This is a genomic window from Streptomyces viridifaciens (assembly GCF_001888885.2).
Lineage (GTDB): Bacteria > Actinomycetota > Actinomycetes > Streptomycetales > Streptomycetaceae > Kitasatospora > Kitasatospora aureofaciens.
In genome coordinates, this window is sequence record NZ_CP090841.1 from 4,803,928 (window position 1) to 4,919,270 (window position 115,343).

Genomic DNA, 115,343 nt, shown 5'->3' on the forward strand with positions numbered 1-115,343 from the left:
CAGGCGAGGCGGTGGTCCGCGACCAGCCGGCCGGCCTCCGGGAGCAGGGCCAGCGCCGGTATGTCGGTGATCCGCTCGGGGGCGAGCCGTGCCCGCCGTTCGGCCAGCCGCTCGGGCCGCAGGGTGCGGGCCACCGCCGCCCAGGGGGCCAGGGCGTCCAGCCGCTGGCCGGGTCGCGGGCCGCGTACGGTCACCGGCAGCCAGTGCTCGGGTGCGGCCTCCGGGTCCCGGGTGCAGTGCCGCGGCCGCGGAACGTCCACCGGGGTGCCGACCACGGCGGGCGCGCGGCCGACGGTCACCCACGGGTGCGCCCGCAGGACCGTGCGGGCCCAGTCCGGCAGCCCGCCGCCGGTCAGCGGGTGCAGCGAGCTGGGGCACTGCAGCAGCAGCAGGTCGTGGACGCCGGGCAGCCGCCCGTCCAGCGCGGCCAGCGGGCCGACCCGCCGGCGCGGCCCGTTGTGCAGTTCCTCGGCCGAGTTCCTCACACCGCCCACCTTCCGCCTGTCGGGCGCCCCCGACCACGGCCCTTCGACGCGTTCCCCGCACCGCCCACCCTCCGCCCGCCGGGCGCCTCCGGCTACGGCCCTTCGGCGCCTTCCGCCGGGACCAAAGGCTCAAGGTGCAGCCGTGTACGGCCGGTGTGAGAGTGGGGGCAGCCCGGAATTCCGTCGGTTCGTCCGCAAGAGCGTTCCGTTCGTACAAGGAGGAGTCATGGGAATCTTGGACAGGTTGTTCCACCGGCCGCCGCAGCCCGGGAGTGCGGGGGAGGGCCCGGCCCAGCGCGCCGCCCTCGCCCACGACGAGGCGGCCGACGCGTTCGGTGACGACGTCGAGCGCTCCCGGGAGACCGAGGAGAGGCGCGCCCAGGAGGAGGCCGACCGGCGCGCGGCAGAGAACATGACCGCCGAGGGAGACCCCTGGGACTGAGCCCGTCCCGTACGTCACCCGGACCGCGGCGGCAGCGGCGGGCGCCGCAGGTCCGGCCGGGGCGTGGACTCCGGCGGGGGCGCCGCCGCGGGCATGTCCTCCAGCAGCTCCAGGGCCAGCTGGACGGCGGTGACCAGTTCCGGATGGCGCCCCCGCGCCCAGTCCCGCGGGGTGCGCAGCACGTGCACGTCGGGCTCGACGCCCCGGTTCTCCACCGACCAGCCGAGCCCGCCGCTGAACCAGGAGGCGTTCTTCGGCACCGAGATCTGGGTGCCGTCGCCCAGGGCGTGCCGTCCGGTCATCCCGACCACCCCGCCCCAGGTGCGGTTGCCGATCACCGGGCCGAGCCCGAGCAGCTTGATCGCCGCGATGATCACGTCCCCGTCCGAACTGGTGGCCTCGTCGGCGAGCGCCACCAGAGGGCCGCGCAGCGCGTGCCGGGGCCAGCGGACGGGCTCGCGGTCACGGGTGAAGTCCCAGGCGAGAACGTGCCGGGTGAGCTTCTCCAGGACCAGTTCGGAGACGTTGCCGCCGGCGTTGCCGCGTACGTCCAGCACCAGCGCGGGCTTGTCGAGCTCGCGCCGCAGGTCCCGGTTGAACTGCGCCCAGCCGGAGCCGCCGAGGTCCGGGATGTGCAGGTAGCCGCACCGGCCGTCGCTCAGCTCGCGCACCAGGGAGCGGCGCTTGGCGACCCAGTGCTGGTAGCGGACGGCCCGCTCGTCGGTCAGCGGGGTGACGGTGATCCGCCGCACCGGGCCGTCCGGGCCGCTGCGCAGGGCCAGTTCGACGGTGGTGCCGCCGGTGCCGGCCAGCAGCGGCAGCGGTCCGCGCACCGGGTCCACCGGGCGACCGCCCACCTCCAGCAGCTCGTCGCCGTCCCGGACGCCCTGGGCGGCGAGGGGGGCGCGGGCGCGCGGGTCGGAGGACTCGCCGGGCAGCACCCGGTCGACCAGCCAGCGGCCGTCGGGGGAGCGGTGGGCGTTGGCGGCGAGCAGCCCGAGCGGCTGCTGCGCGAGGGTGGGGCCCTCGGCGCGCCGGGAGGGGGTGACGTAGGCGTGCGAGGTGCCGAGTTCGCCGAGGAGTTCGCGCAGCAGGTCGGCGAAGTCGTCGGGTGAGCAGATGCGTTCCAGCAGCGGCTCGTACTGGGCGACCAGTGCGGGCCAGTCCAGGCCGGACATCCGCTCGTCCCAGAACTGGTCCCGGACGATCCGGGCCGCCTCGTGGTACGCCTGGCGCCACTCGGCGGCCGGGTGCACGGTGTGGGTGATCCGGCGCAGGTCGACGCCGGTTCCGGCGGAGGGGGCGCCGACCGGGATCACCCGCAGCGTCCCGGCCGAGTAGACCGCGATCGAGCCGCCGTCCCCGGAGACCGCGTAGCCGTCCAGCTTGTCCACCAGCGTGGTGCGGCTGCCCCGGGCCAGGTCGAAGTACTCCAGCGAGGGGCGGCCGGAGGTGTCCTCGGGGCTGGCGAAGGTCTGCCCGAGGGTGCCGGAGATCGGCCAGCGCAGCCAGAGCAGTCCGCCGCGCACCGCGTCGGTGGCCGAGTACTTGGAGGCGATCACCGGGAACTGCAGCAGCCGGTCGCCGATGCCCTGGGGGTCGACCCGGACGGTGCCGTCGCCGCCGCCGTCCCCGCGCGGGGCACCGTCCTCGGCGGGCGCGGAGAACGGGGAGGGCGTGTCGGCGGTGAGCGGCACGAGGTACGGGCGGCAGCCGACCGGGAAGGAGAGGTCGCCGGTGTGCACGTCGTGGACCGGGTCGAAACCGCGCCAGGACAGGAAGGCCAGGTAGCGGCCGTCCCGGGTGAACACCGGCTGCTCGTCCTCGAAGCGGCCGTCGGTGATGTCGGTGATCGGGGCGGACGCGTCGGTGCGGGTGAGTCGGATCCGGCGCAGCGAGCGGCCGGCGGCCGGCTGGGACCAGGCGATCCAGTGCGAGTCGGGGGAGAACCGGGCGCTGGTGACCGGCCCGTAGCCGGAGGCGGCGAGCTCGCGGACCTCGCCGTCGGCGGCGGAGACCAGCAGCAGCCGCCCGTCCGAGGCGGTGACGGCGAGCTGGGCGCCGTCGGGGGAGGCGGTGAGCTCCAGGACCCGGCCGAGCTTCCCGGCGGCGAGCACCCGGTGGTGGTGCCGGGCCCCGCTGGTGAGCTCGGCGGGGACGTCGTGCCCCGGCAGCGGCATCACCTCGACGGCGTCGGCGCCCAGGGCGTCGGTGATCCAGGCAGCCTCGCCGGTGTGCCCGAGCACCACCGGCAGCCGGGTCCGCACCCCGGGGGTGTCGGCGAGCGCGCGGGCCGGGCCGTCCTTGTGGGTGAGCCAGTACTGGCTGCCGCGCACGGTGACGACCCCGGCCCGGCCGGTCCGGTCGCAGGCGAGGTCCCTGACCTGGGAGGCGGCACTGACCTGGTACGGGCGGCGGCCGGCCCGGGCGCCGCCGAGCGGGACGTGCAGCCGGCGCGGGGCGGGGGCGTCCAGTCCGTCGAGCAGCCAGAGGTCGCCGGCGTGCTGGTAGACGATCCGGGTGCCGTCGGTGGCGGCCTCGCGGGCGTAGTAGGAGGCGTGGTCGGTGTGCCGGCGCAGGTCGGTGCCGTCGGGGCGGCAGGAGTAGAGGTTGCCGATGCCCTCGTGGTCGGAGAGGAAGGCGATCCGGTCGCCGACCGGCATGGGGGAGGCGAGGTGCCCGGTGTGCTCGGGCAGGATCAGTTCGCCGTCCGCCCAGAGCCGGCCGATCGCGCCGCCGCGGTAGCGCTTCCAGGCGGCGGGTTCGTGCGGGGCGGAGCCGGTGAGCAGGACGGTCCGCTCCCGGCTCATCTGGGCGTCGCCGACCGGCCCCCAGGGCATCCGGCGGCCGGGGGAGCCGTCGACGGGCAGGGCGTGCGCCCAGGTGTAGTGGCCGAAGGGCTCGTGGAAGGAGGTGACGGCCAGCACCTCGCCGTCCGGTAGCCAGCCGCGCACCCGGGTGTCCTGGTTGCCCCAGTAGCTGAGCCGCTGGGCCTCGCCGCCCTCGACCGGGGCGGTCCACACCTCGGGGGTCAGGCCGAGCCAGCTGGTCCAGGCGAGGGTGGTGCCGTCCGGGGAGAACCGGGGGTTGCTGACCCGGGTGCGGTCGCAGCCCACCCGCCAGGCGCGGCCCGTGGCGGCGCCGTCGGCGTCCAGCGGGGCGAGCCAGACGTCGTCCTCGGCGGTGAAGGTGAGCAGGCCGCCGTGCAGGTGGGGGTGGCGGAGGTAGCCGGGCGAAGTCACCCCTCCATCCTTCGACGGGGTGTCACCCCCGGCAACCGGAGGAGCCGGGAACCGGTCTGGACCATTGACAGTGCGCGGGCGGATCCACTTCAGTGGTCTAGTCCAACTTGGGTGCCAGGCCGGGCCGTTCCCCCCACTGGCGCGTGCTCCGGCGTGCCCTCGGACGTCCCCCACGACCGCGCCACCGCAGGAGCACCCGCATGCGCAATCCCACCGTGCACGGACACCGCCGTGCCGCGCTCGCCGCCGGCACCGCATCCGCCGCCGCCGCCACCCTGGTCGGCGTCACCCTGGGCCTGGCGCCCGCCGCCTCGGCCGGGGAGTTCCTGGTCAACGGCGGCTTCGAGTCCGGCTCGCTCGGCCCCTGGAGCTGCTCCGGCGGCTCCGGCAGCGTCGTCACCGGCCCGGTGCACGGCGGCAGCCACGCGCTCGCCGCCGCGGCCACCGCGGGCGACACCGCGCAGTGCGCCCAGACCGTCACCGTCGCGCCCGGCACCACCTACACGCTGAGCGCCTGGGTCAACGGCTCGTACGTCTACCTGGGCGTCGACGGCGGCGGCCCCAGCACCTGGACACCCGGCACCGGCGGCGCGTACCAGAAGCTCAGCGTCAGCTTCACCACCGGCGCCACCCAGACCAGCGCGACCGTCTACACCCACGGCTGGTACGGGCAGGGCACCTACTACGCGGACGACGTCTCGCTGGACGGCCCGGGCGCCCCCAGCCCGACCCCGACCCCGACCGGCACGCCCACGCCCACGCCGACACCCACGGGCACGCCCACCGGCACCCCGACGGGGACCCCCTCCGGCAGCCACACCCTCGTCGGCTACCTCCACGCCAGCTTCGCCAACGGCGCCGGCTACACCCGGATGGCCGACGTCCCCAACTCCTGGGACATCATCGACCTCTCCTTCGGCGAGCCCACCTCCCCGACCTCCGGCGACATCCGCTTCAACCGCTGCTCGGCCACCGACTGCCCGACCGTCGAGTCCGACGCCGACTTCAAGGCCGCCATCGCCGCCAGGCGCGCCCGGGGCAAGAAGGTGCTGATCTCGATCGGCGGCCAGAACGGCCAGGTCCAGCTGACCACCGCCGCCGCCCGGGACACCTTCGTGAGCTCGGTCTCGGCGATCATCGACAAGTGGGGCCTGGACGGCCTGGACATCGACTTCGAGGGACACTCGCTGTCCCTCGACACCGGCGACACCGACTTCAAGAACCCGAAGAGCGCGGTCGTCGTCAACCTGATCTCGGCGCTGAAGACCCTCAAGGCCAAGTACGGGCCCGGCTTCGTGCTGACCATGGCGCCGGAGACCTTCTTCGTCCAACTCGGCTACCAGTACTACGGATCCGGCCCGTGGGGCGGTCAGGACCCGCGCGCCGGGGCGTACCTGCCGGTCATCCACGCGCTGCGCGACGACCTCACCCTGCTGCACGTCCAGGACTACAACTCCGGCTCCGTCATGGGCCTGGACAACCAGTACCACTCGATGGGCGGCGCCGACTTCCACGTCGCGATGACCGACCTGCTGCTCAAGGGCTTCCCGGTCGCGGGCAACACCAACAACGTGTTCCCGCCGCTGCCCGCCTCCAAGGTCGCCATCGGCATGCCGGCCACCACCAACGCGGGCAACGGCTACGTCGCCCCGGCCGAGGTGGACAAGGCGCTGGACTGCCTCACCAAACTGACCAACTGCGGGGCGTACGTGCCGCGTTCGGGTGCCCAGCCGAACCTGGCCGGGCTGATGGCCTGGTCGATCAACTGGGACCAGTTCGGCGGGCGGGAGTTCTCCAAGAACTTCGACGGCTACTTCGGCCGCTGACCCGACGTCGGGGACCGTGCTTGAACCTGACACCGGTGTGAGGTCCAAGCATGGTCCCCATGGCGACCACACAGCTCACAACCACGGTATCCCCCAAGGCGCTTCCGCTCCCCGCCCTGCTCGCCCTGGCCACCGCCGTCTTCGTCACGGCGCTCACCGAGACCCTGCCGGCCGGTGTGCTTCCCGGGATGAGCGACGCCCTCGGCGTCGGCGAATCCGCCACCGGGCAGGCCGTCACGGTCTACGCGATCGGCACCGCCGCCACCGCGATCCCGCTCACCGCCGCCACCGCCGGCTGGGGCCGCAAGCGGCTGCTGCTTACCGCGATGGCCGGCTTCGCGCTGGCCAACACCGTCACCGCGGCCTCCACCAGCTACCCGCTCACCCTGGCGGCCCGCTTCCTCGCGGGCGTCGCGGCCGGCCTGGCCTGGGCGCTGCTGGCCGGGTACGCGCGGCGGCTGGTGCCGGTCGACCAGCAGGGGCGGGCCATGGCGGTGGCGATGGCGGGAGTGCCGGTGGCGCTGTCCCTGGGAGTGCCGATCGGCACCTTCCTCGGTCAGGTGCTCGCCTGGTGGGTGCCCTTCCTGGCCATGACGGCACTGGCGCTCGGCGTGATCGGCTGGATCGCGGCCCTGCTTCCCGAGCAGTCCGGCCGGCCCGGGGGCGGGCGCGCCCCGGTGCGCAGTGCGCTCGGCGTCCCCGGGGTGGTGCCGGTGCTCGCCGTGACGGTGCTCTTCGTGCTCGCCCACACCATCCTGTTCACCTACGTCACGCCCTTCCTCGACCGGGCCGGGCTCGGCGGGTCCGCCGACTCCGTCCTGCTGGTCTTCGGACTGGCCTCGCTCGCGGGCGTCTGGCTCGTCGGCGCCCACATCCACCGCAGGCTGCGGCAGTTGACGATCGGCGGCGCGCTGCTGGTCGCGGTGACCGCGACCCTGCTCGGCCTCGGGTCGCACAGCGCGCCGCTGGTGTACCCGGCCGCCCTGCTCTGGGGCCTGGGCTGGGGCGGCGTGCCGACCCTGCTGCAGACCGCCGTCGGCGACGCGGGCGGCGAACGGGCGGACGCCGCCCAGGCGATGCTGGTCACCCTGTGGAACGCCGCGATGGCGGGCGGCGGGCTGGCCGGCGGCTTGGTGCTCGGCCGGCTCGGCACCGGCGCCCTGCCCTGGACGGTGCTCGCCCTGCTGCTGTCCGTCCTCGCGCTAACCCTCGCCGCCCGCCGCCACGGCTTCCCGGCGGTCCGCCGTCAGCCCTGAAGCAGCCGGTGCGCCCCCGCCACGACCTCCGGGGACGCCTTCGCCAGCGAACCGGCCGCGTACGGCGGCTGGGGGTCGTACTCGATGAGCAGCTGGATCGCCTGCGCGGTCTCGTCCCCGGCGATCAGACCGGTCAGCGTCAGCGCGAGGTCGATCCCGGCCGAGACCCCGGCCGCGGTGGCGTACTTGCCGTCGACCACGATCCGCTCGCTGCCGGTCGGCTCGGCGCCGAACCGGGGGAGCTGATCCAGCACGCCCCAGTGGCTGGTGGCCCGGCGGCCCCTGAGCAGCCCGGCCGCGCCCAGCAGCAGCGAGCCGGAGCAGACCGAGGTGGTCCAGGTGGTGGTCGCGTCGATCCGGCGCACCCAGTCGAGCACCGCCTCATCGGTCAGCTGCGCCTCGGTGCCGGGCCCGCCGGGCACCAGCAGCAGGTCGGCCGAGTCCACCTCGTCCAGGGCGGCGTCCGCGGTGATCGCCAGGCTGGTCAGGTCGTTGCGGACCGGCCCGCGCCCGGCGGCGGTGAACACCACCTCGGCGCCGGGGATCCGGGACAGCACCTCGTACGGGCCGACCGCGTCCAGGGTGGTGAAGTCGGGGTAGAGCAGGACGGCGATGCGCATCAGTGACCTCCAGCGGGTGCGGAACGGAAGCGGCGTCGGTACTCGGCGGGCGGGGCGGCCAGGGACCGGACGAAGGCGCGCCGCATCGCCTCCGGGGTGCCGTAGCCGCAGGAGCGGGCGATCTCCTCGATGCCGTCGTCGGTGTCCTCCAGCAGCCGCCGGGCGGCCTCCAGCCGGACCCCGTCCACGTACCGGCCCGGGGGCACCCCCACCTCGGCGGCGAAGGCCCGGGCGAAGTGCCGCGGCGAGAGCGCCGACCGGTGGGCCAGCGCCTCGACCGACAGGTCGGCCTCCGGGTGCTCGGCGATCCACCGCTGGACCTCGCGCAGCGGCTGCCGGGCCGCCACCTGGGCGGCCAGCTGGGTGCTGAACTGGGCCTGGTTGCCCGGCCGCCGCAGGAAGACCACCAGGTGACGGGCGATCAGCAGGGCGGTGTCCCGCCCGAAGTCCTCCTCGACCAGGGCCAGCGCCAGGTCGATCCCGGCGGTGACCCCGGCCGAGGTGGCGACGTGCCCGTCCCGGACGTGGATCGGATCCGGGTCGACGGTCACGTCCGGGAACCGCCGGGCCAGCTCCTCGCAGTACGCCCAGTGGGTGGTCGCCCGGCGACCGGACAGCAGTCCGGCTTCGGCGAGCAGGAAGGCCCCGGTGCACACCGACACCACCCGCTCGGCCCGGCGGGCCAGCTCCCGGATCCGTTCGACCAGGACGCCCTCCGGGTCCTCGAAGGGCTCCCCGCCGGGAACCAGCAAGGTGTGCACCGGCCCGATCTCGGCCAGGTCCGCGTCCGGCAGCAGGCGCAGCCCGCTGCCGCTGCGCACCGGCCGACCGCCGGGAGAGGCCGTGGTCACCCGGTACGCCGCCCCCGGCTGCCGGGTGGCCGCGCCCGCCCCCGCGAACACCTCCACCGGGCCGGTGACGTCCAGGCTCTGCACGCCGTCGTAGAGGACGACGACCACGCTGCGCGCTCTCATGCGGCCAGCCTGTCAGCGGCCCCGGACGGCAGCAATGACCTGTTTCCCACCTTTTCTGCCACCGACCGGGCACGGGGGCGCGGGTGGCGCCGGGGCGCGGGGGCGGCACCGGAGAGACGGGGCACCGGCGAGCGCGGGGACGCGGAAACGCCGGAAGGCCCTCCACTCTCGCGAAGGGCCTTCCGGCTGTCTGTGCGCCGCCAGGGACTCGAACCCCGGACCCGCTGATTAAGAGTCAGCTGCTCTAACCAACTGAGCTAGCGGCGCCTGCTGACGTGGAGAACATTACCTGGTCAGCGGCCGAAACACACAATCGGCCCGGACGGCCCCGGGGGCATCAGGCGGTGAGCACCACCTTGCCCCTGACGTGGCCGGTCGCGACCAGCCGGTGCGCCTCCTCGGCCTTCTCCAGCGGCAGCGTCTCGGCGATCTCCAGCCTGAGCCCGCCCGCCTCCCACAGCCGCACCAGCTCGGCCAGCCGCTCGGCCGTGCGCGGCCCCCGCAGTCCCCGGACGCCCAGCCGTTCGGCCTCCGGGTAGTCGACCACGGTGCCGATCCGGTCCCGGTCGGCGACCAGTTCGACGGAGGCCGCCAGGGCGCCCCGCCCCGCGGCGTCGAAGGCCGCGTCCACTCCCTGCGGCGCGACCGCCCGGACCCGCTCGACCAGGCCCTCGCCGTACGTGACCGGGACGGCGCCCAGCTCCCGCAGGTAGTCGTGGTTGCGCTCGCTCGCGGTGCCGATCACGGTGGCGCCCCAGGCCCGGGCGAGCTGGACGGCGACGGTGCCGACCCCGCCCGCGGCGCCGTGCACCAGCACGGTGTCGCCGGGGCCGACCCCGAGCAGGGTGAGCGCCAGGTGGGCGGTCTGGCCGGAAGCGGAGAGCGCGCCGGCCTGCTCCCAGGGCATCCCGGCGGGCTTGGCCACCAGCTGGGCGGCGTCCACCGCGACCAGCTCGGCCTGGCAGCCCAGCAGCCGGAAGCCCAGCACCTGGTCGCCGACCCGCCGACCGTCGACGCCGGGCCCCAGCCGGTCCACCACTCCGGCGAACTCGTTGCCGAGGACGAACGGCGGCTCGGCCGTCATCCCCGGCGGACGGAAGCCCTCCCGGATCGCGAGGTCCACCGGCTGCACCCCGGCGGCGTACACCCGCACCCGGACCTCCCCCGCGCCGGGCTCGGGGTCGGGCACCTCGGTGACCCGCAGGGCCTCCGGACCGCCGGGCCCCGGTACGGTGACCGCCTTCATGGGTGCTCCTCTCGTCGCTCCGCCGCTCAACGCCCCCGATCCTCGAACTTGAAGTGCGCTTGAGGTCAAGCGCCCGTTCGGTGTGTCCTCACCTATGGGCGCATTGTCAGATTTATCCTGGGCGGCGCTCAGCCGTCCGCCGTCGATCCGCCGCCGATCCGCCGTCGATCCGCCGTCGAGAGGAACTTCCCCGTGGGCCAGCTGCCCCTGTTCTTCCTGGTGCTGCTCGCCTCCGTGGTGACGATGCCACTCGCCCGCAGGACGGGCGTGCCGCAACCGGTCCTGATGACCCTGCTCGGCATCGTCATGGCGCTCGTCCCGCAGATCCCCAACGTCGAGATCCAGCCCGCGCTGATCCTCCCGCTGGTCCTGCCGCCGTTGATCTTCGCCGTCGCCCGGCGCTCCTCGGTCCGCTATTTCAAGGCCAACGCCCGCTCGATCCTGCTGCTGGCCGTCGCCCTGGTGGTGGTCACCACGATCGCCGTGGCCGGCACCGTGCACTGGCTGCTGCCCGCGCTGCCGCTGGCCGCCGCGATCGCGCTCGGCGCGCTGGTCTCCCCGCCCGACCCGGTGGCCGCCGTCGCGGTGGCCGGCAGCATCGGGCTGCCCCGGCGCCTGGTGGCCATCCTGGAGAGCGAGGGCCTGTTCAACGACGTCACGGCGATCGTCATCTACTCCCTGTCCATCGAGGCGATGGTCAGCGGCGACTTCTCGGTCGGCGACGCCGCGCTGCGCTTCGTGCTGTCCGCGGTGCTCGCCGTCGTCGTCGGCGTCGGGCTCGGCTGGGTGAACGCCAGGCTCGCCGAACGCCTGGACGACCCGACCCAGCAGGTCGCGCTCAACCTGCTGGTGCCCTTCGCCGCCTACACCCTCGCCGAGGAGATCCACGGCTCCGGCGTGCTCGCCGTGGTGATCTGCGCGCTCTACCTCGCCGAGCGGGCCGCCGACGCCGACGCCGTCTCCTACCGGTTGGTCGGCAACGCCTTCTGGGAGGTGGTCGAGATCCTGATCACCGGGGTCGCCTTCGGCCTGATCGGCCTGGAGCTGGCCACCGTGCTCGCGGAGGCCGGCCGCGGCTGGACCGGCTTCCTCGGCGACGCCGCCGTGGTCATCGCGGTCGTGGTGCTGGTCCGGCTGCTCTGGCTGCTGCCCGCCGGCTGGCTGTCGAAGAAGGTGCGCAAGGGCGACGACGAGGACACCCCGTTCAGCTGGAAGGAGAGCGTGGTCCTCTGGTGGTCCGGCATGCGCGGCGTGGCCACCGTCGCCCTGGCCCTCGCCATCCCGCTCACCCTGCACTCCGGCGCGGACTTCCCGGAGCGCGGCCGGCTGGTCTTCATCGCCTTCAGCGTGGTGCTGTTCACCCTGCTGGTCCAGGGCCTGACCCTGCCCTGGCTGGCCAAGCGCCTCAAGCTGGACATCGACCAGGACCGCCACGAGCAGGCCGTGCGCGAACTCTGGTGGCGGGCCGCCAAGGCCGGGCTCAAGCGGCTCGGCGAACTGGAGGAGCAGGACCGGCTGCCCGCCGAGCTCGCCGACCGCCTGCGGGACCGTCAGCACGACCGGCTGGCCCGGCTCTGCCCGGAGAAGTACGCCGAGGAGGAGGCCGCCGAGGCCAGGCAGCGCCTCGCCCAGTGGCGGGCCGCGGCGGAGGTCGAGCAGGAGATGATCGCCGCCTCCCGGCGCGAGATGCTCGCCGCACGCAGCGAGCTCGGCGCCGACCCCGAACTGGTCGACCAGGTGCTGCGCGGACTGGACCTGCGCTCGGAACGGAAGTGACGGGCAGTCCGCGCGCGCCGGTCGGAATGTGCGCGACGCCCTCCGGGGTTGCATAGGCTGAACCCGGGCAGGCCGTCAACGGAGTCGGCGCACCACCAGTACCGCCACGACCTCGCGAACACACCCTCACGCCTGGCCCTGCCGGTTTCTGCACCCAGATGAATCGAGGACCCACCGATGTCGGAGACCCGCGCCGACGCCCGCACCCCGCTCGACCGCACCCCGCAGTGGGCCGCCCTGGCCAAGCACCGGTCCGAGCTGGGCGAGACCCACCTGCGCGAGCTGTTCGCCGCCGACCCCGAGCGCGGCCGCACCCACACCCTCCAGGTCGGCGACCTGCACGTGGACTACGCCAAGCACCTGGTCACCGACGAGACGCTGGAGCTGCTGCGCGACCTCGCCGCCGCCACCGGCGTCGCCGAGCTGCGGGACGCCATGTTCCGCGGCGAGAAGATCAACATCACCGAGGGGCGCGCCGTCCTGCACACCGCGCTGCGGGCCCCGCGCGACGCCGTGATCGAGGTCGACGGCGTCAACGTCGTCCCGGAGGTGCACGCCGTCCTGGACAAGATGGCGGCCTTCGCCGACCGGGTCCGCAGCGGCGAGTGGAAGGGCCACACCGGCAAGCCGATCCGCACCGTGGTCAACATCGGCATCGGCGGCTCGGACCTCGGCCCGGCGATGGCCTACGAGGTGCTCCGCCCGTACACCAAGCGCGACCTGGACGTCCGCTTCGTGTCCAACGTGGACGGCGCCGACCTGCACGAGGCGGTCCGCGACCTCGACCCGGCCGAGACCCTGTTCATCGTCGCCTCGAAGACCTTCACCACCATCGAGACCATCACCAACGCGGTCTCCGCGCGGTCCTGGCTGCTCGACGGCCTGGGCGCCGGCACCGAGGCGGTGGCCAAGCACTTCGTCGCGCTGTCCACCAACGCCCAGGGCGTGCAGGACTTCGGCATCGACACCGCCAACATGTTCGAGTTCTGGGACTGGGTCGGCGGCCGCTACTCCTACGACTCGGCGATCGGCCTCTCACTGATGATCGCCATCGGCCCGGACGCCTTCCGCGAGATGCTGGACGGCTTCCACCTGGTCGACGAGCACTTCCGCACCGCCCCGCCGGAGCAGAACGTCCCGCTGCTGCTCGGCCTGCTGGGCGTCTGGTACGGCGCGTTCTTCGACGCCCAGGCGCACGCGGTGCTGCCCTACTCGCACTACCTGTCCAAGTTCACGGCCTACCTCCAGCAGCTGGACATGGAGTCCAACGGCAAGTCGGTGACCCGCGACGGCACCCCGGTCGGCTGGCAGACCGGCCCGGTGGTCTGGGGCACCCCCGGCACCAACGGCCAGCACGCCTACTACCAGCTGCTGCACCAGGGCACGAAGGTCATCCCGGCCGACTTCATCGGCTTCGCCAAGCCGGTCGCCGACCTGCTCCCCGGCCTGGTCGCCCAGCACGACCTGCTGCTGGCCAACTTCTTCGCCCAGACCCAGGCGCTGGCCTTCGGCAAGACCCCGGAGGAGGTCGCCGCCGAGGGCGTGCCGGCCGAGCTCGTCCCGCACAAGACCTTCAAGGGCAACCACCCGACCACCACCATCCTGGCCGCCGAGCTGACCCCCTCGGTGCTGGGCCAGCTGGTCGCGCTGTACGAGCACAAGGTGTTCGTCCAGGGCGCGGTCTGGAACATCGACTCCTTCGACCAATGGGGCGTCGAGCTGGGCAAGGTGCTCGCCAAGCGGATCGAGCCGGTGCTGCTCACCGGCGAGGGCGGCGAGCAGCTGGACAGCTCCACCGCCGAGCTGGTCGCCCGCTACCGCTCGCTGCGCGGCCGCTGAACCCCGGCCGGGCCGTCCGCTCCGGCGGGCGGTCCGGCTCGTCCGCCCCAGTTCGGTGCCCGGGCGGAAAACGCCGGAAGGCCCTTCGCGAGAGCGAAGGGCCTTCCGGCTGTCTGTGCGCCGCCAGGGACTCGAACCCCGGACCCGCTGATTAAGAGTCAGCTGCTCTAACCAACTGAGCTAGCGGCGCCTGCTGACAGAGAAGACTCTAGCAGCGGCCCGCGTCCGAGCCAAAATCGAATACCGGTCGCCTTCCGTTCACCCGCCCGTCACGACGACCGGCTCGGCCGGAACGCCCACGCCGGGCTCGCGCGCCGCCCGTACGCAGGCCCAGAGCACCACCGAGGCCCCGGGCAGCCAGGGCTCCCGCTCGTCGGGGGCGACGATCCAGCGGCCCGAGCCCTGGCCGGGGGAGTCCGGGCCGTGCACCATCCGCTGCAGCGGCGGCACCGTCACCGCGTCGCCCCGGCCGTGGCAGAGCAGCGGCGGCACGTCCCGGGCCCACTCCTCCCAGGCCAGCAGTCGGCGCAGCCGGGGCGCCGCGCCGGGCTGGACGAACAGCAGGGTGCGCCCCCGGTAGCCCGCGACCGGGCCGCAGCCGGGGCCGGAGGCCCACAGCTCGTCCAGCACCCGGCGGCCGAACAGCGACGGCATGCTGATCACGTCGAAGGCCCGCCCGCAGGGCAGTACCGAGGGCGCCCACGGACGGGCCTCCCAGAGGGCGCGCATGCCGCGCGGGAACTCGCTCGCGGAGGCGAGCCAGGCCTCCCCGGCCGCGGAGACGTACTCCACCGACTGTTGCGTCCAGATGTCCACGCCCAGCAGCCTGCGCCGTGCGCGGTCCCGATGGGGCGGAAAGCGCGGTTCACCGGACAGGTCGGCGGGCGATCGCGTACCCTCCGCCGCTGGCATATGCCAGGGACCGGTCCTCGCGGCGGGTCAGTCCTCGTGCCGGCGCGGCTGGAGCAGGCCGCGGCCGTACTCGATCATCTTGGCGGCGTAGTCCGGGGTCCAGTCCGCCCGCTCGGCGATCTCGGTGTTCGAGAGCGCGTCGAACCGGCGCGGGTCCGCGAGCTGTGCGGCGGCGACGGCCTGGAAGTCGGTGGCCCGCTCGGCGGCGGCCCGGAAGGCCAGGGCCAGTTCGGTGGAGCGGCGCAGCAGCTCCGCGGGGTCGTCGATCGACTCCAGGTCGAAGAATCGTTCCGGCTCCGGTTCGGCGGACTGCGGCTCGAACAGGAGCTGCGCGGGGCGCTGGCGCCTGGGGGGCTCGGGCGTCTCGGCGGGGGAGTCGGGCATGGACGGACACCTCCGGGGTCTCGGGTGAGGGAAGGCGGGCGGGCTGCTCCGGGCCGCACCGCCCGGTTGTGGCCGTCGTCCATTGTCTCGCGGCGGCGGCCGGTAGCGGAACGGTGCGCGTGCGGGCGCTATTCCCGGGCGCGCGCCCGAGGAGTGCTCCGGGCGCCGCGCTTCCAGATCGCATGCGAACCGGTTGTGCTCTGTGCAAGTCGTCCACCGAAAGCCCTCACCGCACCGGGAGCACCCCATGCGCGCACCGTTCACCGGCCTCCTGCTGGCCGCCGCCGTCCTGACCGCGGCCGCGGCCACCGTGGCCGCCGCACCCGCCGTGCCCGCCTTCGCCGCCGAGACCGCCAAGGTCGTCACCGGGGCGCCGAGCGGCCCGGGCGGCGCCTCGACCGCGACCTGCCCGGCCGGCACCCACCTGACCGGCGGCGGCTACCGGCTCCAGCCCGACGCGGCCGGACCGGTGCGCGCCAACGGGCCGACCGCCGACGCGACCGGCTGGAGCGCCCAGGCCGAGCGCGGGTCCGTGGTCGCCTTCGCGGTGTGCGAGACCGAGGACTGACCACCGGGCCGGGTCCACCGGCACTACCGCAGGTGGACCCGGTGGCCGCTCAGGTGCTCGAGGACCTGGTGATTGGCCTCCCAGCCGTCCGGGAAGGCCACCGGGACGCCCAACTGCACCGGCTCGGTGGAGGGGTGTTCGTCCAGCAGCTCGGCGATCCCGGCCCGGGCGACCACGATGCAGGCGTGCCGGTGCCGGGAGGCGAGCACGCAGAGCCGGCCGGTCTCCAGGTGGAAGGCCGTCGCGTCGGGGCGTCCGGAGAGCGGGTGCAGCACCACGGTGACGTCGTACTCCCGGCCCTGCAGCCGGTTGGCGGTGTCCACCGTGACGGCCGGCCCGGTCGTGCCGTCCACCGGCACCCCCACCTTGAGCAGGGCCGCCCGGACGGCCGCCGCCTGGTCCCGGTGCGCGGTGCCGACGGCGATCCGGTCCGCGGTGAGCGGGGCCTCGCCCTGCTCGGACCGGGCGGTCAGCCCGCGCTCCAGCAGCCGCCGTACGGTGGCCGCGACGGCCGCCACCGCCTGCGGGTCGGTCCGTACGGTGTGCCGGGCGGGCAGCTCCAGCAGCGCCCAGCCGTGCTCGGCCGCCCGGTCGATCACCGCGTCCAGCGCCGAGCCGTCCGGGCGGACGGCCGGGGTCAGCCGGCGGTCCTCCGGGCCGGTGCCGGAGCGGAACGGCGTGTACGGGTAGAACGCCCGCGAGATCAGCGGCGCCGCGCTGGCCGGCAGCCGCCAGGAGACCGGCAGCCGGTGCGGCTCGATCTGCGGGTTGTGCGCCAGCATGGTGACCACGGCGCTGCTGGACGGGTCGTAGGACAGGCCCGCCCACTGCTCGGTGCCGACCACGGTGAACGGGTCCAGCTGGCCCGGGTCGCCGACGAACAGTGCCCGCTCGAACAGCCGGGCCACCGCGAGCAGCGCGTCCGAGCGCATCTGGTACGCCTCGTCGACGATCGCGTGCCGCCACGGCGCCTCGGCCCGCACCCACTGCCACTTGGCGGAGGTCGAGATCACCACGTCCTGCTCGACCAGGTCGGCGACCTTGTCGGAGGGCGTGACGTTGGCGTGCCGGAGCACCTCCGGCCCGGGCCGGGAGTCCGCCGCGTGCAGTCGGCCGATCGTCAACTCCGGTGCCTTCTCGGCCAGCCGGCCCACCAGGTCGTCCACCTGGCCGTTGGTCTGGGCGACGATCATCAGCCGTTCACCGGCCGCCACCAGCTCGCGGGCGGCCCGCACCACTAGGGTCGACTTCCCGGCTCCGGGCGGGGAGTCCACCACCACACCGCGCGGCGCACCGGCCGACGGGTGGACGGTGGCCGCCAGGATGCGGGCCACGGCGGCGTCGGCCGCCGCACCCGGGGGCTGCTCGCTCATCATTCCCAATCCTCGGAGGCAGCGACGGTGGCCGACGGGCCGGTGGCGGACGGGCCGGCGACGGGCGCGGTGCCGGGCGGGCCGCCGTGGGTCCACGGGGTGTCGTCCGGCTCCGGAAGCGGCGCCGACTGGCGGACCGTCAACTCGAACAGGGTGAAGGTGACCGGCTCGCCGGGCTCCGGCAGGCTGCCCGGCTCGGGCTCCTTCTTGCGGCCCATGCCGGACAGCACCCGCAGGGTGACGGTGCCCTCGGCCGGGTCGACCGCCACGATCCGCGCCTTCTGCGCGGACGGGCCGTGCACCCGGTGCGCCTCCCGGCCGAGGTCGGCGTGCGGGCGGTCGGCGGTGCGCAGGGTGACCAGCGGGCGCGGCTTGGGGGAGCGGCCGGTGGTGTCGTACTCCAGCACCACCTCGGTCACCACCCCGCTGAACGCCTCACCGGACAACCGGTGCTCGGCCATCGCCAGCGGATCGTCCAGCGCCTCCTGGACGTCCAGCCGGGCCTGCTCGCGCTCGCGCTGGGCGAGCTTGCGGGCCGCGGTGACGGCGTCGTCCTGCCGGGGTTGCGGCGGCTCGCCGGCCGCGAGGCGGTCCCGGTGGCCGGTGTAGGACCAGCGGTCGCCGGTCCAGCGCTCCTCCAGGTGCCCGGCCGGGGGCAGGGTGCGCAGCAGGTCCAGGCCCTGCCAGACGTCCCGCCAGGTGGGCAGCAGGACGGCCCGCAACGCCCGCTCCAGGTGTTCGACGGCCGAGCGGACGGCCGCCCGGGCGTGCTCGGCAGCGGCCTCGTCGCCCTGCTCGGTGCTGTGCTGCAGGGCGTTGACGGCCGCGTCGTAACGGGCGATCGCCGGGGCGAGCACCCCCGCGTCGAAGGCCGGGTCGGTGGCCGGACCGGCCGGCGGGTGCACCAGCTGCCCGTGCTCGTCGCGCTCGGACTCGGCCAGCTCGGCGGCCTGCGCGCCGGTCAGCCCCGGCGGAGGGAAATGCCAGGCCAGCCGGGCCGCCAGGTGCTGGTCCTCCAGATGGCTCTGGCCGGTGGCCCAGTGCCGGGCGAGCAGGCCGGTCATCGGCAGCAGCAGGCTGGAGCCGGGCACCTGGGCCCGGTCGGTGAGGTGGGTCAGCCAGCGGCCGAGCAGCGGCACCCGTAGCGGCGCCGGGTGGGGGCCCGGCTCGGCGTCCTCGGCGGTGCGGCGGAAACGGGTCGACCGGCCGATCAGGGCGAGGTGGTGCACGCCCGCAGCGTTGGGCACGATCAGCTGCGGCGCGTCGGTGCACAGCTCGCGGAACACCTGGGTCTTCTCGCCGGTCTCCGGGTCCTTCTCGGAGCCCTCGATCTGCTCGACGTCCTCGCCGAAGGACTCCAGGTAGGGCAGCAGGTCGGCGGCCAGCGCGGCCAGGAAGTCGAACCGCAGGGTGCGGTTGAGCGGCTGCGGCACCAGGTGCAGCCGGGGCGCGTCCCGGTCGGTGCCCAGCATCACGGCCAGCGGCGCGCCGGACTCACCGGCGGCGGTCAGCGGGACGAGCACCATCGGGCGCTCGGAGAGGTGCCGGTGCCGGACGGTGGCCAGCGGCTCGGCCCGCCCGCTGCGGACGGCCTCCAGCCGGGCGAGGGTGGTCAGGAGACTCACGCGCCCTCCTCGCTTCGCTCGGCAGGGGCATTCGCCCACCCGCACCTCTTGATGATTCGCTCGCTGCGCTCGCTCATGCGCCCTCCTCGCTTCGCTCGGCAGGGGCATTCGCCCACCCGCACCTCTTGATGATTCGCTCGCTGCGCTCGCTCATGCGCCCGCCGGGTTTCGTTCCGTACCCAGGCGGTCCGCACCCGGGTGCCCCGTACCCAGTGCTTCCGCGCGCAGGGCGGCGGCGTAGGCCAGGCGTTCGGCCGCCTCGTGCGCGCCGTCCGTGTCGTCGGCGTCCAGGGCGGCCGTGTCCGGGGTGCCCGCCCCGGATGCGGCGGCCAGCGCCTCGGCGACCGTACGGATGCTGCCCAGCTCGCCGCGCACGCCCCGGCCGAGCTGCTCGACCCGGTCGTCGCAGCGGGCCCGGGCACGGCAGTGGAAGCCGAGTTCGCAGGTGGAGAGGCAGTCCGGGCTGTAGGCGGCGGGCACCGCCTCGACCGCGGCGGTCAGCTGCTCGGTGCTCCGGGCCGGGGCGCCGTCCTCGTCGGTGGCGAGGTCGAAGTCGGTGCCCGGCGGCAGTGCCGCCAGCAGCCGGCCGATGCCGGTCATCCGGCTCAGCTGGCGGCGGGTGGTGGCCAGCTCGCGGCGGACGTCGACGGCGACCGCGGTCGGCCGGTTGCCGAAGTCCTTCGGGCAGACCAGCAGCACGCTGGTGCGGGGGCTGCCCGGCAGCCGCTGCTCGGTGTACGGGTCGTCGGCGAGCGGCAGCCCGGCGGCCGCGGCGGCGGCGTGCTGGAGCGCCAGCACGTACACCGCGGCCTGCCGGGCGGCGGCGCCGACCTTGGCCGGGTCCGCGCCGCCGTCCAGGACCGGGAAGGACTTGATCTCGACCACCGTGCACCGGCCGCCGTGCACCACCAGGGCGTCCGGCTCCAGGTAGGCGGTGCTGCCGGCCACGGCGAGCCGCAGCATCGGGTGGTCCAGCAGCGTCCAGGCGTCCGGATCTGCGGCGGCCCGGGCCAGCGCCTCGGCCGTCCGGTCGGCGCGGACGGCCGGGCCGGAGCGGTGCAGCAGGTCGGGGACCAGCAGCGGGGCGCGGTCGTCCGCGGGGATGCCGAGGTGGGCGCGGAGCGGCTCCAGCAGGGCGGCGTAACCGTCCGCCTTCAGCCGGGACTCGAAGACCAGGCCGCGGGCGATCGCGAACGGGGACTGTCCGAAGGGGGCGGGCCGGCCGAGCCGGGCGGCCAGCACGGACTTGTCCACCCCGGCCGCGTCCAGCACGGCGCGGCGCCGGCAGCCCGGGTTGGCGGCCAGGGCGGCGAGGGAGCGGGCGTTCAGACTGCGCTGCGGGGCCGGTCCGCGCAGCTCGGCGAGCCGCTGGGCGAGCGGCTCAGCGTGCCCGCCGAGCGGGACGTTCGTCGAGACGTTCATGGTGCGGCCCAGTGTCGCATCCGGGTCCGACAACGTGGTGCGGACCGGCCCCGGGTGCCGGACGGAACCGGCCCCTTCCGGCCGGATGTGCCGGTTCCGTCCGGTCCCAGGGGCCCGCGTCGTGTCCCCCGCCGGGGTGGGGGATCATGGAAGCCCGGTGCTCAAGGGTGAGACCGACCGTTGAACGCCCTGCTGCGAGGAGCTCTCCATGCCCGCCCGAATCGTGCTGGTCCGCCACGGCGAGACCGAGTGGTCGGCCACCGGCCAACACACCGGCCGCACCGACATCCCGCTGACCGAGGAGGGCCGGGCGATGGCCCGGGCGCTCGGCGCCCGACTGGCCAAGGCCCCGTGGGACGGACTGCCGGACGCGCTCGTCTACACCAGCCCGCTCGGCCGCGCCAAGGAGACCTGCGAACTGGCCGGCTTCGGCGACCGCGCCGTCGAGCGCCCCGAGCTCATGGAGTGGGACTACGGCAGGTACGAGGGCCGCACCGGCGCCGACATCCGGGCCACCGACCACCCCGGCTGGCTGATCTGGCGCGACGGAGTGCCCGGCGGTGAGAAGCTCTCGGACGTGGCCGCCCGGGTCGACGGCCTGCTCGCCGACCTCAACGAGGAGCACGGCGTCCCGGAGACGGACACCACCGTCATGCACTGCGCCGACCGGGACATCGTGCTGTTCGCGCACGGCCACCTGCTGCGCATCCTGGCCGCCCGCTGGCTGGGCCTGCCGCCCGAGTTCGCCCAGCGGTTCAAGCTCGGTACGGCGGCGCTGTGCGTGCTGTCCTGGGAGTACGGCGCCCCGGCGGTGGAGATCTGGAACGACCTGTCCCACCTGGACGGGCTCAAGTCCGGTCACTGACACGGACCGTGACGCGGCTCAGGCCGCTGCGGCCCGCTCGTAGCCGATCAGGAACCGGCGGACCTCGGGCACCGCGACGTGCGGGCGCAACCGCCCCGCGGTGTCCGCCAGCATGCTGCGGATCCGGGCCGAGCGCACCTCGCCGAACAGGGCCACGGCGGCCGAGCCGTGGTGCGCCGCGCCCGCCAGGTCCCCCCGGCCGAGCCGGTCGTGGGCCAGTTCGGCGGTGTACAGCACCCGGTTGCGGACGAAGTGCGGCTCCTGCAGCGCTATGGCCAGCGCGGCCTGGTCGCTGGCGCGGTCCCAGTCCTCCAGCGCGGACCAGCACTGCGACTGCAGGCCGGCGATCTCGGCCTCGCCGAAGAAGGACATCCACTCCGGGTCGGTCTCGGACGGTCCCCGGTCGAACAGCGAGTACGCCCGGCCGATCGCGCGTTCGCAGGCGGAACGGTCCCGCAGCACGGCCCAGGCGCCGGCCTCGCGCATGGCCAGCAGGGCGAGCAGCCGGGCGGAGTCCAGCTCCCGGGCGGCGCACTGCCCGGCCTGCGCCGCGCGCAGCGCCTCGCGGGGGCGCCCGGCGTCCCGGGCCAGGAAGGCGCTGTTGCAGAAGACGTGCGCCTCCAGTGCCGGGTCCCCGGCCATCCGGGCGGTGGCGAGCGCCTCCGCGTAGAACGAGCGGGCGTCCCCGAGCCGGTTCGAGTCGTGTGCCAACCATCCCACCGAGATGGCCAGTTCACCGGCCCCCGACTGGAGCCGACGCTCGGTCTCGGCGCTGTACTCGCCCTCGTTGAGCAGCAGGTAGGCGTTGCGCAGGGACTGCCCGGCGAGTTCGTACAGGGCGTCGGCGCCGTGCGCGTCGTCGGCCAGTCTGATGTCCCGGACGGCCTGTTCGACGCCGAACACCTCGGCGGCGCCGACCTTGCGCGGCGGCGGCACCGGCCCCGGCCGGCCGGGCACCACCGGCTCGGTGCCGAGCAGCGAGGGTGCGGTGCCGAGCAGCGAGGGCGCGGCGAACTCCGCACCGGGGAGGGCGGAGCGGCCTACGGCCGGTCCGAAGCCGGCACCGGCGACCTGGGCGGCGGAAGCCGGCCGGTCGATGCCGATCACGGTGGCCAGCGCGGTCGAGCCGCCGGCCAGGAACGTACGGCGACGCACGTCGTCGTTCTCCTCGTCGAGATAGGGCGATCCATCGGGCCCCCGGGGCGCCGCGCCGGCCCTCGGCCGCGGGGGCCCGTCCGGAGCGGTTGGATCCGCGTACGGCGAGGCAGCGTACGGGAGTTGGGTGGAGAGAGGTGAGCGCGGGGCGGGCAGGGGCGGGAACGGCGGGTGGAGCGGGGGAGCGGGTGGGGCCACCCCGGCCGCGGTCTCCCCGGTGCCGTCCGCCGAACGGCGGCGGACGGCGGTGCGAGGGGCGAAGCCCAGGTCGGTGAGCGTGCGGCCCGGCCACATGTGCCGGAAGACCCGCTCGTAGGCGTAGTTGGGGCAGCGGATCTCGCCGGACTCGACCCGGCCGACGTAGCGGGCGTCGCAGGACACGTGCTCGCCGATCTCGCGGGCGGCCCGGCGGACGGCCATGGCGAACTCGCCGGGTGAGCGGTCGCCACGCAGTGCGCGCATCACGGTGTTGGGGGACGGTCGGTTCGGCTCGGCCGGTGGGGTGGCTGCCATGGCGCCGAGAGTACTCGGAGTCACCGGCCGGACACATGGGGTTGGCGGGACATCAGCGGACAATCCCGGGCGAAGCGGTCGTTGTTGCCGGGTATCCGCCATGAAATGCCATGCCTTGCTGTAAGGCGCCCCGTGGCCTTCGGTGTTCCTGCCGCGTTGTCCTGGTACGTGGAAGCCCAGGCCGTCCCCGGCCCGTCCCCGCCCCGCGGCCCCCACCCGCGGCGGCAGTGCTTCCGACCCGACGAGGTACAGGAGGGCCCGCGATGGCCACCGGACTGCCGCAGCACCGACCCGTCGCCGGGAGCGTGCTCGCCGCCGCCTCCCCGGCCCTGCTGCCGGATCCGGCCGACGAGGGGGTCCCCGGCCGGGGCCCGGTCGAGGGCGGCCGCGGCTCCTGCGGCGGTCCGCGCCGGGAGTACGCCGTCCCGGCCGAGGACACCCTCGTCACCGACCGCGACACCGTGACGGTCGCCCTGCGGCACGGCCTGGAGGCCGTCGACATCCTGCGGCTGCGCCGCGCCTGCGGGGCCGTCCTGCAGAGCCGCAACGGCAGCACCGTCGCCTTCCTCGTCCCGGCCGGCACCTGGGAGACCTGGCACCTGCCCGGCACCTCCTGTACGGCCGGCGCCCTGGTGCCCGCCGCCACCGACCCGCGCTGGGTCATCCCGCCGTCCGGCGCCGGTCGCGCCGCCCGCCCCACCGACGCCTGGGTGCTCCGCTCCGCCCTCTGCGAGGCCGCCTGCACGCTCACCGCCGGCGGCCTCGGCCCGTTCTAGCGGGCGTGCCGCGCGGACCCGGCCGGGCCCCCTGCCTCCGGCCGGATCCCCGCAGCACGCCCCTGACCTGGGGGTGCGGCCCCGTCGGCGGCGATAATGGCCGACATGGGACGAAGCAACAGGGCCGCGCGCAGCCCTGAACCGGCGCTCACCACCGGGCCGGACGGCCGCGGCCACGCCCAGGGCCCGCTCACCCGCCCGGTCGGCTCCGGCCTGGCCGAACTGCGCCCCGACCGCGACCGCCCGCACGCCTGGTCGCTACTGATCGACGGTGCCCCGCAGTCCCTGGTCGACCTCGCCGACCCCACCCACCTGGGTTTCGAGTACCAGCGCCGGCTCGGCCACCTGATCGACCTGGTCGCCCCGCCCGGGCGCCCGCTGACCGTCCTGCACCTGGGCGGCGGCGCCCTCACCCTGGCCCGCTACGTGGCCGCCACCCGGCCGCGCTCGCGCCAGCAGGTCGCCGAGATCGACACCGCACTCACCGAACTGGTCCGCACCGAACTCCCGTTGGAGCGCGGCTGGCAGATCAAGGTGCGCGGCGCGGACGCCCGCAGCGTGCTGGAACGCACTCCCGAGGGCAGCGTCGACCTGGTCATCACCGACGTCTTCTCCGGCGCCCGCACCCCGGCCCACTGCACCACGGTCGAGTTCACCACCCTCGCGGCCCGCGCCCTCGCGCCCGGCGGCTGGTACACCGCCAACATCGCCGACGGCGGCGCCCTGCCCTTCGCCCGCTCCCAGGTCGCCACCCTCGGCGCGGTCTTCCCCGAACTGTGCCTGACCGCGGACCCCGCCGTGCTGCGCGGCAAGCGCTTCGGCAACCTCGTCCTGGCCGCCGCCCACACCCCGCTCCCGATCGCCGACCTCACCCGCCGGGTCGCCTCCGACTCCTCCCACGGCCGGGTCGAACACGGCCGCGCCCTCACCGACTTCACCGCCGGCGCCACCCCGGCCACCGACGCCACGGCCGCCCCCTCGCCGTCGCCGCCGCCGGGCGTCTTCCGCTGACGGCGGTAGGCTCCTTCCGCACGCGCCGTAAAACCGTTTGCGGACGACCGAGTTGCGGCGCACAGTGGCCGCGGGAGTCCGGCTGTCGACGTGAGGGGACGGCATGCACATCCGACCCGCCTGCCCGGACGAAGCCGGCCTGCTCACCGGCATCGCCCTGCGGGCCAAGGCGTACTGGGGCTACGACGAGGCCTTCATGGCCGCGTGCCGCGAGGAGCTGACTCTGGACGCCGCCGCCGTGGAACGGGCGTCGACGGTGGTGGCCGAGGACGGCGGCCGGGTGCTGGGCTTCGCCGTGCTGACCGGTGCCGCACCGTCCGGTGAGCTGGCCATGCTCTTCGTCGAGCCCGACCGGATCGGCGGCGGCATCGGCCGGGCGCTGTTCGAGCACGTTCGGGAGCAGGCCCGGGCCGCCGGCCTGCGCCGCCTCACCATCGATTCCGACCCGAACGCCGAGCCCTTCTACCTGGCGATGGGCGCGACCCGCATCGGCAGCACCCCCTCCGGCTCGATACCCGGGCGGGAACTCCCGCTGCTGGAAGTGGAACTGGCCCCCGGAGCCTGAGTCCGGCCCTCGAGCTGCCCCGCGTGGCAACGATCCCCCGCCCCCGCATCCGCGCTCGCACCCGCATCCGCACCCGCGCTGCTCAGTGCCCGCGCGGCAGCCCCCGGTGCTTGCACATCGCCGCGCCGGTGAGCAGCAGCCCGGCGGCGATGGGGGCGAGCACCGCGGTCGCGGTGGCCGCGCCGGCCGCCCCGGCCGCCCCGGACGCCGTGTCGGCGAGGGCGAGCGCCTCGGGCGTCCCCGCGCCCGCCGGTGCGGCAGCCGGTGCGCCCGGGGCCACGGCCTCCTGCGCGTTCCCCGCGGTGCCGGCGGGTTCCGCGGAGGCGGGCCCCTCGTCGGCCGCCGCGTCCCGGACCGCGGTGGTCCCGGCCGTCTCGGACGGGGCCGGGCGGCCCTGGTCGGCCGAGCCGGAGCGGGGCCGGGAGGTGGCGGGCAGCGTGCCGGGTTCGCCCTCGCGGGAGGCGCGGGTCCCGGTAGAACGGCCCTCGGCGGGGGCGGTGCCGAGCAGGCCGGAGGCGAGGGCGAAGGCGTCGGGGACGGCCGCCCCCTGGCCGGGCAGCGGGAGACCACCGGCCCGGATGCGCTCCTGGAGGACGTCACCGACCGCGGCGGCGGCCCCGTCGGCCGGCCCGCCGTCGGCCCGTTCCCCGACGAGTCCGGGGGAGCGGCCGTCTCCGGCGGCGCCCCGCCGCCCCGGTTCGACGGGGCGGACGGCTGACGGGCCGTCGAGCGCGGGTGCGTCGTGCAGGGTGCGGGAGACGGCGGGCCCGGGCTGCCTGGACGGCGGCTCGGCAGGCGCGGCGTACGCGCTGGGGGCGCCGGCGGCCCAGAGTTGTGCGAGCAGGGCTCCGCAGGCGGCGACGGAGCGGGGGCGGCGCAGCCATCGGGCGACGGTCCGTCGGGCTCCGGCGACGCCGCGGGGGGCCGGTTCCTGGGGCTCGGTCGCGTGATTGGCTCGCACGTGAGTTGAGAACGAGCGGGCTGACGTCGAGGTCACGCCCGCCGTCACGGACAGTCATCGCGCGGTTGGCCCCGGAAGGGCGCTCCCGGGGCCACCGACCGCGTGGCGGTCAGGAGTTGGGACGCAGGGTCCAGGTGACCGTCATCACACCGGTGACGGCGCCGTCGGCGCGGGTGATCTCCACGGTGACCGGGAACTCGGGGCGGCCACCGGCGTCCAGCTCGGCGACGACCTCGGTGGCCGGGCGGCCGAGCACGGCGGTGGCGGTGACCTCGCCCATGGCCAGCTTCTTGTAGGCGATCTCGGCGTTCACGGCGAGCGGCACGGCCCGGGACAGCTGGTCCCCGAAGGCGGCGAGCACGATGCAGCCGCTGGCGGACTCGGCGAGGGTGAACATCGCGCCGGCGTGCGGGCCGCCGACGTGGTTGTGGTACGCGGGCTGGTCGGGCAGCCGGAGCACGGCGCGCTCCGGGGTGGTCTCCAGGTACTCCAGCTTGAGAGTGTGCGCCATCGGCACGGTGGCGTCGAGCATCTGGCCGATCGAAGGAGTGGTCATGGCGACGATGTTACTAGCCGGTAGCTTGTTGCGGCAGGGGCCGACCGGAAAACCCGGGCCGCCGCCCACAACTGAGGCAACGCGAAAACGCCCGAGGGGCCGATCTCTTGAAGAGATCGGCCCCTCGGGCTCTGGGGTGAGTGACGGGACTCGAACCCGCGGCCACCTGGACCACAACCAGGTGCTCTACCAACTGAGCTACACCCACCATCTGTCCGGTCCGTTCCCGCTCTCGCGTTCCCGTTCCGACAGGAAGAACTCTACAGGATCCGAGAGGGTGCTCGCGCCAGGGTTTCGTTCCGGCGAACGGTGGCACCCCCTCCGACCCCGCGAGGGCCCCGCGGCCGACCTGGATCAGTCGGCCGCGGCCCGGTACTTCTCGGCGATGGCACGCGCGGTGTCGGCGTCCGGCCCGGGCTGCGGGACGAACACCGCCTCGCGGTAGTACCGCAGTTCGTCGATGCTCTCGCGGATGTCCGCGAGCGCCCGGTGGTTCCCGCCCTTCGGCGGGCTGTTGTAGTACGCCTTCGGGTACCAGCGGCGGGCCAGCTCCTTGATCGAGGAGACGTCCACGATCCGGTAGTGCAGGTGCCTCTCCAGGGTCGGCATGTCCCGGGCCAGGAAGCCGCGGTCGGTGGCCACCGAGTTGCCGCACAGCGGCGTCTTCCCGGCCTCCGGCACGTGCTCGCGCACGTACGCGAGGACCCGCTCCTCCGCCTCGGCCAGGGTCACGCCCTGCTCCAGCTCCTCCAGCAGGCCGGAGGTGGTGTGCATCACGCGCACCACCTCCGGCATGTTCGCCAGAGCCTCCACGGGCGGGCGGATGATGACGTCCACGCCCTCGCCGAGGATGTTCAGCTCGGAGTCCGTCACCAGCACCGCGACCTCGACCAGGGCGTCCCGGTCGAGGTCGAGGCCGGTCATTTCACAGTCGATCCATACCAAACGGTCATTCACGCACCTCACCCTACGGCGCGATCACGCGCTGCGGGGACCGGTGGAGCCGAGCGGGGTGCCGGAGCGCAGGCCTCGGCCTGGTGCTCCTCCGCCCCGTCGTGCGTGCCGTGGCCGTCCGGATGCTCGCCCTCCCGGCCGGTGCGGACCGCGTGGCCGTCCCGCCCGGAACGGGCCTCGCGCGCAGCCCGTCCGCCGTCCGCGGCGGTGGCCCGTGCGCCCGGGGCCCGGACCTGTGGCGCCCGCGACTGCCGGCCCCGCGGCTCGCCCGCCCCGGCCGCCGGCTGCCCGGCGGCGCCGGACGGCACCCCCCGGCCGGTCGGCGCACCGTGTGCGCGCCCGGCCGTACCCGGGTCGTCACCGGGGCGCTCGACCGTGCTGCGGTGCCCCTGGCCCTGGCCGCGCGCCCCCGGCTGGGGGTGACCGTCCTCGGCCGCCGCGTGCTCGGCGGTGCGCGGCGGACGCCCCGCACCCGAACCGGCCTGCGGCGGGACCAGCGGCGACCTCACCGGCCCGCGCGCCGCACCCTGCTGCCCGGGGTGCGGTTGCTGGGAGGCCTGCTGGTGCGGGTACGGCTGGCCCGCGCGGGCGTGGAGGCCCTGGCCGGCCGGCGTCCCGGCCTGCCCCGGACCGTACGGACCGGCCTGTCCGTGCGGCACCGGCTGCCCGTGTCCGACGTGCTGGCCGTGGCCCGGCTGGCCGCCCGGCGCCTGCGACCCCGGACCGGCCGGGAACGGGTGCGCCTGCTGTCCGCCGTGACCCGCACCGCCGTGACCCGCACCGCCGTACGGCCCGCCGCCCGCGGTGGAGGCGGCCGCGGCGACCGCCGGGTGCGGCAGGGCTCCGGGCAGCCGGAGGTCGCCGTGAGCCCCGGCCGGGGTCGGCGACTGCTGCCCGGGGCGGCGTGCCCGGTAGCTGGTCCGGTACGCGGCCGGGGAGACCCCGAGCTGGCGGCGGAAGTGCCCGCGCAGCGCGACCGGCGAACGGAACCCGCACCGGCGCGCCACGTCGTCCACCGACAGCTCGGAGGTCTCCAGCAGCCGCTGCGCCTGGAGCACCCGCTGGGTGATCAGCCACTGCAGCGGGGCACTGCCGGTGAGCGTGCGGAAGCGGCGGTCGAAGGTGCGCCGGCTCATGTAGGCGCGCGCCGCCAGCACCTCGACGTCGAACTGCTGGTTGAGGTTCTCCAGCGCCCAGGTGACCACCTCGGCCAGAGGGTCGTTGCCGATCTCCTCCGGTAAAGACTGATCGATGTACTGGGCCTGTCCGCCGCCGCTGCGGCGGCTGGGCACCACCAGGCGGCGGGCCAGCGCGTTGGCGGCCTCGGCGCCGTGGTCGCTGCGCACCACGTGCAGGCACAGGTCGATCCCGGCGGCGGTACCGGCCGAGGTCAGCACGTCGCCGTCGTCCACGAAGAGCTCGCGCGGGTCGACGTGCACCCGCGGGTAGCGCTTGGCCAGGGTCGGCGCGTACATCCAGTGGGTGGTCGCCGGGCGGCCGTCCAGCAGACCGGCCGCGGCGAGCACGAAGGCGCCGGTGCACAGTCCGATGATCCGCGCGCCCTCGTGGTGGGCCTTGCGCAGGGCGGTGATCGCCTCGACCGGCGGCGGCTGGGAGATCGAGCGCCAGGCCGGTACGACGATCGTCCCGGCGCGGGCGAGGGCCTCCAGACCGTAGGGCGCGGAGAGGGTCAGGCCGCCGGTGGTGGCCAGCGGGCCCTCCTCACCGGCGCAGACCAGCAGCCGGTAGCGGGGGACCCCGGCGTCCTGGCGGTCCACGCCGAAGACCGACAGGGGGATGGAGCTCTCGAAGATCGGTGCGCCGCCGAAGATCAGTACCGCGACCGTCTCGCGGCGGCGGCGGCCGGACAGCTTGCGCGGGGCACCGGCCGTCGCCAGGGCGGACGGGGAGCCGCTGCCGCTCGGTCCGCCGTGGCCCAGCGGGCCGTGGCCGGGAGCGGCGCCCAGGGCGAGGCCGCCGAGCGGGCCGGCGCCGGCGCCGTTCAGCCCCGGGGCCGCGCCGGCGGCGGAGTAGGCGGGGTGGCCGGGGTAGGCGGGGTGTCCCGAGTGGGCTGCGGGGCTCCCATGTGCCTGCTGTGCTGGGTGACCCGCGTGTGCCGCGTGTCCCACGTGTCCCACGTGGCCGGGGAAGTCGCCGCCGTAGGGCTGGACCGTGCTGCCGTAGGCCTGGGCGGGGCTGACGGGGCCTCGGCTGACGGACGGTCCGGAGTGGTTGGGCTGTCCGCCCTGGGCCGACTGCGCCGCACCGTACGGCGTTGGGCCACCGAGGCCGGAGCCGGGGCCGCTGTGCGCCGGAACGCCGTGCGAGGGGCCTCCCTGGTCTCCGGGGGCGTGGCCGGCGGCGACCGGTACGGCCGGATAGGGGGAGTGCGAGGCGGGGCCCGAGCTGCTCGGGATGCCGGAGGTGCGGGTGGTGGCGGCGATCGCGGAGGTGCCGGTGCTTCTCGCGGACCGGCTCACGGTGCCGGTCGGCGCCTGGCCGCTGTCAGGACCCGCGTCGCTCCTGCTCACCCTGCTCAAGGCGCTCAAGCCCCCTCGGTGGTGTGGTGTGGGTGGTGCGGCACTGCTGGCCAAGATCGAAATCTATCGGGTGGACCGTTGCCGTTGTGACAAGTTCACCATCCGACGCTATGTCGACATGGCAATTTGGCGTGATGCATTCGATCACGAAGCGTGGCACCCGTCGACCCTTCTGGGAAGAGGGCCGGTGCAACGGTGGCTGGTTGTCGCGGGACGGCTCCTGGGGCGTCCGGCTTCCGGGCGCCCGGTCGGCGGGTCTGGGCTGCGGATTTGCCCAAGGTGATGGGAGCGGCGAGAAATTGACCGAAAATCGGCGGTGCACGGCAGGGCGCACGAGCGCCGTCCGTGCGCCTCCCAGGCTTCATCCGGCCAGCGTCGGGGCGGTCGGACCGGCCTCTCCGCTGCCGGGCTACGGTCCTGCCGTGAACACCGACAGCCGGCTCGAACAGGCCAACGACAACGCCGCCGCCTTCTGGCTCGCCCAAGCCCGTGCGCACGGCTGGCAGTCCCACGTCCGGCCGGGTCTCACCGCGGTCCGCTGCGCCCGCACCCCGGACGACTCGCAACGCTTCCTGGTCACCCGCCCCTACGCCGAACCGGCAGAGGTGGAGGTTCAGTTGGCAGACCTGATGGCCGCATGGGAGACCGTCCGCTTCACCCTGGAGGACCCGCACCAGGGGCTCGACCTCAGCCGCTTCGGCGCCGTCCGGATGCCGATCATGCCGGTGATGGCCCGCGAACCGGGACCGGTCGAGGGCGCGCTCGCCGAACCGGCCGTCACCGGACTGCCCACCGGATCCCCCTCCACCGGACTGTCCGTCGTTTCACCGGCCTACGGCGGCGGCATCCTGACGGTCGATGAGGTGTTGGACGGCGACACCTTCGCGCTGGTCGAGCGGATCATTGTGGACGGCTTCCCGTTGCCCGCCCGACAGCCCTGGACCCGCGGCGACGCGCTCCCCGAGGAGTTGCTGCGCCAAACCGGCTGCCGGGCCTGGACCGCCCGGGTCGACGGCGTACCGGCGGGTGCCTGCCTCACCTACGACGACGGGGTCGTCACCGGCGTGTACTGGGTCGCCACCCTCCCCGACCAGCGCGGGCGGGGAGTGGCCCGCGCGGTGCTGCGGACCGCCCTGGCCCACGCCCACCCGGACCGCCCGGCCACCCTGGTCGCCACTTCGGTCGGCGAACCGGTCTACCGCAAGCTCGGGTTCACCGGGCAGGGCCCCACCTGCTGGTGGAGCCGCACCTCACTGGGCGGTTGAACGGCGGCGTCGTGCCCAGGGCCGCGACCGACCGGGCCCGACCGACCGGGCCCGAGCGGCCGTTACCGGGCGACCGCTGCGGTGAGCGGTTCGGTGAGCGCGGCTGCGAGCGGTGTCACGGCGCTCGGCTCTGCGGCGAAGACGGTCCTGGCAGGTCCGGTCCTGTCGGTCCCGTTGGTCCCACTGGCACCGCCGGTCCCACCAGCGACTGTGCGCAGGGGTGTTGGCCGCGCCAGCGCGGCTGTCCGGCCGCCGTCCACGCCCGGGTCCGTCCCGCTGTCCGTCCGCGGGCCACCGCCCGTCCTGGCCCTGGACTCCCTCGGCTCCCCTTCATCCGGGAGGCCGTCGGCGATCACGGCAAACTCGCCTGATCGGTTTCGGACACCGAACTCCGCTCCGGAAGCCGAGGCGGCCGCCGGTCCGGCGTTCAGGGCAACGGGCGCGTTCGGGCCCTCCGGGGCGGCCACCGCCGGACGTACGCCGGACCGTGCGCCGAGCGGCGCCGTCGCGCGCACCGGTGCCCCCGCCGCCTGTTGCCGGCCCGCCCCGTCCCGCCGGACCGTCGGAAGGCCCATCGGCAGGGCCGCCGGAAGGACCGCTGGAAGGGCCGCTGGAAGGGCTGCCGGAAGGACTCCCGGAAGTCCTCCCTCCCGGACGCCGGGGCGGACCGAGGGAGCGTTGCGTGCGGCCAGCACCAGGCCCACGGCCTCCGGCAGACCGGCCGCCTTCAGCGTCGGCCGGTAGCCGTTCTCCGCCCACGGCCGGCCGTGGTGCAGCCAGACGCTGCGCAACCCGGCCAGTTCGGCACCCGCGATGTCGGCGGGCGCGTGATCCCCGACCATCCAGGTGTGCGCCGTCCAGTCCCCGACCGGTCGGATGCCGCACCGCCTGGCGGCTATCTCGAAGATCAACGGGTCCGGCTTGACGCAGTCGGCCTCCTCCGAGATCACCCAGCCGTCGACCAGCGGCCCCAGCCCGGTCCGCCGGATCTTCTCCAACTGCGGTCGGGTGCCGCCGTTGGAGACGATCCCGAGGGTCCACCCGGCCGCCCGCGCCGTCCGCAGCGCCTCGATGTGGCGGGCCGGGCAGTGGATGTGCGAGTTGATGCCGCGTCGGAAGTGCGCGAGCAGGAAGTCGACGGAGGCGTCCAGGCCGTAGCGGCGCCGGACGGCGGACAGTACGGTGCTGCGCGGCACGTAGCCGCCGCCGTCGAGGGTGACGAACCAGTCGAGGTCGCGGGGTGGTAGGCGGTGTTCGGACAGGAAGTCCTGCGCCCAGGCCCGGAAGGCGGCGTCCCGGGGGAGCAGCGTGTTGTCGAGGTCGAACAGGAGCAGGGGCATGCCGAGCATGGTGCCAGCGCCCGCGCCTATGCACCTGGCAAATGCCAGACCGCGTCGCGAAGCCGCACCAAGTGGCTGAAAGGGCCCGGACGCCCGATCGACGGCGTGGGACCGGTGGGACGGAAGGGCAGGTCGGGGCTTGCGGGGCGTGACGGTTCGCGACGTCCCGCAACGGATCGTCGCCAATCCATGACAGTCCGGTCACGGTGTCCCGTGGGCCTGTTGCGCCGCCCGGCCCGCTCAGTCAAGCTCCTTAGAACCTCCGTTCTGGAGGGGGCGCGATCGCCTGCGAACAGGGCGCACGGCCCCGGCGGGCGCATCCCCCTTTGGCGGGAACAACGATGCTCCAGGGCTTCGCCGCTGGGCTGGGCCCCGCGCCCGTCGTACTCTGAAAGGAACAGGTCACATACGGTGCTGCGCGGCGCAGACCGACGTCATCCCGTGGGCGGGCCTGCTCCCCGGGCAGCGTTGTCCTCTCCTGTCGGCCCCTCTCCCACGAAGAGCCGTGAGCCATGGCTGGTTTTGAGTCCTCCCGACCGGTCGAACCGGATGCGTCCCGCAGCGCGGGCCCAGGGCCCGAGGGAGACGGCGGCCGCACGAACCCCAGAGCCGGCGAGTTCGCGCGCGCTCTGCGCGGCCTCCGTCGAGGCAACCTTTCCCGGCGCGACCGCTCATGGCCCCGCCAGCGGCGTGACGGGCACCAGGCGCGCCCTGCGGAGCCTCCGGTGACGGGCCCCGGCCCCGGGGCCGAGCGTCCGGACACGGCGTCCGACGCGGTCGGCGGGCATACCGAGTCGTCGGCGGAGGAAGCGCCCGGGCGCTCCCTGGATCCGGTGTTCCAGCACGGTGTCGTGGTCGGCTTCGACGGCTCGCTGTCGAGCGAGCGCGCCCTCGCCTACGCGGTCGGCATGGCCCGCCGGTCGCAGTGCGGCCTGGTGATCGTCCACGTCGCCAACCGTCTGCCCGCCACGGTCTGGGCAGGCTGTGAACCTCCTGTCTTCGTCGATCTCCCGGACCACCGCACGGAGGTCCTCGGACTGGAACTCGCCTGCGCGGACTTCCTCGCGGGGGTGCCGTGGATCCTGATCGAGCGCGGTGGCGACATCTGCCACGAGATCGAGGAGGTCGGTCGCGAGTACGCCGCCGACGCGATCGTCGTCGGCACGACGCACGGCCTGCTCGGCAAGATCTTCGGTTCGGTCTCCGGGCGGCTGGCGCGGCGGGCCAACCGCCCGGTGATCGTGATCCCCTGAGGGTCTTCGCTCCGCAACGTGGGCCGCGGATCGGTGAGTTGCCCGGTGGCCCGGCTCAGGAGGTGACCATCAGTAAGTGATCGTCACGACGTGACGCCGAGTTCCCGGGCGATGAGCATGCGCTGGACCTCGGACGTGCCCTCCCCGATTTCGAGAATCTTGCAGTCGCGCCAGAAGCGGGCGACCGGGAATTCGTTCATGAAGCCGTATCCGCCGTGGATCTGGGTCGCCTCGCGGGCGTTGTCGACGGCAGCCTCGGACGAGTACAGCTTCGCGATCGCGGCCTCCTTCTTGAACGGTTCGCCGTGCAGCAGCCGGGAGGCGGCGTCCCGCCAGGCCAGGCGGGAGGTGTGGGCGCGCAGCTCCATGTCGGCAAGCTTGAACTGGATGGCCTGGTTGGCACCGATCGGGCGGCCGAAGGCCCGCCGGGTGCCGGCGTACTTGACGGACTCGTCGACGCAGCCCTGGGCCAGGCCGGTGGCCAGGGCCGCGATCGCGATGCGGCCCTCGTCGAGGATCCGCAGGAACTGGGCGTAGCCTCGGCCACGCTCGCCCAGCAGGTTGGCCGCGGGAACGCGGCAGTCGGTAAAGGACAGTTCGCGGGTGTCGGATGCGTTCCACCCGACCTTCGAGTACTTCTTCGAGACCTGGAACCCCGGGGTCCCGGTGGGCACGATGATGGAGGAGATCTCCCGCACGGGCGAGCGGAATTCGCCCTCTTCACTCGAACGAGCGATCGGTTCGGTGAGTGCGGTGACGGTGACCAGTCCGGTGATGTCGGTGCCGGAGTTGGTGATGAAGCACTTCGTCCCGTTGATGACCCACTCGTCGGTGGTCTCGTCGTAGCGCGCGGTGGTACGGGTGGCGCCGGCGTCCGAGCCGCCCTCCGGCTCGGTGAGGCCGAAGGCGCCGAGGAGTTCGCCGGAGGTCAGCCGGGGCAGCCACTCGCGCTTCTGCTCCTCCGTGCCGAACCGGTAGACCGGCATCGCGCCGAGCGAGACGGCGGCCTCCAGGGTGATGGCCACCGAGGAGTCCACGCGGGCGAGTTCCTCCAGGGCGAGACCGAGGGCGAAGTAGTCGCCGCCCATGCCGCCGTACTCCTCCGGGAAGGGCAGGCCGAACAGGCCCATCCGCCCCATCTCGCTGACGATCTCGTACGGGAACTCCTCCCGCTCGTAGAACTCGCCGATCTTCGGCGCCACCACGTCCTGGGCGAACTCGGCGACGGTGCGCCGCAGTTCCTCGTACTCACTGCTGAGCCGGTGGTCGAGCATCTGATCCTCCTGGTGCCCGGCCGGGGTGGCCGCGGGCATGAGCGGGATGACCGGCGGCCGTCTGACGGTGTGACGGTCGCACGGTGTGATTGACGGGTGAACGTGGTGTGCGGCGCCGGCCGGACCGAACGGGCGGCCGGCGCCGGTGGGTCGGGGCGAAGCGGGTCAGCCCCGGGAGGCGCCGAGCAGCGCCTGGACGGTGCGGGAGGGGCTCGGGCGGCCGAGGCGCTCGGCCATCCAGCCGCTGGTCGCGACCAGCGCGCGCAGGTCGACACCGGTGCGGACGCCGAGCCCGTGCAGCATCCACACCAGGTCCTCGGTGGCCAGGTTGCCGGTGGCGCTCTTCGCGTACGGGCAGCCGCCCAGGCCGCCTGCCGAGGCGTCCACCGTGGTGACGCCCTCCCGCAGCGCCGCCAGGGTGTTGCTGAGGGCCTGGCCGTAGGTGTCGTGGAAGTGCACGGCGAGCCTGGCGACCGGAACGCCGGCCCGGGCGAAGCCGGCCAGCAGGGCGCGGACCTGGCCGGGGGTGGCCACGCCGATGGTGTCGCCGAGGCTCAGCTCGGCGCAGCCCATCTCCAACAGCTGGACGCCGAAGCTGACCACCTGGTCGACCGGGACGGGCCCCTCCCAGGGATCGCCGAAGCACATCGACAGGTAGCCGCGGACCGCGATCCCGGCCTCGGCGGCCCGGGTCACGACCGGGCGGAACATCTCCATGGCCTCGTCCGCCGAGCGGTTGAGGTTGCGCCGGGCGAAGGTCTCGGTGGCGCTGGCGAACACCGCGATGTCGGTGGCGTGGTGGGCGAGCGCCCGGTCGAGGCCGCGCTCGTTGGGAACCAGCACCGGCAGCCGCAGTCCGGGGTGACGCCCGGGCAGGTCGGCGAGCCGGGGCATCAGCTCCTCGGCGTCGGCGAGCTGGGGTACCCATTTCGGGTGAACGAAGCTGGTCGCCTCGACGGTCCGCAGCCCGACGGCGGCGAGTCGGCCGATGAACTCCGCCTTGACCTCGACGGGCACCAGGGAGCCCTCGTTCTGCAGCCCGTCGCGCGGTCCGACCTCGTGGATCCGGACCTCCTCGGGCAGGCCGGGGGCGCGGACCGGGTCGGGCAGCCCGAGGTCCAGGGCGTCGGGCTCGCGGACGGTGCCCCTCTGGCCGGTGGCGGCCCGGGCGGTGTTCTCCTGGGACGTCACGACCGCACCTCCGCGGGCTCGGCGGCCTCCTCGGCCGGGGTGACCACGACCAGCAGGTCCTCCATCGCGACGGTGGCGCCGGCGCTGGCCCGCAACTCGGCCACCACGCCGTCGTGCGGCGCGGCGATCACGTGTTCCATCTTCATGGCCTCCAGCACGAGCAGGGGCTGGCCCTTGCGGACGGTCTCGCCCGCCGTGGCCTTGATGACCGTGACGGTGCCCGGCATGGGGGCGGTCAGGGCACCGTGGTGGGCCGCGGCGCCGGCGGCGCTCTCGACCACCGGGTCGTAGGTGTGCATCGGCCAGGCGTCGCCCTCGATGCCGAGCCAGGTCACCGGACCGGCCGCGAGGCCGGGGGCGGCGTCGGTGGCCAGGGCGAAGGTGGTCCGCAGCCCGTCGACGGTCAGGTGCAGCCGGTCCGCCGCCAGGGTCGCACGGGCCCGGTGCACGGGACCGGCGTCGAGCCGGAGCTCCACCTCGCGGGTGGGCTCGGGGGAATTGTCGGTGGCGTCGGTTACGTTGCCCGCAGTGATCGAACGGATGCGCACCGAGACCGGGTCCTGGCCGGGGGTACGGAGTCGGTGGGTGGTCCAGGCGGGGGTGCCGCCCAGGCGCCAGCCGGAGGGGGAGGAGAACGGGTCGGTCCAGCCGCCGGGTTCGGCGGCCGGGGTGAGTTCCAGGTGTCGCGCCAGCGCGGCCGCGTAGTAGAGGAGGTGGGCAGGTGACGGGGGTTCGGTCGCCCGGGCGTCGGTCCCGTCCGCGGGTGCGGCGGGGGCCGTGGTCCCGGCCGTGGTGGGCGCGTTCGACGGCGCCGGGTTCGACGGTGCCGCGTTCGACGGGGAGTGGGGTGCGGCGAGCAGGGCCGGCTGCTGCTGGGCCGTCCGTTCCACCAGGCCGGTGTCCAGTCGGCCGGCGACGACGTCGGGGTGGGCGAGCAGCCGGCGCAGGAAGCCGGTGTTGGTGGTGACACCCAGGATGCGGGTGTCGGCCAGCGCGGCGCGGAGCCGGCGCAGCGCGGTCGGGCGGTCGGGCCCGTACGCGATGACCTTGGCGAGCATGGGGTCGTAGGCGCTGGTGACGAGGGTTCCGGGGGCGACCCCGGAGTCGACGCGGATGCCCTCGCCCCGCGGCTCGTCCAGGGTGAGGATGCGGCCGCCGGTGGGCAGGAAGTCCCGTTCCGGGTCCTCGGCACAGATGCGGGCCTCGATGGCGTGGCCCAGGAAGGAGATGTCGGACTGGGTGAAGGACAGCCGCTCGCCCGCGGCGACGCGCAGCTGCCACTCGACCAGGTCCAGTCGGGCCGCCTCCGGACCGACGGCGACGGCGAGTTCGGTGACGGGGTGTTCGACCTGGAGGCGGGTGTTCATCTCCATGAAGAAGAAGTCCCGCACCCCCTCGGCGGCGGAGGCGGGCGCGTCCGGGTCGATGCCGGGGACGATGAACTCCACGGTGCCGGCCCCGGTGTAGCCGCAGGACTCCGCGGCGCGGACGGCCGCGGCGCCCATCGCGGCGCGGGTCTCGGTATTGAGGAGAACGGAGGGAGCCTCTTCGATCAGTTTCTGGTGGCGGCGCTGGAGGCTGCACTCGCGCTCGCCGAGGTGGACGGTGTTGCCGTGGGCGTCGGCGAGCACCTGCACCTCGATGTGGCGCGGTCGGTCCACCCAGCGCTCCAGCAGCAGGGTGTCGTCGCCGAAGGCGGTCCGGGCGACGCGGCGGGCGGCGCCGATCTCCGTGGGCAGGTCGGCCGGGTCCCGCACCAGGCGCATGCCCTTGCCGCCACCACCGGCGGAGGGCTTGAGCAGGACGGGGTAGCCGATCTCGTCGGCGGCGGCGACGAGTTCCTCGTCGGTGGGCGCGGTGGCCTGGCTGCCGGGGACCACCGGAACGCCGGCGGCCCGTACGGCCTCCTTGGCGTTGATCTTGTCACCCATCAGCTCGACGGCACCGGGAGGTGGTCCGATGAAGACGAGGCCCGCGTCGGCGCAGGCGCGGGCGAAGCCGGGGTTCTCGGCGAGGAAGCCGTAGCCGGGGTGGACGGCCTGGGCACCGGTGCGGCGGGCGGCGGCGAGGATCTGGTCGGTGCGCAGATAGGTCTCGGCGGCCGAGCTGTCGCTGCGGTCGGCCGGGCCGAGGCGGACCGCGACGTCGGCCTCGCGGACGTGGGGTGCGTCGGCGTCCGCGTCGCTGAACACGGCGACCGAGCGGACACCGAGCCGCCGCAGGGTGCGGATCACCCGCAGCGCGATCTCGCCGCGGTTGGCGACCAGAACTGTGTCGAACATGGGAGGCGTTCCTCCGGTCGAGGGGAGCCGTGGAAGGGGGAGCGGTAAGAAGGCGGTGGCGGTGGCGGTGGCGGTGGGCGGCCGGGGCGCCGGTCCGGTCGTCGGACCGGCGCCCCCGGGAGTCACCCCCGGAAGGGAGGGATGCGGAGAGGGGTCACAGCAGGCGGTCACGAGGCGAAGCCGGTGACGGCCGACATGACCGGCGGCAGCACCCGACCGGCGACAGCCGGGCGTGCGGCGTCACATGCGGAAGACGCCGTACGGGGCGGGTGGTGCCAGTGGGGCGTTGGCGCAGGCGGTGAGGGCGAGGCCGACGACCGTGCGGGTGTCCATCGGGTCGATCACACCGTCGTCCCAGAGCCGGGCGGTGGCGTAGTAGGCGTTGCCCTGGCGCTCGTACTGCTCGCGGACCGGGCGCTTGAACTCCTCCTCCGCCTCGGTCGGCCACTCCTCGCCCTGCGCCTCGAGCTGGTCGCGGCGGACGGTGGCCAGCACGGAGGCCGCCTGCTCGCCGCCCATCACGGAGATCTTGGCGCCCGGCCACATCCACAGGAAGCGAGGTGAGTAGGCCCGGCCGCACATCGAGTAGTTGCCGGCTCCGTAGGAGCCGCCGATCACCACGGTCAGCTTCGGGACCCGGGTGCAGGCGACGGCGTTGACCATCTTGGCGCCGTGCTTGGCGATGCCGCCCGCCTCGTACTGCCGACCGACCATGAAGCCGGTGATGTTCTGCAGGAAGAGGAGGGGGATGCCGCGCTGGTCGCACAACTCGATGAAGTGGGCGCCCTTGACGGCCGACTCGGAGAACAGCACGCCGTTGTTGGCGACGATGCCGACGGGGTGGCCGTGGATCCGGGCGAAACCGGTGACCAGGGTCGCGCCGTACTCGGCCTTGAACTCGGCGAAGCGGCTGCCGTCGACCAGACGGGCGATCACTTCGCGCACGTCGTAGGGCGTGCGCGGGTCGACCGGGACGGCGCCGTACAGGCCGGCCGGGTCGACGGCCGGCGGCTCGACCGGGGTGAGCGGCCACGGCTTGGCCGCGCGCGGGCCGAGCTCGGACACGATGGTGCGGACGATGGAGAGGGCGTGGGCGTCGTCCTCGGCCAGGTGGTCCGTCACGCCCGAGGTGCGGGAGTGCAGCTCGCCGCCGCCCAGCTCCTCGGCGGTGACCACCTCGCCGGTGGCGGCCTTCACCAGCGGAGGCCCGCCCAGGAAGATCGTGCCCTGGTTGCGGACGATCACGGCCTGGTCGCTCATCGCCGGGACGTACGCGCCGCCCGCCGTGCACGAGCCGAGCACGGCGGCGATCTGCGGGATGCCCGCGGCCGAGAGCCGGGCCTGGTTGTAGAAGATCCGGCCGAAGTGGTCGCGGTCCGGGAAGACCTCGTCCTGCATCGGGAGGAAGGCGCCGCCGGAGTCCACCAGGTAGATGCAGGGGAGGCGGTTCTCCAGCGCGACCTCCTGGGCGCGCAGGTGCTTCTTCACCGTCATCGGGTAGTAGGTGCCGCCCTTGACGGTGGCGTCGTTGGCGACGACCACCACCTCGCGTCCGGCGACCCGGCCGATACCGGCGATCACCCCGGCCGCGGGAGCCGCCCCGTCGTACATCCCGTCGGCGGCCAGCGGGGCCAGCTCCAGGAACGGCGAGGCCGGGTCGAGCAGGGTGTCCACCCGGTCGCGGGGGAGGAGCTTGCCGCGCGACGTGTGTCGGGCGCGGGCCTTGGCGCCCCCGCCGAGGGCGGCGGCGTCGAGCTTGGCGCGCAGTTCGGCGACCAGCGCCTGATGCGCCTCGGTGTTGGCCCGGTAGGCCGCGGAGCCCGGATCGGCGGATGTGCCGAGCCGGGGCGCCGGGGCGGCGGCTGCCGGCGGTGCGGCACCGGGTGCGGTCGCCGTGCCGGTCACTGCGTTGAGCCGGACGCCGGAGGGCGCGCCGGTGGTTGAGATGACCATTCCCAAGAGCTCCCTTGCCCTCGGCAGCAGGTGGGCGGGCCCGAGTGCGGTTCGCCCCTGATCCCCACGTTAATTAACGTTAACTTACGCGGCCAGGTTAACGGCCGATAACTCGACTGTCTACGATGGGCAGCATGCCGAACGTCCCCGCAGCCTCCGCGCTCCCACGCCGCGACCAGATCCGCCGGGAGGCAGCCCGACTGTTCGCCGCCCGGGGTTTCCTCGGTGTGGGCGTGGACGAGATCGGCAAGGCCGTCGGCATCAGCGGCCCCGGCCTCTACCGCCACTTCGCCGGCAAGGACGCCATGCTGGCCGACCTGCTGATCGGCATCAGCGAGCGCCTGCTGGAGGAGGGGCGTCGCCGGGCGGGCGGTGGCGACGGCCCGGCCGCCGCGCTGGACGCACTGATCAGCGGCCACGTCGACTTCGCACTGAACGACCGTGACCTGATCACCCTGCACGACCGCGAGCTGTTGAACCTCAAGGAGGAGGACCGGCGCACGGTCCGCCGGCTCCAGCGCGGCTACGTCGAGCTGTGGGTGGACATCGTCCGGCAGGCCCACCCGTCGCTCGCCGCCCCCGCGGCCGAGCCGACGGCGCGGGCCGCCGTGCACGCGGTCTTCGGCCTGATCAACTCGACCCCGCACAGCCTCGGCCCGAACCCGGCCCAGGGCGAGCGCACCGGTCTGCAGCGCGACGGAATGGCCGCGCTGCTGCACACCCTCGCTCACGGAGCCTTCGCGGCCGCCGCCGTCTCCGCGGCCACCGGCGTCTCCCCGGCCACCGGCGTGGCCGCTGCGGACGGCTCCGGGGTGACCGGTCCGGAGTCCGGATCCGCCTGATGCCGACGGCCGGTAATGCTGACGTAAGGAGCGCCGAGCGTCGGGAGCGCCGGGCGTCGGGAGCGCCGAGTACGGGGAGCGTTGAGAGTCGGGAGTGCCGAGCGTTCGGGAACGCCGGCGCTCCCCGAACGCAGGCCCGCCGTCGGCCCTAGGCCAAAAGGACGGCGCCCGCCCGCCCCCGGGCCGCTGGGCGTACGGCGGGTGATCGGCGATCCTGGGAACAGGGGCGGACCGGTGGGTCGCGCCTGTTCGTCCGGGAATCACCGCAGGCGGCGCGCTGTTGCCCAGTCCGCCGGACCGGACGATCCGGGCCGCCCGGGAACCAGCCCCGACCGCCTCGGGCGACCGGAAAAGCCATGGCGGTCACCCGACGAAATGGTTAGCATCCCTAAATATGCCCGAGACTCACGGATCCATGGTGGAGCAATCCCCGAGCGGCCCGCCGGCCCCCGGCCACGACGCGGAGGGCCCCGGCGACAGCCCGCAGGCTGCCGACGCGAGGCGCGCCGAGCAGAGCGAGAACGCGAAGCCCGGTGACGGGCCCGCTGAGGCCGACGGATGGCTGCGCCGCCTGATCGGTTACAGCTGGCGGTCCCGCCGCAGTCTGCTGCTCGCCTTCGGCGCCTCGCTGCTCGGCATGGCCGTCACCGCGCTGGTGCCGCTGGTCACCAAGCTGATCATCGACGACGTCATCGTCGCCCACACCCGCTCGCTGACCCCGTGGGCGGTGGTGCTGCTGCTCGCCGCCGTCGTGGTCTTCGGCTGCACCCAGGCCCGTCGCTACTACGGCGGCCAGTTGGCCCTCGACGTCCAGCACGACATGCGCAGCGACCTGTTCCGCTCGCTCGGCCGGCTGGACGGCCACCGCCAGGACCGCCTGGACACCGGCCAGGTGGTCGGGCGCGCGACCTCCGACCTCCAGCTGATCAACGGCCTGCTCTCGATGCTGCCGATGATGACCGGCTACCTGCTGATGTTCGTGATGTCGGTCGGCGTGATGGTCTGGCTGTCCGCGCCGTTGACCCTGATCGCCCTGGTCATGGCGCCCGCGTTGTGGTGGGTCAGCGTGCTCAGCCGCAAGCGCCTGTTCCCGGCCACCTGGGCCGCCCAGCAGGAGGCCGCCGCCGTCGCGGGCGTGGTGGACGGTGCGATCGGCGGCGTCCGGGTGGTCAAGGGCTTCGGCCAGGAGGCGCAGGAGCAGGACAAGCTGGAGCGGGCCTCCCGCAACCTGTTCGCCGCCCGGCTCCGGTCGATTCGCCTCAACGCCCGCTACAACCCGGCGATGCAGGCGATCCCGGCCCTCGCCCAGGTCGCCGTGCTGGCCTTCGGCGGCTGGCTGGCCGTCGACGGGAGGGTCTCGCTCGGTACCTTCGTCGCCTTCTCCACCTACGTCGCCCAGATGACCGGTCCGGTGCGGATGCTGACCATGGTGATCACGGTCGGCCAGCAGGCCCGGGCGGGCGTCGAGCGCGTCCTGCAGCTGATCGACGAGCGCCCGATGGTCCAGGAGCGTCCGGACGCGCTGAGCCTGGACCTCACCCAGGACGGCAGCGCCGCCGCCGACGCCCCGAAGGGCGGCTCGGCCGGTCCCCGCACCCCTGACGTCGCCCTGGAGTTCGACCAGGTCGAGTTCCGCTACGACCCCGAGCACCCCGCCCCGGTCCTGCACGGCCTCAGCCTGAAGCTGGCCCCCGGCGAGACCCTCGCCCTCGTCGGCGCGTCCGGCTCCGGCAAGTCGACGGTGGCCCAGCTGGTGCCCCGCTTCTACGACCCGGCGGCCGGCACCGTCCGTCTCTACGGCCACGACCTGCGTGACCTCACCCTGGACTCGGTCCGCGCGGCGGTCGGCATCGTCCCCGAGGAGAGCTTCCTCTTCTCCGAGTCGGTCCGTACCAACATCGCCTACGGCCGCCCGGACGCCACCGACGAGCAGATCGTCGCCGCCGCGCGCGCCGCACAGGCGGACGAGTTCGTCCGCGCGCTGCCGGAAGGTTACGAGACCAAGGTCGGCGAGCAGGGCCTGACCCTCTCCGGCGGTCAGCGCCAGCGCATCGCCCTGGCCCGGGCGATCCTCACCGACCCTCGGATCCTGCTGCTGGACGACGCCACCTCGGCCGTCGACCCACAGGTCGAGGCGGAGATCCACGACGCGCTGCGCTCCGTGATGACCGGCCGTACCACCCTGCTGATCGCCCACCGCCGCTCGACCCTCCAGCTCGCCGACCGGATCGCCGTCCTGGACCGCGGCCGGCTGCTGGACCTCGGTACGCACGAGGAACTCGAAGCCCGATGTCCCCAGTACCGGGCCCTGATCACCGACCCCGAGGCCGGCTGGGCCCCCGAGGCCGGCTGGGCCCCCGAGGCCGGCCGGGCCCCCGATGTCGGCCGGGTCCCCGAAGCCGACCGGACTGCTGAGGCCGACCGGACCACCGAGCCGCAGAACCCGAGGAACCCGCAGATCGAACAGCCCGCACGACAGCCCGCGCAGACCGAGCAGCCCGCGCAGGGCGAACAGCCCGTGCGAGCCGGACGGTCCGAGCGGAAGGCCTCCGAGCAGAAGATCCCCGAGCTCCCCACGCCCGCCCTCGCCAAGGCGGCCCGCACCGCCGACCCCGACCTGCTGGCCAAGGTCGCCGAGCTCCCGCCGGCCGCCGACGTCCCCGCCGTGCCGCGCGCCGAAGCCGAGGCCGGTGACCCGGACTTCAGCCTCGGCCGCCTGCTGCGCCCCTTCCGCGGCCCGCTGCTCGTCGCCCTCCTGCTGGTCACCCTGGACGCGGCCGCCGGGCTGGTGCTGCCGGTGCTGATCCGGCACGGCATCGACGAGGGCGTCCGCAAGGGCCTGATGTCCGGCGTCGCGGTGGCCTCGGTCGCCGCACTGGTCATCGTCCTGCTGGACTGGCTGGTGCAGAGCGCCGAGAACCGGGTCAGCGGCCGTACCGGTGAGCGCGTGCTGTACACCCTCCGGCTCAAGATCTTCGCCCACCTCAACCGGCTCGGCCTGGACTACTACGAACGCGAGCTGACCGGCCGGATCATGACCCGGATGACCACCGACCTGGACTCGCTGACGTCCTTCCTCCAGACCGGCATGGTCACCGCCGTGGTCAGCCTGCTGACCTTCGCCGGGATCTTCGTGGCCCTGCTGATCATCGACGCCGGCCTGGCCCTGGTGGTCTTCGCCGTGCTGCCGCTGTTGGTGATCGCCACCCTGGTGTTCCGGAAGAAGTCCAAGGACCAGTACGAGCGCTCCCGGGACCTGATCAGCACGGTCAACGCCGACCTGCAGGAGAACGTGGCCGGCATGCGGATCGTCCAGGCCTTCCGCCGCCTGGACACCAACACCGACCGCTTCGTGGCCCGTGGGATCGCCTACCGCGAGGCCCGGGTCCGCGCCCAGCTCTACATCTCGCTGTACTTCCCGTTCGTCCAGTTCCTCTCCAGCGTGGCCGCCGCACTGGTGCTGATCGTCGGCGCCTCCCGGGTGGACGAGGGGACGCTGACGGTCGGCGCGCTGGTCGCGTACCTGCTCTACATCGACCTGTTCTTCGCCCCGGTCAACCAGCTCTCCCAGGTGTTCGACGGCTACCAGCAGGCCTCGGTCGGCCTCGGCCGGATCCGCGAACTGCTGCGTACCCCGACGACCACGGCGGAGGCGGCCGACCCGGTCCCGGTGACCGGGGCGCTGCGCGGCGAGATCAGCTTCGAGGGCGTCGGCTTCGCCTACAACGGCGGCGCGGACGGTGCCCCGGACGTGCTGAGCGGCGTCGACCTGCGGATACCCGCCGGTCAGACGGTGGCGCTGGTCGGCGAGACCGGCGCGGGCAAGTCGACGCTGGTCAAGCTGGTCGCCCGGTTCTACGACGCGACCGAGGGCACCGTCCGGGTGGACGGCGTGGACCTCACCCGCTACGACCTGGCCCAGTACCGCCACCGCCTCGGTGTGGTGCCCCAGGAGGCGTACCTGTTCGCGGGCACCGTCCGCGAGGCGATCGCGTACGGCCGACCGGACGCCTCGGCGGCCGAGGTGGAGGCGGCGGCCCGGGCGGTCGGCGCCCACGAGATGATCGTCCGACTGTCGGGCGGCTACGACCACGAGGTCGCGGGCCGCGGGCGAAACCTTTCGGCAGGCCAGCGCCAGCTGATCGCGCTGGCCCGGGCCGAACTGGTCGACCCGGACATCCTGCTGCTGGACGAGGCCACCGCGGCGCTCGACCTGGCCACCGAGGCCGCGGTCAACCAGGCCGCCGACCGGCTCAGCGGTGGCCGCACCACCCTGGTCATCGCCCACCGCCTGACCACCGCCGAACGCGCCGACCGCGTGGTCGTGCTGGACCACGGCCGGGTGGTCGAGGACGGCACGCACACCGAACTGCTCGCCCTGGGCGGTACGTACAGCAGGCTCTGGCAGGCGTTCATCGCGGACGGCCACCCGGCACCGGCCGAGACGGTCGCGGCCGGGTAGCCGCCCGGCCAATGCCAGCCGGGGCCGGCGGGTGCACCGTCGGAAGACGGGCCGCCCGCCGAGCCTGCCGATCCCGCCGCCCGGCCGGCCCCCGGTCCGGTTGGCCCGGCCGATCAGCCCGAGCCGCCGGGCGGTCCGTCAGGCGGCGATCAGCGAGGCCAGCAGCCCCGAGGCGTCGATACCGCGCGGCAGGTCGCTCACCTGGCCGTCCCCGACCTCCACCACCCGCCAGCCGGAGCCGTCGGCCCGGCTGGCGAGGTCGGTGGTGACGAAGCGGCAGCCGAGTCTTCGCACCAGAGCGGAGACCTCGGTGAGGTCGGGCTCGGCGTGGACGTGCGGGGCGTCCGGGTGCGGCCCGACCAGGACCGGCCGGCCGTCCAGCCACCACACCCTCGCCTCGACCGCCCGCCGCCCGCCACGCGCACCGCCGACGGCACCCGCGCCGCCGACGGCACCAGCGGCATCGCAGCCGTCCCCGTCCGAAAGCCTGTCCGGCCCGTCCAGTCCGTCCGGCCCGTCCGGCCCGTCCGGCCCGTCCGCCCGCCCGAACTCCTCGTACCGCCGCACCACCACCCCGCCGGCCAGGAACTCGCCCTGCAGCTCGACGAACCGCCCGACCACCCGGCAGACGGCCGCCAGGTCGGCCAACTCCGGTACGTAGCAGGCCTCGTGCCACTCGTGCTTGCGCGACTTCACGTAGTCTTTGACGATCGCCGGTCCGCTTCCGCCGAGTCGCGCCACGGCCTCCGCCAGTTCTTCCGGCGTGGGTGGTACCGCCCCGGCGGTCGGGATCCAGACGCTGGGCGGCGTCGCCCCCTCGAACACCCCGTACCAGCCGGGCAGTTCGTGGGCCGCCGCATAACCGGGTGGGCTGGTCAGCAGCTTGCCGCCGCGGGCGGTGAGCGCGGCGGCGAACTCGGCGTACCGGGCGGAGGGGAGCATCCAGCCCCGGTACCAGAGCGGTCCGCTGCCCAGGGGCACCCGCCTGACCGCCTCCTCGGCGCGTCCGGCGAGCAGCGCGTCGTGGTCTACCAGGAGGTGCTCGGCGCCCAACTCCCGCACCAGTCTGGCTTCCCAGGCGAAGTGCGGATCGGGCCGGCGCGGGTTGAGTGGATCGGCGGGGAAGAGCATCGAGGGTACGGGCATGGCGGTCAGGGTACGGCCAGCGGGCCGCCCGCGACTGCGGATCGACGCAGGCCGGGGGCCCGGACACAACTCAAGTCGTCGGCCGGGGCGGGGAATCCGGTCGACGCTCCGGCCGGGCGCTGTCAGAGTGTCCCGATGCGAAGACTGCTGCGACCGCGCAAACGAGTTCCCCGCCGGGCCGCCCGCACGGTGGTCCTGGACCGGGACGGCTCGGTGTTCCTGCTCCGTTCGGACAACGACGAGGTCGGTGTCCACTGGACCATGCCCGGCGGCGGGCTGGAACCGGGCGAGACCCCTCGGGTCGGCGCCCGGCGCGAACTGTGGGAGGAGACCGGCTGGACCGACCTCGAACCGGGCCCGCTGCTCTGCACCTGGGAGCACGACTTCACCTGGCACGGCACCCCGGTCCGCCAGCACGAGCACATCTACCTGACCACCGGACCGCACCGCGGCCCGGTCGGGGACGTCAGCGCGGTGCACGCCGAGGACCGGATCCTCGACTGGCGCTGGTGGACCCCGGCCGACCTCGCCGACGAGAACGCCGACGCGCTCTGGCCGCCCCGGCTACCGGAGTTGCTGGAGGCGGTCCGCGCGGGCTGGGCGGTCGACGGTCGCCCTCCGGTGCCCGTCGACCTCGGCTACATCCCGAACGCCCGCTGACGGGCCCTAACGGCGCCCGCCGCGCCGCGGTCGCCCGTGCGGGCCGTGCGGGCCGGGCTCCCAGCCGTGCAGGTCCAACTCCCGGTCGTGCAGCGCCCAGGGATTCATCCGTACCGTCAGCCGGGCGCCGGTCAGTTGCTCGGCGGTGAGGCCGGTCTCGAGGACCAACTGCTCGGTCGGCACCGACACGGCGATGGCAGGACGCCAGGACGGCAGCACCACCAGGCTGGTGCCACGGCCGACCCGGATCGGCTCGGCCGCCACCCGGACCGGCGTCCGCTCCTCCGGACGGCCGACGGCCTCCGGCTGGACCGGGCTGCCGCCGATCAGGATGCCGAGCGGCGGGACGGCCCGAGGCTGCTCCGCCCCGCCGTCCACCACGGCCCAGGCGTCCGCACCGGCCGTGGGGGGCGTGTGGTCGGCCGCCGTCCTCCTTGCACCGGTCGGTTCGCCCGCCCGCCCCGCACCGCGCGGCTGCCCCCCGGTCGGGTCGGCGGCGGCCGTCTCCCGTGCGGTCGCCCCCTGCCCGCTCCGGTCGGCCGGGGGGTGCATCCGGCGCAGCCGGCGGGAGGGGGACGGGCGCCGCGAACTGAGGCCCCGAACCTCCTCGCGCACCGATTCACGGGTCGGCTCACGGGTCGGCTCACGGGACGGCTCGCGCGCCGAACTCGGCACCGGAACGGTCCGGTTGCTCTCGGACGCCGCCGCCTGCTGGAACCGGACGAACCCCGGCCCGGCCCCGTCGAGGAGGGCTCCGGAAACGCCGCCCTCCTCCTCCCCGGCCTCGCCGAGCAGTGCCCGCACCTCTTCCACCGACCGGCGGCACGCCGCCGCCAGCTCGGCGAGCGAGCGCCCTTCGGCGCGCGCGGCCCGCAGCCGGTCGGCGAACGCCGCCCGGAGCCGGTCCGCCGTCGTACCCCCGCTTGCTGGCGTGCCGCCGCTTGCCGCCGCTCCGCCGTCCGCCGGAGCTCGGCGGAGCTGCGTCTCGACGTCCTCCGGGGTGCGCGGCTGCGGCACCCGGTCATGGCGGGTGGGGGCACCGGCCGCACCGGTCGGCCCGCCCTCGGCCACCGCCGCGATCGAGCAGACCCGCGCACCTGGAGCAGCCGGGCCGACCGGTGCGGCCGGGTGGACCCGGTCGGCCGGGACGAACGGGGCGTCCGAATCGGCCGGGCCGGACAGGACCGCCGTGACGGTCGGTCCGGCGGCGACGGGCGGTGCGTCGGCCCCGGCCGAGGAGTCGGCACCGTCCGCGGGCGGGCCGGGCAGGGCGGGATCGGTGGAGCTGGGGTGGAGCGAGGTCATCGGCGGGCCCTTCGGGGGACGGTCCCGATGATCCTCCCGCACCGCACGACCAGCTCCAAGCGTCATTCCCGCGCGTGTGCCCGCGAGTACGGTGGGTTCACCACGCGAGCTGCGGTGGACCGACGGAACCCCCTACTGGCCGTTCCTGCTCAACTGCCGGGCGACACGAAGCCCTTGAGGTCGGCGAGCACCGCGTTGGCGGCCGTGACGCCGAGCCCCAGGAACCAGGTCTCGTCCGAAACCGGCCGGGCCTGACCGGACTTGACCGCGCCGAGCGTCTTCCAGAGCGCGCCGCCGAGCACCGCGTCCTGGTTGGTCGAACTGGGGCTGCCGTACACGCCGTAGAAGATCCAGTCGGCGTCCGCCTTGTCGACCTGCTCCGGGCTGACCTCCACCGCGAGCTCCTTGACCTGTTCGATCTTCGGCTGCGGCAGCGGCACGTCGGTGAGGACGGTGCCGATGAAGGAGAGTTCGGCGTAGAGCCTGGTCCGGCCGGGCATGAAGCGCAGCGGCGTGATGGTGGGGCGCTTGTCGCCGAGCCGGGCGCCGATCGCGGCGGCCGCCGCCTGGTACGCGTCGAGCTGCGTCTTGGCCTCGGCCTGCAGGCCGAAAGGGCTGGCGTTGAGCAGGAAGTTCTGCTTCCAGGGGTAGCCGGGGCGGAGCGAGAAGACGGTCGGTGCGATCTTCGACAGCTGTGCGTACTGGTCCTGGGCGCGCAGCTGGCTGCCGAGGATCAGGTCGGGCTTGAGCGCGGCGATGGCCTCCAGGTTGAGGCTGTTGATGGTGCCGACGGCGGCCGGGTTGCCCGCCTTGTCCTTGAGGTAGGAGGGCAGGGACTTGGAGCCGTCGGTGTGGACGACGCCGACCGGCTGGATGCCGAGCGAGACGACGTTGTCGAGCTCGCCGGTGTCCAGCACCACGACCCGGGTGGGCCTGGCGGGGATGACGGTCTCGCCCATGGCGTGCCTGATGGTGCGCGGGTAGACGCCGGGGGCGGCGTCGGTGCCGAAGTCCTTCATCTTCTCGATCACGGTGGCGTAGTCGTCACCGCCCTGCTTGACCGACTTCTGGTCGGGGGAGGAGCCGCCACCCGTCTTGGATCCGTGGCCGCCACCGTTGCCGCCTCCGCCGCCGCCGGAGTTGCCGCAGGCGGTGAGCAGTCCGCCGAGGCCGAGCACGGCGGCGCCGGCCACGCCTGCCGTGAGGAATCGGCGGCGGCCGGGGGTGCGGGTGGCGAGGGTCGGGCCGTCGGAGTCGGGGGCCACGCGACGCTCCTTCACGGGTCGGACCGGACGGCCGAGGGTTCGGCGCCGGCGGTCGAGCTTAGGTGAGGCAAACCTATCTTGCCGCCCGTGGGGCCCTCCGACCCGGGGGCTCGCCGCACGGGCAAAAGTCAGGCCCCCGGGCCGGCTGGGGACTGGCCGTCGCGGTCCGCCGGGAGTTCTTCCGCGGCGAGACGCTGCGCAGAGAAACCCCCGCCCTGCCGGTGGAGGACTGGCGCTATGGTGGGAGCCATGAAGCGCTTCGTGGGCCTGTGCTGGTGGCCGTCCTAGGACGGCCACCACACCTGCCTGGCCAGGGCCGTCCGGGATGGACGGCCCTGTCGCGTTTACCCACGGGACGGGCCCGCGCCCCGGACGGCCGCCACCACCGCCGTACCGAGGGAGAAACCCGATGACCACCGCCGAGCGCGCCGCCACCACCCGCATCACTGCCGCCCGCACCACGACCGACCGCGACACCGCCGGGCCGTCCGCCGTGCTTTCCGCCGAGCCGTCCGCCGTGCCCGTCCTGACGGCCGCCGACCTGATCGCCGACCCGGGCGCCCACCGGGTCCTCACCGGGGACCGACCCACCGGCCCGCTCCACCTCGGCCACTACTTCGGCACCCTGCAGAACCGGGTCCGGCTCCAGGACCAGGGCGTCGAGATGTTCGTCCTGGTCGCCGACTACCAGGTCATCACCGACCGCGACCTCGCCGACCGGCTCGCCGAGCACACCGAGAACCTCGTCCTCGACTACCTCGCGGCCGGCCTCGACCCCGAACGGGCCACGATCTTCGCGCACAGCGCCGTCCCCGCCCTCAACCAGCTGCTGCTGCCCTTCCTCAGCCTGGTGAGCGTCGCCGAGCTGAGCCGCAACCCCACCGTCAAGGACGAGATCGCCCACTCCAGCCAGGCCGCCGTCAACGGACTGATGTTCACCTACCCCGTCCACCAGGCCGCCGACATCCTCTTCTGCAAGGCCGACCTCGTCCCGGTCGGCCAGGACCAACTGCCCCACCTGGAGGTCGCCCGCACCGTCGCCCGCCGCTTCAACGAGCGCTACCCGCACGCCGACGGCAGCGCCGTCTTCCCCCGCCCCCGGGCGCTGCTCTCCGAGGCACCGATGCTGCTCGGCACCGACGGCGGAAAGATGAGCAAGAGCCGCGGCAACGCCGTCGCCCTCGGCGCCGACGAGGACGAGACCGCCCGGATCATCCGCGGCGCCAGGACCGACGCCGACCGCCGCATCACCTATGACCCGACCGGCCGCCCCGGAGTCTCCGGTCTCCTCCTGCTCGCCGCGCTCTGTCAGAACCGGGCCCCGGAGACGATCGCCGAGGAGATCGGGGACGGCGGCGCGGCCGTCCTCAAGCGCACCGTCATCGAGTCCGTCAACGAGTACTTCCGCCCGCTGCGAGTCCGCCGCGCCGAACTCGCCACCGACCGCGGCCACCTGCGGCAGGTGCTCCGGGCCGGTGCCGAGCGGGCCAACGCGATCGCCGACGCCACCCTCGCCGAGGTACGGGAGGTGATGGGCGCCATCTGAAGAGCCCTCAACCCGCCCGTGTTCCCCGGGGGCCCTCAGGGGGTCCGCTCACCAGGGACATCGGCCGGTCGCCCCGCGGGCATATCGTCACCGGGCGGCCTCGACCACAACCCGAGGCCGCCCGCTGCCCGCCCCTTCCCCGAAAGGCCCGGTCCATGGACCAGCAACCCACCACGCCCGGCCAGGGACTGACCCGCCCGCCGCAGCTGCGCCCCGGCGACCACATCGCCGTCGTCGCCCCCAGCGGCCCGATCGACCCCGAGCGGCTCACCGCCGGCTGCGCGATCCTCCGTTCCTGGGGCCTGCGCGTGACCGTCGCCCCGCACGTCCTCGACACCCACCCCACCCTCGGCTACCTGGCCGGCACCGACGCCGACCGTGCCGCCGACCTCCAGGGCGCCTGGCTCGACCCCACCGTCGATGCGGTCATCTGTGCCCGGGGCGGCTACGGCGTCCACCGCATCGTCGACCTGCTCGACTGGGCCGCGATGCGCGCCGCCCGACCCAAGGCCTTCATCGGCTTCAGCGACGTCAGCTCGCTGCACGAGGCCTTCGCCCGGCGCCTCGGCCTCGCCACCCTGTACGGGCCGCTGGCCTCCGGCTCCTCCTTCGTGGACGACGGCCCCACCGCCGAACACCTGCGCCGCACCCTCTTCGACCCCGCCGCCACCACCGTCCTCACCTCACCCACCGCCTCCGCCCTCGTCCCCGGCCGCGCCCACGGCGTCACCGCCGGAGGCTGCCTCCACGTCCTCGCCGCCGAGCGCGGCACGCCCGCCGCCCGGCCCTCCTTCGCGGGCAGCATCCTGATCCTCGAAGACGTGAACGAGCACCCGTACCAGCTCGACCGCCTGCTCACCCAGTTCCTGCGCTCCCGCGCCCTCGACGGCGTGGCCGGCATAGCCCTCGGGTCGTGGGAGGGCTGCGGACGGCCCGAACGGGTCCGGGCCGTGATGCTCGACCGTCTTGGCGCGCTCGGCGTGCCCGTGATCTGGGAACTGGGCTTCGGCCACTGCCCGTCCAGCCTCACCGTTCCGCTCGGCGTCCCGGCTCTTCTCGACGCGGACGCCGGAACCCTCACCCTGGACCTGCCCGGCCTGACCCCTACCCCTGTCTCTGCCCCCGTCTCCGTTCCCGGCGTCGTCTGAACCTGGCCGTCGGACCGGGGCCAGTGAGTAGGGTGCGGCCATGAACGAGGACCGCCTCACCGCCCTTGCCCTCGGACTCCTCCGCGGGCCGGGCAGCAACGCCCGTACGATCCTCGGACTTGCCGGCCCGCCCGGAGCCGGCAAGTCCACCCTGGCCCGCCACCTCGTCGCCGAGGTCGAGCGCGTCGAAGGCCCCGGCACGGCCGCCTACCTCCCGCTCGACGGCTTCCACCTCTCGGCGGCCCAGCTCGACCGCCTCGGACTGACCCACCGCAAGGGCGCCCCGGCCACCTTCGACGCCCACGGCTACGTCGCCCTGCTGCGCCGGGTTGCCGCCGACCGCTTCCAGGACATCTACGTCCCCGACTTCGACCGCACCCTGGACGAGCCGGTGGCCGCCCGCCACGTCGTCCGCCCGCACACCCGGCTGGTCATCACCGAGGGCAACTACCTCGCCTCCGCCGAGACCCCCTGGCCGGACGCCCGCCGACTGCTGCGCGAGCTCTGGTACGTCGACACCGAGGACACCGTCCGTAGGGAACGGCTGCTCCGCCGCCACCGCGAGGGCGGCCGCGACGAAGCCACCGCCCTGCACTGGGTCACCACCAACGACCACCCCAACGGCGAGTACGTGAAGCAGGGCCGAGCACTCTGCACCCGGACCGTCCCCGGAGCCGGTTTGCGTCGAGCCGAGCATGGGGGTAGTGTTTTCTAGTCGCTCGGCAGGGAGCACCGGACACGCATCGGCGCGGACGGTCCCGGGGCGGCCAATCCTCTGAAACACCACTTCCGGTTCGCGCCGGTCGTTTCGCTTTCGCGTATCGGCTCGGTGCTTATTGGGCGTGCTCGTTTTATCGGATTGCAGTCGGACTCGGCTGGATTCGCTTTTCGGAGCGGGGATCGGCTAGAGTTTGAAACGTCGGACGGGGCGTCAAGCCGCAGAAGACACCAGCGAGTTGGATGACGAAGCCCCGGAAACGGAGCGGAAAACATCTGATAAGCTGGAAACACGAAAGAACGAAGCGCCCGGAGGGCCCGCTGGAAGGCGGTCCGAAGGAAGCGTCCGTTCCTTGAGAACTCAACAGCGTGCCAAAAGTCAACGCCAGATATGTTGACATCCCCGGCCTCGATCGTCTGATCGGGGTTGGAGATTCCTTTTGAAACAAACACTAGCGAGGACGCAGTGCGCGGGATCACCCTATTCCGGTGGTTGCCGTGCCGCTCAACGCGGGTGTGGACCCGATTACGGGTAAACATTCACGGAGAGTTTGATCCTGGCTCAGGACGAACGCTGGCGGCGTGCTTAACACATGCAAGTCGAACGGTGAAGCCCTTCGGGGTGGATCAGTGGCGAACGGGTGAGTAACACGTGGGCAATCTGCCCTGCACTCTGGGACAAGCCCTGGAAACGGGGTCTAATACCGGATACGACCTTCCTCCGCATGGGGGTTGGTGGAAAGCTCCGGCGGTGCAGGATGAGCCCGCGGCCTATCAGCTTGTTGGTGGGGTAATGGCCTACCAAGGCGACGACGGGTAGCCGGCCTGAGAGGGCGACCGGCCACACTGGGACTGAGACACGGCCCAGACTCCTACGGGAGGCAGCAGTGGGGAATATTGCACAATGGGCGAAAGCCTGATGCAGCGACGCCGCGTGAGGGATGACGGCCTTCGGGTTGTAAACCTCTTTCAGCAGGGAAGAAGCGCAAGTGACGGTACCTGCAGAAGAAGCACCGGCTAACTACGTGCCAGCAGCCGCGGTAATACGTAGGGTGCGAGCGTTGTCCGGAATTATTGGGCGTAAAGAGCTCGTAGGCGGCCTGTCGCGTCGGATGTGAAAGCCCGGGGCTTAACCCCGGGTCTGCATTCGATACGGGCAGGCTAGAGTGTGGTAGGGGAGATCGGAATTCCTGGTGTAGCGGTGAAATGCGCAGATATCAGGAGGAACACCGGTGGCGAAGGCGGATCTCTGGGCCATTACTGACGCTGAGGAGCGAAAGCGTGGGGAGCGAACAGGATTAGATACCCTGGTAGTCCACGCCGTAAACGTTGGGAACTAGGTGTTGGCGACATTCCACGTCGTCGGTGCCGCAGCTAACGCATTAAGTTCCCCGCCTGGGGAGTACGGCCGCAAGGCTAAAACTCAAAGGAATTGACGGGGGCCCGCACAAGCAGCGGAGCATGTGGCTTAATTCGACGCAACGCGAAGAACCTTACCAAGGCTTGACATATGCCGGAAACATCCAGAGATGGGTGCCCCCTTGTGGTCGGTATACAGGTGGTGCATGGTTGTCGTCAGCTCGTGTCGTGAGATGTTGGGTTAAGTCCCGCAACGAGCGCAACCCTTGTTCTGTGTTGCCAGCGAGTAATGTCGGGGACTCACAGGAGACTGCCGGGGTCAACTCGGAGGAAGGTGGGGACGACGTCAAATCATCATGCCCCTTATGTCTTGGGCTGCACACGTGCTACAATGGTCGGTACAAAGGGCTGCGATGCCGTGAGGCGGAGCGAATCCCAAAAAGCCGGCCTCAGTTCGGATTGGGGTCTGCAACTCGACCCCATGAAGTTGGAGTTGCTAGTAATCGCAGATCAGCATGCTGCGGTGAATACGTTCCCGGGCCTTGTACACACCGCCCGTCACGTCACGAAAGTCGGTAACACCCGAAGCCGGTGGCCTAACCCGTAAGGGATGGAGCCGTCGAAGGTGGGACCAGCGATTGGGACGAAGTCGTAACAAGGTAGCCGTACCGGAAGGTGCGGCTGGATCACCTCCTTTCTAAGGAGCACACGGCCGCTTGCAGGCGAATGTTCTGCACGGTTGCTCATGGGTGGAACGTTGACTATTCGGCACAGGAAGAGACCAGGGGCTAGTACTGCTTCGGCGTGGAACGCGTTCTGGGATTGACTGTGTCGGGCACGTTGTTGGGTCCTGAGGGAACGGAAGTTGCCTCAAGGATGCCGGCCTCACTTGAGATGGTCCTTCGGGATCGTTGAGGGTGTGTGACTGGTCGTTGTTTGAGAACTGCACAGTGGACGCGAGCATCTGTGGCCAAGTTTTTAAGGGCGCACGGTGGATGCCTTGGCACCAGGAACCGATGAAGGACGTGGGAGGCCGCGATAGGCCCCGGGGAGCTGTCAACCGAGCTTTGATCCGGGGGTGTCCGAATGGGGAAACCCGGCAGTCGTCATGGGCTGTCACCCGCTGCTGAACACATAGGCAGTGTGGAGGGAACGCGGGGAAGTGAAACATCTCAGTACCCGCAGGAAGAGAAAACAACCGTGATTCCGGGAGTAGTGGCGAGCGAAACTGGATGAGGCTAAACCTTGAGCGTGTGAGACCCGGCAGGGGTTGCGCTCGGGGGGTCGTGGGTTTTTTCTTGATCGGTCTGCCGGCCGGTCGGCGAGTCAGAAACCGTATGGGTAGTCGAAGGACATGCGAAAGGTCCGGCGTAGAGGGTAAGACCCCCGTAGACGAAATCTGTACGGCTCGCTTGAAGAACACCCAAGTAGCACGGGGCCCGAGAAATCCCGTGTGAATCTGGCGGGACCACCCGCTAAGCCTAAATATTCCCTGGTGACCGATAGCGGATAGTACCGTGAGGGAATGGTGAAAAGTACCGCGGGAGCGGAGTGAAATAGTACCTGAAACCGTGTGCCTACAAGCCGTGGGAGCGTCGTCAGTCGGTTTACCGGCTGGCCGTGACTGCGTGCCTTTTGAAGAATGAGCCTGCGAGTTTGCGGTGTGTAGCGAGGTTAACCCGTGTGGGGTAGCCGTAGCGAAAGCGAGTCCGAATAGGGCGTTTGAGTTGCATGCCCAAGACCCGAAGCGGAGTGATCTAGCCATGGGCAGGTTGAAGCGCGGGTAAGACCGTGTGGAGGACCGAACCCACCAGGGTTGAAAACCTGGGGGATGACCTGTGGTTAGGGGTGAAAGGCCAATCAAACTCCGTGATAGCTGGTTCTCCCCGAAATGCATTTAGGTGCAGCGTCACGTGTTTCTTGCCGGAGGTAGAGCACTGGATAGGCGATGGGCCTTACCGGGTTACTGACCTTAGCCAAACTCCGAATGCCGGTAAGTGAGAGCGTGGCAGTGAGACTGTGGGGGATAAGCTCCATGGTCGAGAGGGAAACAGCCCAGAACACCGACTAAGGTCCCTAAGCGTGTGCTAAGTGGGAAAGGATGTGGAGTCGCAGAGACAACCAGGAGGTTGGCTTAGAAGCAGCCACCCTTGAAAGAGTGCGTAATAGCTCACTGGTCAAGTGATTCCGCGCCGACAATGTAGCGGGGCTCAAGCACACCACCGAAGTCGTGTCATTGCAGCTATAGGGCCAACGCCTGCTGTGATGGGTAGGGGAGCGTCGTGTGCCGGGTGAAGCGGCCGAGGAATCGAGTCGTGGACGGTATACGAGTGAGAATGCAGGCATGAGTAGCGATACAAGAGTGGGAAACTCTTGCGCCGATTGACCAAGGGTTCCTGGGTCAAGCTGATCTGCCCAGGGTAAGTCGGGACCTAAGGCGAGGCCGACAGGCGTAGTCGATGGACAACGGGTTGATATTCCCGTACCCGCTTTGAAGCGCCAACGCTGAACCTTCTGATGCTAAGCCCGTGAAGCCGTCCCGGAGCCTTCGGGCAAAGGGAAGTGGTGGAGCCGGTGGCCCAACGGGGTAGTAGGTGAGCGATGGGGTGACGCAGGAAGGTAGTCCAGCCCGGGCGGTGGTTGTCCCGGGGTAAGGGTGTAGGACGTGGGGTAGGCAAATCCGCCTCACATATAGTCTGAGACCTGATGCCGAGCCGATTGTGGTGAAGTGGATGATCCTATGCTGTCGAGAAAAGCCTCTAGCGAGTTTCATGGCGGCCCGTACCCCAAACCGACTCAGGTGGTCAGGTAGAGAATACCGAGGCGTTCGGGTGAACTATGGTTAAGGAACTCGGCAAAATGCCCCCGTAACTTCGGGAGAAGGGGGGCCATTCCTGGTGACGGGCCTTGCGCCTTGAGCTGGGGGTGGCCGCAGAGACCAGCGAGAAGCGACTGTTTACTAAAAACACAGGTCCGTGCGAAGCCGTAAGGCGATGTATACGGACTGACGCCTGCCCGGTGCTGGAACGTTAAGGGGACCGGTTAGCTCCACTTCGGTGGGGCGAAGCTGAGAACTTAAGCGCCAGTAAACGGCGGTGGTAACTATAACCATCCTAAGGTAGCGAAATTCCTTGTCGGGTAAGTTCCGACCTGCACGAATGGCGTAACGACTTCTCGACTGTCTCAACCATAGGCCCGGTGAAATTGCATTACGAGTAAAGATGCTCGTTTCGCGCAGCAGGACGGAAAGACCCCGGGACCTTTACTATAGCTTGATATTGGTGTTCGGTTCGGCTTGTGTAGGATAGGTGGGAGACTGTGAAGCAGCAACGCCAGTTGTTGTGGAGTCGCCGTTGAAATACCACTCTGGTCGTGCTGGATGTCTAACCTGGGTCCGTGATCCGGATCAGGGACAGTGTCTGGTGGGTAGTTTAACTGGGGCGGTTGCCTCCTAAAGGGTAACGGAGGCGCCCAAAGGTTCCCTCAGCCTGGTTGGCAATCAGGTGTTGAGTGTAAGTGCACAAGGGAGCTTGACTGTGAGACTGACGGGTCGAGCAGGTACGAAAGTAGGGACTAGTGATCCGGCGGTGGCTTGTGGAAGCGCCGTCGCTCAACGGATAAAAGGTACCCCGGGGATAACAGGCTGATCTTCCCCAAGAGTCCATATCGACGGGATGGTTTGGCACCTCGATGTCGGCTCGTCGCATCCTGGGGCTGGAGTAGGTCCCAAGGGTTGGGCTGTTCGCCCATTAAAGCGGTACGCGAGCTGGGTTTAGAACGTCGTGAGACAGTTCGGTCCCTATCCGCTGTGCGCGTAGGAGTGTTGAGAAGGGCTGTCCCTAGTACGAGAGGACCGGGACGGACGAACCTCTGGTGTGCCAGTTGTTCTGCCAAGGGCATGGCTGGTTGGCTACGTTCGGGAGGGATAACCGCTGAAAGCATCTAAGCGGGAAGCCTGCTTCGAGATGAGCACTCCCACCTCCTTGAGAGGGTAAGGCTCCCAGTAGACGACTGGGTTGATAGGCCGGATATGGAAGCCCTGTGAGGGGTGGAGTTGACCGGTACTAATAGGCCGAGGGCTTGTCCTCAGTTGCTCGCGTCCACTGTGTTGTTCTGAAACAACGACCCCGACCCCGTAAGGCATGGGTTGGTGCGGTTGACAGTTTCATAGTGTTTCGGTGGTCATAGCGTGAGGGAAACGCCCGGTTACATTCCGAACCCGGAAGCTAAGCCTCACAGCGCCGATGGTACTGCAGGGGGGACCCTGTGGGAGAGTAGGACGCCGCCGAACAATCATTCAGAAAAGCCCCTGATCCTTTGGATCAGGGGCTTTTCGCATTTCCGGACCGTCCGACCATGAACAGCCAGGTGTTGCTCCTGTCACCGACAGGTGGTCCTAGGTCCACCCCGGAATTGGGGTGCCATGGCCAATGTCCGGAGCGGGTCGTTGGTGAACACTGATGAAGGACGATCGGTACCGGCATCAGGAGCTTGCGTGACCACAGAGATTCGTACGAGCGGCACGTCCGTGCGTGCGCAGATGCGGGAGGCGCTCCGGACCGGCGGTCAGGGTCTGGGCCGGCTGGCGCAGGCAGTGCTGGGCGCGCTGCCGGGTTTCGTGCTGCCGGTGGGGGCCGCGATCTTCTCGGGGGTGGTGACGTCCCGGTTCCTGGAGTACTACTACGCGGCGCCCTTGGTGGCCCTCGCGCTCGCGGCTGTCGTGGGCGCCGCGGTGGCTGCCCTCTGCGTCCGTCGGACCGCGGACCGCACGCGCAGGTTCCTGCAGCGCTGGTACGGCATCCGCCTGCCGGCGGTCTACGATCCGCTGCCGAAGCTGGAATCGGACGAACGCGGGCACTGGTGGACGGGTTACTCCTACCATCGCTCGGGGACCGTCGCGAGGTACGCGCAGCTGGTCCACTGGGGCCTGCGGGACCGGACCACCCGCGCCGAACTGCTCTGGCTGGTCGTGAACCCCGTCCTGGTCCTGGCGCTGGGCGGTGCGGTGGGTCTGCTGCTGGTGCTGGGCACGGCCTTCGCCCTCTCCGGCCCGGTGCCGGCGAACGCGTTCGGTCCGGTGAGCCCGAGACTGACGTCGATGGCGTTGAGCCTGCTGGTCGGGATCGGCATGGTCCTCGCCGGGATACTCCTCGCCCCGTACGCGGTGCGCGGGTACGCGGAGGTCGCCCGCAGGGTGCTGGACCAGGACGGCAGGGCGACGCACGCCCAGCTGACGAAGCGGGTCGCCGAGCTGACCGAGACCCGGGCGGACGCGGTGGGCAGCCAGGCGGCCGAGCTGCGGCGGATAGAGCGCGATCTGCACGACGGCGCCCAGGCGCGGCTGGTCGCGATCGGGATGACGCTGGGCACCATCGAGCACCTGATGGAAACCGACCAGGATGCCGCGCGGGAACTCCTCTCCGAGGCGCGGCAGTCCTCCGCCCGGGCGTTGCAGGAGCTGCGGGACCTGGTTCGCGGCATCCATCCGCCGGTGCTCGCCGAACGCGGACTCGGCGACGCAGTCCGGGCGTTGGCGCTGGACAGCGCGCTGCCCACCGAGGTGTTCGTGAGCCTGCCCGACCGGCTGCCGGCTCCGGTCGAGGCGGCCGCCTACTTCAGCATCAGCGAGTTGCTGGCCAACGCGGCCAAGCACTCGGCGGCGGAACGGGTCTGGGTGGACATCCTGTACCGGGCCGGCTCCCTGCGGATCACGGTGACGGACGACGGTGTGGGGGTGGCGGATCCGTCGCGGGGCACGGGCCTGCGCGGGATCGAGCGCCGATTGGGTACCTTCGACGGTGTCCTCGCCATCGACAGCACGTCGGGCGGTCCTACCACCATCACCTTGGAGTTGCCGTGCGAGTTGTCCTCGCCGAGGACCTCTACCTCCTCCGCGAAGGCCTGATCCGTCTGCTGGAAGCGCACGGCTTCACCATCGCGGCCGCGGTGGAGACCGGTCCCGAGCTGCTGGAGGCGCTGCTGACCCACCGCCCGGACGTGGCAGTGGTGGACGTCCGACTGCCCCCGACGCTCACCGACGAGGGGCTCCAGGCCGCGCTCAAGGCGCGCCGGGAGATCCGGGGCCTGCCGGTGCTGGTGCTCTCCCAGCACGTCCAGCAGCTGTATGCCCGGGAGTTGCTGGCCGACGGCACGGGTGGGATCGGCTACCTGCTGAAGGACCGGGTCTTCAACGCGGCGCAGTTCATCGACGCCGTCCGTCGGGTGGCCGCGGGCGGCACGGCGATGGACCCGGACGTGATCGCCCAGCTGATGCAGACCACCTCGCGCCGGCCCGGCCCGCTGCTCGGGCTGTCCCCGCGCGAGCGCGAGGTGCTGGAGCTGATGGCCGAGGGCTGTTCCAACTCGGCGATCGCTGCCCGCCTGTCGGTGAGCGACGGCGCAGTGGCCAAGCACATCGCGAACATCTTCAGTAAGCTCGAACTTGCCCCGGACGAGGATGCCAACCGCCGGGTGATGGCCGTCCTCGCCTACCTCAACGGAACCGCGGGGCAGAGCGGCTGACGGCCCGACCGGCCCGGACGCCCGGCGGCGGCCCGTACGGCGACACTCCAGGCTGCGGAAGAGCCGGAACAGGCGTACGAGTAAACTCCGGTGGGCCGAGCCCGGAGGTTGCTCAGCCGTCCGGCGGCCCGACTGACGGGAACCGGCAGCCGAGGCCCGTACGGCAGCAGCCGACATCCAGGGGTTGATAGACGTAATGGCACGCCCAACGCTCACCAAGGCTCATCGCGGCCTGCTCGGCCTGGTCGCGGCCGGCGCCTGCATTATCTCGGGCATCGGCTTCGCGGGCTCGTACAACGCGGTGCGCGAGCTGGCCATGGAGAAAGGTTTCGGTGCCTTCTCCTACGCCTTCCCGATCGGCGTCGACGCGGGCATCGTCGTGCTCCTCGCTCTCGACCTGGTGCTGACCTGGCTGCGGATCCCCTTCCCGATGCTGCGTCAGACCGCCTGGCTGCTGACCGTCGCCACCATCGCCTTCAACGCGGCCGCCTCCTGGGGCGACCCGCTCGGCATGGGGATGCACGCCGTCATCCCGGTGCTCTTCGTCGTCGTGGTCGAGGCCTCTCGGCACGCGGTCGGCCGGATCGCGGCGATCACTGCGGACCGCCACATGGAGTCGGTCCGGGTGATGCGCTGGTTGCTCTCCCCGGTGCCGACCTTCCGGCTCTGGCGGCGGATGAAGCTGTGGGAGCTCCGCTCCTACGACGAGGTCATCCGGCTCGAGCAGAACCGGCTGGTCTACCGGGCGCAGCTGCGGTTCCGCTACGGCCGCGGCTGGCGCCGCTCGGCCCCGATCCAGGCGCTGCTGCCGCTCAAGCTCGCCAAGTTCGGCGTCCCCTTGGACCCGTCGCTGCTCGACCGGTTGGACGAGGAGGCCCGCGAGCGCGAGGCCAAGGAGGTTCTGGCGGAGCAGGGGCCCCAGGAGCTCGAAACCCCGACCGAGCAGAACCTGGCCGCGGTGGCCATCGCCCCGGCGGCTCCCGCGGTCGGCAACCCGGCCGCTGCCCCCGCTGCCGCTCCTGCCGTAGCCCGGCCGCCGGCGGCTCAGCAGGCAGGGCCCCCGCAGGCTGGGCCCCAGCAGGTCCAGCCTCCGCAGGCCCAGCCCGAGTCGGCCCCGACCGGGCACCCCGTCCAGGACCAGCCCCAGCCCCAGGCCCAGACCCCCGCAGCCGCCGCTCCGCTGTCGCCCGAGGTCGCCGCGCCGATGCTGGCGAAGCTGCACGCCGTCCGGCTGCGCGCCGCCCAGGAGCCAGAGCAGGCGGCGGACAACGCCCCGCAGCCGCGTGACGAGGAGCTGAACGTCTGGACTGCTCGCCCGGTCCGCACCACCGGCCACTCGGCCGACCCGGCCCCGGGCGGGCGGGTGCCCGGCCAGGCCTCGCCGTGGTTCAAGCCCCCGCGCCCGGCCGCCGATGAGCCCGCCCACACGGCCCCCGCGCCCCGGTCGCAGTCCCAGCACCCGACCGCCCCGCAGCCGCAGGCCGAGCCGACCGTCGACCCGCAGTACCGCCAGTCGGCCGCCCAGGGCGAGCACCACGCCCAGCCCGAGCAGCCCATTCCGGCCGAGGAGCCCGCCCAAGCCGGCCAGTCCGAACTCCACCCGGAGACGGTGCCGCTCGACCAGGACACCGCCTACGACGCCCTGGTCTCCTACATCGACAACCACGGCCACCAGCCGGACCCCCCGCGCCTCGCCGCCTGGCTGACCGCCGAGTACGGGATCACCGGCAAGGGGCCGGACGGCTCGGTCCACCCCAAGGAGGTCGCCGAGCTCTACCCGCAGCTGCGTGACCGCTACGCCGCCGCCGGAAGGGACTGAGCCCGCGCCGACACCCTCCGTCCACCGCTCGGTCGGCCATTGACGCCCGAACCCGCCGGAGCTACCTTCACATCAACAAATTGTTGAAGCGCTGGTTCGGCACGGAGGAGTGCGGATGTCGCAGGTCGAGGTCGACGGAACCGGAGCGACCGGCGGAGCCTCCTTCTCCGCCGCCGCCCGCGACGCCGTGGAGGCGCTGCTCGCCCCGGTGGACGCGGACCTGGCGCGCCGCTACCCGGGCGACTCCGGCACCCGGCAGCCGGTGCACACCGTCTACGTCCCCGCCGACGCCTTCGGCGCCGACACCGTACGGGAGTGGGGCCGCCAGGCCCTGGAGGCCTTCGACACCCACGCCGGCACCCCCGCCGAGCTGGCCCGCGCCCTCGGCGTCGCCGACGACGCGCTGCTCGCCGACGTGCACGCCCGGGTGCGCGCCAAGCTGGAGCGCGAGCCGATCGAGGACCTGCGGATCGACTTCGAGGACGGATACGGCCCCCGCCCGGACGCCGAGGAGGACGCCGCCGCCGTCCGGACCGCCGAACTGGTCGCCGCCGCGGTGGCCGAGGGCGGCGCGCCGCCGTACCTCGGCATCCGGATCAAGTGCATGGAGGCGCCCGTCCGCGCCCGCGGCATCCGCACCCTGGAGCTGTTCCTCGCCACCCTGCTGGCGAACGGCGGCCTGCCCGAGGGCCTGGTGCTGACCCTCCCCAAGGTCACCTACGCCGAGCAGGTGACCGCGCTGGTCCGGCTGCTGGAGGACTTCGAGCGCCGGGCCGGGCTGCCCGCCGGCCGGATCGGCTTCGAGATCCAGATCGAGACCACCCAGGCGATCCTCGGCCCGGACGGCCGGGCCACCGTCGCCCTCATGATCGAGGCCGCCGAGGGTCGCGCCACCGGCCTGCACTACGGCACCTTCGACTACAGCGCCTCCTGCGGCGTCAGCGCGGCCCACCAGAGCATGGACCACCCGGTCGCCGACCACGCCAAGGCGGTCATGCAGGTGGCGGCGGCCGGCACCGGGGTCCGGCTCTCCGACGGCTCGACCAACGTGATCCCCACCGGCTCCACCGAGCAGGTGCACGCCGCCTGGAAGCTCCACCACGACCTGGTCCGCCGCTCCCTGGCCCGCGCCTACTACCAGGGCTGGGACATGCACCCGGCGCACCTGCCGACCCGCTACGTCGCGGTGTACTCCTTCTACCGCGAGGGTCTGGCGGCGGCCGCCGCCAGGCTGGCCGCGTACGTCGCCAAGGCGGGCGGCGACGTGATGGACGAGCCGGCCACCGCCCGGGCCCTCAGCGGCTACCTGCTGCGCGGCCTCGACTGCGGCGCCGTCGACCCGGCCGAGTTCACCGCGCTGACCGGTCTGGACCGCGCCCGCCTGGACGCGCTCGCCGGCCGCTGAGCCCCGGCTGCTGAGCCCCCGGCCACCGCACCGTCCCGGCCGCAACCGGCGGCCGCGGACCCCGCGGCCGCGCGCCAACTAGGCTGGCGGTGCCGCCCCGGAACCCTCCGGGGTGCGCGCCGCCAGCCGTCGCCGTTCCCGGGAGAACCACCGCGCCATGTCCGCCACGCCGGAACCGACCACCAGGCCGTACCTCACCATCCGGCGGGCCGGCAGCCACGAGACCGAGATCAAGAAGTCCCGCTTCATCTGCCACCTCGCCCGGGTCTCCGACGAGGACGAGGCGCAGGCCTTCATCGCCGGCATCCGCAAGCAGTACTGGGACGCCCGGCACAACTGCACCGCCTTCGTGGTCGGCGACGACCAGCGCCGCGAGCGCTCCAGCGACGACGGCGAGCCCGGCGGCACGGCCGGGGTGCCGATGCTGGAGGTGCTGCGCCGACGGGGCCTGACCGACACCGTCGCCGTGGTGACCAGGTACTTCGGCGGGATCAAGCTCGGCGCGGGCGGCCTGGTGCGGGCCTACGGGAACGCGGTGTCGGAGGCGGTCGACGAGGTCGGCCTGCTGGAGCGGCGACCGGTCGCACTGCTCGCGGTGACGGCGGACCACGTGCGCGCCGGGCGGGTGGAGAACGACCTGCGGGCCGCCGGGTACGCGGTGAGCGACCTCGCCTACGAGGCGGCCGGGGTGCGGATCGAGGTGGGCGTGCCGGAGCCGGAGGTGGCGGGGTTCCACACCTGGCTGGCCGAGGCGACCGGCGGTACGGCGGTGGCGGTGCCGGCCGGCCGCACCTACGTCGAGGTGCCGGTCTGAGGCCAGGCCCACCGGGTCGCCTTTCGTAGCCGAGCGGTTGTGCCACGCGGAAGACGGCTTGAACAGATTCACCCGAACGTAGTGTCGTAGCCCGGAGTTGGAACTTCCGCTCCGGGCCGTGGCGTTTCCTGGGCAAGGATCCGGCCGAACCGGACGAAATCCATCGATGGAGGACAACAGACCCCACCCCGCACCACGGAGGTATGCGCATGACCTCAGACCGCTCGCCGTCGTCCGCCGGTGCCGTCCTACCCGGCGCCCGCGGCCCCGCGACGCCCTACCGGATGACCGTCACCACCGCCCTCCCGCACGCCGACGCCGTCGCCCTGGCCGACGAGCAGCTCGCCTCCTGGCTGAAGCAGGAGGGCTGCGAGGAGCCGCCACCCACCTCCGACGCCGCCGCGGGAGCGCCTCCCGCCGCCGAGCGCCTGCGCCTGGGCGAGCGCGTCCTACTGGACCGTGACCACGGGCCGCTGCGCGGCGGCCCGGGCGCCGGTCGCTACGACCGCCGCCGCCTGCGCACCCCGGCCCCGCACGGCACCCGGCAGCTCACCCTCACCGTGGCCACCGGCGTGGGAGGCCCGACCTGGTTCCGGCTGGAGGCCGAGACCCACAGCACCGGCAGCGGTGTGCGCACCCCCTGCCGGGTGCCGGTCCCCGAACTCGCCCGCACGCTGCTCCCGCTGCTGGACGCCGCCGACGGCCCGGCCGCCGTCCACTCCGCCCCCCGGGTGATCACGGCCGACGAGGTTGACGACCTGATCGACGAGCTGTGCGACCCGGAGCGCCGGCTGCCCACCGTGGTCGCCAGCGTCCCGGTGAACCTCCCGCTCGACCACTGGGTCCAGGAGGTGGTCCGCCCGCTCTGCCGGCAGCTGCCCGGTCTCGCCAACGCCTACGTGCTGGATCCGGGCGCCCGCACCGGGTTCAACGTCGCGCTGGAGTACCACACCGTGTACGGCGGTGCGGTGCGCACCTACCTGCCCGAGGTCGACCCGGCCTCCCGGCAGGACGGCGTCCGGCACCCGGTGCTCGCCCGGGGCCGAATAGAGCAGGACCTCCGCGGTGCCGCCGGGCTGCTCGCCCGGGAGCCTCGCCGCCTCGCCGCCGACCAGCCGCTGCCGCCGACGCTGGCCGCCGTCCCGGTGCTGCGCGTCCCGCCGCCGCAGCTGCGCCCGGCCGTCGAGCGGACGACCGTGGCCGTGCCCGCGGGCACGGGTGCGGGTGCGAGTACGGCTGCGGCCGTGGACCGGGCCGTCGATCCGGTCGCCGAACTGGCCGCGCTGGCTCGCGAGGAACAGCAGGACCGCGCCGAGCAGCAGGCCAGGGCCGACGAGCTCGAGCGGGTCCGGCACACCCTCCGCCTGGAGCGTCGCGACCGTGGTCAGATCAGGGAAGCCCACGAGGTCCGCCTGCGCGCCGGCACCCGAGGTGTCCTGGCCGGCCGTCACTGCAGCGGCCCGGGCGCCGTCGGCCGTCGTGGTGCCGCCCAGTCCGCCGGGCGCCCGGTCAAGCCCGAGACCTTCACCGAACTCCTCGCCAGGATCGGGGAGTTCCCGCTGCTCACCTTCACCGGCGACCAGAAGAGCGCGCTCGCCCTGGACGGGCTCCAGTGCGTGGGCGCCGGCTGGGCCCGGCTCGCCTGGGACGGCCTGACGGCTCTGCAGGAGTACGCGGAGGCGGCCGTGCGCGGCGCTGCCGGCGGGGACTTCAAGCAGTGGTGCGAGCACACGCCGGACGGCTGCCACCGGTTCCCGCCCCGCAAGGCGGTGCGCGGCGAGTCCCGGACGGTGTTCAGTCACACCAAGTGGAAGCGCGAACGGATGCTGCCGGTACCGGAATGCGTGGACGCCTCCCGGCGCGCGTTCATGGGCGCACACCTGAGGATCGGCGGCGGCCGTACCGCACCCCGGCTGCACTACCTGGACGACTGCTCCGGCAGTGGCCGGATCTACGTCGGCTACATCGGTCTGCACCTCACCAACACGCGGACCAACTGACCGTCCTGGCTGACCGCTGCGCCCGTTCGGTGGACAATGTCCGGCAGGGGCGGGGCCGCGGTCCGGTCTGTCGCCCCTGGCAGGCGCCGGACGAGCATGGGGGAACGACGACCGATGCAGTACTCAGCAGACGGCCAGTCCGACGGCACCGCCACCGTCCAGTTCCCCCAACCGGGCTTCCTCGCCTCGGTCTTCCGCGACCTCGGCGCCGACCAGGGCCCGGAGCCGGAAGGCGCCGCGGGCCGGCCCGCGCCCGGCCGCCCCGGTGCGGGTCCGGCCGGGGACGACCAGTCGGCTCCTGGCGGCCCGTCCGACCCGAACTCCACCGACCCGAACTCCGCCGCCCCGAACTCCGCCGACCCGAATTCGGCTGCGCCGAACCCCACCGAGCCGAACCCCGACGACCCCGCCATCGCGGCGCACGCCCGGGCCGCCGCCCTCACCCACCACCGCACGCTCACCGTCCAGGCCGAGCACGACCGGCTGGCCGACCTGCTGCGGCGGGCCGCGCTGCCCGTCTCGGCCATGGACTTCGAGAGCCAGTTGCGCCACTACGAGCCGCGCCCCTACCCGGGCGACGGCCCGGGGGCCGACGAGGGGTCCGAGCCTCGCTGGGAGGACTTCGCCCCCGCCGAGCCGGCCGCCGCCGACCCGGAGGGCGGCGCCTCGCGCCGCCTGCTGGACTCCGGATACCAGCGCGAACTGGCCCAGGCCCGGCTGACCCACCAGCGGGCCCTGCGCGAGTGGCGCACCCGCCGGGCCGAGGCGGGCAGCCCGGCCGCCGACGAGTCCCGGCGCGCCCACGAGGCGGCCGAGGAGGCCCGGGCCCGCGCCGTGCGTGAGTACAACGACAGCCTGGAGGAGTGCCGGCGCGCCTACCGGCTGGCCGAACCGGCCGCCGTGGAATCGCTGCTCGAGCGCGCGCTGGCCGCCGCCGAGACCGCCACCCAGGACCTGTCGGCCCCCTGCCGGGCGGTCTTCCGGCCGCTCACCCGCACCGCAGTGCTGGACCTCGACCTCCCCCCGCTCGACCTGGTGCCCTCGCTCACCGGCTACCGGCTCGCCCCCGACGGCGACATCGTCCCGGTGCCGCGTCCGCCCGCGGACCGGGCCACCGACTACCTGCGGCTGGTCGCCCGGCTCGCCCTGCGCTCGCTGCAGGCCGCCGACGCCGTGGACACCGACGAGATACTCGCCGGCGTCGTCCTCAACGGCTGGCTGCGCGAACCCGGCGCGGTCGAGCCGCTCTGCCTGCTCAGCGTGGACGCCGACCGCGACGCGCTGGCCCGCACCCGGCTGCTGCCGCCGGAGACCCCGTACGAGGACCGCGACGACGAGGGTGTCTACGCCGACGCGGAGCAGGACGAGGCACTGGTCCGGCTGCGCCAGCTCGGCGCCGCCGTCACCCCGGACCCGTACGCCCGGACGGTCGTTCGGCCGGCCGCCCAGGCCGGTGCCACCGTCCCGGCCGCGCCCGACCTGTCCGCCAACGAGTTCGCCCAGCTGGTGCGCGACCTGCTCACCCGGGGCGGGCTCGCCGAGTGGAGCGTACGGCTGCGCGGCCCGGCCGGACTGGTCGCGACCGGCGAGGGCTCCCCCGGCAGTGCGCTGCCCGGCCGCTGGGTGGTCTGGGCCTCCCGGGACTCCGCGTCGGTCGGTGTGGAGCAGATCGAGACCCTGGCCGAGGCGGTCCGCGAGGAGTCCGCCGACCGCGGCCTGCGGCTGACCACCGGCCGCTTCGCCGACGAGGCCCTGGACCTCACCGCGGAGGAGAGCCACCGGCACATCCACCTGATCGACGGCGACGGCGTGCGCGAACTCGCCCGCACCCACCTGGGCCTGCCGCTCGCCGCCGGCCGTTGAGCCGTCCGCCCCCCGAAACCGGGGCGGCCCGCTCCGCCCGGAACTTCACTCCGACGGCCCACCCGGCGGGCGCCCTTCCGCGCCCGGACCAAGGCTGAGGGAACCGGGCCGACGGGACCGCACGGAGCAGCGGTCGAGCCCCTGGGCACCCCCCGGGCGATCACCCTCGAACGGCCGTCCGGTACGGTCGGCGGTCGGCCCGGCCACGGGCGGACCCCAGGGGAAGAGGAATGGGCACAACGCTCGGCAGACCACACGACGGCACCGGTCATCCGGCGGTCCTGGCGGCGGAGGCGGCCCGATGACCGCCGTCCTGGTCGCCGCCGGAGCGTTCCTGATGACGCTGATCGGCGGCTTCGTAGCCCAGCGCACCGGCGACCGCCGCCACCTGGTGCTCGGCTTCGCCGCCGGCCTGATGCTCGGCGTGGTCGCCTTCGACCTGCTGCCCGAGGCGATCCACCAGGCGCCGGGAGAGGTACACGGCGTGCCCCAGGCACTGCTGATGTTCGCGGGAGGCTTCCTCACCATCCACGTGATCGAGCGCGCCGTCGCCATCCACCGCGGCCACGAGGGCGAGTACGCCGAACACACCCACGGCGGCCACCACCACGGCCACGCCCACCACTCCGGGCACCAGGGCATCGGCCTGACCGCCGCGCTGGCCCTGGTCGGGCACAGCGTGATGGACGGCTTCGCGATCGGCGCCGCCTTCCAGGCCGGCACCACGGTCGGCACCGTGGTGGCCATCGCGGTGGTCGCCCACGACTTCGCCGACGGCTTCAACACGTACACGATCACCCGGTTGTACGGGAACAACCGGCGCCGGGCGCTGACCCTGCTCGCGGCCGACGCGCTGGCCCCGGTCTCCGGCGCAGCGATCACCCTGGCCTTCACCATCCCGGAGCACCTGCTCGGTCTCTACCTGGGCTTCTTCTCCGGCTTCCTGCTCTATCTGGCGACCTCCGACATCCTCCCCGAGGCGCACAGCCCGCACCCCTCGCGCAGCACCCTGCTGTGCACCCTCGCCGGGGTCGGCTTCATGTGGCTGGTCATCGGCTTCGCCAGCTAGCCTCGCCGCCGCTCCCGCCGCTCCCGCCGCTCCCGCCGCTCCCGCCGCTCCCGCCGCTCCCGCCGCGGGTCCCGCCACCGACGCTGCTACGCCGCCCGCCGCTGAGCCTCCTCGACCGCGGCCCAGCAGTCCTTCATCACCGCCAGCGCCTCGGTGATCGCCGGCCGTCGGGAGGCCTGGGCGCGCCAGAGCGCGAACACCCGCCGGCTCGGCTGCGAGGCCACCGGGCGGGCCGCCACCCCGGCCGGCAGCGGGCCCCGGCCGAGCCGGGGCACCACGGCCATCCCCAGACCGGCCGCCACCAGCGCGATCTGGGTCTCGAAGTCGTCGACCTGGTAGCGCACGTCCGGCTCCTCGCCGGCCTCGCGCAGGGTGCGGACCAGCCAGTCGTGGCAGATGTTGCCCGGCGGCACGCTGATCCAGCGCTGCCCGCGCAGCCGTTCCACCGGCACCGCGTCCAGTGCCGCCAGGTCGTCGTCGGCGGGCAGCACGAGGTCCACCGGATCCGTACCGAGGTCCAGCCGGGAGAGCCCCTCCTGCACCGGCAGCGGCACGCTCGGCCAGTCCTGCACCAGCGCGAGGTCCACCTCGCCCCGCCCCACCAGCTCGGCCGCCGGGTACGGGTCGCTCTCCAGCAGCCGGACGTCCACCTCCGGGCAGCGCCGCCGCAGCTCGGCCAGCACCCCGGGCATCAGCCCGCGCGCCCCGGTCGCGAACGCGGCCACCAGCAGCCGCCCGACCGCCTGGCCGCGCTGTTCCTCCAGTCGCACCTCGGCCCGCTCCACCAGCCCCAGGACGGTCCGCGCGGTGGCGGCCAGCTCACGGGCCGCGTCGGTCAGCACCACGCCCCGGCCCTGCCGCTCCAGCAGCACCGTACGGGTCTCCCGCTCCAGCTTGGCGATCTGCTGGGAGACCGCCGAGGGCGTGAACCCCAGTGCGGCCGCCGCCCGGCCGACCGAACCGTGCACCGCCACGGCGTGCAGCGCCCGCAGGCGCCCCAGATCCATCATGCAGCAATCCTAAAGTGTTCTCTTCAGAATTCATCGCTGGTGCTACACGTTCCCGCGCCGCCATGCTCGACCCATGACCGCAACCCCCGCCGCTTTGGTCGGCGCGAGCATGAGTCCGCGTCACATCGCGCTGGCCGTCCTGGTGGCCGCCGTCTGGGGCCTCAACTTCGTCCTGATCCACGTCGGCCTGGACAGCTTCCCGCCGCTGCTCTTCTGCGCCCTGCGGTTCGCCGTGGTCGCCGTGCCGGCGGTCTTCTTCGTCGGACCGCCCCGGGTGGCCCGCCGCTGGGTGCTGGCGGTCGGCGTGGTCCTCGGTGTGGTCAAGTTCGGGCTGCTCTTCATGGGCATGCACGCCGGGATGCCGGCCGGCCTCTCCTCCCTGGTGCTCCAGGGCCAGGCCGGCTTCACCGCGCTGTTCGCCGCCGTCCTGCTGCGCGAGCGCCCCGGTCGGCGGCGGCTGCTCGGTCTGGCGACCGCCTTCGCCGGCATCGCCCTGAGCGCCTTCGACCAGGGCCTCGGCGGCCCGTTCGGCGCCTTCGTGCTGGTCGTGCTGGCGGCCGTCGCCTGGGGCCTGGCCAACGTGCTGACCCGCAAGGCCTCGCCGCCGGACGCGCTGCGCTGGATGGTCTGGGTCAGCGCCGTCCCGCCCCTTCCGCTGCTGGCCCTGTCCCTGCTGGTCGAGGGCCCGGGCGCGGACCTGCGCGCGCTGCGCGGGATGACCCTCGGCGGGCTCGGCACGATCGCCTACGTCGGGCTGCTCTCGACCCTGTTCGGCTTCGTCGCCTGGAGCTACCTGCTGCGCCGCTACGACGCGACCGCCGTGGCGCCCTACTCGCTGCTGGTGCCGGTGTTCGGGATGTCCTCGGCCTGGCTGCTGCTCGGCGAGCGGGTCAGCCCGACGGGCGCCGCGGCCGCCCTGCTGGTGATCGCCGGGATCGGGATCACCGCGCTGCGCCCGGGGGCGCCGTCCGCGGCGGCGGCCCGGCTGCGAGGAAGCGGGCCTCGGCGGCGCGCAGCACTCGCAGCAGCACCTCCTCGTCCTCGGGGCTGACCTCGCCGAAGTACTCCTGCGCCACCTCGTCGCGGACCTGCCCGATCCGTTCCAGGGCCGCGCGCCCGGCCTCGGTGAGCAGGATCCGGACCGCGCGCCGGTCGGCCGGGTCGGGGCGGCGCTCGACGAGCCCGGCCTCCTCGAGCGCGTCGACCACGGTGGTGGCCGAGCGCGGGGCGATGTGCAGCTTCTCCGCGAGGTCGCTCAGCCGCATCGCGGCGTCCGGGATCTCGCAGCCGGGGGCGTGGGCGAGCGTGCGCAGCGCCCGGGCCTGGCCGGGGGTGATGCCGTACGGCTCCAGACGCCAGCCGGTCTGGCGGCGGATCCGCTTGATCGCCCTGGTCATGCTGTCCGCGAGTTCGGCGGCGGAGCCGGGGGCGCCGGGCCGCGGGCCGGGGGAGGGGTCCGCCGGACCGGCGGGTGGCGTGGTGGTCATCGGCGGTCTCCTCGGCTGGCGTCGGGCCAAGCGTATCGGCCGGTCCCGGGCGTGCGGCCGACGGCGGGAAGTGGTCGGAGAAATATGTTGAGCCTAGCTCAGCATCTACGTTAAGGTGCCCCTAAGTGAGGGAACCCTAAGTTCTCCCTCCCGACCTTGGAGCACCCATGCCCGTTTCCACCGCCCGCGTCGCCACCGACCGTGCCGCCCGCTACGCCAAGCAGCTCGCCGCCCACATGAGCCGCCGGATCGAGACCTCCTTCTCCCCGGAGACCGGCCACGGCACCCTGGTCTTCCGCGCCGGCACCGCCACCCTGGAGGCCCAGTCGGACGCGCTGCTGCTCACCGTCGAGGGCGAGCGCGACAAGCTGCCCGAGCTGGAGGACGTCGTCGGCCGCCACCTCGTCCGCTTCGGCGCCCGCGACGAACTCGTCGTCGAATGGCACCGCGACAACGGCGAGGCCGGCCTCGTCCACCGCAACGACGAGGACGCCCCCGAGGCCTGACCCCCTCAGGCGCCCGTCCGGGGCAGCCACCGGTCGAGCGCCCACAGCACCAGGGCCGCCAGGCACCAGCTGGCCACCACGTCCAGCAGCCAGTGGAAGCTGCTCCACACCAGCCCCGCGCCCACCCCGAGCGCCGACACCGCCGCGGCCGCGGTCAGCCACCGGGCCGTCCGCGCCCCCGCCGCCCGCGCCAGCAGCAACGCCGCCACACCGTAGGAGAACGTCGCCGTCGCGGTGTGCCCGGACGGGAACCAGCCCCACTGCCCCGACGTCAGCGGATCCCCGAGCGGACCGGGCCGGGCGAACGCCGCCTTCGCCGGGACCACCAGCAGCGGGATCAGCGCCGCGGTCAGCGCCGCCACCGGCAGCGGAAGCCACCAGCGCCCCGCCCCCGCCCGGCGCCACCACCGGGCAGCCAGCCCCCCGGCCGCCAGCAGCGCCGGAACGGCGAGCACACCGTTGCCCAGGTCCGACAGCAGGTGGCCCAAGTGGTCGAGCAGGGCACTCGGGTGGTCCCGGTGGGACGACCGGACGGCCGCGCGGACCGAGCGGTCCAGCCCGAGCAGCGGCCCGTCCACCACCACCTGCCAGGACACCAGCAGCAGGACCACCGCCGCCACCACCGGTACCGCCACCGACCGGGCCACCCGGCCCGGAACGGCGGACAGCCGCCCCGGAGCAGGGGGGAGAGCTCCGGGACGGCTCTGATGATCGCCGTTCCGTGCGCCCCGGGGGGTGTGGGTCGGACGGTCGGTCGATCGGCCTTCGGTGTGCGCCGACCCTCGCGGGGCGGCCTGGTTGTCCTCGCGGTGCCCGCGCGGACCCGTCCCTCGGGGAGGCTCCGCGGACGGCTCCGCCGATGGCTGAGGCTCGCTGTCCATCTGCGATGACACTACGTCAACCACCCTTCCACGCCGAGCGCCTTCAGCGATTCCGCACATCATCTTCACCCGGCTCCGGGCAACCCTCGGACGGTCCCGTCGATCATGCCCGAACGGCCCGGAGCAGCCCTCCGACGACCCCTGGACCCCCCCGCACCCACCCCCGGCGAACCGAACGGCCCGTGGGGACCAGAAGTCCCCACGGGCCGTTCAGCGCTGCCGGACATCCCTCCGGCGGGCAGGTGGCGCCTGGATCAGGCGGCGGTGACACCCTGGAGCGCGAAGGCGCCCTCGATGATGTCCAGACCCTCGGTGAGCAGGTGCTCCGGGATCACCAGCGGCGGCAGGAAGCGCAGCACGTTGCCGTAGGTGCCGGCGGTGAGCACCACCAGGCCCTCGGCGTGGCAGGCCTTGGCCACGGCGGCGGTGAGCTCCGGGTTCGGCTCCTTGGAGCCCGGCTTCACCAGCTCGACGGCGATCATCGCGCCGCGACCGCGGACGTCACCGATCACGTCGAACTTCTCCTGCATGGCCCGCAGGCGGCCCAGCATGACCTCGCCGATCCGCTGCGCCTTGCCGACGAGGTCCTGCTCCTTCATCGTCTCGATGGCGCCCAGCGCGGCCGCGCAGGCCACCGGGTTGCCGCCGTAGGTGCCGCCCAGGCCACCCGCGTGCGCGGCGTCCATGATCTCGGCGCGACCGGTCACCGCGGCCAGCGGCAGACCGCCGGCGATGCCCTTGGCGGTGGTGATCAGGTCCGGGACGATTCCCTCGTCCTCGCACGCGAACCACTGGCCGGTGCGGCAGAAGCCGGTCTGGATCTCGTCGGCGACGAACACGATGCCGTTCGCCTTCGCGAACTCCACGATGGCCGGCATGAAGCCCTTGGCCGGCTCGATGAAGCCGCCCTCGCCCTGGATCGGCTCGATGATGATCGCCGCGACGTTGTCGGCGCCGATCTGCTTGTTGATGATCTCGATCGCCTGGGCGGCGGCCTCGGCGGCGCAGTTCTCCGCACCGGTCAGCCAGCGGTACGGGTAGGCCACCGGCACCCGGTAGATCTCCGGGGCGAACGGACCGAAGCCCTGCTTGTACGGCATGTTCTTCGCCGTCAGGCCCATGGTCAGGTTGGTGCGGCCGTGGTAGCCGTGGTCGAACACCACGACGGCGGTGCGCTTGGTGTACGCGCGGGCGATCTTCACCGCGTTCTCGACCGCCTCGGCGCCCGAGTTGAACAGCGCCGTGCGCTTGTCGTGGTCGCCCGGGGTCAGCTCGTTCAGCTGCTCGGCGACGGCCACGTAACCCTCGTACGGGGTCACCATGAAGCACGTGTGGGTGAAAGCGGCCAGCTGCTCGCTCGCCTTGGCCACCACGGCCTCGGCGCTGTTGCCGACATTGGTCACGGCGATGCCGGAGCCGAAGTCGATCAGCGAGTTGCCGTCCACGTCCTCCAGCACGCCGCCGTTCGCACGGGTGACGTACACCGGCAGGGTGGTCCCGACGCCGGCCGCCACCGCACCCAGCTTGCGGGCCTGCAGCTCCTGCGACTTCGGACCGGGGATCGCGGTGACCAGACGGCGCTCCTGCGGGAGCGGCGTTACGGCGCTCATGGGTATCTCCAGACTTCTCGGCTCGGTGGTTCGCAGGCTACGGCCGCCCTCCCCGACCGGGCATGCGCCACTCGGTAGCACTGCGCCGTCCGACTTGTCCGGCACGGCCAGCGCGGGCGACACGACTACCCGCAGGCCACGCTCCACTACCCTGAGCGCGGGCGTGTCGCCGGTACGGCGGCATGGGTATGGCGGCACCGACGGCGGTCGGGCCGGGCGGGCGAGGGAGCGGGGCCGTACATGGCACAGGACGGGTCACACCACCACGTCGAACACACCACCACCAGACCCCCGACCCCCGTACCCCACCAACGGCCTGGCACCCCTGCCTTCGACCTCGCCGCCTGGGCCACCGCCCCGCGCCCCGAAGCCGAACCGGGCGTCTACCGGCTCGGCTACCGCCGCATCGACCCGGAGCGGGCGGAGGCCGCCCGGGTCCCGACCTGGCCGCTGCTGCTCCGGGCGGCGCTCAACGTGGTGGTGGGGTGGTTTGCGTATCTCTACGGCACTCAGCTGTTCATGTACGTGCTTGTGTGGTTCGGCGGGCAGGCGGGTATCGGCCCGCTCGCCTCGCCCTCCGAGTCCGAGGCCATGTTCACCCTGCTCGTGGCCAACCTCCTGGTGCTGGGCGTGGTCATCAAGGTCTTCGGCCGCATGGGCCGCTGGCTGGAGGTCTGGCGCCGCTACGCGGCCCCGCTGCTGTCGCGGACGGTGACGCAGGAGGAGCCCGCCGAGGAAGCCGACCCGGCGGCGGGGGAGGCGGCCCGCAGGCTGGACCCGTGGGACGGGCTGCGCCGGGGCGGAGCGGTCGAGGCGGCGGTGCGGCTGGACGGGGAGGCGGTCGGCGACGTCGACTACGTGCGGATCCGGCGCGCCTGGGAGTCCGCGCAGGCGGACCCGGTGTTCGTGCCCGCCTTCGCCGAGCAGGTGGCCACCCGCGGCGCGGCGGCCTTCGCCCATCCCTCCGAGGCGCGTGAGCTGCCCGGCCGCGTCCGGCGGCACGATCTGCTGCTCGGTCAGGTCTGCCTCGGGGTCACGCAGGACGTACCGAAGAATCCGCTGAGCCATCGGGCGGCCGGCTTCGCGCTGGACCCGGCGGTGCTGGGCACCTCGCTGCTGGCGGTGGGTCCGGCCGGCACGGGGAAGACCGCACGGCTGGCTCGCCCGGTGGCCGAGGCGCTGTGCCTGCAGGCGCTGGCGGGCACCGCGTGCGCGGTGGTGGTCGGGGCGGCGGACGCCGACCTCGGCCCGGACGCCTGGTACGACGTGGTGATCGCTCCCGGCGATCCGGCCTCGGTGTACGGACTGGACCTCTACGGCGCGGCGCAGGACCCGGACGACGCGGCGGCCCGGTTGGCGGACGCGCTGCTGCCCGACGAGCTGACCGCCCGCGCGGAGAACGCGCGGACGGCGCTGCAGCAGGTGGTGGGCCCCTTCCATGCCGCGTTCGGCCGCTATCCGGGGGTGCGCGAGCTGCGGGCGCTGCTGGGCGGCGAGCCGGATGCGCTGGCGGCGCTGGTGAAGGCGCTCGGCGTGGCCGGCCGGCTTGCCGCGTACGAGCGGGACCTGGAGTACCGGGAGCGCCAGCGCGACCGGGCGGACGATCCGGGGGCGCTGCTGGCCGACCGGCTGGGGCTGCTGGAGCGGCCCGCGTTCGAGGGGGCCTTCGCGACCGACGGCTCGGGCCGTCCGCCGTTCGCGATGCGGGTGCTGGACCATCCGCTGCGGGTGCGGGTGAAGCTGCCCGAGCGCAGCCACCCGGAGGCCGCCCGGATGCTGTCCCGGCTGGTGGTGGGGCAGTTCGTGCAGGCGGCCGGGGCCCGCGAGGACCGCTCCCTGTTCGCCGGTCTGGTGGTGGACGACGCCTCGGCGGCGTTGGACGCCAACACCGTCCGTGGTCTCCAGCGGATGCGCGGCGCGAACGCGGGCGCGGTGCTGCTGCTGCGCACCCTGGTGGACCTGCCGGAGGCGCTGCGGGCGCCGCTGTTCGGCGCGGTCGGCTGCCGGATGGCCTTCCCCGGGATCGCGCCCTGGGACGGGCGGCTGTTCTCGGAGGCCTGGGGGACGCACCTGGTGCAGGAGACCGCGGTGACCCACACCCCCGACACCTCCGGGGGTTTGATGCGGCGGGCCGGGCGGGTCGGGCGGAAGGCGTTGTCGGGGACGACGGCGCAGACGGAGTCAGTGACGACGCGGGATGTGGAGAGGCTGCGGTGGTCGCCGTCGGATCTGGCGCACGCGTTGCCGGCGGGGCACGCGGTGGTGTCGTTGACGGCGGTGTCGGGGGAGCAGGTGCCGCCGTTGCTGGTGGACCTGCGGGGGTGAACCGGGGCGGGGGAGGGCCGGGGAGGCCGGTGGGACGGAAGTCGCCTTCGAGGTGGATTCGGCAGTGCCGGTTGTCCGGGGCGTCCATAATGAAGGGGAGAAACCCCTCCCTCACTACTAGTCCCACTGCCCTCTCCTCGCCCGGCCGCAACGGCGCGGTCAGGTCGACCCCCCGAAGGTGCCATGCCCCCCACACTCGCCTCCGTCGTCCGCAACAGTTCGCTCCACCTGACGGTGCTCGCCGGTGCGGACCACCTGGAGCGGCAGGTCCGCTGGGTGCACACCAGTGAGCTGGACGACCCGACGCCGTTCCTGGAGGGTGGGGAGCTGCTGCTCACCACCGGTATCAAGCTGGGCCGTACGACGGCGCAGTTGCAGGCGTACGTGCACCGCCTGGCCGATGCCGGGGTGGTGGGGCTGGGGCTGGGGGTGGGGCTGTCGCACACCGAGGTGCCGCAGCCGCTGGTGGAGGCGGCGCAGCAGCGGGGGCTGCCGTTGCTGCGGGTGCCGGAGCCGACGCCTTTCATCGCGATCAGCAAGGTGGTGTCGGCGGCACTGGCCGCGGAGCAGTACGAGGCGGTGACGACCAGTTTCGAGGCGCAGGAGGAGCTGACCCGGGCGGCGCTCGGGAAGGACGGCACGACGGCGGTGGTGCGTCGGCTGGCGGCCCGGCTGGGGGGTTGGGCGGCGCTGTACGACGGGTCGGGGGCGCTGTCGGTGGTGGCGCCGGACTGGGCGGCGCGCCGGGCGGGGCGGCTGGCGGCGGAGGTGGACCGGTTGCGTCGGCGGCCGGCGCCGTCGAGTGCGGCGCTGCAGGGCCGTTCGCCGGGGATAGACACGGCGGACGAGGACTACGTGGTGGTCCAGTCGCTGGGGGCGGACCGGCGGGCCCGGGGTTTCCTGGCGGTGGGGACCGAGGACCGGATCACGCCGACCGAGCGGTACGTGCTGAACGCGGCGGTGGCGCTGCTGACGCTGACCCTGGAGCGGTCGCGGGAGTTGCGCCAGGCCGAGGAGCGGATGGGCGCGGCGCTGCTGCGGATGGTGCTGGCGGGTGAGGTGGCGACGGCCCGGCAGGTGGCGGTGGGGCTGTTCGGCGGGATGCCGGAGGGGACGATAAGGGTCCTGGTGGCGGGGGCGGGGCCGAACGCGGATGCCGCGGAGGCGCTGGCGGAGCTGGGGGACCGGGCCGAGCAGGCGGGTTCCCGGGTGGGCGAGAAGCTGCTGGTGGCGCGGGAGGACGGTGCGCACGGGCCTCGGCTGATGGTGCTGGCGCTGGACAACGGCGCGGTACACCGGGCCTGTCTGGGGGCGGTGGAGGAGCACGAGGGCCTGTCGCTGGGCGTCTCGGCGCCGGCCGCGCTGGAGGAGGCGGGTACGGCGCACGCCCAGGCGGAGCGGGCGCTGGCGGTGGCGCTGCGCGGCGGCCGCAGGTCGGTGGACCACGAGGAGGTCGGGGCGGGTTCGCTGCTGCCGCTGCTCGGGGAGGACGCGGTGACGGCTTTCGCGGAGGGGCTGCTGCGGCCGCTGCGCGAGCACGACCGGACGGCCCGCGGTGACCTGGTGGCCTCGTTGCGGGCGTGGTTGTCGCGGCACGGGCAGTGGGACGCGGCGGCGGCCGACCTGGGCGTGCACCGGCACACGCTGCGCTACCGGATGCGCCGGGTCGAGGAGTTGCTGGGCCGTTCGCTGGACGACACCGACGTGCGGATGGAGCTGTGGCTGGCGCTGCGCTCCGGCGAGGAGTAGGCGTTCCGGTCGAGGAGGAGGACGGCGGTCTGGACGAGGAGGACGGCCGCCTGGACGAGGAGGACGACGCCGCCTGGACGCGGTGGAGTGGCCCCGGAACCGAACACTCCTGGTCGGCCAATCCGGTCGGCCTGTCCTCGCCCCTACCCTCGGGTTCGGGTCCCACTCCCGTGGGCCGTACGACGACGAGGAGAGGGCCGGTACCACGGTGACCACCACGTACGATTTCTGGCTCGCCGGCCGCCGGGCGAGCGGTGACGCCGAGTTCGAGGTGCACAACAGCTGGGACGGCCGTCTGGTCGGCAAGGTCAGCGTTCCGACCGAGGCGCAGGTCGAGGAGGCGCTGGACGCCGCCGTGGCCGCGCTGCCGGTGTTCGCCGCCACCCCGGCGCACCAGCGGGCCGCCGCCCTGGACCACGTGGCCAAGCGGCTGGCGGAGCGCTCCGAGGAGCTCGCCCAGCTGATCACGGCCGAGAACGGCAAGCCGATCAAGTGGGCCCGCGGCGAGGTGGGCCGCGCGGTGTCGGTGTTCCGCTGGGCCGCCGAGGAGGCGCGCCGGACCAACGGCGAGACGATGCGGCTGGACACCGACCCGGGCGGCGTGGGCCGTTTCGCGCTGGTGCGCCGCTTCCCGCGCGGTGTGGTGCTGGGGATCGCCCCGTTCAACTTCCCGCTGAACCTGGTCGCCCACAAGGTCGCCCCGGCGATCGCGGTCGGCGCCCCGATCATCCTCAAGCCGGCCCCGGCGACCCCGCTGTCGGCGATGGTGCTGGGCGAGATCCTGGCCGAGACGGACCTGCCGGCCGGCTCCTGGTCGATCCTGACCGTGCCGAACGACCGGATGCCGGCCCTGGTGCAGGACGAGCGCCTGCCGGTGATCTCCTTCACCGGTTCGGACAAGGTCGGCTACCAGATCATGGACTCGGTGCCGCGCAAGCACACCACCCTGGAGCTGGGCGGCAACGCCGCGGCCGTGGTGCTCGCGGACTGGTCCTCGGAGGCCGACCTGGACTGGGCGGCCACCCGGATCGCGACGTTCGCCAACTACCAGGGCGGCCAGTCCTGCATCTCGGTGCAGCGGGTGATCGCCGACGCGGCGGTGTACGACGCGCTGGTGGAGAAGGTCGTGGCCAAGGTCGGCGCGCAGGTCACTGGTGACCCGAACGACGACGCGACGGACGTCGGCCCGCTGGTCGACGAGAACGCCGCGAAGCGGGTGGAGTCCTGGGTGGACGACGCGGTCGCCAAGGGCGCCAAGGTGCTCGTCGGCGGGACCCGCGAGGGCGCGACCTACGCCCCGACCGTGCTGGCCGAGCTGCCCTCGGACGCGATCCTGGCCAAGGCCGAGGTGTTCGGCCCGGTGCTGTCGCTGCACCGGGTGGAGGGCGTGGCGGAGGCCTTCGCCGCCGTCAACGACTCGCCGTTCGGCCTGCAGGCGGGCGTGTTCACCCACGACCTGCAGACCGCCTTCCGGGCGCACCGGGAGCTGGAGGTCGGCGGCGTGATCATCGGCGACGCGCCGTCCTACCGTGCCGACCAGATGCCGTACGGCGGTGTCAAGGACTCCGGTGTCGGCCGCGAGGGCGTCAAGTACGCGATGGACGACTACACCGTCGAGAAGGTCATGGTCCTCACCGGCCTGGACCTCTGAGGGTTCGACCTCTGACAGCCCGAGGACCGTCCGACGACGGTCCGATGACGGTCCGAGCGACGCGGGGCCCGGTCCGATGCGGACCGGGCCCCGCGCCGTGCTCAGCCGTCGTGCCCGGCCGCGGCGGCGACCGCCTCGGCCACGGTGGCGTTCCCGGCGACCAGCTCCAGGGTCTGTCCGGCGGTGCCCGGCTCGCGCAGCAGGGCGGCCAGGACGGCGGCCACGTCGGCCCGGTCGACCGTGCCGCGGCCGACGGAGGGGGCGAGGCGGACCAGGCCGGTGCCGGTGCCGTCGGTGAGCGAGCCGGGGCGCAGCACCGTCCAGTCCAGCGTGGTGCGGGAGCGGACGGCGTCGTCGGCGGCGCCCTTGGCCCGCAGGTAGGTCTCGAAGACCTCGTCGGGGTGGTGGGCGGCCGCGTCGGCGCCCATCGAGGAGACCATCAGGTAGCGCCGGACCCCGGCGAGTTCGGCGGCGTCGGCGAGCAGGACGGCCGCGTCGCGGTCGACGGTGTTCTTGCGGGCGGCGCCGCTGCCCGGGCCGGCGCCGGCGGCGAAGACCACCGCGTCGGTGTCGGCGAGCAGGGCGGCGAGCTGCGGGGCGGTGGCGGACTCCAGGTCGAGCACCAGCGGCTCGGCGCCGGCGTCGACGAGGTCCTGGGCCTGTTCGGGGCGGCGGATGATCCCGGCGGGGCGGTCGCCGCGGTCGGCGAGCAGCCGTTCGAGTTTCAGTGCGATCTGGCCGTGGCCCCCGGCGATGACGGTACGCATGGGTCCGACGGTAGCCCGGAGGGTGCGGATCGTCCTGGGGAGTGCCGCGAACAGGACACAATGGGCGCATGACTTCGCTCGCCCACCCGCAGCTGCGTTTCACGCCCACCGTGGCGGACCCCTCCGGCCCCCGGGAGCTGGTGATCCTCGGTTCCACCGGTTCGATCGGCACCCAGGCCATCGACGTCGTGCTCCGCAACCCGGACCGGTTCCGGGTGGTCGCCCTGTCGGCGGCGGGCGGCCGGGTGGAGCTGCTGGCCGAGCAGGCGCTGCAGCTGGGGGTGCACACCGTGGCGGTGGCCGATCCGGCGGCCGAGCCGGCGCTGCGCGGGGCGCTGGCGGCGAAGGCGGCGGGCCGTGCGCTGCCGGCCGTGCTGGCCGGTCCGGACGCGGCGACCGAGCTGGCCGCGATGGAGTGCCACTCGGTGCTGAACGGCATCACCGGCTCGATCGGCCTGCGGCCGACGCTGGCCGCGCTGCGGGCGGGCCGGGTGCTGGTGCTGGCCAACAAGGAGTCGCTGATCGTCGGTGGCCCGCTGGTGAAGGCCGTGGCGAAGCCGGGCCAGATCGTGCCGGTGGACTCCGAGCACGCCGCGCTGTACCAGGCGCTGGCGGGCGGCACCCGGGCCGAGGTCCGCAAGCTGGTGGTGACGGCGAGCGGCGGTCCGTTCCGCACCCGGACCCGGGAGCAGCTGGCCGGGGTGACCCCGCAGGACGCGCTGGCGCACCCGACCTGGGCGATGGGCCCGGTCGTCACGATCAACTCGGCCACCCTGGTCAACAAGGGCCTGGAGGTGATCGAGGCGCACCTGCTGTACGACGTGCCGTTCGACCGGATCGAGGTCGTGGTCCATCCGCAGTCGGTGGTGCACTCGATGGTGGAGTTCACCGACGGTTCGACGCTGGCGCAGGCCAGCCCGCCGGACATGCGGATGCCGATCGCGCTGGGCCTGGGCTGGCCGGACCGGGTGCCGGACGCCGCCCCCGCCTGTGACTGGACCAAGGCCGCGACCTGGGAGTTCTTCCCGCTGGACGACGAGGCCTTCCCCGCCGTCGAGCTGGCCCGTGAGGTGGGCACCCTGGGCGGGACGGCTCCGGCGGTGTTCAATGCGGCGAACGAGGAATGCGTGGAGGCCTTCCTGAAGGGCCGCCTCGCCTTCACCGGAATCGTGGACACTGTTGCGAAGGTCGTGGCCGAGCACGGGACGCCGGCGGCGGGAACTTCCCTGACCGTCGAGGACGTCCTGCACGCGGAGGACTGGGCGCGCGCCCGGGCCCGCGAGCTGGCGGCGGGCTGACGGGCCCCGACTCCGGAAGGCGGCGGCGGGCCGCCGGTGCCCCGGTACCGGCGGTGTCCGGCGCGGCACGGACCGCGGTACGACGAGACGATGAGCGGAGCGGCATGACGGAGGGCCAGCGGTGGCAACGGTTTTGACGGTGGTCGGCATCCTGGTCTTCGTGGTCGGGCTGCTCTTCTCGATCGCCTGGCACGAGCTCGGCCACCTCTCCACGGCCAAGCTGTTCGGCATCCGGGTGCCGCAGTACATGGTCGGCTTCGGCCCGACCATCTGGTCGCGCCGCAAGGGCGAGACCGAGTACGGCATCAAGGCGATCCCCTTCGGCGGGTACATCCGGATGATCGGGATGTTCCCGCCGGGTGAGGACGGCCGGATCACCAAGCGCAGCAGCTCGCCCTGGCGGACCATGATCGAGGACGCCCGGGAGGCCTCCTACGAGGAGCTGCAGGAGGGCGACGAGAACCGGCTGTTCTACACCCGCAAGCCCTGGAAGCGGGTCATCGTCATGTTCGCCGGGCCGTTCATGAACCTGGTCCTGGCGTTCGGGCTGTTCCTGACGGTCATGATGGGCTTCGGCGTCACCATGGCGGTGCCGACCATCGGCTCGGTCGCCCAGTGCGTCGTCAAGGCCGGCCAGCCCACCGACACCTGCCCCGCCGACGCGCCCAAGACCCCGGCCAACGAGGTGGGGCTGCGCCAGGGCGACAAGGTGCTCTCCTTCGACGGCGACCGGATCCGCGACTACGACCAGCTGCAGGCGGACATCCGCAGGAGCGCCGGCAAGCAGGTGGAGGTCGTGGTGGACCGCGACGGTCAGCGGCTCACCTTCAGGCCCACCATCGCCGTCAACGACGTGCAGAAGTACGACGGCAACGGCGTGCCGGTGAAGGGCCAGACCGTCCAGGCCGGGTTCCTCGGGTTCACCCCCAGGAGCGAAACCGTCCAGCTCGGCCTCGGGCAGTCGATCGACCGGATGTACGACATGGCCGAGAACGGGGTGAAGTCGCTGGCGGCCCTGCCCGGCAAGATCCCCGGCCTGTGGAACGCCGTCGTGGGCAACGCCCCGCGTGATCCGGACTCCCCGATCGGGATGGTCGGCGCCGCCCGGGTCAGTGGCGAGGTGTTCTCGCTCCACGAGTCGGCCGCCCAGCGGGTCGCGATCTTCGTGAACCTGCTGGCCGGCATCAACCTGTCGCTCTTCCTCTTCAACATGCTGCCGCTGCTGCCGCTGGACGGCGGCCACATCGCCGGCGCCGTGTGGGAGTCGGTCCGGCGCCGGTTCGCACGGCTGTTCCGGCGGCCCGACCCGGGCCCCTTCGACGTCGCCAGGCTGATGCCGGTGGCATACGTCGTGGCCAGCATCTTCATCGGATTCACCCTGCTGGTGATGGTGGCCGACCTGGTGAACCCGGTGAAGGTCGGTTAGGGCGTCCGGGTACGGCGGGTGTGCTGGGCGCCCGGGCCGTGCCGTACCGTGGAGGCCGGGTGCGCGATCGTCCGCGTGCCCGGCCCCGGTCGTCCCAACGGCCGGGCGGTCGACCACACCTCAACCCCGGGGAACCCTGCGCACATGACCGCGATCTCGCTCGGTATTCCGTCCCTGCCGCTCAAGCCGCTGGCCAAGCGCCGCTACTCCCGGCAGATCATGGTCGGCAACGTGCCGGTCGGCGGCGACGCCCCCGTCTCGGTGCAGTCGATGACCACCACGGTCACCTCGGACATCAACGCCACGCTGCAGCAGATCGCCCAGCTCACCGCGTCCGGCTGCCAGATCGTCCGGGTCGCCGTCCCCTCCCAGGACGACGCCGACGCGCTGCCGATCATCGCCAAGAAGTCGCAGATCCCGGTCATCGCCGACATCCACTTCCAGCCGAAGTACGTCTTCGCCGCGATCGACGCCGGCTGTGCGGCCGTGCGCGTCAACCCGGGCAACATCAAGGCGTTCGACGACAAGGTCGGCGAGATCGCCAAGGCCGCCAAGGACGCCGGGGTGCCGATCCGGATCGGCGTCAACGCCGGCTCGCTCGACAAGCGACTGCTGGAGAAGTACGGCAAGGCCACCCCGGAGGCGCTGGTCGAGTCCGCGCTGTGGGAGTGCTCGCTGTTCGAGGAGCACGACTTCCGCGACATCAAGATCTCGGTCAAGCACAACGACCCGGTCGTGATGATCCAGGCCTACCGCCAGCTCGCCGCCGCCTGCGACTACCCGCTGCACCTGGGCGTCACCGAGGCCGGGCCGGCCTTCCAGGGCACCATCAAGTCCGCGGTCGCCTTCGGCGCGCTGCTCGCCGAGGGCATCGGCGACACCATCCGGGTCTCGCTCTCGGCCCCGCCGGCCGAGGAGATCAAGGTCGGCAACCAGATCCTGGAGTCCCTCGGGCTGCGCCAGCGCGGGCTGGAGATCGTCTCCTGCCCGTCCTGCGGCCGCGCCCAGGTCGACGTCTACAAGCTCGCGGAGGAGGTCACCGCCGGGCTGGAGGGCATGGAGGTGCCGCTGCGGGTCGCCGTCATGGGCTGCGTCGTGAACGGGCCGGGCGAGGCGCGCGAGGCCGACCTCGGGGTCGCCTCCGGCAACGGCAAGGGACAGATCTTCGTCAAGGGCCAGGTGATCAAGACCGTTCCCGAGTCGAAGATCGTCGAGACCCTGATCGAGGAGGCGCTCAAGCTCGCCGAGCAGATGCAGGAGGAGGGCGTCGAGGCCGGTTCGCCGACCGTCGTCGCTGCGGAGTGACCGCGATGTGACCGCGATGTGACCGCGGGGCGGTCACGTCACGGGGGCCGCGGAGCGGTCCGAACGCAACTGCAGCGAAGTTTTCCGGAAGCGGGGCCGTCCGTTCGCGGACGGCCCCGCAGCCGTAGCCGGGTGGGGCCACGGAGTAGGGTGCGGCCAGAGTCGTCTCAGTGAGGTGCTGTCTCGATGATCGATCGAGGTGTGATGCTCCCCAGCTCCTTCCAGGCCGCCCGGGCGCTGGCCACCACCCGCGTGCTGGAGCCGCCCGACCTCGCGGACGCCCTGGCGATCCTCCACCGCGACCCGGTCGCCAACGCCTTCGTCGCCACCCGGGTCGAGGCCGTCGGGCTGGACCCGTGGCGGCTCGGCGGGGAGATGTGGGGCTGGTACGACGGGAACGGCGTGCTCGACGCCCTGTGCTACGCCGGGGCGAACCTCGTCCTGGTCGACGCCGGACCGCAGGCCGTCGCGGCCTTCGCCGAGCGGGCCCGGCGGCAGGGCCGGCGCTGCTCCTCCATCGTCGGACCGGCCGGCTCGACCGCCGCCTTCTGGGCACTGCTGGAACGCAGTTGGGGGCCCGCGCGTGAAGTCCGGGGCCACCAGCCGCTGTTGGCCACCTCCTCGCCGTCCGCGGAGATCGCGCCCGACCCGCTGGTGCGGCGGGTGCGGCGCGACGAGGTGGAGGCGCTGATGCCCGCCTGCGTGGCGATGTTCACCGAGGAGGTGGGGGTGTCCCCGCTGGCCGGTGACGGCGGACTGCTCTACCAGGCCCGGGTGGCCGAACTCGTCACCACCGGACGGTCGTTCGCGCGGTTCGCCGAGGACGGCCAGGTCGTGTTCAAGGCCGAGATCGGCGCCGTGACCGAGGGGGCCTGCCAGATCCAGGGGGTCTGGGTGGCACCCGAGTACCGGGGGCAGGGGCTCTCCGAGACCGGGATGGCCGCAGTGCTGGACGTCGCGCTGCGGGAGGTGGCGCCGGTGGTCTCGCTGTACGTCAACGACTTCAACCTGCGGGCGCGGGCGGCTTATCGGCGGGTGGGGTTCCGGGAGGTCGGGGCGTTCATGAGTGTGCTCTTCTGAGGCGCTCTTCCGCCGGGGTGGCGGCGAGGGTGCTGTTGTGGCGCGGTTCGCGGGGGCTTCGCCCGTCGTTGGGTTCCGATCTTCGGCCGCGCCACCGGGCGGCTGGTAGTAACGTCCGGAGCATGGAGCAGCTGACCGGGGTGACGATCGGGGCCATCGACCTTGCGGCCTGGGCGCCGCAGGCGTTGGAGGTCCAGGCGGTGGCGTTCGGCCTCACCCCCGAGGAGGTCGCGGTACGGCTGCACATCGTCGGACGGCACGCCCAGCAGCCCGGGGTGATCGCGTTCGGGGCGATGAGCGGGGGGCGGCTGGTCGGCTTCGGGTACGGGATGCCCAACCAGCGGGAGCACTGGTGGAGCACGGTCATCGAGCCGTACCTGAGCGCCCGGGGGCACGCGGACTGGCTGGACGACGTGTTCGCGGTCACCGAACTGCACGTGCTGCCGGAGTTCCAGGGGCAGGGGGTGGGCTCGCGGCTGATCCGACTGCTGTGCGAGGGGTCGGGGCTGGAGCGCAGCATCCTGTCGGCGATCGACGCGGAGACGCCGGCCCGGCGGCTCTACCGGTCGCTGGGGTACCGGGACCTGGCCCGGGCGGTGCGGTTCCCGGCGACGGACCGGCTGTACGCGGTGATGGGGGCGCGGTTGCCGCTGCGCGGGGCGTAGCGGGCGCCGTTCAGGCGGTCCGCACCGGTGATCGGTCGGCGTTGGCCGGTCGGTGCTCTTCAGACGTGGCCGGCGAATTCGAGGTGCAGTTCGGCGTCCTCGCGCCGGCCCGTGGCCAGGTCGCGCAGGGCGAGGTCCACGGCGCGGAAGAGGGTCCAGCCGCGCAGCCGGTCCCGGTCGACGTCGAGGGCCTCGGCGAGTTGGTGGAGCCGTCGGCGGACGGCGGCGGGGGCACCGGGGGAGCCGAGCAGGGTGTCCGCGCGGTCCAGGACGAGCCGGGCCAGGTCGTAGGCGCGCTCGCCGGTCAGCGGGCGGGGGTCGATCGCCAGCCAGGGGGCGCGGTCGGCGGCGAGGACGTTGCCGTGGTGGAAGTCGCCGTGCAGCAGGAAGGTCTCGGTGGCGGAGCCGGTCAGGTCCTCGGCGGTGGCCAGGGCCTCGTCGAGCAGGGGCAGCGCGACGGCCGCGGCGGAATCGGCGCGGTGCTCGGCGACCCGGGCGGCGGTGTCCGCGGCCCGGTCGGCGAGGGTGGGCAGGGCGCTCCCGGTGGGCGGCTCCACCCAGAGGCGGTGCAGCAGGCTGGTGGCCTCCAGCATGGCCTTGGGCTCGGCGAGCGAGCGCAGCGGGATCTCGCCGTGCAGGCGCTCCAGCAGCAGGACGCCCTCGGCGGGGTCGGCGGCCAGGAGGAGGACGGCTCCCCGTCCGGCCCAGTGGGTGAGCGCGGTGTGCTCGTGGGCGGTCTCGGGGGTGACCAGGCCGGTCTTGAGGACCGCGGGGGAGAGGTCGTCGCGGTGGACGTACGCCACGAGGCTGAGGCTGCCGCCCGGGTCCAGGGTGCGTTCGAGGGTGAGGCCCCAGCGGGTCAGGTGGGTGGCGACCCTGGCGGGGAGGGTGGCCAGCCACTGGCGGCCCTCTTCGCCGTGGCCGGCGGTGACGCTGTTCGTCAGCCAGGTGGGGACGGTGATGTGTGGTGCTGCTCCCGACATGCCGGCCTTCCGGTTGTTGCTCCCCCGTGGGTTGTGCCGTGTCCATTGTCGGGGATGTGGGGGTTTGGTGGTGGGTGGTGGGCCTTCGGGAGGGTGGGTGACCCGGGGGTGGGCGCGCGGGGCGTTGCCCGCGCGCCCAGGAGGGTCAGCTCGGGGTGACCGTGGGGGCGGGGTCGGGGAGGCCGGGGAAGGGGGTGGTGGGGGCGCCCCAGTGCTGGGCCCGGAGTGTGCAGTCACGGAGGGCGGTGGCGGCGGTTCGGCGGTGGGGGGTGGGGAGGTCGGCCACGAGGTCGGCGTAGACGGTGGTCAGGCGGGTTTCCAGGTGGGCCGCGAGCTTGGTGGCGGTGGGGGCGTCGGTGACGGGGAAGGGGAGCTGGTAGCCGCCGGCGGCGGGGGTGGGGGTGGTGCCGAGGGTGGTGAGGAGGCGCTGCCAGGCGTCGCGTTGGGCTTGGTGGGCGGCGTAGTAGGTGCGGGCGTCGGCGCATTGTTGGTCGTCGGGGAGGTGGGCGCCGACGACGCCGTAGCCGTAGACGGCGGCGTGTTCGGCGCTCAGGGCCTGTTGGAGGGCGGGCAGTGCGGTTCCGGGGGAGGTGGCCGAGGGGGCGGTGGCGGAGGGGGAGGGGATCGGCGTGGTGGCGGGGTCGGGCTGGTCGGGCGGGGCGCCGAGGGTGGTGGCGTGGAGCGCGTTGGCGGCGGCGATCGAGGCCAGGAGGCGGGCGAGGGGTGGCCGGGCGGCGTCGAGGTCGGCCAGGTGGGACTGGGCGGTCTGGCGTTCCAGGGTGGCCAGGGCTGCAGAGGTGGTGGGGGTGGGGGTGGTGCTCGGGGCCGTGGTGGGGGCGCCGGGAGTCGGGGTGCCGGAGCCGGCCGGTATGCCCTGGGCGAGGGCGGCGCGGTGCTGGGCGGTCTCGGCGCGGAGGGGTTGGAGGAGGGCGGTCCGGGCGCCGGGGGTGCCGAGGAGGGCGTCGTAGGCCGACAGCAGGGTGTCGGTGGCGGCGACGGCGCGCAGTCGGACGGGGGCGTCCGGGTCGGGGGCGGGGGCCTTGGTGGCGGCGTCCGTCCCGTCGGTGCCGGTGCAGGCGGTGGTGAGGGTGATCAGTCCGAGGGCCAGGAAGGTCCGTCGGCTGGGCGGCTGCATCGGGGTCACTCCGGAGCGGGTAGGGAGGACGGCCTCCCCTTGTCCGTCCTCGGTGGCCCGATCTTCGCAGAATCCCCACGATTGCGGGGGGCCGGTGCGGCGGGTGGGCCGGTGTGAGCTTGCTCGCAGTGGGTGGCGTCCGGCTGGTCCGGGGAGGTCCGGAATCGGTGGTTCGTGGCTTCACCGGCTAGGCTTTGGGCCGAGCTGCCGTGACCCGGTGTGCGCCGGACGGGCGCGGAGGGCGCGGGGCGACCCCTGACAACAGCAGACGCGGCCGAGGAGTCCACCCGGATGAGCACCACCCACACCGACCGGCTGCGCGCGTTGCTGGAGCCGCTGGCCGCCCAGGCCGGACTGGACCTGGAGGACGTCAAGGTCACCAGGGCGGGCAACCGCCGGCAGGTGCAGATCGACGTCGACACCGACGGCGGCGTGGACATGGACACCATCGCCGAGTTCAGCCGGGTGGTCGGCGAGGCCCTGGACGCCTCGGACGTGATGGGGGACGAGCCGTACCTGCTGGAGGTCGGCTCGCCGGGTGCGGAGCGTCCGCTGGTGCTGCCCCGGCACTGGCAGCGCGCGGAGGGCCGGCTGGCCAAGATCCACCTGGTCGACGGCGGGGAGATCGTCGCCCGGGTGCTGGAGGCGGACGAGGACGGCGCGCTGGTCGAGGTGCAGCCGGTGAAGGGGCGCGGCCGTCCGAAGGAGCGCCGTCTGGAGTACGCCGAGGTGGCTCGGGCACGGGTCCAGGTCGAGTTCAACCGCAAGGACGACGAGCAGCTCCTGGACGAGGCCGCCGACTTCGACGAGGGGGACGACGGCGCCGAATGAGCCGGCCGCCGTACGACCATCATGAACGTGACGAAAGACGAGGAGGCGTAGCCGTGGACATCGACATGAGTGCCCTGCGCACGCTGGTCAACGAGAAGAACATCCCCTTCGACCTGCTGGTCGAGTCCATCGAGTCCGCCCTCCTCACCGCGTACCACCGCACCGAGGGCTCGCGCCGCCGCGCCCGGGTGCACCTGGACCGCAAGAGCGGGCACGTCACCGTGTGGGCCACCGAGGACCCGGCGGAGCTGGACGAGGGCGTCGAGCCGAAGGAGTTCGACGACACCCCGAGCGGTTTCGGCCGGATCGCGTCCAGCATCGGCATCCAGGTGATGATGCAGCGCCTGCGCGACGCCGCCGACGACCAGACCTTCGGCGAGTACGCGGGCAAGGAGGGCGACATCGTCACCGGTGTCGTCCAGCAGGGCAACGACCCGAAGAACGTGCTGGTCGACATCGGCAAGCTGGAGGCCATCCTGCCGCCGCAGGAGCAGGTCCCGGGCGAGGACTACCGGCACGGCACCCGGCTGAAGTGCTACGTCGTGGCGGTGCGCCGGGGTGTCCGCGGGCCGTCGGTGACGTTGTCGCGCACCCACCCGAGCCTGGTGAAGAAGCTGTTCGCGCTGGAGGTCCCGGAGATCGCGGACGGCAGCGTGGAGATCGCCGCGATCGCCCGTGAGGCCGGTCACCGCACCAAGATCGCGGTCTGGTCGCGCCGGGCCGGGCTGAACGCCAAGGGCGCCTGCATCGGTCCGATGGGCTCCCGGGTGCGCGCCGTGATGGGCGAGCTGCACGGCGAGAAGATCGACATCGTCGACTGGTCCGAGGACCCGCGCGAGATGGTCGCCGCGGCGCTGTCCCCCGCCCGGGTGACCAGCGTGGAGATCGTGGACGCCGCCCAGCGCTCCGCGCGGGTGATCGTGCCGGACTACCAGCTGTCCCTGGCGATCGGCAAGGAGGGGCAGAACGCCCGTCTGGCCGCACGTCTCACCGGGTGGCGGATCGACATCCGGCCGGACACCGAGGGGCAGGCCCAGGAATCGTCGGTGCAGTAGTCAGTGTTGTTCCTGGCGGTCCCCGCCGGTCCTCCGGGATCAACGGGGCGGCGCCATGTCGCTTCGGAGGGGTAGACTTGCCTTCGTCTGGCCGGACGCACGTCCGAGCACGCCCGGAACGCACCTGCGTGGGCTGCCGCAAGCGAGCGGCCAAGCACGAGCTGTTGCGTGTCACGGCGGTCGAGGGCGTCTGCGTCCCCGATCCCCGTGGCGCACTGCCGGGCCGGGGCGCTCACCTGCACCTCGACCTGGCCTGCCTCGACCTCGCGGTCCGCCGTCGGGCGTTCCCCCGGGCCTTCCGGCTCCAGGGGGCGCTCGACACGGAGCGGCTCCGCGGGTTCATCGAGGAGCGGGTCGGCGGAGCCCCTTCGGCGGACCGCCTCCCGTGACGGCCGCCGCTCACCGCGGCGGAGAGAACCACCGCAACAAGCACAGCGCTCGGGCAGCCGCGCGCCGTGCACCAGTCAGGTACCTCGCGATGTGGAAGTAGGTCGAGATTGCGATGAGCACTCGATGAGTACGCGATGAGTACGCGATGGGTACGCCCATGAAGTAGCGACAGTCCGGCGGACGAGACCCCCGGACTCATAGACAGGAGTGAAGTGGCTAAGGTCCGGGTTTACGAACTCGCCAAGGAGCTTGGCTTGGAGAGCAAGGCCGTCATGGCCAAGCTGACCGAGCTCGGTGAGTTCGTCCGTTCGGCGTCCTCGACGATCGAGGCGCCGGTCGTGCGCAAGCTGACTGACGCGCTTGGTGTGGCCCCCACCGGTGGTGGCGCTGCCAAGCCGGGCCCGCGGAAGACCGCGGCGCCCCAGCCCGCGGCAGGTGCCGCGGGTGCACCCAAGCCGGGTGCACCGACCCCGGGTCCGCGCCCTGGCGCGACCCCTGGTCCCCGTCCGACCCCTGCGGCCGCGGCTCCCGCCGCTCCGGCCGCGCCCGCGGCTCCGGCCGCCCCCGCCGCCCCGCGTACGGGTGCGCCGACCCCGGGCCCCCGCCCGGCCGCGCGTCCCGCCACCCCGGCGGCTCCGGCTGCTCCCGCGGCCGAGTTCTCCTCGCCGGCTCCGGCCGGTGACGCCCCGCGTCCGGCCGCCCAGGCCCCGCGCCCGGCCGGCCAGGCCGGTGGCGGTGCCCGTCCGGGCCCGCGTCCGGCCGGCCCGCGTCCGGGCAACAACCCGTTCACCTCGGGCAGCGCGACCGGCATGGCCCGCCCCGGCGACCGCCGTCCGGGCGCGCCGGGTGCCCGTCCGGGTGCTCCGGGCGCGCAGGGCGGCGACCGTCCGCGTCCCGGTGGCGACCGTCCGCGTCCGGCCGGTGCCCAGGGTGCCGGTGCGCCGCGTCCCGGTGGCGACCGTCCGCGTCCGGCCGGTGCCCAGGGTGCCGGTGCCCCCCGTCCGGGCGGCGACCGTCCGCGTCCGGGTGGCGCGCCGGGTGCCGGTGCTCCGCGTCCCGGTGGCGCCCCGCGTCCCGACGGCATGCCGCGTCCGGCCGCGCCGCGTCCCGGCGGGCCGACCCCGTCCGGCATGCCGCGTCCGAACCCGGGCATGATGCCGCAGCGTCCGGCCGGCCCGCGTCCGGGCCCGGGTGGCCGCGGTCCGGGTGGCCCCGGCGGTCGTCCGGGTGGTCCGGGTGCCGGCGGTGCCCGTCCCGGCTTCCAGGGTCGTCCGGCCGGTCCGGGCTCGCGTCCGGCCGGTGGCGGCGGCTTCGGCGGTCCGCGTCCCGGTGGCGGTGCCCCGGGTGGCGGCGGCGGCTTCGGCCCCCGTCCCGGTGGCTTCGGCGGTCGTCCCGGTGGCCCGGGTGCCCGTGGTGGCACGCAGGGCGCCTTCGGTCGTGGCCCGGGCGGTCGCCCGGCGCGCGGTCGCAAGTCGAAGCGGGCGAAGCGCCAGGAGTACGAGGCCATGCAGGCCCCGTCCGTCGGCGGTGTGATGCTGCCCCGCGGCAACGGCCAGACCGTTCGCCTGTCGAGCGGCGCCTCGCTGATGGACTTCGCGGAGAAGATCAACGCCAACCCGGCCGCGCTCGTCTCCGTCATGTTCAACCTCGGTGAGATGGTCACCGCGACCCAGTCGGTCTCCGACGCGACCCTCGAGCTGCTGGCCGGCGAGATGGGCTTCCAGCTGGAGATCGTCAGCCGGGACGACGAGGACCGCGAGCTGCTGGAGTCGTTCGACATCGACTTCGGTGCCGACGAGGGCGACGAGGACCAGCTGGCCCCGCGCCCGCCGGTCGTCACCGTCATGGGTCACGTCGACCACGGTAAGACCCGCCTGCTGGACGCGATCCGCAAGTCCAACGTGGTGGCCGGCGAGGCCGGTGGCATCACCCAGCACATCGGTGCCTACCAGGTGGCGACGATCGTGAACGGCGAAGAGCGCCCGATCACCTTCCTCGACACCCCGGGTCACGAGGCGTTCTCCGCCATGCGTGCCCGTGGTGCCAAGTCCACCGACATCGCGATCCTGGTGGTCGCGGCCAACGACGGTGTCATGCCGCAGACGGTCGAGGCGCTGAACCACGCCAAGGCCGCGGGTGTGCCGATCGTGGTCGCCGTCAACAAGATCGACGTCGAGGGCGCCGACCCGACCAAGGTCCGCGGCCAGCTGACCGAGTTCGGCCTGGTGGCCGAGGAGTACGGCGGCGACACCATGTTCGTCGACATCTCCGCGCGCCAGGGTCTGAACATCGACCAGCTGCTGGAGGCCGTGGTCCTGACCGCGGACGCCTCGCTCGACCTGCGGGCCAACCCCGACCAGGACGCGCAGGGTATTGCGATCGAAGCCCACCTGGACAAGGGCCGCGGCGCCATGGCGACCGTCCTGGTCCAGCGCGGTACCCTCCGCGTCGGTGACTCGATCGTCGTGGGCGACGCCTACGGCCGCGTCCGCGCCATGCTGGACGAGAACGGCAACAACCTCAGCGAGGCCGGCCCGTCCCGTCCGGTGCTGCTGCTCGGTCTGACCTCGGTGCCCCGCGCCGGCGACAGCTTCATCGTCGTCGACGAGGACCGCACCGCCCGCCAGATCGCCGAGAAGCGCTCGGCCCGCGACCGCAACGCCGCCTTCGCGCAGCGTCGGGTCCGGGTGTCCCTGGAGGACCTGGACAAGGCCATCGCCGCCGGCTCCATCGAGCAGCTCAACCTCATCATCAAGGGTGACGTCTCCGGTTCGGTCGAGGCCCTCGAGGACGCCCTCGTCAAGCTGGACGTGGGCGAGGAGGTCGAGCTCCGGGTCCTGCACCGCGGTGTGGGTGCCATCACCGAGTCCGACGTGGACCTGGCGATGGGCTCGGACGCCATCATCATCGGCTTCAACGTGCGCGCCGAAGGCCGTGCGCGCGCCGCGGCCGAGAAGGAAGGCGTGGACGTCCGGTACTACTCGGTCATCTACCAGGCGATCGAGGAGATCGAGAACGCCCTCAAGGGCATGCTCAAGCCGGAGTACGAGGAGGTGCGCCTCGGCGCCGCGGAGATCCGCGAGGTCTTCCGCTCCTCCAAGTTCGGCAACATCGCCGGTGTCCTGGTCCGCGACGGCATCATCCGCCGCAACGCCAAGGCCCGCCTGCTGCGCGACGGCAAGGTCGTGGCGGAGAACCTCTCGATCGAGGGTCTGCGCCGCTTCAAGGACGACGCGACCGAGGTCCGCGAGGGCTTCGAGGCCGGTGTCACCCTGGGGTCGTTCAACGACATCAAGGTCGAGGACATCATCGAGACCTACGAGATGCGCGAGAAGCCGCGCGCCTAGTCGGTGTCAACCGGGGCCGGTCGACGGGTGGTATTTCCGTCGACCGGCCCCGGTCTCGCTGTGTAGGGTCCGGGGTGTTCGGAAGTCAGCTTCCGACGGTCCCGGCGCGGGCCCGGTCCGGGCCCGCGCCTCCCCCGAGGCCTTCCAGGTCGGCGAGACCTGTCACACATGTTCGTGGGAACACTCACCTTCGACCTGCTGCTGGGCGACGTCCACTCGCTCAAGGAGAAGCGTTCGATCGTGCGGCCCATCGTGGCCGAACTGCAGCGCAAGTACAGCGTGTGCGCTGCCGAGACCGGGAACCAGGACCTGCACCGCAGGGCCGAGATCGGCCTGGCGGTGGTCTCCGGCGAAGCCGGGTACGTCACCGAGGTCCTGGACAGCTGTGAGCGGTTGGTCGCCGGCCGCCCCGAGGTGCAGCTCCTCTCCGCGAGGAGGCGCTACCACAACGACGACGACGAATGAGGACCGTGGAGCCGGCCGGCGGAAGTCGCCGTTCTCACACGGATCAGGACCGAGAGCGCCCGCAAGGCCGGGCGCGGGCCGGTACTTTGGGGCATGGGCCCCGACGGGTGCGCAGCTCGCCCGGGTACCGGGCCCACTGCACGAGGAGGCAACGTGACCGACACCGCTAGGGCGCGCAAGCTCGCCGACCGCATCCAGGTGGTCGTCGCCCAGACCCTGGAGCGGCGGATCAAGGACCCGCGACTGGGGTTCGTGACCATCACCGACACCCGGGTGACCGGCGACCTCCGCGAGGCCACCGTCTTCTACACCGTCTTCGGCGACGAGACCGACCGCGAGGCCACCGCGGCCGCGCTGGAGAGCGCCAAGGGCGTGATCCGCTCCGAGGTCGGCAAGATCGGGGTGCGCTTCACCCCGACGCTGACCTTCGTCGCGGACGCCCTGCCGGAGAACGCCCGGAACATCGACGACCTGCTCGACCGGGCGAAGGCCATCGACGCGGCGGTGCGCACCACCGCCGCGGGCGCGACCTACGCCGGCGACGCGGACCCGTACCGGGTGCCGGCGTCCGAGCGTGACGACGAGGACGAGTAGTCATGGCGGGTGAGTCGGCGCAGGCCGCCTCGCGAGCCGGATCGACCACGGGGGCGCCCTCCACCAGCACGGTGGAGGGTGCCCTCGCGGCGCTCCCCGGGCCGCGCACCGAGGAGAGCGGCTTCGAGCTGGTCTGGCAGCAGGTGGTGGCGGAGATCGGGCGGGCCCGTTCGATCGACCTGATCTGCCACATCTGCCCGGACGGCGACGCGCTGGGCTCCTCCCTGGCGGCCGCCCTGGCGCTGCGCGCGCTGGGCAAGCAGGTGCGGGTCTCCTTCGGCGACGACCCGCAGGTCGTGCCCGAGTCGCTGGCCTTCCTGCCCGGCCAGGAGCTGATCGTGCCCGCCGCCGAGGTGCCGGACGTGCCGGAGCTGGTGCTCTGCTTTGACGTCGCCGCGCAGAGCAGGCTGGGCCTGCTGCACGACAAGGCCTTCGCCGCGCCCGTCCTGGTGGTGTTCGACCACCACGCCTCCAACCCGGGCTTCGGCACCCACCAGCTGATCGACCCGTCCGCGCCGGCCACCGCCGTGCTGGTGGACGAACTGCTGCGCCGGCTCGGCGTCGAACTCGACCAGTCCCTGGCCACCTGCCTGTACACCGGGGTCGCCACCGACACCGGCTCCTTCAAGTACCGGGCCACCACGCCCGCGACCCACGAACTCGCCGGGCGGCTGCTGGCCACCGGCATCCGGCACGACCTGATCTCCCGGCAGCTGTGGGACACCTCCTCCTTCGGCTACCTCAAGGTGCTCGCGGCCGCGCTGGACCGGGCCGTCTACGAGCCGGACGCGGCCGACGGGCTGGGCCTGGTGTGGACCTGGGTGCCGTACCAGGACCTGGCGCTGTTCAGCGTCACCGTCGAGGAGATCGAGGGGCTGATCGACATCCTGCGCCGGCCGGCCGAGGCCGAGGTGGCGTTGGTGCTCAAGCAGGACCCGGACGGCACCCTGCGCGGCTCCTCCCGCTCCAAGGGCGCGGTCGACGTGGCCGCCGCCTGCGCCGAACTGGGCGGCGGCGGTCACGTCTTCGCGGCCGGGTTCAGCGCCCGGGAGGACGTCGGCGCGGTGGTGGAGCGGTTCCGGGGTGCGCTGCGGCCGGTACGTTGAGGGCTCCTGCACGTCTTAGAGAAAGAACTCGATGAAGCGCAAAGGCACCGGCCCGGACGGCCTGGTGATCGTCGACAAGCCCGAGGGCATCACCTCCCACGGGGTCGTCGCCAAGATGCGGTGGCTGGCCGGCACCAGGAAGGTCGGGCACGCCGGCACGCTGGACCCGATGGCCACCGGTGTGCTGGTGATCGGCGTCGAGCGGGCCACCCGGCTGCTCGGCCACCTGATGCTGACCGCCAAGACCTACGAGGCGACCGTCCGGCTCGGCCAGACCACCGTCACCGACGACCGCGAGGGCGAGGTCACCGCCTCGACCCCGGCGCAGGGCGTCACCCGGGAGGCGATCGACGCCGGGATCGCCGCGCTCACCGGCGAGATCATGCAGGTGCCGTCCAAGGTCAGCGCGATCAAGATCGACGGCAAGCGGTCGTACGCGCGGGTGCGCGAGGGCGAGGACTTCGAGCTCGCGGCCCGGCCGACCACGATCCACTCCTTCACCGTGCACGAGCAGCGCGCGGCGGTCGCCGGGGACGGCACGCCGGTGATCGACCTCGACGTCACCGTCGAGTGCTCCTCCGGCACCTACATCCGGGCGCTGGCCCGCGACCTGGGCGCCGGGCTGGGCGTCGGCGGGCACCTGACGGCGCTGCGCCGCACCAAGGTCGGGCCGTACGGGGTGGAGTCGGCGCGCACCCTGGAGCAGCTGGAGGCCGCCGTCACCGGCGAGCCCGCCGCGCCGCTGGAGGTGCTGCCGATCGCGCAGGCCGCGGCGGCCGCCTTCCCGCGCTGGGACCTGGACGAGGACTCGGCGCAGAAGCTGTCCCACGGCGCCCGGCTGAAGGCGCCCGGGCTGGGCGTGGACGGGCCGATCGCGGTGTTCGGGCCGGACGGGCGCTTCCTCGCGCTGGTCGAGGAGAAGGGCGGCCAGGCGAAGCCGGTCGCGGTGTTCGTCGGCTGAGCCGGTCGTCTCCGGCCGAGCCGGTCGTCGGCTGAGCCGGTCGTTCGTGTGTGAACCCCCGTCGGGAATCCCGGCGGGGGTTCACCTTTGCGGGCCGTTCACCCGAACGGAGGGCGTCACCCGCCCGGGGGAGCGCACGAGGTGAACGACCGTGGTGAGCGGCGCGGGAGCGGTGGGGGCGCCGCCCCGGCGGGCAGGCTCCCGGCGGCGAGCGGGCGACAGGCCCGAGCGAGGTCGAGGGGGCGTTCATGGGGTTTGCGGAGGGCGATCCGGGGCGGTACCTGCTGCGGATCCGCGACCTCAACGGGCGGCTGCACGGCTTAGGGTTCGTCGCCGACCCGCAGGGCGGGGTGCTCACCGCGCACGAGGCCGTGGCGGGCCTGGACCGGGTGGTGCTGCACACCCCCGGCGGGCAGACCCGGGTGCTCGGCCCGGACGCGGTGCTGCCGCTGCCCGAGCACGGGCTCGCCCTGCTGCGCACCGACGCGGTCGGCGGGCTGCCGGTGCCGCCGCTGCCGGTGGCCGCGGTGGCCGCGGTGGGCGCCGGGCAGGAGGTGCTGCTGCCCGCGCTCACCGGGGACGACGGCCCGGCGGTCGTGCTGCGCTGCGGGCTGCTTGGCGTCGGCGGCGCGGCGTACGGCGGGCACCCGCCGGCCGGGGTGCTGGTGCTGGACGTGCCGGCGGTGGGCGGGGTCGTGGTGCCGGCCGGCTCTCCGGTGCTGGACGCCCGCAGCGGCGCGGTGGTGGCGCTGGCCGCGCCCGCCCTGCGCGGCGGGGGGTTGACGGCGGTCCCGGCCGGGGGTGGGGCACTGTCGGCCGTTACCGCCGGGGGCGGGGCAGTGGTCGCGGAGGCGCTGGCAGGGCTGCTGGCGCGCAACGCGGCGGCGGTGCCCGGGTACGGGCCCGCGCTGAACCTGGCCGGGGTGCTGCGGCTGTCCGCCTCCCAGCTGGCCGCCGCCGGTGCCGGGCCGGACCGGGTGGCCGGGCTGGCCGCCGACCGGGTCGACCGGCCGGACGGGCCCACCAGCGACGAGCCGGAGGCGACCGTCACCGTCCTGGTCGGCGCCCCCGGCAGCGGGCGCTCCACCGAACTGGCCGCGCTCGCCGTCCGCCGCTCCGGCGGCACCCGGCCGCTGCCCACCCTGTGGCTGCGCGGCGACGACCTGCGCGCCGAGGACCGTTCGCTCGCCGAACCGGTGGAACGGGCGCTGGCCGCCGCCGCGGCCGAACTGGGCGTACCGGCGCCCGCGCCGGAACCGGTGGCGGCGCTGTGCGCGGCGGCCGGACGGTCGCTGCTGGTGATCCTGGACGGCCCCGAGGAGGCCCCGGCCGACCTGGACCCGCGCTGGCTGCGCGGCGCCGGGCAGTGGCTGACCGGCTGCGGGGCACGGTTGCTGACGGCCTGCGGCGAGGAGGTCTGGGAGCGCCTGGCGGCCGAGCCGTGGGGCAGCGGCCCGCCCGGCGTCCCCCGTCCGGGGGAACCGGGACCGGACGGCGACCTGGCCAGCGCCCCCACCGTACGGATGGACGGCGCGGGCCCGGGCGCGCCGACCCTGGCGGGGCAGCGCCTCGGCCCGCTGCCCGCCGAGGCGGCCGAGCGGGTGCGCCGCCGCTACGGGCTGCCGCCGGGCCGCCCCGGTGCCGCCGAGGACGCCCGGCACCCGCTGGCCGTCCGGCTGGCCGGGGAACTGTGGGCCGAGGGCGTGCACGACGATCCGGCGGGGCGCGGTGAGCTCTTCGGCGCCCATCTGGATCTTCGCTGCCTGCGGGTGGCCCAGCGGCTCGCCGAGGACGGCCGACCGCGGCGACCCGGGGCGCACCGCCGGGGCGCCGCCCGGGCCGCCGGACCGCGCCAGCGGCGGGTGCGCCGGCTCGCGGCGGCGGTGGCCGGGCGGGTGCACGAGGCGGCCCGGCGGATGCTCGGCGAGGAGCCGGGCGCGCTGGGCCGGGAGGCCTTCGAGGAACTCTTCCCGGTCGACGGCGGCTGGGCCACGGCCGTGCTCGCCGAGGGGCTGTTCGTCCCCGCCGGGCCCGGATTCCGCTTCGCCCACGGGGAGTTCGCCGACTGGCTGCAGGGGTGGCACCTGGACCTGGAGGCGGCGCTGCGGATGCTCCTCGGCGAGGCGGAGGACACCCTGCCCGGGCCGGAGGGCTCCGGCCCGGCCGTCCCCCGGCACCGGATCGGTCCGGTCGCCGCCGCGCTGCGCAGGGTCGCCGAGACCTGGGGCGCGCCCGCCCTGGACCCGTGGCTGCACCGGATCTGGCGCGCGCTGGACCTGCGCCCGCCGGGCAGCGAACCCGCCTGGTGGGCGGCCCGGTTGCTCACCGCCGGGCTCGCCGCCAGCCCCGACCCCGTCGAACACCGGGCGCTGCTCGACCAGTTGGCCCGCCGGATCGCCGAGCGGGCCGCCGACGCGGGTGGCGGGCGGGCGCTCGACGGGCGGGCGCTCGACGGGCCGGTCCGCTTCGGCCCGGAGTTCTGGGCCGGCCTCGGCCTGCCCGTGGAGGCCGAACTCCCCCTGCTGCGCCGCCTGGTGGCCGCCGACGGCCCCGAGCAGCGCTTCCTCGGCGCGGTCGCCGAACGGCTGCGCGCCGACCCCGTCGCGGTGTTCCCGCTGCTCTGCGCCTGGTTCGACGACCCGGGCGGACTGCCCGGCCGCCCCGGGGTCGGGGTCGCCGACATCGCCCAGGACCTGCTGTACGCCCACCGGCGGCTGGCCCTGGACGAGTTGGCCGACGCGCTGGCCGCCGCCGCGCACCCGAGGGCCGACGCGCTGCTCAGCGTGCTCGCCGCCGAGGAGCCGTCCGCGCTCTGCCGCGCGGTGGACCGCTGGAGCCACGACCGGCGGCCCGAACGGCACGTCGCGGCTGCCGTGCACGCGCTGCGGACGGCCCCCCACGCCGCCGGGGCCGGGGCCGAACTGCTGCGCTTCAGCGCGCTCACCCTGCTCGCCCGCGAGGACGAACCGGGCCTGCACGGCGCCGCCCTGGCCCTGCTGGTCGGCGACCCGGCGACCCGGTCCGGGTACCTGGACGCCGCGCTCGCGCTGCACCGGGCGGGCGGCGACGCCTTCCTCACCCCGTACGCGCTGGCTCCGGCCCTGGAGAGCGACCCGGAGCCCGTCCTCGCCGCGCTCGCCGACCGGCTGGTGGCCCCCGGCACGGCCCCGGCCGAGACCCTGCGGGTGCTCGCCGACGCCCGCGCCCCGGTCGCCGTCCGCAGGGGCGCCGAACTGGCCGCCCGGCTGCTGCGCGAGCAGCCGGAGCTGGCCGGGCCAATCGCCGTCGACTACCTCGGCCGGCGCCTGCGGCAGGCCGCGATCGACGGGCCGACCACCCGGCTGGAACTGCGGGTGCTGCTCGGAGCCGCGCTGGCCGCCCGGACGACGGCGGTCCGCCGGCCGTTCGCCGAGGTGCTGTCGGCCCCGGTGGCCGACCCGGCGGCGGACGCGCTGCGCTGCGAACTGCTGGACGCGCTGCTCGCCGCCGAGACCGACCGGGCGGTGCTCACCGCCGCCGTGGAACGCCTCGCCGAGCACTGCGCGGCCGAGAACCCGGCCCGGGCCCGCGCCGTGCTGGCCCGCGCCACCCCGGGCCTGGCCGACGCGGACGACCTGCTGGTGCGCTGCGCCGGGCGCTCCGCGGCCTTCGCCCAACTGCTCGCCCAGTGGCCGGGTGACGCCGCCCCGACCGCGCCCGACGGCCCCCGGCTGGCCCGGATGCGGGCCCTGGTGGCGGCCGGACGTGACCCGCAGTACGCCGCCGCCGAGGCCGAGCGGACCACCCCGGCGCCGGCCCCGCGCGCACCGGTGCGCTCAACCCCCATTCCGGTGCCTGAGCCGGGGCAGGCGCATGGCACGCTATAGGGGTTCGGGTTTTGAGCGTTTGAGCGTGCCGAGGGTACGCACCGTACGGAACGAGGAGCAGTCGGGTGCAGCGCTGGCGTGGCCTGGAGGAGATCCCCGCTGACTGGGGACGCAGCGTCGTCACCATCGGCTCGTTCGACGGGGTGCACCGCGGGCACCAGTTGATCATCGGGCAGGCGGTCGAGCGGGCCCGCGAACTCGGCCTGCCCTCGGTCGTGGTGACCTTCGACCCGCACCCGCGCGAGGTGATCCGCCCCGGCAGCCACCCGCCGCTGCTCGCGCCGCACCCGCGCCGGGCCGAGCTGATCGCCGAACTCGGCGTGGACGCGGTGCTGGTGCTGCCGTTCACCACCGAGTTCTCCAACGAGTCCCCGGAGACCTTCGTCCAGCAGGTGCTGGTGGACGCGCTGCGCGCCCGGGTCGTCATCGAGGGCCCCAACTTCCGCTTCGGGCACAAGGCGGCCGGGGACGTCGCGCTGCTCACCGAGCTGGGCCGGGCGGACGACTTCCAGGTCGAGGTGGTGGACCTGCAGGTGTGCGGCACCGCCGGGGACGGCGAGCCGTTCTCCTCCAGCCTGACCCGCCGCCTGGTCGAGTCCGGGGACATGGCCGGCGCCAACGAGGTGCTCGGCCGGCCGCACCGGGTCGAGGGTGTGGTGGTGCGGGGCGCGCAGCGCGGCCGCGAGCTCGGCTATCCGACCGCCAACGTGGAGACCGTGCCGCACAGCGCCGTCCCGGCCGACGGCGTGTACGCGGGCTGGCTGACCGCCCGGGGCGAGCGGATGCCGGCGGCGATCTCGGTCGGCACCAACCCGACCTTCGACGGCACGGCCCGCACCGTCGAGGCGTACGCCATCGACCGGGTCGGCCTGGACCTGTACGGGCTGCACGTGGCCGTGGACTTCCTGGCCTACCTGCGCGGGATGGAGAAGTTCGACTCCATCGAGGCGCTGCTCGACCGGATGGCCGACGACGTCAAGCGCGCGCGTGAGCTGACCGACGCCGACTGACGGCCGACGCCGGCTTCCGGCGCCGGTTTCCGTCCGGCACTGCGGCAGCGGGCCCGCCGACTCCTGGTCGGCGGGCCCTTCGTCGTCCTACTGCTGGGGCGGCTGCTGCTGCGGCGGGTAACCGTAGCCCGGCGGCTGCTGCTGGGGCGGGTAGCCGTACCCGGGCGGCGGCGGGGGCTGGGGAGCCTGCTGCTGCGGGTCGGCGTAGGGCTGGGGCCAGCCGTAGCCGGGCGGGGGCGCGGGCTGGCCGGGCTGCGCCCCCCACGGCGCGCCGGGCGCGGGCTGGGCGGCGGCCTGCTGCGGGTCGGCGTACGGCTGGGGCTGGCCCTGCTGGTAGCCGGCCTGTGCCTGATGCTGCCAGCCGGCCTGCTGGGCGGCGGCCTGCTGGGCCCGGACGATGTCCTCGCCGACCAGGGTGGCCAGCTCGAAGTACGCCTCGCGGACCTTGGGCCGCATCATGTCGAGGTTGACCTCGGCACCGGCCGCCAGGCTCTCGTCGAAGGGCACCACGACGACGCCGCGGCAGCGGGTCTGGAAGTGCGCGACAATGTCCTCGACCTTGATCATCTTGCTGGTCTCGCGCACCCCGGAGACCACCGTGATGCTGCGCTGCACCAGGTCGGCGTAGCCGTGCGCGGAGAGCCAGTCCAGGGTCGTCGAGGCGCTGGAGGCACCGTCCACGCTGGGGGTGGAGACGATGATCAGCTGGTCGGCGAGGTCCAGCACCCCGCGCATCGCGCTGTACAGCAGACCGGTGCCGGAGTCGGTCAGGATGATCGGGTACTGGCGGCCCAGCACCTCGATGACCTGGCGGTAGTCCGAGTCGTTGAAGGTGGTCGAGACGGCCGGGTCGACGTCGTTCGCCAGGATCTCCAGGCCCGAGTTCAGGTCCTGCGAGGTGAACTGACGGATGTCCATGTAGCTGCGCAGGTGCGGGATCGCCGTCACCAGGTCGCGGATGGTCGCGCCGGTCTGGCGCTTGACCCGGCGGCCCAGGGTGCCTGCGTCCGGGTTGGCGTCGATCGCGATCACCTTGTCCTGGCGCTCGCTGGCCAGGGTCGCGCCGAGCGCCGTGGTGGTCGTGGTCTTCCCGACCCCGCCCTTGAGGCTGATCACCGCGATCCGGTAGCAGCTCAGCACCGGCGTGCGGATGATCTCCAGCTTGCGGGCCTTCTCGGCCGCCGCGGCCTTGCCGCCGAACTGGAACCGCGGCTGCTGGCGCTGCTGCTTGGGCTGGCTGCGCAGCAGCCGGTCCGAGGACAGCTCGACGGCGGCCGTGTAGCCGAGCGGGGCGCCGTGCGCGGTCTGCTGCGGCGCGGCGGCCTGCTGGAACGCGGCGGGCGGCGGCGTGGCGGCGCCCTGCGGCGGCCAGGGCTGCGCGGGGCCCGGCGGCTGCGGCTGGGCCGGCTGCACGGGCTGGCCGGGCTGCACGGGCTGGGGCGCGGCCGGCGGCTGGTAGGCGCCGGGCTGCGGCCAGCCCCCCTGGCGCGGGTCGACCGGGCCGGACTGCGGCTGGACGGGCTGCGCGGGGTGCTGCTGGCCGGGCTGTGCGGGCTGGCCCGGCTGCGACTGGGCGGCCCACGCGGCCTGCGGATCCCACCCGGGCTGCGGATCGTGCGGCGCCCGCGGACCCGGCGCCTGCGGACCCGGCGCCGGCTGACCGGGCACCGGCTGGGCCGGCGGCTGCGCGAAGTTCTGCGGCGGTACGGGCTGCGCCGGCTGCGGCACCGGAGCGGGCGCCGGTGCCGGTGCGGGCGCCGGGTAGGGCTGCGGCTGGGCCGGGGCCTCCGCCGCGGGCGGCCAGGCCGCAGCAGCGGGAGCGTGCGGCTGCTCCGGCGTCACGGCCGGCGTCGGCGCCGGTGTCGGCGCCGGTGTCGGAACCGCGGCCGGGAACGGCACGTGCTGCGCCTCGGCCTGGACGGGCGGGACCGGCGGAACCGCTGTGGGTGCCGCCGCGCCGGACTCGGCCGCCGGAGCCGGAGCGGGGACCTGGGTCGGGGGCTGCGCGGGAGCCGGCGCAGGCGGCTGTGCCCCGGGCGCGGGCGCCTGTTCGCCCGCCGGAGCGGAAGCGGCCGCCGGAGCGGCAACGGGAGCCGGAGCCGGAGCAGGCCCGTCCCCGGGAACCGCCGACTCGGCCGCCGGAGCCTGCCCGGCCGCGGGCGCCGCCGGAGCCGACTGCACGTACCAGGACGGGGGAGTGTAATCGGGCGCGTCGGACCAGTCGTCGTCGTCCTCCGCCGCGTTGTCGCCGACGTAGACGCCGTCCCGATCGCTGCTCACTAGGGCTCCCTCGTGTTCGCCGCCGCTTGTTCAGCGGTGCCGTTGCCGCAACAAAGACTAGGCCGTTCGGCTGCCCCTGTTGAAGGCGGCTTCGGTTCCGGACCGGGATCGACCGGCCCGGAAGCGCCCGTCAGTCCATCCGGCGCGGGCCTCCGAGCACCTGCTGTTCGGCCTGCCCGGCCACCGCCCGGACGTACTGACGCCGCATCCGGGTGGCCCACAGGGTGAGGTCGTCGCCGAGGGTGGGCAGCGCGGCCACGTCCTCCGACGGCAGGGACAGCACCCGGCCGGTCAGCTCCGCCTCCTGCGGGGAGATCCGCTGCACGCCGACCAGATCGGCCGCGTTGAGCACCCGGGAGGCGTTCGGCCCCAGGTAGGGCAGCAGGGTCAGGGTGGTCTGCCAGGGCGCGGCGGAGAGCCGGCTGCGCGGCGGGCGGGCGCCGAGGTCGCGCACCACCAGGACGGGCGAGGCCACCGAGGCGCCCTGCGGGCCGAGCCGCCCGACCTGGTGGATCGTCACGCACGGCTGGCCGCCGCCCGCGGCCTGCGCCATCGGGCCCCAGAGCTGCGCGCGGGCGGTCTCCACCGCGACGCGGGCGCCGATCGCGGCCGCCCGCAGCGCGATGACCTGCGCCGTCCAGATGCCGCCGACCAGCACCAGGTCGTAGGAGCTGGGGCGGAACAGGCCGAGCACCGCGGGCAGGCCCTGCGGGTCGACGCCGATCACCACGCCGTCGTCGCCGACCGGGAAGGCCAGTGCGGCGAGGTCGGCGGCCTCCAGCACGTGCTTCTCCCGGCGCGGTCCGCGCAGCCCGAAGCCGGGCAGGATCCGCGGCCTGGTCCGCCGCTGCTCGGTACCGGGCTGCGGGCCGGGGGCCGGATAGGTCTGGTACGCCATCAGGAAGCTCCTCCCAGCGGCAGGGTGGCGAGCATGCCGGGGGCCTGTTCGAGGTCGAGCCGGACCAGCCCGAGGCCGGTGCTCTGCGCCCGGGCCTCCACCTGGCGGCCGACCTGGCCGACCTCGCTCTCGCTGCGCCCGGTCACCCGCAGGTGCCCGCTGACGGTCACCGAGCCGCCGGTGCCGTGCCCGGCGGTGAGGCTGAAGGTGCTGGCCAGTGCGGGGGAGCCGGTGATCAGGTTGACCAGGTCCGGTGCGCCGATCCGGCCGGGTGCGCCGCCGGGGCGGCTGAGCTGCGGCCAGCGGGAGATCCAGTAGGTGCTGTGCCAGCGGTCGTCGATCCGCCAGAAGCGGTTGCCCTCCTGGGTGCGGCGGGTGGTGCCGCCGCCGCTGCCGGTGCCCTGGCGCCCGGCCACCGCGATCGGGTTGGCGCAGGTGGCGATGGCCAGGGCGGCGATCAGTTCGCGCTCGTCCAGCACGGTGGCGTTGAACCCGGCGCTGTTGAGCCGCCCGGCCAGCTGGTCGGTGACCCGCTGGAGCGCCTTGCGGGCGCCCTCCTCGCCGCCGCCGCGGGCCCGGACGGCGGTGGCCGCGCGTTCCGGGTCGAGTTTGAGGGCGACCCAGGTGAGCCGCAGTCCGGGGGTCGAGGTGCCGTCCGGCAGTTCGCGGTAGGCGCGGGCGGCCAGCGACTGCTCGGGCAGGTGCGGGGCCGGGGCGGGCTGGGTGTGCTGGACCAGCTGCACCGACTCCAGGGTGATGTCGTCCACGGTGAGCGCCGAGCAGATGACGTCCAGCGGCAGCGGCAGCGCGGTGCGCACCGGGCGCAGTGGCTGGTCCTTGGCCTGGACGAGCAGCACCGAGCTGAGGAAGGTGCCGTCGCCGACCATGCCGGTCTCCCGGCGGACCGGGCGGCCGCCGAAGTCGGCCTCGGTGGCGTGGGTGCAGGTGCGCAGCCCGGGTTCGAGCTCCAGTGCGGGCGCCAGGGCCGGGTCGGTGCCGGGCGGCGGCAGCAGCGACTTCGCCTGCCTGCGGCGGGACTTGAGGGCCGAGCGCACCTGCAGCAGCTCCGGGATGGTGCGGCCACGCAGCGGGACGAGCGCCAGCACCAGCAGGACCAGCGAGACCGCGCCGAAGCCGGCCGCGACCGGGCGGCTGATCGTCCAGCCGACCGCGACCAGGGCGACCGCGACCTCGACCAGGACGAGCTGCTGGAGCTTCAACCGGCCGCCGAGCAGCCCGGGTCGGGGGTTGACGCGCACCTGGACGGCGCCGCCTGCGCCGCCCGTCGTGGGCGGGCGGACGGCCGCGGACTCGGCGGGCGGGCCGCCGCGTCGGGCCCGTCCGGACCGGCGCGACCTCCCGCCGCCCGCGGTACCGCGGCGTTCTGGAGCGGTCTGGCTTGGCATCCCCCGGTGGCCCTCTCTGATCCGTTGTCGCGGCCCGGCTGGCTGGTTCGCGGACCGTACCCGTACCGTACTCACCGTCTGCTGCCGCATCGTAGAGGGTTCGGGCCGGATCCCGCCCGGCGGGTGCGGACCACGGGGCCGGTCGGGCCGACGGGAGGCCGACCACGTCTGGCACACGTCTGACAGAGGGGGACGACGAGGATGGCATCGCGCCGGGACGAGCTGAACGCGTACACCTTCGCGCGCAAACGCACGGTGGGGGCGTTCCTGCTGCCCTCCGGCGGCGGCAGCGACGAGGACGCGCCGCGCCCGGTGAAGGCGGTGCTGCCGAGCGTGCTGGTCGGGGCGGTGGTGGTGGCCGGGTTCGGCCTGTGGGGGGTGTTCAAGCCCGCGGCTCCGCTGCAGTGGGACAACGGCAAGAACATCGTCCAGGGCAAGCAGTCGACCACCCGCTACGTGGTGTTGACGGATCCGGACGGCAGGACCAAGCGGCTGCACCAGGTGCTCAACATGTCCTCGGCACGGCTGGTGCTGCCGGCGGACGCCAAGGTCGTGGTGGTCGACGACGGGGTGCTGGACCGCTACCCCAACCACGGTCCGACCATCGGGATCCCGTACGCCCCCGACAAGTTGCCGAGCAAGGACAACGCGAGCCGGCCGATGAAGTGGTCGGTCTGCGACCGGCCGGGTTCGGACGACAAGCAGGAGACCGTCAACCAGGCGGTGTTCGTGGCGGCGGGCCCGGACGCGGCGGCGCTGGCCGCCAAGGACCGGATGCTCGGCCCGGACCAGCTGATGCTGGTGCAACAGGCGGACGAGCAGCAGGTCTCGACCACGTCGGGCCAGTCCGCCGGGGGCGCCGCGCCGGTGTTCCTGGTCGACGCGCAGGGCCGCAAGCACGTGATCGGCCCGAAGTCGGACGACAAGGAGCGCAGGGCGCTGATCACCGCGGTCTTCGGGCCCAACGCGGTGCCCCAGCGGGTCAAGCGGGAGTGGCTGGACACCCTGGTGAACGCCAGCCCGATCGTCTTCCCGGACGTCAAGGGGATGACCGACAGCCAGGGCGCCAACTCCGGTGTGAACCTGGGCAACGCGGCGGACCGTCGGATCGGTCGGCTGGTGCACTACCAGGACCGCAACTACGTGGTCGGCAAGGACGGCCTCTTCCTGATCACCCCCTTCCAGGCGGAGCTGATCCGGCAGAACCCGGCCTACCAGGTGCTCTACAAGTACGACCAGGACAAGCGGCCGCGCAGCGACGACATGACCCCGGACGACCAGTCCAGGTTCAACACCGACGTGAAGCTGCCCGACACCCCGGACGACTGGCCGATGAAGTCCGGTGCGCCGGTGAACAACTGGCAGGACCGCCAGGACGCCCGACTCGTCGTCTGCAGCACCTACGACGGCATGTCCGACGACGGGCGCACGCCCAAGCGCAGCGTCTGGGCCGGCACCTCCTACCCGGCGGCGTACAACAACGGCGCGGGGGCGGCGTACGTGACGCCCGGCCACGGCCTGTTCTACCGGGCGGTGGACAACGCGGCCGGCGGCACCCAGCCCGGCGGCAACCAGCCGGGTGCCGGTGCGGCCGGCGCCAACGCCGCCGCGCCCGACGGCTCCGGCACCGACTTCCTGATCACCGAGACCGGCCTGCGCTACTCCGTCCCGGCCAACGGCGACGGCGGCCACGGCCCCAGCCCGACGCCGGGTGCGAGCGGCGCCGCGAAGACGCCGGGCCCGCAGCAGGGCACCCCGGCCCCGGGCTCCGGGGGCCAGCCGACCCAGAACCCGGACGACCAACCCGGTGGCAACCAGGCCCGATTGGGTTACCAGAACGTCCAGCCGCTGCCGGTACCGAAGGAGTGGTCGAACCTGGTCCCGGCCGGTCCGCCGCTGACCGCGAAGAGCGCCGCGCAGCCGCAGAACGCCTGACCTGCCGGGCCCGGCAACGGAATTGGCCCCAGTGTCATGGTCTGGTAACTACTCAGCGCTCGATGTTGGGTGAGTTGCGTGTGCCGACTACAGTGCTGCTCGACATCACACGGGTGATGTGGCGGCAGGGCCCTGGGGGCCCTCCGTGCACACAATGTTTGTCTCATGGGGGATGGTGGAGCATGAGTGACGGCCAGTTCACGGTGACCGCACAGGAGATGATGGACTTCGCCGGGAAGATCGAGACGGCGATCGGTCAGATCGAGCAGGAGCGCTCCGCGCTCCAGACCACGGTCGACAACATCACCGGCGGCTGGAAGGGCCAGGCGGCCGACGCCTACAAGTCCCTGCAGACGCAGGTCAACGAGGACGTCAAGAAGCTGAAGGAATCGCTGACCGCGATCAAGCACGCGATCGAGCTGACCACCAAGCACTACGCGAGCGCCGAAGAGGAGCAGAAGTCGCTGTTCGGCCCGCAGGGCTGATCGTCGAAGCGCTGATCACCACTCTGTTCCGACCGTCCGCCCGCCGGGGTGCCCGCGGCTGAGCGCCGGGTGCTCCGCATCTTCGTCAAGGAGACATTGTGTCCGACCACATTCTCGTCAACTTCCAGACCCTGCACCAGGCGTCGCAGGACGTGCAGAACTCGGCCAACAAGATCGAGCAGATGCTGTCCGACCTGCGCAAGGAGGTCGTCAAGATCTCCCAGGGCTGGCAGGGCCAGGCCCAGCAGGGCTACAACGCCCAGCAGGCCAAGTGGGACAACTCCGCCCAGGACCTGAAGGACACCTGCGCCAAGATCTCCAGCTCGCTGGAGAGCGCCGCGCAGAGCTACCAGCAGACCGAGAAGAAGAACGCCGGTCTCTGGCAGGGCTGATCGACCGTTCCCGGACGGGAACAGCAGGGGCGGGTACCCGGGCTTCCGGGCACCCGCCCTTCGGCGCGTGGCGCGGCACGGGGTGGAGAACATGAGGGGTGGCAGGGTGTCCGGACGCGGGTTCCGTAGGACGGCCGCGGCGCTGGCCGCGCTCGTGGTGCTGGGCGGCCCGCTGACCGCCCCGGCGTACGCGGACGGGCCCGGGCTGGCCTCCGCCGGTGACTGCCCCAGGCCCGCCCCCGACGTGCAGACCGTGCCGTGGTCCCTCCAGCGGCTGCTGCTGGACGAGTTGTGGCAGGGCGGGAAGACCACCGGCAGCGGCGTGCGGGTCGCGGTCATCGACACCGGGGTGGACGACGGCAACCCGCAACTGGCCGGCAAGGTGGACGCGGGCCCCAGCCTGTTGTTCGACAAGCAGAACAACAAGCCGGTCGACGGCACCTCCAAGAACGACACCGTCGGCCACGGCACCAAGGTGGCCGGCATCATCGCCGCGAGCCGCAGCGACCGGACCGGTTTCGTCGGACTGGCCCCCGACGCCAGGATCTACGCGATCCGGCAGAACGACAGCGAGGGCAACGGCGACGTCTCCACCCTCACCAAGGCCATCAACGACGCGATCGACAACCACGTCCAGGTCATCAACATCTCGCAGGACGTGCGCGGCGCCGGCGACGCCCGGTTCGGCGGCTACGCGGACCTCAAGGCCGCCGTCGAGCGGGCCGAGCAGAACAAGATCGTGGTGGTCGCCTCCAGCGGTAACGACGGCAAGGAGGGCGACACCTACCCGGGCGCCTTCCCGACCGTGCTGTCCGTGGGCGCCTCCGACCGCAACAACGAGCGCGCGCCGTTCTCGCAGTACGGCTCCTTCGTGAAGGTCGCCGCGCCCGGCGTCGAGATGCTCTCGACGGTGCCCGGCGGCGGCCAGTGCGTGGACAACGGCACCAGCTTCGCCGCCCCGTACGTCGCCGGGCTCGCCGCCCTGCTGGTCGGCGCCCACCCGAAGTGGACGCCGGCCCAGGTACGGGCCTGGATCGAGCAGTCCGCCCAGCGCACCGAGCGCGGCCCGAACGAGTTCATCGGCTGGGGCGTGGTGGATCCGGTGAAGGCCGTCACCAAGGCGCCCGAGAACCCGCCGTCCGAGGCCGCCCCGGACGCCCCGGTGCAGCTGGCCTCGGCCCCGATCGTGCCGGCGCCGGTCGGCATCGGCGAGACCCAGGCCGACCGCGACGGCCGCACCGCCACCTACGTTGTCGGCGCCGGGGCGCTGCTGGTCGCCCTGCTGATCGGCGGGGGCGTCGTGCTGCGCGACCAGCGCCGCGGGTCCGCCGACTGAAGAACCCGCGGAACGCCTGTAACACCGGCGCCCGTTCACCGCATCCATCAGGTGTCAGGGGCACACGGACGCGGGGGAGCGACGGGCGATGGGGTGGACGAGGGGCGGTCGCGAGACCAAGGACGCCGAGTTCCTGGAACTCGTCTCCAGCCGCACCGGCCACCTCTACCGCTCGGCCTGTCTGCTCACCAGCGGCGACACCCACTACGCCGAGGACCTCGTGCAGGAGGCCCTCAGCCGGATGTACGTGCTCTGGCGGCGCAGCGCCTTCACCGGCGGCCGGAACCGCATCGAGAACCCGGCGGCCTACACCCACACGGTGATGGTGCGCACCTTCATCGCCCAGCAGCGACGCCGTTCCAGCGGCGAGCGCCCGACCGAGACCCTGCCGGAGCGGGAGGGGCACGACGCGGACAGCAGTCTGCGGCTGACCCTGCTCGACGCGCTCGGGCGGATGTCGGCGAAGGACCGGGCCGTGCTGGTGCTGCGCTACTGGGAGGACCGCAGCGTCGAGGAGACCGCCGAGGTGCTGCGGTCGTCCTCCGGCGCGGTCCGGACCAGGACCACCCGGGCGCTGGCCCGGCTGCGCACCCTGCTCGGCGACTCGCTGGCCGAACTCGCCGCCCGCTGACACGTTCCGCAAGTTCCGCGGCGTTCCGCGCAGTGGGAACGCCCTGCTCACCCCCCTTTCTCTGGCACTTCCGCGACGCAAGGAGACGGTGATCCGCCATGTCCGAGCCGGACAAGTTCGAAGACGATCTTCTCTACGCCCTCACCCGTACCGGCGAGGGCTTCCGCCCCGATCGGACCGACCAGGCCGGGCTGGTCGCGGGCGGTTACCAGCGCGGCCGCCGCCGCTGGCGCCGCCGTTCGACCGCCGCGGTGGTGGGGGGTGCCGCCGCCCTGGCTCTGGTGGGCACCGGCGCGGTGTACCTGACGGGCAACGGTTCGCCGTCCGGCGGCACGGCCACGGTGGCCGCCGCCCCCTCCGCCTCGGCCGCCGCCCTGACCCCGGCCTCCGCCGGCCCGGGCACCCCCACCCCCACCGCGGCCGCGACGGTCTCCGGCGACGAGGTGCTGTCCACCTTCAAGGCCCTGCTGCCCAGGGGCGGGATCACCGAGGCCGGCGGCCGCGGCACCGACGACCCCCAGCTCAAGGGCACCTACGTGGGCGCCCAGCTGGTGTTCGACGACGGCGCCGGCAAGTCGCTCCTCATGCTCGGCGTCCAGAAGCACCGCCCGGGCCAGAGCCAGGACCGGTCGTGCCCCGAGCTCAAGCCCGGTCAACTCGACGCCTGCTCGGTCACCACCCTGGCGGACGGCTCCAAGCTGTACCTCAGCGAGGGCTACGAGTACCCGGACCACCGCGCCACCACCAAGGAGTGGATGGCGTCGCTGACCGGGCCCGACGGCCGGGAGATCAACCTCAGCGAGTGGAACTCGCCGCAGGAGAAGGGCGCGCCCGACAGCCGTCCCAACCCGCCGCTCACCCTGGACCAGCTCAAGGCGATCGTGACCGACAAGTCCTGGGACCGGATCGTGGCGGCGGTCAAGCCCGACGGTGTCGACTACGCGGCCCTGAGCACCGGGGTGTCCCTGCAGGACCGGCAGGCGATCCTCACCCGGCTGCTGCCCGCCGGGGTGAGCACGACCAAGGTCGACGGCAACGAGGTCGTCATGAACGTCGAGCTCGCCCAGGGCGGCGCCACCGGCTCGCTGGTCGTGCGGATGCAGAAGCTGACCGGGCAGACGGGGGAGGCGAAGGACGGGTCCCAGGGCGCGACCACGCTGCCCGAGGGCGGTCAGCTCAAGCTCTACGGCCCCGGGACGGCCAACCCGAAGGGGGCGCCGATGGCCGAGGTCGTGCGGAACGGCATCCTCGTCCAGGTCGGCGAGCCGCCGACCGGCAAGCCGCTGCTCAGCCTGGACCAGCTGAAGGCGATCGCCACCAGCCCGGAGTGGAAGCCCAGGAAGTAGCGGCCACGGACGTGGCGGTGCCCCGGGCCTGGGGGAGGGCCCGGGGCACCGCCGTGTGGGGGTGGGTGTGGGGGAGTGGGGGGTCAGTCCCGCTGGTCCTCGGGGAGGCTGATCACCCAGCGGGTGGCCTGCCGGGGGCGCAGGTAGAACAGCCAGTAGAGGGTGGCGAGGGCGGTGATGCCGCCGGTCCACAGCAGCGGTTCGGCGTCCAGCTGGGTCATGACGTAGACCAGGACGACGATCAGCAGCGCCGGGACGGCCGGCCACAGCGGCATCCGCCAGGCGGCGGCGTGCTTGTGGTGGCCGCGGCGGGAGAGCAGCGAGGCGATGGCGACGAGCAGGTACATCGCGGTGACGGCGACGCCGGTGATGTTGCTGAGCAGCTCGCCCTTGACGAAGCAGAGGGCGGCGCCGGGCAGGCCGACGGCCAGGGTGGCGATCCACGGGGAGCCGAAGCGGCCGAGGGTGCCGAAGGCCTTGTTGACCGGCTCGGGCCAGGCCTTGTCACGGGCGGAGGCGAACAGCACCCGGGAGTTCTGGATGACCATGACGATGCCGGCGTTGATGATGGCCAGCGCGATGCAGAGGCTGATGAAGGTGCCGACCGCGGAGTTGCTCCACGCGGTGACCATGCCGGGGATGTCGCCGGAGGTCAGGGTCTGCAGGTCGGGGGCGCCCATGGTGATGGCGGCGACCGGGACCAGGATGATGGCGCTGGAGAGGCCGAGGGTCCACAGCACGGTGC

At 73.5% G+C, this 115,343-nt stretch carries 85 protein-coding genes, 3 tRNA genes, 3 rRNA genes and 1 pseudogene (2 of these 92 only partly in view); 55 read left to right on the top strand and 37 right to left on the bottom strand.

Going from position 1 to position 115,343, the window contains the following annotated elements; all coding sequences use genetic code 11:
• Window positions 1-485, bottom strand: partial view of a phosphoribosyl-dephospho-CoA transferase MdcG domain-containing protein gene (locus BOQ63_RS28695; RefSeq protein WP_191093597.1) — the 5' portion only. It extends 295 nt beyond the left edge of the window; only the first 485 of its 780 coding nucleotides appear in the window; it begins with the start codon at window positions 483-485; its stop codon lies beyond the left edge, outside the window.
• A 226-nt stretch (window positions 486-711) separates the two neighbouring features.
• Here BOQ63_RS28695 and BOQ63_RS28700 point away from each other — a divergent pair, with 226 nt between their 5' ends.
• Window positions 712-927 carry a hypothetical protein gene (locus BOQ63_RS28700; protein WP_030290042.1) on the top strand — a complete coding sequence of 72 codons (216 nt, stop codon included), beginning with the start codon at window positions 712-714 and terminating at the stop codon, window positions 925-927.
• 14 nt (window positions 928-941) lie between these two features.
• On the opposite strand, the gene BOQ63_RS28705 is transcribed toward BOQ63_RS28700, so the two are convergent.
• Window positions 942-4,169: a S41 family peptidase gene (locus BOQ63_RS28705; RefSeq protein ID WP_030290041.1), complete on the bottom strand. Its 3,228-nt coding sequence runs from the start codon at window positions 4,167-4,169 to the stop codon at window positions 942-944.
• Window positions 4,170-4,369: 200 nt separating this feature from the next.
• Between BOQ63_RS28705 and BOQ63_RS28710 the strand changes: the two genes are divergently transcribed.
• Window positions 4,370-5,995 carry a chitinase gene (locus BOQ63_RS28710; RefSeq protein WP_072655190.1) on the top strand — a complete coding sequence of 542 codons (1,626 nt, stop codon included), beginning with the start codon at window positions 4,370-4,372 and terminating at the stop codon, window positions 5,993-5,995.
• 59 nt (window positions 5,996-6,054) lie between these two features.
• Window positions 6,055-7,251, top strand: coding sequence for an MFS transporter (locus BOQ63_RS28715; protein ID WP_079184105.1), 1,197 nt, complete (start codon window positions 6,055-6,057; stop codon window positions 7,249-7,251).
• On the opposite strand, the gene BOQ63_RS28720 is transcribed toward BOQ63_RS28715, so the two are convergent.
• The 4 genes from BOQ63_RS28720 to BOQ63_RS28735 all read right to left on the bottom strand — a co-directional run bounded on the left by BOQ63_RS28720 (window position 7,242) and on the right by BOQ63_RS28735 (window position 10,091).
• Complete coding sequence (locus tag BOQ63_RS28720) at window positions 7,242-7,871, bottom strand: DJ-1/PfpI family protein (RefSeq protein WP_030556896.1); 630 nt, start codon at window positions 7,869-7,871, stop codon at window positions 7,242-7,244. The two genes, BOQ63_RS28715 and BOQ63_RS28720, sit on opposite strands and share 10 nt — an antisense overlap.
• The gene (locus BOQ63_RS28725) at window positions 7,871-8,845 is read right to left on the bottom strand and encodes a GlxA family transcriptional regulator (RefSeq protein WP_072655192.1); all 975 of its coding nucleotides are present in this window, start codon (window positions 8,843-8,845) and stop codon (window positions 7,871-7,873) included. The genes BOQ63_RS28720 and BOQ63_RS28725 overlap by 1 nt, the downstream gene beginning before the upstream one ends.
• 193 nt (window positions 8,846-9,038) lie before the next feature.
• Window positions 9,039-9,112: transfer RNA gene (locus tag BOQ63_RS28730), tRNA-Lys, on the bottom strand.
• 70 nt (window positions 9,113-9,182) lie between these two features.
• The gene (locus BOQ63_RS28735) at window positions 9,183-10,091 is read right to left on the bottom strand and encodes an NADP-dependent oxidoreductase (protein WP_030290035.1); all 909 of its coding nucleotides are present in this window, start codon (window positions 10,089-10,091) and stop codon (window positions 9,183-9,185) included.
• 192 nt (window positions 10,092-10,283) lie between these two features.
• Between BOQ63_RS28735 and BOQ63_RS28740 the strand changes: the two genes are divergently transcribed.
• Both BOQ63_RS28740 and pgi read left to right on the top strand, forming a co-directional pair.
• Window positions 10,284-11,867 (top strand): Na+/H+ antiporter, encoded by a 1,584-nt coding sequence (locus BOQ63_RS28740; RefSeq protein ID WP_030290034.1) that lies wholly within the window; start codon window positions 10,284-10,286, stop codon window positions 11,865-11,867.
• A 177-nt stretch (window positions 11,868-12,044) separates the two neighbouring features.
• Window positions 12,045-13,706 (top strand): glucose-6-phosphate isomerase, encoded by a 1,662-nt coding sequence (gene pgi / locus BOQ63_RS28745; protein ID WP_030290033.1) that lies wholly within the window; start codon window positions 12,045-12,047, stop codon window positions 13,704-13,706.
• 116 nt (window positions 13,707-13,822) lie between these two features.
• Here the strand turns inward: pgi and BOQ63_RS28750 are convergent.
• From BOQ63_RS28750 to BOQ63_RS28760, 3 genes are all read right to left on the bottom strand, one after another.
• Window positions 13,823-13,896: transfer RNA gene (locus BOQ63_RS28750), tRNA-Lys, on the bottom strand.
• A 68-nt stretch (window positions 13,897-13,964) separates the two neighbouring features.
• Window positions 13,965-14,522 carry a bifunctional DNA primase/polymerase gene (locus tag BOQ63_RS28755; RefSeq protein WP_046386769.1) on the bottom strand — a complete coding sequence of 186 codons (558 nt, stop codon included), beginning with the start codon at window positions 14,520-14,522 and terminating at the stop codon, window positions 13,965-13,967.
• Window positions 14,523-14,645: 123 nt separating this feature from the next.
• Entirely contained in the window at window positions 14,646-15,002 is a 357-nt protein-coding gene (locus BOQ63_RS28760) for a DUF8844 domain-containing protein (RefSeq protein WP_030290031.1), read from the bottom strand.
• A 247-nt stretch (window positions 15,003-15,249) separates the two neighbouring features.
• Between BOQ63_RS28760 and BOQ63_RS28765 the strand changes: the two genes are divergently transcribed.
• Window positions 15,250-15,570 carry a hypothetical protein gene (locus tag BOQ63_RS28765; RefSeq protein ID WP_030290030.1) on the top strand — a complete coding sequence of 107 codons (321 nt, stop codon included), beginning with the start codon at window positions 15,250-15,252 and terminating at the stop codon, window positions 15,568-15,570.
• Window positions 15,571-15,593: 23 nt separating this feature from the next.
• Here the strand turns inward: BOQ63_RS28765 and BOQ63_RS28770 are convergent, their stop codons facing one another.
• From BOQ63_RS28770 to BOQ63_RS28780, 3 genes are all read right to left on the bottom strand, one after another.
• On the bottom strand, window positions 15,594-16,946 hold the full coding sequence (locus tag BOQ63_RS28770; RefSeq protein WP_030290029.1) for an AAA family ATPase: 1,353 nt from the start codon (window positions 16,944-16,946) through the stop codon (window positions 15,594-15,596).
• Entirely contained in the window at window positions 16,943-18,568 is a 1,626-nt protein-coding gene (locus BOQ63_RS28775; protein WP_046386770.1) for a hypothetical protein, read from the bottom strand. Before BOQ63_RS28775 ends, BOQ63_RS28770 begins: the two co-directional genes overlap by 4 nt.
• 150 nt (window positions 18,569-18,718) lie before the next feature.
• Window positions 18,719-19,990 carry a hypothetical protein gene (locus BOQ63_RS28780; RefSeq protein ID WP_150476157.1) on the bottom strand — a complete coding sequence of 424 codons (1,272 nt, stop codon included), beginning with the start codon at window positions 19,988-19,990 and terminating at the stop codon, window positions 18,719-18,721.
• A gap of 208 nt (window positions 19,991-20,198) precedes the next feature.
• Between BOQ63_RS28780 and BOQ63_RS28785 the strand changes: the two genes are divergently transcribed.
• Window positions 20,199-20,855, top strand: coding sequence for a histidine phosphatase family protein (locus BOQ63_RS28785; protein WP_030290026.1), 657 nt, complete (start codon window positions 20,199-20,201; stop codon window positions 20,853-20,855).
• An 18-nt stretch (window positions 20,856-20,873) separates the two neighbouring features.
• Here the strand turns inward: BOQ63_RS28785 and BOQ63_RS28790 are convergent, their stop codons facing one another.
• Complete coding sequence (locus BOQ63_RS28790) at window positions 20,874-22,523, bottom strand: NsdA family TPR-like regulatory protein (protein WP_072655197.1); 1,650 nt, start codon at window positions 22,521-22,523, stop codon at window positions 20,874-20,876.
• A gap of 263 nt (window positions 22,524-22,786) precedes the next feature.
• Between BOQ63_RS28790 and BOQ63_RS28795 the strand changes: the two genes are divergently transcribed.
• From BOQ63_RS28795 to BOQ63_RS28805, 3 genes are all read left to right on the top strand, one after another.
• Window positions 22,787-23,299: a hypothetical protein gene (locus BOQ63_RS28795; protein ID WP_050366775.1), complete on the top strand. Its 513-nt coding sequence runs from the start codon at window positions 22,787-22,789 to the stop codon at window positions 23,297-23,299.
• A gap of 105 nt (window positions 23,300-23,404) precedes the next feature.
• Window positions 23,405-24,310, top strand: a complete 906-nt coding sequence (locus BOQ63_RS28800) for a spermidine synthase (protein ID WP_223886061.1) — start codon at window positions 23,405-23,407, stop codon at window positions 24,308-24,310.
• Window positions 24,311-24,413: 103 nt separating this feature from the next.
• Window positions 24,414-24,875, top strand: coding sequence for a GNAT family N-acetyltransferase (locus BOQ63_RS28805; RefSeq protein ID WP_030556887.1), 462 nt, complete (start codon window positions 24,414-24,416; stop codon window positions 24,873-24,875).
• An 82-nt stretch (window positions 24,876-24,957) separates the two neighbouring features.
• Here BOQ63_RS28805 and BOQ63_RS28810 read toward each other — a convergent pair whose 3' ends face one another.
• From BOQ63_RS28810 to BOQ63_RS28830, 5 genes and pseudogenes are all read right to left on the bottom strand, one after another.
• Window positions 24,958-25,836 carry a hypothetical protein gene (locus BOQ63_RS28810; protein ID WP_150476159.1) on the bottom strand — a complete coding sequence of 293 codons (879 nt, stop codon included), beginning with the start codon at window positions 25,834-25,836 and terminating at the stop codon, window positions 24,958-24,960.
• Window positions 25,837-25,945: 109 nt separating this feature from the next.
• Window positions 25,946-26,392 carry a DUF4442 domain-containing protein gene (locus tag BOQ63_RS28815; RefSeq protein WP_033353998.1) on the bottom strand — a complete coding sequence of 149 codons (447 nt, stop codon included), beginning with the start codon at window positions 26,390-26,392 and terminating at the stop codon, window positions 25,946-25,948.
• Window positions 26,393-26,524: 132 nt separating this feature from the next.
• Window positions 26,525-26,600, bottom strand: a tRNA-His gene (locus tag BOQ63_RS28820).
• 146 nt (window positions 26,601-26,746) lie between these two features.
• Window positions 26,747-27,349 carry an oligoribonuclease gene (gene orn, locus BOQ63_RS28825; RefSeq protein ID WP_030290017.1) on the bottom strand — a complete coding sequence of 201 codons (603 nt, stop codon included), beginning with the start codon at window positions 27,347-27,349 and terminating at the stop codon, window positions 26,747-26,749.
• An 886-nt stretch (window positions 27,350-28,235) separates the two neighbouring features.
• Window positions 28,236-29,244, bottom strand: a pseudogene (locus BOQ63_RS28830) (helix-turn-helix domain-containing protein); the annotation flags it as partial.
• Window positions 29,245-30,308: 1,064 nt separating this feature from the next.
• Between BOQ63_RS28830 and BOQ63_RS28835 the strand changes: the two are divergent.
• Complete coding sequence (locus tag BOQ63_RS28835; RefSeq protein ID WP_072655198.1) at window positions 30,309-31,151, top strand: GNAT family N-acetyltransferase; 843 nt, start codon at window positions 30,309-30,311, stop codon at window positions 31,149-31,151.
• 62 nt (window positions 31,152-31,213) lie between these two features.
• Here the strand turns inward: BOQ63_RS28835 and BOQ63_RS28840 are convergent, their stop codons facing one another.
• A complete protein-coding gene (locus BOQ63_RS28840; protein WP_197697993.1) occupies window positions 31,214-32,491 on the bottom strand; it encodes an HAD family hydrolase in 1,278 nt (425 codons plus the stop codon).
• A 725-nt stretch (window positions 32,492-33,216) separates the two neighbouring features.
• Here BOQ63_RS28840 and BOQ63_RS28845 point away from each other — a divergent pair.
• A complete protein-coding gene (locus BOQ63_RS28845) occupies window positions 33,217-33,744 on the top strand; it encodes a universal stress protein (protein ID WP_063737993.1) in 528 nt (175 codons plus the stop codon).
• An 83-nt stretch (window positions 33,745-33,827) separates the two neighbouring features.
• On the opposite strand, the gene BOQ63_RS28850 is transcribed toward BOQ63_RS28845, so the two are convergent.
• The 4 genes from BOQ63_RS28850 to BOQ63_RS28865 form a co-directional block, all read right to left on the bottom strand.
• A complete protein-coding gene (locus tag BOQ63_RS28850) occupies window positions 33,828-35,018 on the bottom strand; it encodes an acyl-CoA dehydrogenase family protein (RefSeq protein WP_030290012.1) in 1,191 nt (396 codons plus the stop codon).
• A 165-nt stretch (window positions 35,019-35,183) separates the two neighbouring features.
• Window positions 35,184-36,140 carry a hydroxymethylglutaryl-CoA lyase gene (locus BOQ63_RS28855; RefSeq protein WP_030290011.1) on the bottom strand — a complete coding sequence of 319 codons (957 nt, stop codon included), beginning with the start codon at window positions 36,138-36,140 and terminating at the stop codon, window positions 35,184-35,186.
• Between the two features lie 65 nt (window positions 36,141-36,205).
• Window positions 36,206-38,491 (bottom strand): ATP-binding protein, encoded by a 2,286-nt coding sequence (locus tag BOQ63_RS28860; RefSeq protein WP_072655199.1) that lies wholly within the window; start codon window positions 38,489-38,491, stop codon window positions 36,206-36,208.
• A 240-nt stretch (window positions 38,492-38,731) separates the two neighbouring features.
• Entirely contained in the window at window positions 38,732-40,444 is a 1,713-nt protein-coding gene (locus tag BOQ63_RS28865) for a carboxyl transferase domain-containing protein (RefSeq protein WP_030290009.1), read from the bottom strand.
• Between the two features lie 134 nt (window positions 40,445-40,578).
• Between BOQ63_RS28865 and BOQ63_RS28870 the strand changes: the two genes are divergently transcribed.
• Window positions 40,579-41,286 carry an SACE_7040 family transcriptional regulator gene (locus tag BOQ63_RS28870; RefSeq protein WP_030290008.1) on the top strand — a complete coding sequence of 236 codons (708 nt, stop codon included), beginning with the start codon at window positions 40,579-40,581 and terminating at the stop codon, window positions 41,284-41,286.
• A 415-nt stretch (window positions 41,287-41,701) separates the two neighbouring features.
• Window positions 41,702-45,748, top strand: coding sequence for an ABC transporter ATP-binding protein (locus tag BOQ63_RS28875; RefSeq protein ID WP_150476160.1), 4,047 nt, complete (start codon window positions 41,702-41,704; stop codon window positions 45,746-45,748).
• A 138-nt stretch (window positions 45,749-45,886) separates the two neighbouring features.
• Here BOQ63_RS28875 and BOQ63_RS28880 read toward each other — a convergent pair whose 3' ends face one another.
• On the bottom strand, window positions 45,887-46,894 hold the full coding sequence (locus BOQ63_RS28880; RefSeq protein ID WP_223886062.1) for an ATP-grasp domain-containing protein: 1,008 nt from the start codon (window positions 46,892-46,894) through the stop codon (window positions 45,887-45,889).
• 135 nt (window positions 46,895-47,029) lie between these two features.
• Between BOQ63_RS28880 and BOQ63_RS28885 the strand changes: the two genes are divergently transcribed.
• Window positions 47,030-47,554: an NUDIX hydrolase gene (locus BOQ63_RS28885; RefSeq protein ID WP_030290003.1), complete on the top strand. Its 525-nt coding sequence runs from the start codon at window positions 47,030-47,032 to the stop codon at window positions 47,552-47,554.
• Between the two features lie 6 nt (window positions 47,555-47,560).
• Here BOQ63_RS28885 and BOQ63_RS28890 read toward each other — a convergent pair whose 3' ends face one another.
• A complete protein-coding gene (locus tag BOQ63_RS28890) occupies window positions 47,561-48,859 on the bottom strand; it encodes a hypothetical protein (protein WP_150476161.1) in 1,299 nt (432 codons plus the stop codon).
• 149 nt (window positions 48,860-49,008) lie between these two features.
• The gene (locus BOQ63_RS28895; protein ID WP_046387032.1) at window positions 49,009-50,124 is read right to left on the bottom strand and encodes an ABC transporter substrate-binding protein; all 1,116 of its coding nucleotides are present in this window, start codon (window positions 50,122-50,124) and stop codon (window positions 49,009-49,011) included.
• A gap of 409 nt (window positions 50,125-50,533) precedes the next feature.
• Here BOQ63_RS28895 and trpS point away from each other — a divergent pair, with 409 nt between their 5' ends.
• From trpS to BOQ63_RS28965, 14 genes are all read left to right on the top strand, one after another.
• Window positions 50,534-51,670 carry a tryptophan--tRNA ligase gene (trpS, locus tag BOQ63_RS28900; protein WP_079183798.1) on the top strand — a complete coding sequence of 379 codons (1,137 nt, stop codon included), beginning with the start codon at window positions 50,534-50,536 and terminating at the stop codon, window positions 51,668-51,670.
• A 155-nt stretch (window positions 51,671-51,825) separates the two neighbouring features.
• Window positions 51,826-52,818 carry a S66 peptidase family protein gene (locus BOQ63_RS28905; protein ID WP_051747271.1) on the top strand — a complete coding sequence of 331 codons (993 nt, stop codon included), beginning with the start codon at window positions 51,826-51,828 and terminating at the stop codon, window positions 52,816-52,818.
• A 40-nt stretch (window positions 52,819-52,858) separates the two neighbouring features.
• Window positions 52,859-53,533, top strand: a complete 675-nt coding sequence (locus tag BOQ63_RS28910; RefSeq protein ID WP_030289995.1) for a nucleoside/nucleotide kinase family protein — start codon at window positions 52,859-52,861, stop codon at window positions 53,531-53,533.
• A 541-nt stretch (window positions 53,534-54,074) separates the two neighbouring features.
• Window positions 54,075-55,591: ribosomal RNA gene (locus BOQ63_RS28915) — 16S ribosomal RNA — on the top strand.
• A gap of 271 nt (window positions 55,592-55,862) precedes the next feature.
• Window positions 55,863-58,982 (top strand): 23S ribosomal RNA (locus BOQ63_RS28920).
• Window positions 58,983-59,068: 86 nt separating this feature from the next.
• Window positions 59,069-59,185, top strand: a 5S ribosomal RNA gene (rrf, locus tag BOQ63_RS28925).
• The 16S, 23S and 5S rRNA genes sit together here, the layout of an rRNA operon.
• 204 nt (window positions 59,186-59,389) lie before the next feature.
• Window positions 59,390-60,799, top strand: a complete 1,410-nt coding sequence (locus BOQ63_RS28930; RefSeq protein ID WP_223886063.1) for a sensor histidine kinase — start codon at window positions 59,390-59,392, stop codon at window positions 60,797-60,799.
• Complete coding sequence (locus BOQ63_RS28935) at window positions 60,751-61,416, top strand: response regulator transcription factor (RefSeq protein ID WP_030290388.1); 666 nt, start codon at window positions 60,751-60,753, stop codon at window positions 61,414-61,416. Before BOQ63_RS28930 ends, BOQ63_RS28935 begins: the two co-directional genes overlap by 49 nt.
• Window positions 61,417-61,612: 196 nt before the next feature.
• Window positions 61,613-63,235: a DUF2637 domain-containing protein gene (locus BOQ63_RS28940; protein ID WP_150476163.1), complete on the top strand. Its 1,623-nt coding sequence runs from the start codon at window positions 61,613-61,615 to the stop codon at window positions 63,233-63,235.
• 115 nt (window positions 63,236-63,350) lie between these two features.
• A complete protein-coding gene (locus tag BOQ63_RS28945; RefSeq protein ID WP_030290390.1) occupies window positions 63,351-64,640 on the top strand; it encodes a DUF6986 family protein in 1,290 nt (429 codons plus the stop codon).
• 157 nt (window positions 64,641-64,797) lie between these two features.
• Entirely contained in the window at window positions 64,798-65,454 is a 657-nt protein-coding gene (locus tag BOQ63_RS28950) for a YigZ family protein (RefSeq protein WP_046385372.1), read from the top strand.
• A gap of 209 nt (window positions 65,455-65,663) precedes the next feature.
• Window positions 65,664-67,454: a hypothetical protein gene (locus BOQ63_RS28955; protein ID WP_050366779.1), complete on the top strand. Its 1,791-nt coding sequence runs from the start codon at window positions 65,664-65,666 to the stop codon at window positions 67,452-67,454.
• Window positions 67,455-67,568: 114 nt separating this feature from the next.
• Window positions 67,569-69,317: a restriction endonuclease gene (locus BOQ63_RS28960; RefSeq protein ID WP_030557788.1), complete on the top strand. Its 1,749-nt coding sequence runs from the start codon at window positions 67,569-67,571 to the stop codon at window positions 69,315-69,317.
• Window positions 69,318-69,618: 301 nt separating this feature from the next.
• A complete protein-coding gene (locus tag BOQ63_RS28965) occupies window positions 69,619-70,386 on the top strand; it encodes a ZIP family metal transporter (protein ID WP_030290394.1) in 768 nt (255 codons plus the stop codon).
• Between the two features lie 86 nt (window positions 70,387-70,472).
• Here BOQ63_RS28965 and BOQ63_RS28970 read toward each other — a convergent pair whose 3' ends face one another.
• A complete protein-coding gene (locus tag BOQ63_RS28970) occupies window positions 70,473-71,396 on the bottom strand; it encodes a LysR family transcriptional regulator (RefSeq protein ID WP_030290395.1) in 924 nt (307 codons plus the stop codon).
• A gap of 109 nt (window positions 71,397-71,505) precedes the next feature.
• Here BOQ63_RS28970 and BOQ63_RS28975 point away from each other — a divergent pair, with 109 nt between their 5' ends.
• On the top strand, window positions 71,506-72,447 hold the full coding sequence (locus BOQ63_RS28975; RefSeq protein WP_030290396.1) for an EamA family transporter: 942 nt from the start codon (window positions 71,506-71,508) through the stop codon (window positions 72,445-72,447).
• On the opposite strand, the gene BOQ63_RS28980 is transcribed toward BOQ63_RS28975, so the two are convergent.
• Window positions 72,338-72,883 (bottom strand): MarR family winged helix-turn-helix transcriptional regulator, encoded by a 546-nt coding sequence (locus BOQ63_RS28980; protein WP_078867723.1) that lies wholly within the window; start codon window positions 72,881-72,883, stop codon window positions 72,338-72,340. The genes BOQ63_RS28975 and BOQ63_RS28980 overlap by 110 nt on opposite strands.
• 167 nt (window positions 72,884-73,050) lie before the next feature.
• On the opposite strand from BOQ63_RS28980, the gene BOQ63_RS28985 reads away from it, so the two are divergent.
• Entirely contained in the window at window positions 73,051-73,389 is a 339-nt protein-coding gene (locus BOQ63_RS28985; RefSeq protein WP_033355070.1) for a DUF2218 domain-containing protein, read from the top strand.
• A 5-nt stretch (window positions 73,390-73,394) separates the two neighbouring features.
• Here BOQ63_RS28985 and BOQ63_RS28990 read toward each other — a convergent pair whose 3' ends face one another.
• Window positions 73,395-74,024, bottom strand: coding sequence for a phosphatase PAP2 family protein (locus BOQ63_RS28990; protein WP_072655206.1), 630 nt, complete (start codon window positions 74,022-74,024; stop codon window positions 73,395-73,397).
• A 500-nt stretch (window positions 74,025-74,524) separates the two neighbouring features.
• Entirely contained in the window at window positions 74,525-75,880 is a 1,356-nt protein-coding gene (gene gabT / locus BOQ63_RS28995) for a 4-aminobutyrate--2-oxoglutarate transaminase (protein ID WP_030290400.1), read from the bottom strand.
• A gap of 240 nt (window positions 75,881-76,120) precedes the next feature.
• Between gabT and BOQ63_RS29000 the strand changes: the two genes are divergently transcribed.
• From BOQ63_RS29000 to BOQ63_RS29010, 3 genes are all read left to right on the top strand, one after another.
• Window positions 76,121-78,205: a type IV secretory system conjugative DNA transfer family protein gene (locus BOQ63_RS29000; protein ID WP_072655207.1), complete on the top strand. Its 2,085-nt coding sequence runs from the start codon at window positions 76,121-76,123 to the stop codon at window positions 78,203-78,205.
• Window positions 78,206-78,388: 183 nt separating this feature from the next.
• The gene (locus BOQ63_RS29005; protein ID WP_030290402.1) at window positions 78,389-79,954 is read left to right on the top strand and encodes a PucR family transcriptional regulator; all 1,566 of its coding nucleotides are present in this window, start codon (window positions 78,389-78,391) and stop codon (window positions 79,952-79,954) included.
• Between the two features lie 208 nt (window positions 79,955-80,162).
• Complete coding sequence (locus tag BOQ63_RS29010) at window positions 80,163-81,605, top strand: aldehyde dehydrogenase family protein (RefSeq protein ID WP_030290403.1); 1,443 nt, start codon at window positions 80,163-80,165, stop codon at window positions 81,603-81,605.
• A gap of 101 nt (window positions 81,606-81,706) precedes the next feature.
• Here BOQ63_RS29010 and BOQ63_RS29015 read toward each other — a convergent pair whose 3' ends face one another.
• Window positions 81,707-82,372 (bottom strand): NAD(P)H-binding protein, encoded by a 666-nt coding sequence (locus tag BOQ63_RS29015; protein ID WP_030290404.1) that lies wholly within the window; start codon window positions 82,370-82,372, stop codon window positions 81,707-81,709.
• Window positions 82,373-82,440: 68 nt separating this feature from the next.
• Between BOQ63_RS29015 and dxr the strand changes: the two genes are divergently transcribed.
• The 5 genes from dxr to BOQ63_RS29040 all read left to right on the top strand — a co-directional run bounded on the left by dxr (window position 82,441) and on the right by BOQ63_RS29040 (window position 88,146).
• Window positions 82,441-83,670: a 1-deoxy-D-xylulose-5-phosphate reductoisomerase gene (gene dxr, locus BOQ63_RS29020; RefSeq protein ID WP_030290405.1), complete on the top strand. Its 1,230-nt coding sequence runs from the start codon at window positions 82,441-82,443 to the stop codon at window positions 83,668-83,670.
• A 121-nt stretch (window positions 83,671-83,791) separates the two neighbouring features.
• Window positions 83,792-85,096, top strand: a complete 1,305-nt coding sequence (locus tag BOQ63_RS29025) for a M50 family metallopeptidase (protein ID WP_030290406.1) — start codon at window positions 83,792-83,794, stop codon at window positions 85,094-85,096.
• A 144-nt stretch (window positions 85,097-85,240) separates the two neighbouring features.
• Window positions 85,241-86,401 carry a flavodoxin-dependent (E)-4-hydroxy-3-methylbut-2-enyl-diphosphate synthase gene (ispG, locus tag BOQ63_RS29030; protein ID WP_030290407.1) on the top strand — a complete coding sequence of 387 codons (1,161 nt, stop codon included), beginning with the start codon at window positions 85,241-85,243 and terminating at the stop codon, window positions 86,399-86,401.
• Window positions 86,402-86,605: 204 nt separating this feature from the next.
• Window positions 86,606-87,481 carry a GNAT family N-acetyltransferase gene (locus tag BOQ63_RS29035; protein WP_046386227.1) on the top strand — a complete coding sequence of 292 codons (876 nt, stop codon included), beginning with the start codon at window positions 86,606-86,608 and terminating at the stop codon, window positions 87,479-87,481.
• 122 nt (window positions 87,482-87,603) lie between these two features.
• Window positions 87,604-88,146 carry a GNAT family N-acetyltransferase gene (locus BOQ63_RS29040; protein ID WP_030290409.1) on the top strand — a complete coding sequence of 181 codons (543 nt, stop codon included), beginning with the start codon at window positions 87,604-87,606 and terminating at the stop codon, window positions 88,144-88,146.
• 59 nt (window positions 88,147-88,205) lie between these two features.
• Here the strand turns inward: BOQ63_RS29040 and BOQ63_RS29045 are convergent, their stop codons facing one another.
• On the bottom strand, window positions 88,206-89,129 hold the full coding sequence (locus tag BOQ63_RS29045; protein WP_030290410.1) for an aminoglycoside phosphotransferase family protein: 924 nt from the start codon (window positions 89,127-89,129) through the stop codon (window positions 88,206-88,208).
• Between the two features lie 145 nt (window positions 89,130-89,274).
• On the bottom strand, window positions 89,275-90,264 hold the full coding sequence (locus BOQ63_RS29050; protein ID WP_167395792.1) for a ferritin-like domain-containing protein: 990 nt from the start codon (window positions 90,262-90,264) through the stop codon (window positions 89,275-89,277).
• Between the two features lie 291 nt (window positions 90,265-90,555).
• On the opposite strand from BOQ63_RS29050, the gene rimP reads away from it, so the two are divergent.
• From rimP to BOQ63_RS29100, 10 genes are all read left to right on the top strand, one after another.
• On the top strand, window positions 90,556-91,095 hold the full coding sequence (gene rimP, locus BOQ63_RS29055) for a ribosome maturation factor RimP (protein ID WP_030289881.1): 540 nt from the start codon (window positions 90,556-90,558) through the stop codon (window positions 91,093-91,095).
• A 53-nt stretch (window positions 91,096-91,148) separates the two neighbouring features.
• On the top strand, window positions 91,149-92,150 hold the full coding sequence (gene nusA / locus BOQ63_RS29060; protein WP_030289883.1) for a transcription termination factor NusA: 1,002 nt from the start codon (window positions 91,149-91,151) through the stop codon (window positions 92,148-92,150).
• Between the two features lie 128 nt (window positions 92,151-92,278).
• On the top strand, window positions 92,279-92,539 hold the full coding sequence (locus BOQ63_RS29065) for a YlxR family protein (RefSeq protein ID WP_046387426.1): 261 nt from the start codon (window positions 92,279-92,281) through the stop codon (window positions 92,537-92,539).
• Between the two features lie 213 nt (window positions 92,540-92,752).
• On the top strand, window positions 92,753-95,887 hold the full coding sequence (gene infB, locus BOQ63_RS29070; RefSeq protein WP_030289886.1) for a translation initiation factor IF-2: 3,135 nt from the start codon (window positions 92,753-92,755) through the stop codon (window positions 95,885-95,887).
• A 168-nt stretch (window positions 95,888-96,055) separates the two neighbouring features.
• Window positions 96,056-96,352, top strand: a complete 297-nt coding sequence (locus tag BOQ63_RS29075) for a DUF503 domain-containing protein (protein ID WP_030289887.1) — start codon at window positions 96,056-96,058, stop codon at window positions 96,350-96,352.
• A 153-nt stretch (window positions 96,353-96,505) separates the two neighbouring features.
• Window positions 96,506-96,946, top strand: coding sequence for a 30S ribosome-binding factor RbfA (rbfA, locus tag BOQ63_RS29080; protein ID WP_030289888.1), 441 nt, complete (start codon window positions 96,506-96,508; stop codon window positions 96,944-96,946).
• A 2-nt stretch (window positions 96,947-96,948) separates the two neighbouring features.
• Entirely contained in the window at window positions 96,949-98,052 is a 1,104-nt protein-coding gene (locus BOQ63_RS29085; protein WP_078939100.1) for a DHH family phosphoesterase, read from the top strand.
• A 31-nt stretch (window positions 98,053-98,083) separates the two neighbouring features.
• Window positions 98,084-99,013: a tRNA pseudouridine(55) synthase TruB gene (gene truB, locus BOQ63_RS29090; protein ID WP_030557101.1), complete on the top strand. Its 930-nt coding sequence runs from the start codon at window positions 98,084-98,086 to the stop codon at window positions 99,011-99,013.
• A 248-nt stretch (window positions 99,014-99,261) separates the two neighbouring features.
• Window positions 99,262-102,879 (top strand): hypothetical protein, encoded by a 3,618-nt coding sequence (locus BOQ63_RS29095; RefSeq protein ID WP_051835622.1) that lies wholly within the window; start codon window positions 99,262-99,264, stop codon window positions 102,877-102,879.
• 65 nt (window positions 102,880-102,944) lie between these two features.
• Window positions 102,945-103,889, top strand: a complete 945-nt coding sequence (locus BOQ63_RS29100; protein WP_030289892.1) for a bifunctional riboflavin kinase/FAD synthetase — start codon at window positions 102,945-102,947, stop codon at window positions 103,887-103,889.
• An 87-nt stretch (window positions 103,890-103,976) separates the two neighbouring features.
• Here BOQ63_RS29100 and BOQ63_RS29105 read toward each other — a convergent pair whose 3' ends face one another.
• The 3 genes from BOQ63_RS29105 to eccE all read right to left on the bottom strand — a co-directional run bounded on the left by BOQ63_RS29105 (window position 103,977) and on the right by eccE (window position 108,326).
• Window positions 103,977-106,169, bottom strand: a complete 2,193-nt coding sequence (locus BOQ63_RS29105) for a MinD/ParA family ATP-binding protein (RefSeq protein ID WP_150476164.1) — start codon at window positions 106,167-106,169, stop codon at window positions 103,977-103,979.
• A gap of 130 nt (window positions 106,170-106,299) precedes the next feature.
• A complete protein-coding gene (locus BOQ63_RS29110; RefSeq protein ID WP_030289894.1) occupies window positions 106,300-107,067 on the bottom strand; it encodes a hypothetical protein in 768 nt (255 codons plus the stop codon).
• Entirely contained in the window at window positions 107,067-108,326 is a 1,260-nt protein-coding gene (gene eccE, locus BOQ63_RS29115; RefSeq protein ID WP_223886064.1) for a type VII secretion protein EccE, read from the bottom strand. Before eccE ends, BOQ63_RS29110 begins: the two co-directional genes overlap by 1 nt.
• Window positions 108,327-108,674: 348 nt before the next feature.
• Here eccE and eccB point away from each other — a divergent pair, with 348 nt between their 5' ends.
• The 6 genes from eccB (at window position 108,675) to BOQ63_RS29145 (ending at window position 114,598) form a co-directional block, all read left to right on the top strand.
• On the top strand, window positions 108,675-110,408 hold the full coding sequence (gene eccB, locus BOQ63_RS29120) for a type VII secretion protein EccB (RefSeq protein WP_050366784.1): 1,734 nt from the start codon (window positions 108,675-108,677) through the stop codon (window positions 110,406-110,408).
• A 182-nt stretch (window positions 110,409-110,590) separates the two neighbouring features.
• On the top strand, window positions 110,591-110,893 hold the full coding sequence (locus BOQ63_RS29125; RefSeq protein ID WP_030289898.1) for a WXG100 family type VII secretion target: 303 nt from the start codon (window positions 110,591-110,593) through the stop codon (window positions 110,891-110,893).
• 98 nt (window positions 110,894-110,991) lie between these two features.
• Complete coding sequence (locus BOQ63_RS29130) at window positions 110,992-111,285, top strand: WXG100 family type VII secretion target (protein WP_030289901.1); 294 nt, start codon at window positions 110,992-110,994, stop codon at window positions 111,283-111,285.
• A 91-nt stretch (window positions 111,286-111,376) separates the two neighbouring features.
• Window positions 111,377-112,621, top strand: a complete 1,245-nt coding sequence (gene mycP, locus BOQ63_RS29135; RefSeq protein ID WP_030289902.1) for a type VII secretion-associated serine protease mycosin — start codon at window positions 111,377-111,379, stop codon at window positions 112,619-112,621.
• Between the two features lie 88 nt (window positions 112,622-112,709).
• Window positions 112,710-113,252, top strand: a complete 543-nt coding sequence (locus BOQ63_RS29140; protein ID WP_030289904.1) for a SigE family RNA polymerase sigma factor — start codon at window positions 112,710-112,712, stop codon at window positions 113,250-113,252.
• A 98-nt stretch (window positions 113,253-113,350) separates the two neighbouring features.
• On the top strand, window positions 113,351-114,598 hold the full coding sequence (locus tag BOQ63_RS29145) for a hypothetical protein (RefSeq protein ID WP_072655217.1): 1,248 nt from the start codon (window positions 113,351-113,353) through the stop codon (window positions 114,596-114,598).
• 83 nt (window positions 114,599-114,681) lie between these two features.
• Here the strand turns inward: BOQ63_RS29145 and BOQ63_RS29150 are convergent, their stop codons facing one another.
• A protein-coding gene (locus BOQ63_RS29150) for an APC family permease (RefSeq protein WP_072655218.1) crosses the window boundary here: on the bottom strand, window positions 114,682-115,343 show its end. Its footprint extends 739 nt past the window's final position; 662 of the gene's 1,401 nt are visible here — the last part of the coding sequence; the start codon falls outside the window, past its right edge; it ends in the stop codon at window positions 114,682-114,684.

What these genes read in the sequence shown, in the direction of transcription:
- BOQ63_RS28780 (WP_150476157.1), bottom strand. Translation starts at nt 19,990, where the DNA reads ATGAACGTCTCGACGAACGTCCCGCTCGGCGGGCACGCTGAGCCGCTC.
- BOQ63_RS28910 (WP_030289995.1), top strand. Translation starts at nt 52,859, where the DNA reads ATGAACGAGGACCGCCTCACCGCCCTTGCCCTCGGACTCCTCCGCGGG.
- BOQ63_RS28940 (WP_150476163.1), top strand. Translation starts at nt 61,613, where the DNA reads ATGGCACGCCCAACGCTCACCAAGGCTCATCGCGGCCTGCTCGGCCTG.
- BOQ63_RS28805 (WP_030556887.1), top strand. Translation starts at nt 24,414, where the DNA reads ATGCACATCCGACCCGCCTGCCCGGACGAAGCCGGCCTGCTCACCGGC.
- BOQ63_RS28795 (WP_050366775.1), top strand. Translation starts at nt 22,787, where the DNA reads ATGGCCACCGGACTGCCGCAGCACCGACCCGTCGCCGGGAGCGTGCTC.
- BOQ63_RS28715 (WP_079184105.1), top strand. Translation starts at nt 6,055, where the DNA reads ATGGCGACCACACAGCTCACAACCACGGTATCCCCCAAGGCGCTTCCG.
- BOQ63_RS28950 (WP_046385372.1), top strand. Translation starts at nt 64,798, where the DNA reads ATGTCCGCCACGCCGGAACCGACCACCAGGCCGTACCTCACCATCCGG.
- BOQ63_RS28980 (WP_078867723.1), bottom strand. Translation starts at nt 72,883, where the DNA reads ATGACCACCACGCCACCCGCCGGTCCGGCGGACCCCTCCCCCGGCCCG.
- BOQ63_RS28760 (WP_030290031.1), bottom strand. Translation starts at nt 15,002, where the DNA reads ATGCCCGACTCCCCCGCCGAGACGCCCGAGCCCCCCAGGCGCCAGCGC.
- BOQ63_RS28890 (WP_150476161.1), bottom strand. Translation starts at nt 48,859, where the DNA reads ATGACCTCGCTCCACCCCAGCTCCACCGATCCCGCCCTGCCCGGCCCG.
- BOQ63_RS29040 (WP_030290409.1), top strand. Translation starts at nt 87,604, where the DNA reads ATGGAGCAGCTGACCGGGGTGACGATCGGGGCCATCGACCTTGCGGCC.
- BOQ63_RS28815 (WP_033353998.1), bottom strand. Translation starts at nt 26,392, where the DNA reads ATGACCACTCCTTCGATCGGCCAGATGCTCGACGCCACCGTGCCGATG.
- rimP (WP_030289881.1), top strand. Translation starts at nt 90,556, where the DNA reads ATGAGCACCACCCACACCGACCGGCTGCGCGCGTTGCTGGAGCCGCTG.
- truB (WP_030557101.1), top strand. Translation starts at nt 98,084, where the DNA reads ATGAAGCGCAAAGGCACCGGCCCGGACGGCCTGGTGATCGTCGACAAG.
- BOQ63_RS29085 (WP_078939100.1), top strand. Translation starts at nt 96,949, where the DNA reads ATGGCGGGTGAGTCGGCGCAGGCCGCCTCGCGAGCCGGATCGACCACG.
- BOQ63_RS28965 (WP_030290394.1), top strand. Translation starts at nt 69,619, where the DNA reads ATGACCGCCGTCCTGGTCGCCGCCGGAGCGTTCCTGATGACGCTGATC.
- BOQ63_RS28765 (WP_030290030.1), top strand. Translation starts at nt 15,250, where the DNA reads ATGCGCGCACCGTTCACCGGCCTCCTGCTGGCCGCCGCCGTCCTGACC.
- mycP (WP_030289902.1), top strand. Translation starts at nt 111,377, where the DNA reads ATGAGGGGTGGCAGGGTGTCCGGACGCGGGTTCCGTAGGACGGCCGCG.
- BOQ63_RS29145 (WP_072655217.1), top strand. Translation starts at nt 113,351, where the DNA reads ATGTCCGAGCCGGACAAGTTCGAAGACGATCTTCTCTACGCCCTCACC.
- BOQ63_RS28800 (WP_223886061.1), top strand. Translation starts at nt 23,405, where the DNA reads ATGGGACGAAGCAACAGGGCCGCGCGCAGCCCTGAACCGGCGCTCACC.
- BOQ63_RS28970 (WP_030290395.1), bottom strand. Translation starts at nt 71,396, where the DNA reads ATGATGGATCTGGGGCGCCTGCGGGCGCTGCACGCCGTGGCGGTGCAC.
- BOQ63_RS28885 (WP_030290003.1), top strand. Translation starts at nt 47,030, where the DNA reads ATGCGAAGACTGCTGCGACCGCGCAAACGAGTTCCCCGCCGGGCCGCC.
- BOQ63_RS28880 (WP_223886062.1), bottom strand. Translation starts at nt 46,894, where the DNA reads ATGCCCGTACCCTCGATGCTCTTCCCCGCCGATCCACTCAACCCGCGC.
- ispG (WP_030290407.1), top strand. Translation starts at nt 85,241, where the DNA reads ATGACCGCGATCTCGCTCGGTATTCCGTCCCTGCCGCTCAAGCCGCTG.
- BOQ63_RS29095 (WP_051835622.1), top strand. Translation starts at nt 99,262, where the DNA reads ATGGGGTTTGCGGAGGGCGATCCGGGGCGGTACCTGCTGCGGATCCGC.
- BOQ63_RS28710 (WP_072655190.1), top strand. Translation starts at nt 4,370, where the DNA reads ATGCGCAATCCCACCGTGCACGGACACCGCCGTGCCGCGCTCGCCGCC.
- eccB (WP_050366784.1), top strand. Translation starts at nt 108,675, where the DNA reads ATGGCATCGCGCCGGGACGAGCTGAACGCGTACACCTTCGCGCGCAAA.
- BOQ63_RS28725 (WP_072655192.1), bottom strand. Translation starts at nt 8,845, where the DNA reads ATGAGAGCGCGCAGCGTGGTCGTCGTCCTCTACGACGGCGTGCAGAGC.
- BOQ63_RS28735 (WP_030290035.1), bottom strand. Translation starts at nt 10,091, where the DNA reads ATGAAGGCGGTCACCGTACCGGGGCCCGGCGGTCCGGAGGCCCTGCGG.
- BOQ63_RS28850 (WP_030290012.1), bottom strand. Translation starts at nt 35,018, where the DNA reads ATGCTCGACCACCGGCTCAGCAGTGAGTACGAGGAACTGCGGCGCACC.
- BOQ63_RS28945 (WP_030290390.1), top strand. Translation starts at nt 63,351, where the DNA reads ATGTCGCAGGTCGAGGTCGACGGAACCGGAGCGACCGGCGGAGCCTCC.
- BOQ63_RS28975 (WP_030290396.1), top strand. Translation starts at nt 71,506, where the DNA reads ATGAGTCCGCGTCACATCGCGCTGGCCGTCCTGGTGGCCGCCGTCTGG.
- BOQ63_RS28840 (WP_197697993.1), bottom strand. Translation starts at nt 32,491, where the DNA reads ATGCCCCTGCTCCTGTTCGACCTCGACAACACGCTGCTCCCCCGGGAC.
- BOQ63_RS28955 (WP_050366779.1), top strand. Translation starts at nt 65,664, where the DNA reads ATGACCTCAGACCGCTCGCCGTCGTCCGCCGGTGCCGTCCTACCCGGC.
- pgi (WP_030290033.1), top strand. Translation starts at nt 12,045, where the DNA reads ATGTCGGAGACCCGCGCCGACGCCCGCACCCCGCTCGACCGCACCCCG.
- gabT (WP_030290400.1), bottom strand. Translation starts at nt 75,880, where the DNA reads ATGAGCGCCGTAACGCCGCTCCCGCAGGAGCGCCGTCTGGTCACCGCG.
- BOQ63_RS29140 (WP_030289904.1), top strand. Translation starts at nt 112,710, where the DNA reads ATGGGGTGGACGAGGGGCGGTCGCGAGACCAAGGACGCCGAGTTCCTG.
- BOQ63_RS28790 (WP_072655197.1), bottom strand. Translation starts at nt 22,523, where the DNA reads ATGGCAGCCACCCCACCGGCCGAGCCGAACCGACCGTCCCCCAACACC.
- BOQ63_RS28960 (WP_030557788.1), top strand. Translation starts at nt 67,569, where the DNA reads ATGCAGTACTCAGCAGACGGCCAGTCCGACGGCACCGCCACCGTCCAG.
- BOQ63_RS28865 (WP_030290009.1), bottom strand. Translation starts at nt 40,444, where the DNA reads ATGGTCATCTCAACCACCGGCGCGCCCTCCGGCGTCCGGCTCAACGCA.
- BOQ63_RS29050 (WP_167395792.1), bottom strand. Translation starts at nt 90,264, where the DNA reads ATGCAGCCGCCCAGCCGACGGACCTTCCTGGCCCTCGGACTGATCACC.
- BOQ63_RS28905 (WP_051747271.1), top strand. Translation starts at nt 51,826, where the DNA reads ATGGACCAGCAACCCACCACGCCCGGCCAGGGACTGACCCGCCCGCCG.
- BOQ63_RS28860 (WP_072655199.1), bottom strand. Translation starts at nt 38,491, where the DNA reads ATGTTCGACACAGTTCTGGTCGCCAACCGCGGCGAGATCGCGCTGCGG.
- BOQ63_RS29015 (WP_030290404.1), bottom strand. Translation starts at nt 82,372, where the DNA reads ATGCGTACCGTCATCGCCGGGGGCCACGGCCAGATCGCACTGAAACTC.
- BOQ63_RS29125 (WP_030289898.1), top strand. Translation starts at nt 110,591, where the DNA reads ATGAGTGACGGCCAGTTCACGGTGACCGCACAGGAGATGATGGACTTC.
- BOQ63_RS28720 (WP_030556896.1), bottom strand. Translation starts at nt 7,871, where the DNA reads ATGCGCATCGCCGTCCTGCTCTACCCCGACTTCACCACCCTGGACGCG.
- BOQ63_RS28985 (WP_033355070.1), top strand. Translation starts at nt 73,051, where the DNA reads ATGCCCGTTTCCACCGCCCGCGTCGCCACCGACCGTGCCGCCCGCTAC.
- trpS (WP_079183798.1), top strand. Translation starts at nt 50,534, where the DNA reads ATGACCACCGCCGAGCGCGCCGCCACCACCCGCATCACTGCCGCCCGC.
- BOQ63_RS29075 (WP_030289887.1), top strand. Translation starts at nt 96,056, where the DNA reads ATGTTCGTGGGAACACTCACCTTCGACCTGCTGCTGGGCGACGTCCAC.
- BOQ63_RS28785 (WP_030290026.1), top strand. Translation starts at nt 20,199, where the DNA reads ATGCCCGCCCGAATCGTGCTGGTCCGCCACGGCGAGACCGAGTGGTCG.
- BOQ63_RS28870 (WP_030290008.1), top strand. Translation starts at nt 40,579, where the DNA reads ATGCCGAACGTCCCCGCAGCCTCCGCGCTCCCACGCCGCGACCAGATC.
- BOQ63_RS29000 (WP_072655207.1), top strand. Translation starts at nt 76,121, where the DNA reads ATGGCACAGGACGGGTCACACCACCACGTCGAACACACCACCACCAGA.
- BOQ63_RS29035 (WP_046386227.1), top strand. Translation starts at nt 86,606, where the DNA reads ATGCTCCCCAGCTCCTTCCAGGCCGCCCGGGCGCTGGCCACCACCCGC.
- BOQ63_RS29045 (WP_030290410.1), bottom strand. Translation starts at nt 89,129, where the DNA reads ATGTCGGGAGCAGCACCACACATCACCGTCCCCACCTGGCTGACGAAC.
- BOQ63_RS29110 (WP_030289894.1), bottom strand. Translation starts at nt 107,067, where the DNA reads ATGGCGTACCAGACCTATCCGGCCCCCGGCCCGCAGCCCGGTACCGAG.
- dxr (WP_030290405.1), top strand. Translation starts at nt 82,441, where the DNA reads ATGACTTCGCTCGCCCACCCGCAGCTGCGTTTCACGCCCACCGTGGCG.
- BOQ63_RS28700 (WP_030290042.1), top strand. Translation starts at nt 712, where the DNA reads ATGGGAATCTTGGACAGGTTGTTCCACCGGCCGCCGCAGCCCGGGAGT.
- BOQ63_RS29005 (WP_030290402.1), top strand. Translation starts at nt 78,389, where the DNA reads ATGCCCCCCACACTCGCCTCCGTCGTCCGCAACAGTTCGCTCCACCTG.
- BOQ63_RS28770 (WP_030290029.1), bottom strand. Translation starts at nt 16,946, where the DNA reads ATGATGAGCGAGCAGCCCCCGGGTGCGGCGGCCGACGCCGCCGTGGCC.
- BOQ63_RS28875 (WP_150476160.1), top strand. Translation starts at nt 41,702, where the DNA reads ATGGTGGAGCAATCCCCGAGCGGCCCGCCGGCCCCCGGCCACGACGCG.